Raw genomic sequence first — 91,645 nt, 5'->3', positions numbered from 1 at the left:
CTATCGTTTACCGATTTTCCGTTGCTCCTAATCGGTGATCTGGTCAACCAGGGCTTGTTAGACAAGCCCCTGAGTCTTTAGCTCAGGGGTAGTTGACTTGTCATCAATCTGCCTCATTTACATGCTTAGCTCTAGAAAACTTTCAATTCTTTTGCTTTCCTTTTACACTTTAACTCCAAAAGCTTTTTCTTTTTATTCTGATTTTCCCATAAAGATATGATTTTCTCATAGTCTTTTTGAAAATAAGGCATGGAAATCGAGTTACATTCAGAATATTCAGATTAATAATTAATACCACCTCTACAATTATTCCCTTCATGTCCCCCAAATCCCGCTGGCAGTTCTGGATCGACCGCGGAGGCACGTTTACTGATATCGTAGCCCGCCGCCCTGATGGAACACTGATTACACATAAACTTCTTTCCGAAGCCCCGTCTCATTATGAAGATGCAGCCATGCATGGGATCCGCCAGATCCTCGGGCTGCCTGAAAATGCACCTTTTCCTTCGGAAGAAGTTGAAGCCATAAAAATGGGCACGACCGTTGGCACAAATGCTCTCCTTGAACGGAAAGGGGAACGGACTGTTCTTGCCATAACGCGGGGATTTGGAGATGCTTTGAGGATAGGGTATCAGAACCGTCCGGATATTTTTGCTCAGAAAATCGAACTTCCTGACCAGCTCTATGAAAGGGTAATCGAAGTTTCCGGCAGGTATGGGGTAGACGGGGAAGAAATTGTACCTCTGGACCTGAAAGCCGCTAAAAAAGAGCTTGAAGAAGCATATAAAGTTGGCATCCGATCCGCTGCAATCATCCTTATGCACGCCTACCGTTATCCCGATCATGAACTAAAACTCGGCAGACTTGCCAGAAAAATCGGTTTTACGCAGGTATCTCTGTCCCATCAGGCAAGCCCGCTAATAAAATTTGTGAGCAGAGGGGAAACAGCGGTTGTGGATGCATATCTCTCTCCGGTGCTTCGCAGGTATGTTGACATGGTCGAAAAGAACCTGCAAGAAAGAGAAAGAGAATGCGAAAGAGAATGCGAAAAAAAAGCACCTGAAAAAGAAAGCCTGGAGGAAAAAAGTAAGGGGAAAAATAGCCCCAGGCTAATGTTCATGCAGTCCAACGGCGGGCTTATAGATTCGGGGGCTTTCCAGGGCAAGGACTGCATCCTTTCCGGACCTGCCGGGGGAATCGTGGGGGCAGTTGCAACCTCGGAAATGGCAGGGGCAAAAAAGATAATCACTTTTGACATGGGAGGGACATCCACGGATGTAGCCCAGTACAGCGGGGAGTACGAACGCAGTCTGGAAACAGAAGTTGCAGGTGTGCGCCTGCGTTCTCCTATGATGCGCATCCACACAGTTGCAGCAGGCGGGGGTTCGATCCTGCATTACGAAGGGGGCAGGTTCAGGGTGGGACCTGATTCTGCAGGCTCGGACCCTGGACCCGCATGTTACCGAAAAGGAGGACCTTTAACGGTTACGGACTGCAACCTTATGCTTGGGAAATTGCAGCCCGAATTGTTCCCGAAAATCTTCGGACCGGGCGCAGACCAGCCTCTTGATTCTGAAATTGTGCGCAGGAAATTTGAAAAACTTGCTGAAGAGGTCTCTGGCGAGAGAAGCACCCATGAGAGCGGTGTCCTTACAGCCGAGCAGGCAGCCGAGGGTTTCCTTTCCGTAGCAGTCGAGAATATGGCAAATGCGATCAAAAAAATCTCGGTCCAGCGGGGATATAACATAAAAGAATATACCCTCTGCTGCTTTGGAGGAGCAGGAGCCCAGCACGCATGCAGGGTTGCAGATGCCCTCGGAATTAAAAGCATTTTCATCCACCCTTATGCCGGAGTTCTTTCTGCATACGGCATGGGGCTTGCAGACCAGAGGCTGATCAAAGAACAATATATTGGAGCTGAACTGTCAGAAGGGCTGATAAACGAGTTAAAATCTGTTTTTGCGGGGCATGAGGCGGAAGGCCGACTGATGATGCTGGAGCAGGGAGTTAAGGAAGACTGCATTGCTGCACTCTTTAAAGTCCATATGCGCTATGCAGGTTCGGACACGCAGTTAGATGTAGATTTTGCGGACAAAGAAGCCCTCAGGACCGGGTTTGAGGAAGCCCACAAGAAACGCTTCGGATTCGTAATGGAAGGAAAATCCATTTTTGTAGAAGCCGTCTCTGTGGAGGTCATAGGGGTTACGGAGAGGGTTTCTGACCCTCTGCTTGAAATTGAAGATAATCCCGTGTTTTCACCCGTTTCCAGAGTCCGGATGTACAGTTATGGGGAATTCCGCGAAACCCCTGTCTTCCAGATAGAAGAACTCAGGCCCGGGATCTGTATAAGTGGGCCTGCAATTCTAATTGAAAAAAACACTACCATTATAATTGAACCCGGCTGGGAAGGAGAGATTACTGCACGCAACCACCTTCTCCTTACCCGCAGAGTTCCGCTTCCTGCCAGGACAGCCATCGGGACAGAGGCTGACCCTGTAATGCTTGAGATTTTCAATAACAGGTTCATGTCCGTTGCCGAGCAGATGGGTTACACCCTGCAGAAAACTGCCCATTCCGTAAATATAAAGGAAAGGCTTGACTTTTCCTGTGCGATTTTCGACAGGCACGGAAACCTGATAGCAAATGCTCCTCACATCCCCGTGCACCTGGGTTCCATGGGGGAATGCGTAAAATCCCTTATACGGACACAGTTTCAGGAAATGCACGCAGGGGATGTATACCTGATAAACTCCCCGTATCATGGAGGCACTCATCTCCCGGATATCACGGTTGTTACTCCGATGTTTGGCAGTTCCGGAGAGATCCGATTTTATCTGGCTTCCCGAGGCCACCATGCCGATGTAGGAGGAATAAGCCCGGGCTCCGTGCCTCCGGGCAGCAGGACCATTGAAGAAGAAGGGGTGCTGAGCGAGGGCATGAAAATAGTCAAACAGGGACGTTTCTGTGAAGAAAAGCTGAAGTCCTGGCTGAACTCGGGAAAATACCCTGCAAGAAACCCGGACCAGAATACGGCTGACCTCCGGGCCCAGGTAGCTGCAAATGAAAAAGGGCTTCAGGAACTGCGCAGGATGGTTGAAGAATTCACCCTTGAAACCGTTGAAGCTTATATGGGCCATGTGCAGGATAACGCTGAAGAAGCCGTCAGAAGAGTTATTGACAGGCTTGCAGACGGAGAATTCACCTATTTGCTCGATGACGGGAATGCAATTAAAGTGAAAGTCACCATTGACCGCAAGAACCGGGGTGCCAGAATCGATTTTACGGGTACTTCCCCCCAGCTTTCAAATAATTTCAATGCTCCTGCCTCTGTCTGCCTGGCTGCTGTCCTCTACGCTTTCAGGACACTTGTAAAAAGTGATATCCCCCTGAATGCAGGCTGTTTAAGGCCGCTTGAAATTATCATCCCCGAAGGTTCCATGCTCAGGCCGGAATATCCTGCAGCAGTTGTTGCAGGCAACGTTGAGACCTCGCAGTACATTGTTGATGCCCTTTTCGGAGCCCTTGGCACGCTGGCGGCTTCCCAGGGTACTATGAATAATTTCACCTTCGGAAATTCGGATTTCCAGTACTATGAAACCATCTGCGGAGGAGCAGGGGCAGGCCCCGGATTTTCAGGGACGGATGCTGTCCATACCCACATGACCAACTCAAGAATTACCGACCCTGAGATCCTTGAAACAAGGTTTCCGGTTTTGCTTGAGGAGTTTTCCATCCGGCAGGGAAGTGGGGGAGAAGGTAAATTCAGGGGCGGAAACGGAGTTGTCCGGAAAATCAGGTTCCTGAAAGATATGAATGCAGCCATTCTCTCAAGCCACAGGAAACTCCCGCCTTTCGGGCTCAAAGGTGGCAGGCCCGGGAAGTGCGGAAAGAACACGCTTATCCGCAGAGACAGCAGTGTTCTCGAGGTTGAGGGACAGGCTGAAATTAAGCTAAAAAGGGGAGATGTTTTTGTTATTGAGACGCCGGGCGGTGGAGGGTACTGTGAGAAGGAAAGCGGGGAAAAATTGAAAAAGAACTGAGTCAAACAGAATATAATGAGAAAGACTAATGTAAAAATGGACAGGTTGGACAAACGATACAAAACAAAATAAAATTAGATAAAATTAGATAAAATTAGATAAAATTATACAAAATTAGATAAAATAAAAACCAGTAAAAAAAAGAAATTGAAAAAGAAAACAGGTTAAAAAACTGGGATTATTTCGGAGAGCAGAAATTTCAGTTTATAAGCCTGTAAGTATATACAAAGTCTCCTCCGGCTTTTCCGTCGTTATCGCCATCCAGAGCAATTCCCCGTTCGTCTATTATGACTCCTGATCCGGTTTCGGTTCCAAGTAAGGTAATTGTTATTTCAGCACCTGACTCATCCATAGGATATTCGCCATAAGGACGGAACATCATTATTCTGGACCCTGCATCCAGTAGGCCTTCCACAGGCTCTGATGATGCGGAACTTCTTACTATTACGGTCTCTTTCGTAATGCTTGCATTATTCATGGGCATATCGAATTCGATCCAGATAGGAGAATCATGCCTGAACGCAAAAGTCTGCCTGTCAGGATAAATTGATTTTATCTTTGGAGGAACCTGCCCCTGTTTGAAGTGAAGAGGAAGAGATTTGAAAGCCTCTGGAAGGGACCTGTTACACATATACTTTTTAACAGTATATACAATTGCAGCTCCTGCGAATACCCCCAAAAGAAATTTGCCCCAGTTATTATTTTTATGCAATATCGTACCCCTCCTTTCGTCTCATTGCACTTTGATTTTGTACCCACACTTTTTAGCAGCATGTTTCTTAAAAGCATAAATAACTGTAGCTCCGATAAGCATACCCATCATTATCTTACAAAATTTATTCATTGAAGATCCCTCCCCTGCTTCATCTAATTTTACTCCTTCGGATTCTATTTCAAGCCCTAATTCTTTTTGAGATTTTTCTGACGTGAGTTTCTCAAGTATATATGCCCCAAGAACTAATTTACCATATTTATTTAATACTCCTCCATTCTTTTGGGAGCCCCCTGGCTTAATTTTCTTCATGACATATGCGCTCAGCAACAGCTTGCCATATCTCTTCATATTTAGCAATCTTGCACCCCCTTGATATTTTCCTGACCGAAGAAGCCCTTATCCCTTATTTTTAATATCTTCCGGAAAGGAAAGTAATTGAATTTAATACTCCTGTATTTATCCTATATCACACATAATATATAACGCCAACTATATGAGATCCGAAATAATTTTAAACCGTGAAGGGATTTCTGGTGATTTTCAAACAAGCAGAAAATGCAGATACTATAGAGAACTAAAGTAAGACTTTATATTAAGAATCTGATTGAAAAGTTAATATGGAGTTCTGCAGGGAAAACTCTGAGACAAACAGGAATACCCAGCTTTTTTGCTTGAAGGTTACAGTCTTATTCCGTATGATGGCAAATTGAAATCAGGTACAAAAAGGAAGTATTTCTTTTTGCCGGAGCACTATGGAAAAAATACGAAATAAAAAGAAAAACTAAAAAGAAAAATTTATAAGAAAAATTTAAAAGAAAAACTAATCAGAAAAACTAAAAAAAAACTAAAAAGAAAAACGGTATCCTCTTCAAATGGAGTGGAAATCTCAGACTACAATAATCAATGAATTTTGCATTTATAGCAAATAACTCAAAAAGTAGTAGTAGTAAACCACAAGCCAAAGCAATAAAATATTCAGTAACAAGCCAGAAGTTTAATCAAAAAGCCCAAAACCAATAAACTATTAAGTAAGCAACCACAAACTTTACCTGCAATTTTTACCGGATTTGAATTTCTTAACACTCATATTTTTTGCTCAGCTTTTAAAGGTGGAACTATGCCTCATATAATGGAATTACTTGGAAAAACAAGAGTCGTCGTAAAAGATGGGAAAGTCGTCGAAGTCGGAGAGCCTGAAATCAAATGGTGCCCCCTCTTTGCCAAGATGCGCGGAATCCAGAAGATCACCCCCGAAGAAGTCAAGAAGAATATGGAGTTCAGGATCAGTGATTTCGGGATGTTTACGGACAAGCGCCGTCTGGAACTCGAGGACTTTGTCGGATTTGGAGCATCTGAAGTTATGATGACAGGCCTGAGCAGAGGTTTACTTGACACAACGGTAACCGCCTGTGAAGGAGCAGGAACTGTCATTTCCAATAACCCTACCCTTGTTCAGGGTATGGGCGGCAGGATGTCTGGCCTGGTCGAAACCGAGCCAATCGATGGCATCATAAATGGAATCACAGAACGCGGCGGAATTGTGCTTGACCCTTCAACTGCCGTAATGGACCCGGTTGCCGGAGTGAAAAAGGCAGCCGAACTCGGTTACAGAAAGATCGCAGTAACCGCGGCTTTCGGTGAAACCGCAAAAGAGTTACGGAAGCTTGAAGCCGAACTCGGGCTTGATTTGATAGTAATTGGGGTACATGTTACCGGTTTAACCAGGGAAGGAGCTCAGACTCTGGTAGAAAATTCAGATATCGTAACCAGCTGCGCTTCAAAGCCTATCAGGGACCTTGTAAAACCCCTTGCTCAGGTTGGAACTGCTGTACCGCTTTTTGCCCTTACCCAGAAAGGAAAAGAACTTGTGATCGAAAGGGCAAAGGATATCAAAAGCCCACTTCTGATCAATACCATGGCCCTGCCTGTACTTCCTGAAGAAAAACAGCCCAGGGAATTGAAATAAAAGCGGCTCTAAAGCCGTTATTAATTTTTTCTTTACCTTTTTTCTTTACCTTCTTTGCTTTCTCTCTTTACCGTTTTCTTTTCTTTACCTATTTTCCTTTTCTTTACCTATTTTCCTCTTCTTTTTCACCTTCCTTTTCCTCTTCTTTTTCGCCTTCCTTTTGTCAACAATAAATTCATACGCAGCATTTTCTACGATAAGATTATATTATTCAAAATTTATGGATGTTATGTTTCTGAAAAAGTATTGCTTAAAGTTCCAGGGAAGATGAAATGACTGAAATATCAGGTGACAAAGAGATTAAAAACAAAACTCTTGAAGAGAGAATTATAAGCGAAAAAAACAAGCTTTTACGTTTTATAAAAGAAAGAAACGATTACATCAGAAACCTGCCTGAAATTGAAAAGAAAGCATTTATCGCGTCAATACAGGAGATAAAGGAAAGTAAAGATAAAATCGAAAGGCTATTGGTGAAGAAAGAACTCAAAAGAGGCATTGACGACCTTCTATTTTCTTTTGAGGACCTTCCGCTTTTCGGGAAAGAATACTGGTTCATGAAATTCACAGCCGATGACGGGTCCAGGCGCCAGTTTTTTCTCACGTTCGGCAGGAGTGCGGGGGATACCGAGGTCAATGGCAGATATGTAGTGAACAGCAGGATAAAAAATGATAAAACAGACGGGTATTGTGTCTCCTGGGCATATGATGAGGTAAAGAAAAACCTCACTGATGACCTGGGGGTCATTGAAGTTAAAGATAAGAGGGTTACCTGCTCCAGCAAAGAGATGAAAGCGGATTTCTATGGGTCATTTCCAAAGTATATGCTTGATATTTCAAGCAATGGTCAGACGGTCTGCTGTTTAGACATAAGAGAGCCGGAGGATAATAATTACAATTCAGAGGTGTCTGAATATTTCAAAGGCTTGTTCGGTTACAGGCTCGCTAACCTGTATTTTGATTTTGAGGGCGTGCTGTTTGAGAAGGATTTCTCCGGAAAGTGCTATGCGCAGAAAGTAATTGTTGTCGGGCCTTTCATCCCCTGGAAATGGTCGAGAATCGTGTTCATGAACGGGTCGATCCTGACCTACTACATCCCGAATATAGAGATTGGCGGATTAGAATACGATATACACAATTCAATGGAATTCTATGATGCAGAGACCAGAAAGATGCACTTATTCAAAAAGGCAAAAGTGTATGAGTACCCTTCAGAAAATGGGAATAAAAGATGGGTCATTACCGCTGAAGAAGGCAAAGTTTTCATGGTCATGAAGAGCTATTGTAAGGAATCTTTCAGCTTTATGAATAACTTTAATTTCAGTTATATAGAGAACCTTGTCGATGTCGTTGATTTTCAGATCGAGACCGAGGATAAGGTCATAACACTAAAGGAAACCGGCAGTGGATTAGGTATGGTTGAAGATACATCAGGATTCGGAATATGAATTATGAAACTGAGTCCGGATTACTGCGATTTATACCACTGAAAATATAATAAACTAAGCTTTGTTCTCCACAACCTCAGTGGTGCTGCTGGGAAGAGGTAACAAAGTAGAGGTGCCTGTGACCCGGGCAGTACATCCCCCTCTCAATTTTCAACCTGGTCACCAGATCACAGTAGTATATAGCTGCAACATCATAATGCTTTTTCAGAATTTAACAGATTTCCCGGACATCTATCCTGTCATAAACATACGTTTTCAGTCCGTGGAGTACCTAACTATGTATAGCATATTATTTATGGAGTCTCATGCGCGTGGTTTTGCTTTTCTAGTGGGTAACCTCTAACCACATATATCGACATGTTCTGATTAACATAACCTAATTACTATATATGTATGCCCCATACAATAATGGCAAATGAAGGCCTTCAAAAAACAATTTGGATTAAAGTCTTTTGAAAGCAGTCTGGATTGACTCAACCCCAATTGTCACCAAACTAAAAATTGAGGGGGAAAACCCCTTTCCCCTCAATTACTGTTAGAACAGGTTATAATATGTTCAAAAACTTTCAATTAAGCTCCACACTGGTGCACAAAATCCTGGATCTTTCCAGTTACGGTGTCACAGCTGACGATAAAAGGCTTGCTTTTAACTGTGATGGTAAGGTTTGCTGTACCATCCCAGTTAAAATCAGCTACAACTCCGCTCCCTGAGATTTCTCCACTATTTCCTGAAGGAACGTGAAGACCAGCTGATTCAAGTTTCTGTTTCATGCAATTAAATACATTTGGTGTAACGTTATGAAACGTTACCGGATTACATCCCATTTTATATCCTCCTTTATTTTTGAAATAATTATATTTTTCAGCTGCAAATCACAAAATGTAACATCACTCGTGAGACAATTCTGGATCAAAGACGAAGATGTATGAAATTTCATCCCATAAGCAGTCTAAAATATTTAGTAAAGGTTGTAGTTAGTAGTATAAATAAATTTTGACTCTTGGGGAGTATAGAAAACACAAAAATAGCTTTTGTCCCGGCCTCAAAAGTAAACTTGATACTACATCTTCACCCGTTTCCATAGTCTCATTCCTTTCCATGCTTCCGGCTTCTGATGCTATTGGGATAAAACACAATTCATTTGACATTTTGTTTTGTGTATGCATCCTATAAGCCTTACCCATCCACTTAATAGAATAAAGAAAACTGAGTGTAAATAGAGTTTACTTAAATACAAATTTAATGAAATTATATCTAAAATAGATGATTTTCAATTCAAGCCCTCGTTGGTTTTTATGAGAATATCCACACAAAACAGCGAAAAGCCAGAAGTGCTTTAGCTTATTTGAAGAAAAAAACAAAAAAAGAGGATTAAAATTTTAGATCAAGGAATTAAAAGAGAGCTGAGAATATTATTTAGAATTAAGTCAGCCAAAATTGAAGTCTATAGATATCGAATATTGAGTTTATTCGAAGTCTGAATTCTTCCTGCAAATTCAGTGTTTCAATCAAAAAATGTAAAAATCACTGGATTTTGGACCACAGTCTATTTTCGGCTTCAAGTATTTTCGACCTCAACCATTTTCGGATTCAAGCGGCTAATTATGTAAGCCCGTGAGATATATCTAGATAACTTTAATAGTTGTTGTAGTATACTTTAATGCCTTAACTACATTCCAGTGCCGATTAAGTATATATCAATAACCTGTCAATGGGATATTGTAGGATGAATTCTCCGGAGGAAATCAAACTGCAAAGAAGTAAAAAGTCCAGATGAATAAAAAACCCGAAACCTGGGAAGATGACAAAATTTAAGAAAAAAAATACAAAACCTGAGGAATAAGATATGACTGTAAGAGATGATATTCACGAACAGATTGTTGCAGGCCTTAACGGCGCAAAGTTTCCCATAAACACACCCGGAGAATTGCTAGCTGCATTCCCTGCCGGTGCAGACACCACATGCAGATCAGGCGACCTTGCAGTTACAGCAGGGGAAGCAGGCAAACTGCTCACAGCAGCAGATTTCCCATTCAAAGATGCAAAACATGTGGCAGACACAATAGTCGAAAGAGCAGGGCTTTAAGTCCTGCCTTCTTTCTTCTTTATAAGCACGGAAAACACAGATGTACATGGAAAACCTCACTGATTGTACATGGAAAACCTCACTAATAACGCTATAAACAAGGAAGACACGGAAAGCATGGAAATCTCTGTGCTCATAACTCTTTTATTCCGCGTTATTCTCTTTTACCCTGAATTCCGGAATCTCTCCTAACAACAGATCTCTCGGATAAAAGACCCCAGGGACTTTTCTGGCAAGTTATTTAAGCAAATCCGGGGTTTTACCTGTCTTATGCTTCAGGTGAAAAAAGGTGCCCATCTGGCAGTGTTACTTGGCTGTATTCTCTATGGGATGACAGGCTTATTCCTTGCTAATATTCACAACCTACCCATAACTTCAATAATATTTTACCGCCTGTTCTTCGGGCTTACCTTTATTTTCACTTATCTTCTGGCAACGAACAGGCTTGGAGAACTGAAACCTGGAAAAGGGAGAGCTCGTCTTCTCTTACAGGGCATCTTTATCCTGGTTAACATGTTCTTTTATTTCCTGTGCGTAAAGGAAACCTGTTTCTCCATGGCTATCCTGCTCGAATACACTGCCCCGATCTACGTAATGCTGGCTTCACCTTTTGTTTTGAAAGAAAAAGTTGGAAAGGAGAGCATTGCAGCCCTTTTCCTCGCAATTGCAGGCGTTTATATGGTGATCCGTCCTGAAGGCGGGTTTGGAACCCTCGAATTTTCCGGCAGTCATTTCATAGGGATCGCATCCGGACTCTTTGCGGGAATGCTCCTTGCAGTTATCATTATGAACGTGCGGGTCCTGAAAAAAGATCATTCCGAATTTGCAATCGCTTTCTGGGGTACTGCAATCAGCTGCCTCCTGATGGCACCTTTTGCTGCAGGGACTTCCGTTTCCGTGCTTGTACCCAATATACTTCCTCTAATGGCTTTCGGAATTGTTTCAGTGGGAGTGGGCGGGATTCTTACGACCATAGGTTTTGCAAACCTTAAGTCCCAGACAGGAAGCCTGCTGGCCCTTATCGAACCTGTTGCCGGGGTTTTTTTCGACCTGGCGTTTCTCGGAGTTGCCCTTTCAACAGGCACCCTTGCAGGTTGTTTCCTGGTCCTTATTGCAGCCGTAATCGTCAGCTGCCCGAGTTGCGTCTCGGAAGTCCGCTGTCCTTTTCGCTCGTATATAAGGTAGTTGCAGCATTTTTTTATTGCTGCAATTTCATAAAAACGATATGTAGGCTGGGAGAATACACTATGAAATCCATCTCTACAATCCCTCTTAGGTAAGGGGATTTGTAGCAGTCAATATTAGGGGATCAAAAAAATCAAAGGTGGCTAATCTAAAGAAGCGGGTAATACGCAACATTCATCTGATCTTTCGTGGATATGACCAGATGTTTCCAAGCATATTCACAAAACATCGATAGCTATTCTAAATGAAGCACCAAAACCCTCAGATATGCTTGAAATGGGGAAAAAAGACTCTGTGAATTGATGAGAAAAATGAGTCGGAATCATTACAGTCCTGAGAAAGCAAGATAACTTTTCATTGGTCATCGGTTAAAGAATTTTCTTGCCTGAAGGCTATCGATTTTGTGCCAGAAGTCTGCCTCAAATTTTGTCCTCTTTACCTCAAATCGATACCTTGCTTCACCCCACCACACTGATATAATTTTGAAAAACTGTTATGAAACTGGATGCAATTTATCATAATTCCTCACTTAACCGAAGACGCATGGAGAACTTTTAGAAATGGCGAAGGATTCAATGTCTCTTGACTTTATTGAGGAGGCTTTATAATTTGAAATAGAGTCCCTGCTTAGATTGAATACACAGAAAACCAGATAAAAGAAGTGGAAACCAGGATTTTAACGACATGGAAAAAGATGAAGGATAAGCATTATCTTCAGACAATTCCAGGAATTAGCGATTTAATTGCAGCTATGATCCGGGCTGAACTTGGCGATGTAGAGAACTTTAGGCATCCCGATCATTGCTAAGATGGGTTTTGGGGAGAGCTGTTGTACAAGCAAAGTTGTTTAATCCAGTAATAGATGAGGCATCTTCATGGAAATTTACCGCGCTATCAGCGCGGCTTTTTCAGAATAATTCATCTGGATGAAAAAAATGGAATATAAAAAATCATTTATATAATGTCTAATTTAGGATTATAGAAATGAGGTCGGCTGCGGTTCTTTATGGCTTCTGGAATAATGCCGTCCGATTTCAGGGCGGCCTGATCCCTGAAGTTCACAGATAAGCATGAGTTACATAACGCCGCATCATCCTGTGGCTGTTGAAATAATATGCAACCATACCTATTGAGTTGTTAATCAGTTTAAACCATTCATCTTTGCGGTCGTAATACATGGGGACGATGATGTAGTAGAGTTTGTTGTAAAGGTCATCAAGCTCAGAGAGCCTGGCCTCTTCTACGGAAAGATGTTCTTCAGGCTGAGGTCCTATGGACCAGCCAGTTACCCCTTCGATCCACCCTTCAATCCACCAGCCGTCAAGTATACTAAAATTTACGACCCCATTATGGGCAGCTTTCATGCCGCTTGTGCCCGAGGCTTCATAAGGGCGAGTTGGAGTGTTCAGCCAGAGGTCAACTCCGGAAACCAGTTTAGCGGCCAGGTCCATATCATAATTTTCCAGAAAGACGATCTGGATCTCGTTCCGGAGCGTTTCTATGGTTTTGAAAATATCTCTTATGAGCTGTTTTCCAGCCTCGTCATGCGGATGGGCTTTGCCTGCAAAGATAAGCTGAATCCTGCCTCTCCTGTTTATCTTTCTGAGCCTTTCAAGGTCGGAGAGGATTAATGTTGCGCGTTTATACTCTGTCATACGCCGTGCAAAACCTATTGTCAGGGTCTCATAGTCCATGCACGCCCCTGTTCTTTTGTTAACCTCATCTATGAGCGTTTTTTTTGCATTCCAGTGAGCTTCCCAGATCTCGTCATCCGGGATTCCTCCGATCCTTACCAGGAGTTCGGGTTCATTTGCCCAGCCCGGAAGATAGCGGTCAAAAAGTTGCCTGAAAAAAGAACAGGTCCAGGTATAGGAGTGGACACCGTTTGTTATTGCCTGGATTGAATATCCGGGAAAGAGTTCGCTTGAGACCAGGCTGTGCCGTTTTGTGACGCCGTTGACATAGTTGGACAGGTTAAGGGCAAACAGGCTCGTATTAAAACGGTCTGCCCCTCCAAACCTTCGGAGGATTACCACATCGTTTTTATCCCGGATCAGGTCTTCCACAAGCCCATAATCGAACTTGTCATGCCCTGCTTCTACAGGAGTATGGGTAGTAAAAATACAGAGGTCCTTTACTTTCGTAGGATCTTTGCCATTGCGTCTTAAAAGTTCCAGAGCAAGCAGGCTTGAGTGCCCTTCATTCATATGGTATTTTCGGATCTTAAAGCCAAGTGCATCAAGCATCCGCACTCCCCCTATCCCGAGTACAATTTCCTGCCTGAGCCTGTAGGGATGTTCACCCCCATAAAGAAAATCGGTGATCCCGCGGTCTTCCCATGAGTTCCCTTCGACATTGGTATCGAGAAAAACAATGGGTACGCAGCCACCTGTCAGACTCTTGCAGTTATAGTGCCACGCCTGGATTTTAACCTCCCTGTCCTGAATTTCAACGCTCACTTCCTGCTGCATTTTGGTCATCAAATGTGAAGGGTCCCACTCTTCAGTCTGCTCTGTCTGGCTTCCGGAGGCGTCAAGGCTTTGCCTGAAATATCCTTTATTGCTAACCAGAGTTACAGCTACAAGCGGAATATTAAGGTCTGAAGCCGAGCGAATCGTATCGCCTGCAAGTACGCCCAGCCCTCCCGCATAGGTAGGGATTTCATTGCGAAGCCCTATTTCCATGGAAAAATAAGCAATTTTCTGTCCTTTCAATACTCCTTGAAAACTATCTTCCATATTTGTAAATCCCCCTTTCTTTATTTTCTCACAGGTGCACTAAAAAAGTCTCTGGTAATCGCCTTTCGTAAATGTTTTAAATAATTACCACTATATTTATCTGTTAAAATTATCTTTATAAAGATGTCTCCGGTGATATATTAAATTGACCTATTGAATTGACTTAAAAAGTCAAATCAATCTTTAAATAAACCAGTACCAGTTTCTCAATGACTAATTTTCGTAATAATAGAGGAATGGCAGGATAAGACAGTAAAAGAATTCGTAAAGAAACTTGTTTAAAAGAATTTGTAAAGAAACTTATATTATATATCTTACCTGAAACTCCCGACTTCCTAATAAGCCGAGTTTAAGTTTAGTATATATATTTTTCTCCTGGTTTTAATTTTTTCCTGCTAATTACCAGGTTTAGACATTACATCGTTCAAACATTAATGAGCCTCTGCATCATGATACATCTGGAAGTTCAAACCACAATCTTTTTAATTAATTGTGTGTTTCTATGTAGTTATAGCAAAAAGACTAAATATGTGAAATTTTCTCATAGTTTCCTGTAAAAGGTTCCTGTATGGAGAATAAGATGGCTAAAGCGGCTTCGAACTCGGCTAAAAACGGAAATAATGGCAGGCAAAAGTCCTCCAAATATCTCAATGAGATGGCTTTATGCAATGCACTTGAGATGGCAAAGGAACTGATCTCAGTAATAAATAAAGTTCCTGTCACTGTTTTCCTATGGCGACCAGAGAAGTACTGGCCTGCAGAGTTTGTTTCTGAGAACATAAAGCAGTTCGGGTATACGGTAGAAGAATTCACATCAGGAAAACTTCTGTATGGGAACATTGTGCATCCTGACGACCTGGAAAGGGTTGAAAGAGAGCTCTCAAGAAGGATTGAAGAAGACAACGTTGATTTCTCTCAGGAATACCAGATATTGACAAAGTCCGGGGAAGTACGCTGGGTTGATGAAAGAACTTTTATCGAAGCCGATGAGAATGGGGTCGTAAAGTACCTTAAAGGCATAATTCTTGATATTACCGAAAGAAAACGAAAAGAGAAGCTGCTTTATATCCAGAGGGACCTTGGAATCGCTCTGAGCACTTCGACTTACCTGGATGAGACGCTTGACAGGCTGCTTGATTCGTGCCTTCAGATAGATGAAATCAATGCCGGTGGTATCTATCTGGTAGATGAAGAGACCGGCGATATGACTCTTGCCATCCATCGTGGTCTATCTCATACTTTTGTCGATAATGCCTCTTATTATAATGCAAATTCTCCAAATGCCAAGCTCGTTATGATAGGGCAGCCTGTCTATAAGCAGCATATAGACCTTCTTCTCACCTCCAGAGATGATGTGCTCCGGCAGGAAAACCTCAGGGCTACGGCAATAATTCCTGTAAAGTCTGAAAAAAAGGTTATTGCCGCCTTTTATCTTTCCTCGAGGATGGAATATGAGCTTTCGGATAGTGTGCGCACGGTTATTGAAACCATTGCGACCCAGTTTGGGGTTTTTATCTCACGGATCCGGCTTGAAGAAAAACTAAAAGACTGTGTGAAGAAGCGAAAGGCTTGATTGCTTCTTCCATTTAGACTTCTACCCCCTACCGTCCTGTTTTATCCAATTTATTTTATATATAATAGCCGATTTGTATTTAGTTTTCAGCCCTAAATCCAAAAACACCTCAGTTTTTCGAAAAAACGGAAAACAGGTATAAAAACGTACCATCCGGAAAAACGCATGATTAAATAAACTTAGGAATGATAAAAATATAACTTCAAAATTTCAGTTCTTAGCTGTACTGTTCCTGTACTATGAGTCTCTTTTCCTTTCTGGAAAGACCAATTCTTCCCTTCCCTGAAAGTTACCTGGAAAGCCGGAGAATACTTATTATTTCACTTGCCTATCGCTTTGGGACTTTATTTTTAGTCCGGACCTTGACATAAAGAGCAGCACATGCCGGCGCTGGGGAGTCTTAAAGGTAATCTGGCACACCCCACCAGCGGTTTTTCGGGCACATGGGAATTTTGCACCATCCGGTATTCGGCCCTGTGATCCTCACCCTCGCCCTTTTAGTTTTGCTCTATCCCCTCATCCTTTTAGACCTTGATGCTGGCAGGCTTCCTGTTTGGGCGAGATCGGCGATGCTTTTCGAGCCTGTGCTTTCAATGGAGGTTCATTGCCTCTCAAACTTTGTGTGGAGTAAAATTATGCACACGAAGCAATAACTACTGGCTGGAAAAAAACATCAATCTTGATAACTTAATCTTGATAACTATTACTTACCGTACACTTTTATGTGCTCAATTTCCAGATCAAAATCTCCTTTCTGTCCGGCAATCATGAAACCAAAGGATCTGATATCTTCGGGGTTTAGAGGTGCAGCGTTCTCCATTTTCTTGCCTCTGAAGAAGGGAAGGAACTTTCCAAAAGGAATTTCAACATCTATCCACTGCCCTTCCCGGGTTTCAAATATATGCTGGTACAGGAACCCGTCGTGGTGCCTTTCGGTCTTCATGTTAAGCCTGTAGGTCTTCCCGTCTCCTTTTACCCGGAGAAGGACGCCTTCAAAGGCTTTCAGGTCAAATGTATCGTTTTTAGAGCGCACAGAAGCGAATCCCAGCAGTTCCTCATTCAGTTCTACCTCCCCTTTAAAGTGGGCTTTTCCTCCGGTATAAACCAGATGACTTCTTGAAGTCCCGCCCATCACCCTATCGTCCATACTGACCCATTTAAGGGTTTCTGCCGGGTTTTTGAAATCAAAGACAAACATTTTTTTCTTCACTTCTTTATGTTTATTATAATCTTTATAGAATTGCAACTCACCCCTAATATTTGCTTTTTTCGGTCCTGTACAGTTGATATATCGAAAAAATACATCTCATGATGTCGAATATTAATGGGATTCTCCGGAACCTTCGGGGGTGGAACTGTCCATCACCTGAAGCGCGGAAGGATAAGGGTCGTATCGCTACCTTCTATTGTTTTTGCTCCTGCGTCTTCTTCAAGTACGGCTCTGACATTTAAGGGTACTTCCCTGCAGAAGCATTTTCTAAGATCCAGCTGAGTCATCAGTTCATGACAATCAAGGCTCATAACGAGGTCTTTATACCCGTCAGAATCAATGTCTCTGTATTCCATAGCATACGGTTCCACTTCCCCTGCCGACTTTACCGAACTTACCTTTACTGAGTTTTCCAGTATTTTTTCAACATCCAGTTCGGCCGATCCCAGGACCGCAATCTTCGTACTTCCCAACTCCATTGTTTTCACACAGTTGACATCTTTGTCAGGATTGACTCTGACTTCCACATCCATAACGTCTGTCTGCCTCTCTTCTCCCTGATCGGAAACATCAGATTCCAAGCTGGCTGCAGGAGATGCTGCTGTAGCTATCAGTAAAAATATTAAACAGAAACAAGAAATTTTCCAGAATATTGAAATTTTTTGCATATTAGAATTCATTGATGGTCTCCCCCTACAGTTCCATAATGGATTTCTAAATACATATATTAACAGGAAATTATATTATGTAGTATATATTTTTGAAAGAGTAGGCTTCAACCTAGCAGGCTGGCTCAGAATAAGAACTGATAATTATAAGCAAAATTTAAAGCAAAATTTAATAAGCAAAATTTAATAAGCAAAATTTATAAGTTTTGTTTCTATAAATTGTATAGGGAAAACGGCCGTGAACAGGGAGTAGAGTTTTTTTCCTGTTATGGGATCAGAGGCATTGCAGGATATGCAGATATCTTGCGGGTTCGAAATATGAGGCTTATAAAAGGCTTATAAAAGAAGTTATACTGAGTAATACTACAAACTGGTGGGGGAAGATGACAGACGAGCTCAAAGAAAAGATTTACGAGTACCTTGCAACTCATTACTACCTTAACCTGGCAACCGTAAGCCCGGAAGGAAAACCAATGGCCCATACTATGGCATATGTTTCCGAAAACGCAACTGTTTATTTTGCGACCAATAAAGACACCCGAAAAGTCCGGAACATAACGAACAACCCGGATGTGGCTTATACGGTTGATGAAGACGAACCTGACTGGTTTGGTATGCAGGCCCTCCAGGTGGAAGGTAAAGCCTCGATAGTGACCGATGAAGGGGATCTGCGGAGAATCGGAGAAATCATGACAGCAAAATTCCCGATTACTGCTGATATGCCTCCTGACCCCTATACCATCCTGATAAAAGTCGAACCCGAAGTTGTTTATTTCCTTGATTACAGTGTTGAATTCTGGTACAGGGCAAAAGTGGATTTCTAAGAGTCAACTAACCGCTAAATCAAAAGATGTAAAGGGTTTCCTGCTAAGGGTTTATGAACATTAAAGGGTTAGCTAAAAAACGATATTTTTTGTTTTTCTTTCAAAATCCAAAAAACGATATTTTTTTTAAAATATAATATCCGAAAATGAAAATCCAACAAACAGGAATAAATAAAAAATGTAAAAAAGGTCGTTTTTCAGAAATACTGATTTCAGAAATACTGTTTTCGGAAATACGATTATTGCGGTGGAATCAGCACTTTGTCTATTACGTGGATGACTCCGTTGCTGGCTTCTATGTCCGTTGCAGTGACATTTGCATCCCCTACTTTTACCCCTTCGGTTGTATCTACTGGGAGTTCGCTTCCTTCAAGCGTTTTTATGGATGTCATGTCCACAACATCAGCAGCCATATACTTTCCGGAGGCCACGTGGTAAGTAAGCACTCTGGTCAGGGCTTCCTTATCTTTGAGAAGGCTGTCGAGCGTACCTGCCGGAAGGGCTGCAAAAGCCTCATCTGTCGGGGCAAAGACCGTGAAGGGACCTTCGCCGCTAAGGGTCTCCTCAAGCCCTGCAGTTTTTATGGCCGTAACAAGAGTTTTGAAAGAACCTGCATCTTCCGCAGTTTGAACGATATTCTTATCCGGCACTGTTTCGGTTTTATTTTCGCCAGCTATATCTTCTGCTTCTTCAGCAATATCTCCTGCTCCTTCAGTTACTTCTTCGACCATTCCACCGGTTTCGTTTTCCACTTCCTGTGTCGGGCTTGAACAGCCGGAAGCAAACAGGACCACTGCTATAAGCAATGCTACAATAAGTCTAATTTTCCTGATAATTTTTCCCCCTGTACAATAAAAATATATATAAGATTGTATACTGCATTGTATATTTTCACATAGGATATATGCGAATATTTATATAACGTTATCTGACATTAAACCCATATAAACGCTCATTTTTAAGTTTTGAACTGATATAAGTGTCTATTTTAAATTTCTAAACTAAAATAAGCGTCTATTTTAAATTTCGGAATTAACAACAGTATTTTTTTTATTTTATTGGTTATTTAAGTTATTTTTGAAATTATGAGCTAAAATAGGCATAATTTAAAGTTTATGAGCTAAAATGAGTATCTTTTTGGAATTAATGCTCAAAAAAAGCTTTTTTAACAGGCTGTCTAAACTGAAAGTTAGAACCCAAAAGATGATGACAGGGTCAATTTTACGCTCACGTACTATCAGACCAGTTTCTTTGGTAGTTTGCCTTAACCACTCTTTGGGAAACATTTCCCGAAGAGAGTCTTCAAGAGTAGGGAGCGAGGAGGCATAGATGCACTAATATTTAGAGAAAGATGCACTAATATTTAGAGAATTAATATAAAAACGCATACTGGAGTGGGTTTCTAACGCTTAACCGATGACGCATGAATTAGTTTTTGTTCATTTTTTATATTTTTGACCCTCACCGAGCTCAACCGGCATCTAAAACAAGCTAAGACCCATAAGATTAAATAACTTTCAACCTTATTTCCCCTGAAATCGGTGCTGGCAAGAGGAGTTCAAAATCATCCAACACCTAAAAATAGATAAAGAATATAGGTTAGAAAAATCAAGCATCTTATATTATTATGGTGCAGACCGGAAATTGTTTACCTTTAAGTTCACCTCATATTTCACCTGATGTTGCATTCAGGCTACCGAAAAGCAGGTGAAAGTCCGATTAATTTAAAAATTCAAAATTGAGGCTTAAAAAGATGCAGTACCAGGCAACAGTAACTATTGAACAGAAAGCAGGCATGCTTGACCCTGAAGGCACCACCGCTAAAAGGGCGCTCGGACACCTTGGATATGCAGTTGAAAGCGTAAAGACCGCAAAACTGTATGAAATAGTGCTCGAAGCCGAATCTGCAGAAGTTGCGGAGCAGAAGGTTGATGAGATGTGCCAGAAGCTTATTGCAAACCCACTCATCCACAACTACACTATAAAGCTCAAGGAACTTAACTGAGGGCTCCCTGCAGGAATAAAGGGATTGAAGAATAAAATCCAGAAGGCTAAATTTTTTGAAAATACTAAAGTAAGGTTGAGGGAAAAAAATGAAGATTGCCATTATTCAGTTCGGAGGCACAAACTGCGACATGGACGTACTTCATGTCCTTAAAGACGTGGTTGGTGTGGATGCCGAAACTGTCTGGTACAAAGACGAAAACCTGACCGGCTTTGACGGAGTCGTTGTTCCGGGCGGCTTTTCCTACGGAGATTACCTCAGAGCAGGGGCGATTGCAGCCCGAACTCCGATTATGGATTCCGTAAAAAAAATCGCAGCCGAAGGAAAACCTGTGCTCGGGATCTGCAATGGTTTCCAGGTGCTGACCGAAGCCCGGCTTCTCGAAGGGGCTCTTACCACAAACGAGTACCCAAAATTCAGGTGCCACGGGGCCAATCTCAGAGTTGAGACCACTGATACTCCCTTTACCTCGAAGTTCAGGAAAGGCGAGGTTATAAGGATGCCCATCGCCCACATGGAAGGCAAGTTCTTTGCTGAAGAACAGACCCTGGCAGACCTTGACGAAAACGAACAGGTTGTTTTCCGTTACGTAGACGAAAAAGGAAGAGCAACGGATAAAGCCAATCCCAACGGCTCCCTGGAAAACATCGCAGGAATAGTAAACGCTTCAAGAAACATTCTCGGCCTCATGCCCCATCCGGAAAGAGCTTCCGAATCGATCCTTGGTTCCGATGACGGCAGGCGGATTTTCGAGTCAATGGCGGATTATATTACTGAAAACTTCTAATCCGCTTTTTATTTTTTATTTATTAGCTTCCCGGCTTTCATACCTTCACTTTTTCCCGGCTTTATCCAGTTCTTCCTTTATGTTTAGTTCTTCCTTTATGTTTAGTTCTTCCTTTATGTTTAGTTCTTCTCTTCTGTTTAGTTCTTCTCTTATGTTTTCCACAGTCTTCCAGGACTGCCTGACGATAGCGGGAAACTCTCCGTGGTGTTCTTCTCCCCATTTCAACAGGAAATCTTTTGTCTTCTGGTCCGAAGGATAGCCGCTTCCGAAATCCATGCCCCATTCTTTCTTGAGCTCCTCGATAAGCTCGTCCCTGCGCACTTTTGCAATGATAGAAGCTGCCGAAACTACAGGATACGTTGCATCTGCCTGGTGCATGGAAACGATCTCTATTTTCTTTGCATGGTCAGGACTGGTTTTTGCATACTGCCTGCGAAGGTTTTCGGCAAAGCGTTCGGCTTTTACGTCAGCAGCATCGGCATACACAATATCCGGTTTCAGCTGTTCAAGCACTTTTGCAAAGCAGACAACCATGATCTCGTTCATTGTCATAATTTTCCGGAGCTCGTCAATCTGAGAGGGGCTGATCTCAAGGACAAAAAAGCCGTCTGCATGTTTTTTAATCTGGGCTGCAAGCTGCTCCCTTTTTTTCGGCGTCAGCTTCTTGGAATCCGCAACCCCCAGCACCTTGAGGATATGGGCTTTAGATTCATCGATTTTTACGCCTCCTATGCACATGGGCCCGATTACCGGACCTTTTCCGGCTTCATCAATTCCTGCGATAATCATTCTCGGCTGTCTCCTGATTTGAAGGAAGAAAGTTTTTTTACTTTATGAAAGTAGGTAAAGGTATATTTTTTCAAAGTATTAAACAGGACTCTATAAGAATCCTCTAAAAACAAACCTCCATTGATTTGAACTTAATGGCTTGACACATTTTTGTTTATTCATTTTCAGTTTTCTGCAGCTGATTTGTGTAGAGTTTATAAATGTCTATATTTCGCATAGAGTTCGTCGATCTGCGATTGTCGCACCCCACTCGGGTGTGTGGATTGAAATAACATCTACACCGGGAAAATTACACATAATTGTCGCACCCCACTCGGGTGTGTGGATTGAAATAAATGATCTACAACCGTCTAAAACCATTGAAAATTTGCGGTTTGAGGGCAATATCACACGAGTAAAAAATGGTAGGAGCCGGAATGAAATAGGCATGATAAAAGATAAAAGATGAAAGCCGAAAGCCGAAAGTGCAGGCTTATCTTTTCTCGGCCTCGAACTTTGAGATCTCCAGGAACCAGTAGCCTTCCCTCAAGACCATTTCACTCTCCATGACCTTTATTTTGTTTTTGAACAGCGGGCCGTCGATAACAAAAGTATGGAACTCCCCGTTTTCACCGCAGGGATCGATTGAAGGATTGTGCTTTTTCAGGTCGCATATAAAATTTTCATCGATCTTTCGGCCCAGCCACTCTTTCCCTAACAACTCGGCTTTGACGCTGAGCAGGATCACCTCAAACCCCAAATCTATGAGGCCATTTAGAATCTGTTCGGAATTTCTCTGCCAGAGCGGCATTATTAACTCAAGGTCCAGTTCCCCGCAGATCCTGTCTACAAGGTTCTTGTGCGTCTCGATATGCCCGAAAACCGCCCCGTCTATTTTCTCCCCGCTATCCCTTAAATCACGGACCACTTTTTTGAATTCCTGTTCATATGAAATAAAGTCCTTATGGATAAGGGGAATTCCAAGAGCTTCAGCCTGTGCATAAAGCAGGGCAGGATTGATGTCATGGGAACCGCGCCTCTGGATTTCTCTGAAGTTCAGGAGGTGGGAGACCTCAAAACCTTCCGAAATTGCCCCGTAACATGCAAGGCAACCGTCCTTCCCTCCGGTCCAGGAAACAACCACCTTGCTTTTCTCGTTCTTGCTTTTCTCGTTTTTGCTTTTCTCGTTCTTAGTTGAAATGGGATTGTTGCACATCTCCCATACACATGCACCATCTGAAAAAAAAGCTTTTGTTATTCACCAGCTCTCTGCCCTAATATTCCTCAAAATCTCCTGAGGCCGGGTCTCTTTCCGTACATCAGCAGGATCAACAGGGAGCCATTGATAGTGACCCCGCAAAATATGGGAATAATTCTACTTTTGTCATTAAAATTAGCTTGCTGCATGCAAAAGCCATATAACATTAGGAGATACTGTTTACTCTGAGACTTCGGAGATACTGTTTACTCTGAGACCTTTCAAACACCCCGTAAAACAAAAGCATTAAATCTAAAGTTGAGTATGTTTGGGGTTAAGTTAGCTAGCAACAGATGAGATGAATTCCCCATGCCAGTAATCACCTTGCATTATGAAGACCTTGAGAAACTCACAGGAATAGATAAGGAAACCATCATAAAAAGGGTGCCCATGATAGGGGCCGATATCGAAAGAATTGAAGACGAGTACGTCGATATCGAGTTCTTCCCTGACAGGCCTGACCTTTACAGCGTGGAAGGGGCATCCAGGGCAATGCGGGGTTTTCTGGACCTTGAGACCGGGCTTCCCGAATATGAGATAAAGCCTTACGAGGTATCCATATCTGTCAGTGAGGATATCCTGAAGATCAGGCCCTTCCTCGGGTGTGCGGTTGTAAGGGGAGTAAAGTTTACATCCTCTTCCATCAAGTCCCTCATGGACCTGCAGGAAGACCTGCACTGGGGCCTTGGGAGAAACAGGAAAAAAGTTTCCATCGGGGTCCATGACCTTAAAAATGTGAAGGCTCCTTTCCGCTATATGGCAGTAGATCCCGGATTTGAGTTCGTGCCTCTCGATTACACTGAAAAGATGAGCATGACGGAAATCCTGGATAAGCACCCGAAAGGCACAAGGTTTGCCCATCTCGTCAGGGGTTTTGACAAATACCCGATCATCCTGGACGCAAATGACAATGTGCTGTCCTTCCCGCCCATCATCAACGGTACACTTACGTCCGTGACCGAAAGCACAACCGACCTTTTCATTGATGTTACAGGCCTCGGGGGAGCTGTATACACGGCTTTGAATATTGTTGTTACAGCCCTTGCAGAAAGAGGGGGGCAGATCGAGTTCGTAAGGCTAATCCGCCCCGGGGGCGAAGAACTTGTCCTGCCTGACCTTGAGCCCAAAACCCGGCTGCTTACCACAGGCGAGGTAAAATCCCTGATAGGCATGGAACTCTCAGTTGAAAAGATCGTAAAACAGCTTGAGCGGATGCGCTTTGGAGCACGCGCCCTTGATGCGGAAACCGTTGAGGTAAAGGTGCCTGCTTACAGGGCAGATATCCTGCACAACTATGACCTTGTAGAGGACATTGCCAAAGGGTACGGCTATGAGAATATCAAAGTAAGGGTCCCTGAGACCTATACCGCAGGCAAGTCCCACCCGATTTCCCTGATGCGGGCTTCGGTAAACGAAATAATTGTCGGGCTTGGATATTATGAGGTTATGCCTTTTACGCTTACCAGCGAAAAGGTCAACTTTGAAAACATGCGCAGGCAAAAGACCGATGACGTTACCCACGTGCTTCACCCGATAAGCGAAGACCAGACAATGCTCAGGACAACCGTGCTTCCTAACCTTCTTGAAATCCTTGCCTTAAACCAGCATAGGGAACTCCCGCAGAAAATCTTCGAGTTCGGAGAAGTCGTAAGCAACGAAACAACCGGTCAGCACGTAGCAGCAGTCTCGATCCACCCGCAGGCAAACTTCACCGAGATCTATGAAGTTGTAGATGCCTTCATGAGAGAAATGATGCTTCCCTACGAGGTAAAAGAGTCCGAAGACCCGGCTTTTCTTGAAGGCAGGCGGGCAGATGTTTATGTCAACGGCAAAAAGCTCGGAGTCTTTGGAGAACTCCACCCCGAAGTAATAAACAACTTCGCGCTCGGATACGCCGTTGTAGGGTTTGAACTTGACCTGAATGACCTTATAGGTAAAAATATTTAATTTAGAAGGTTAATTTTTCCTATTTTTAATTAACCTTTTAAACTTTACTTTTTTAACTGATTTTTTTAATTAACTTTTAAATGGACTATTTCAATTGATTTAACCTTATTCACTATATCAAGTCGTTCTTTTCACGCTTGACGCAGGAAAGCGGTCTTGCAAACAAATAAGAAGAAAAAGTAAAGAATAGGCAAATAAGAGTCCAAATCTGCTTTTATTGCCTTTTACTACATTTCCCAGCTTCTTCTTTCTTCTTTCTCTCTATTTCTTTCTTCTTTCCCAGCTTCTTCTTTCTTCTTTCTCTCTATTTCTTTCTTCTTTCTTCTTTCCTCTTTTTTGCAGGGCCGCCAGACAAGCTGGTGGAGCAGCTTGTATTTACCTGTAGTTTGAAATTTTATCTGTGGATTAAAGTGCGGTTTCCGGGAACAAGGGAAATATTCTTCGAGTAGGGAAGGCGTTTCCCATAACACACGCTTTTTCTTAATAACAGCATGATTACCTGTTATTATTTTTCTTACGTAGCTGACAAGAAAGCTTCATCCCTAAAAGTCAGAAAATAAATACAAAAAATTTGCTTTTTGGATATTTTGAATAATATCTGCAAATTAAGCAGGGGCTGCCGATATATTATTACCAGTGGTTATTATATATAATTGTCATTATATACTTATTAATATGGTCTTGCCAGTTGTATGCCTATATTTATAAGATCTGTTTGATTTTTGAAAAATAGGCATATTGATATTGATTTTTACTGGAATGGACGATTGTGAGTGCTAAACACTGAATAAGGAAAGAAAAAGACAACTAATAACCAACAACCAAAGAAAACTAATTTTCAGAATCCTGGGAGAATAAAAATGAAAACCGGAAAAAGGCTGTGTTCAATAGTTGTAGCTTTATTCTTTTTGCCTTTCATCTGTGCGACCGCGTCTGCGGATATGGCACAGGGTATTGAAACTCAGATCACTACCAATAACTCAAGCCAGATGGGTCCCGAGATCTATGGTGAACGGATTGTGTGGCAGGATGACCGCAATGGATATTATGATGCCTACATTTACGATCCAAACTGGGATATCTACATGTACGACCTTGCCAGTTCCACCGAAACTCAGATTACCACCAGTGAATCAAACCAGAGCGGGCCTGCTATTTACGGGGACAGAATAGTCTGGACAGATGATAGGAATGGAAATGCGGATATCTACATGTACGACCTCTCCAGTTCCACCGAAACTCAGATAACCACAAACGAATCGAATCAAAGTGGGCCTGCTATTTACGGGGACAGGATAGTCTGGACAGATGATAGGAATGGAAATGCGGATATCTACATGTTTAATATCTCCAGTTCCATCGAAACTCAGATAACCACCAACGAATCGAACCAGAGAGGGCCTGCTATCTATGGGGACAGGATAGTCTGGACAGATGAGCGGAATGGAAATGCGGATACCTACATCGTCGACATCTACATGTACAACCTTTCTACTTCCACGGAAACTCAGATCGCAGGAGATGGAGGTTTTCTTGAATACGGGCCTGCTATCTACGGGGATAGGATAGTGTATATGAGTGAAGGGGCAGGCGATTTAGTCTGGATGTATAACCTTTCTACTTCAGAACTGACTTTCATTGCCGCCGATGCGTGGAGCCCGGCAATCTACGAAGACAGGATAGTGTTGATGTATGGAATGGTGTTCCCAGACATCTACATGTATGAAATCTCCAGTTCCAGGGAAATACCGATAACCAGCGATGAAGCCGTTTATCATGGGGCTCCAGATATATATGGGGACCGGATAGTGTGGCAGGATGACCGCAATGGAAACCCCGATATCTACATGTTTACTCTTGCTTCGGCTGAGGTGCCGGCTCTGGAGGGAATGAAGGCTCTCAGGGAGTATGTGGAAAATACCTACAAATGCCATGTGCTGACAAAAAACGCTCTTACTGAGCTTCTTGATACATCGAAAGGTTTCCACGAAAAAGGAGATGATGCAAAAGCCGTTTCCATGCTTAAATCCTTCATTCATCTCGCTGAAAAAATGAAGGTATGCGAGCAGATTTCGGCTGCTGAAGCGGATTACATGGTTGATGAAGCAAAGGGGATTATCGACCAGATACAGGTTCATTAAGGATGAGAAATGGAGTTAACACCGCCACGGCGATGATAGGAAAAGCAATGGCATATTATATGCAATCATTGCCTTTTCTTTTTGACCCTTTTCCCAATCCCTCATTAAATCATTTTTCTCTCAGCATCTTTTCCATTTCTGCGGCTATTTTCCGGACTTCAGGTATTTCTTCGGTTTCAGCCAGCCTGTAGACCATGTCAAGCATCTGCTCCCTCAGGAACTCCAGATCTTCAAGGGCAAAGCTCATTTCTTCGATGAGAGCTCCCAGGCTTTTTGTTTCTATGAAATCTGATAGCTTTGCAGGGTCTGCTTTTATCAGGAGGAGAGCTTCAGGGGAGTTAAAGTCCACATTATATTCTTCTTCAAAGGCCCCTTTTGGAAGGGTTTTGAGCCACCTGACCCTCCTTATATGGCTGATAAAGTCACTGAGCTGCCTGTATTCGTAGTCCCCGGAAATCTTTCCGATCAGCACCTCATTTTTGGTCTTGAGGGGGACTGCTACAAGGTCTCCTTTTTTTATTTTTGTAATGAAAGAGCAGATATCCTCTGCCCAGGTTCCGGAACGATCTCCTCGCATGCCGGGATATTTTTCGAGTATGAGTTTTTTTACCTGCTCTTCGTTTTTAATATTCGATAAATCAGAGAACTCGGACCACCCGATGGTAACCACGCTGTCCTCCCGAATTATTTCTTCGTCTTCTAAAGTGCCTGCGGCTTTGAGCAACCAGAGCTTCATAACCTGTCTCCTTATTTCATTTTTAATCTGCAGTTTTTACTTCTTATCTGCCCATTTTCACATTGCATAAACATTATTCTGGTCAGAACAGTCCATTAATCTTTATTTGAATCTTTATTTGAATCTTTATTTGATTAATCCTTTAATCCATTCGGTCAACCTTTAAGTTTATTTTATTAACTTTTAAGTCAATCTTGATAACTTTTCCGACCTTTGATCTTCTACAGACTCGTACACCTTTTTTGCTATTAACTGTTTCCCGCAGTCTGGGTATTTTTCGGAAAAACTCTTTTAAGTTTACATCCCCAGGTGCAGGTATGGGCAAAAATTGGGAGCATTTATGGGTTTGCTTATGTGCCTCATGAACCTGAAATTGATAACAAAGGACTGAAAATTCAGATGATTTACTGCAAATGCGAAGAAGTCAGAATTCATAAAAATACAGAATGAAACGTTGAGGAAGGTCAGAGTGAACTACCCATCATTGAAATGACGGGCATCCTGCTTCACGGCTCTCTCTTTTGAGAATAACTCCGCAGGCTCTACCCTCTGTTCCAGAGGTGATTAGATTATTAATTGCAAATTGTTTAATGTTGATGGCTGCATTAATATCTCTGTCATGGTTTGTATTACAAGAAGGACAAAACCATTCTCTATCCTTTAAAGTTAATTCAGAATTATGGTATCCGCAAACATGACAATTTTTAGAAGATGGTTCAAACATTCCAATCTTCAAAATGGTCTTGCCAAACCATTGAGCCTTATATTCCAACTTTGTTACAAAACTGTACCATGCAGAATCAGCCACAGTTTGATCTAATTTGTGATTCTTAATCATACCTTTTATATTTAAAGTTTCAATTGCAACTGCTTGGTTTTCGCGTATTAGTGACAATGAAACTTTATGCTGAAAATTATTTCTCTGGTTTGAAACTAATTGATGTTGTTTTGCAAGTTTCTTAACAGCTTTCTTCCGGTTTTTAGAACCTTTAACCTTTCTAGTGACTCTTTTTTGTAGCATTTTAATTTTCTTTATAGACTTATTAAGAAACCTGGGATTCTCAATTTTCTCCCCTGTAGATATGGCTGCAAATGTCTTGATACCAACATCAACGCCTACAAGAGTTGATTCGGAATATTGTTGAGTTACCGGATATTTATTCAGATCCTCGGTTAAGATGCTAATGTGGTATCTTCCGGCTGATGTTCTGGAAACGGTAGCAGTTCTTAAGAATTCTGAATTAAGATCCTTCTCAAATATGAGTTCGTTATTAATGGTAGTTGTTTTGATATGAGTTTCAAAGAATTCAGGTTCAAAAAGGGGTCTATGTATATTGATTTTAATCCAGCCAATAATGGGTAGAAAGATCTCAGAAGTAGTTAAGTTAATTTTATAATGTTAAGGAACCTGAAATGAGAAATGTTGTTTTTTCTTTAATTTCTCAGCTGGATAATCCCCCAATCCTTTAAAAAAACGCTGATAAGCAGTATCTAAGTTTTTGTTTGCCTGTTGCAAAGATTGAGAATTAACATTCTTCAACCACGGATAAATATCTTTTAAGACAAGAATGTGCTTATCAAGTTCTGATCTTGAGATACTACATCCACACTGACTATATAAAATAGATTTAATATGAAGAAGTTTATTATAGAGAAAACGGACACCACCAAAATGCTGTTCAAGCACTTGCTTTTGGCCCTCTTCAGGATAAATCCTATATAAACTTCCTTTTCTCATATTTATCATGTATATAAAGGTTTTGAACTTATATTAAGCCAATAGTTATCGAAAAATGGTAAATGTACGGAAGTTGACGGCATTCCTCCCGCCACATAGTAATGGGCAGTCGGCCTTCGTTTTTCGTAAAAAAAGCTGGTTTAAAAGTTGGTTTTAAAGTTGGTTTTAAAGTTGGTTTAACTGAAATTTTAAAGAAGTTCAAAAGCCTGGCTTTTCTTCCAGTGGTTCAGCCATCTGCATGCAGTGCCAGAAAAGCTCCTTTCCCCAGCCTAAAGCTTTTTCCTCTGTGGCTATAAGTATCTGGTCCCTCAATTTGCCATCATTTTCGAAAAGTTTAAGCGCGAGGAGCCTGTCAGTTACAACAATTGAGGGAATAGGTGCGGGTTTTCGGCAGACAAATATTTTTGAATTCTTATTTTTGGACAGCCTGTCAGCTTCTTCCGGATAACTGGAAAACAAGCGCTCTATAACATTTTCTGTCATGCAGAGAACCTGCTTCGTGCCATTTTCCGCAATGCCTGCATAAATGGAAGGGGCTTCCGGATGAAAGTAGGATACAAAGGTAAAGATCTCTTTTGAACTCAGGAGTTTTTCCAGGAGAGCTTTAGGGGTCTCAAACAGATGTTCCGCATCAGGCTCAAGCAGTTCGCAGTATCCAAGTTCGTCAATTCTCTTCAGAAGGAAATCGGGAATCTGGGTTAAATCACGGGTCTTCCAGTATTTGTCATTGACTTCAAAAACCTCAATCGAATTCAGGAAAGGCTCCAGATTTTCGACTATTATTTTACCTATTTCGGACAGACTGTAGACTTTCTTTACCTCGGTTATCAGGTGAGCATCCATCATTTTTTTAATGTGCGGCTGGATCGAGCCAGCATCTATGTTGAGCAACTCTTTGATTGTATCGATATCTCTTGGCTCTTCCCTCAGGAGAAGTAAAAGATCTTTTCTCCTATCAGAAAAAAGGATGAGATTAATAAGTGATTGTTTCATCTGTTCACCTGCAGTTTGCCCGTTATTTCTATATATTTCCTAAAAACGTTTTTGTTTTTGATCTCTAAAAAGATTTATTTTTGAGCCCAAAACGTGTTTATTTTTGAGCATAAATATCCTCTATGTATTTGTGTCTATTCAAATTTCAGGACTCCACAGTTAATTGTTGGCTAGTAGAGACATCTCTTGAAAACAAACCCAAGAATATACAAAAGTTAACCAATAATTGCGACATTTGAAAGAAATAGGAAATCATGTAAGGAGAAGAAAAACAAAATAAAATCGGAATAAAATGTTAAACAGGAAGAAATAAAAAACAGAAGAAAAAATAGCAACCTGAAGAAGATTTATTCTCACTGGAGCTGTGAAACCACTGGATCCAAACATATACTTTTGTAGAAAATGTACATGCTCAAAAGAATCTGCACCCACGTTTGAGAACTTAACTGAGAATTTAACTGAAAACTCAGATGGCACTCTAACTAACAGTTCAGTTGAAGGTTCGGCTGCAGGCTCTATTAACAGTCCAATCACTATAAGCAACCTGATCAGAAACGCAATCGGGATGGAGTTTGTCCCTGTACCCGCAGGAGAATTTGATATGGGTTCTCCTTCCCATGAAAAGCGCCGAAAGCTCTGGGAAAGCCCTGTACACAGGGTATCTCTAAAAAAACCCTTTTATCTGGGCAGGTATCCGGTTACGCAGGAACAGTGGAGTAAAGTTATGGGAAATTCTCCTTCATATTTCAAGGGTGAAAAGCACCCGGTTGAAATGGTTTCCTGGGAAGAAGCACAGGTTTTTATCCGAAAACTTAATGCCGTTGAAAATACTGGCGAAAAAAGCTCAGTCTACCGCCTCCCCACAGAAGCCGAGTGGGAATATGCAGCAAGGGCAGGAACCACAGGCAGCCACTTTTTCGGTGACTGCGAATCCAAACTCACAGAATATGCCTGGTTTCTCGAGAACTCCGGGCTTGAAACTCACCCTGTAGGTTTGAAAAAGCCAAATCCCTGGGGACTTTATGATATCTACGGAAACGTAGGGGAGTGGGTACAGGATGAGTACCACATCAGCTACAAAGGGGCGCCTTCAGACGGCCGGGCATGGGAGAGTCACTTCCCAGGTATATCGGTTCCTGTACGAATAAGGAGGGGCGGAGGCTGGAACGGAAATGCCGGATGCTGCAGGTCGGCTGAAAGGCTTTTTGCGGCGCAGGATCGGAGGCTTAACAGCCTGGGATTCAGGGTGGTCAGGGAAGTATAACTATCGAATAGTACTCGCTGGCACAATTTTCAATCATTAACTTGTTATCAAGACCCCGTTTTTTTGGCTGAAACACCTGATTTGTTCGTCATTTTGTATTTTTGACGAAGCATGCTAAATCGAAGTTATATTTCTATATCCTTAACTAGAGACTATTGATTCTTCCTGGAAATTTGAAAACCGAAAATACAGAAAAAAACTCTGCTGCCGGAATGCTTTTCTATATCATTTTTCCCTGAGTTTTGCACCCTTGACCCCTACCCGTTTATTCTCAGGTAGGGGCAAAAAAGGAGTTTCAGGTGCTTTCGACGATTTAGGAGGCGATTTTATATTTGCGTCTGTCGGGTAGAGACACTTATCTATACGACTAACTAATATTTAATACTTTTGTTTACTTTGTTGCTACTTGGTATTAATTATATACACGATTGTTATACGTGCATCGAACCATGAATTTTCGGGAAAGTTTGCGGTTACAGGTTGATAAAAAAATTAGAAGTAAGTCCATGAATCAAAAATCGCATAACATCTGAAAAATCAAAAATCGGGAAAACAGAACAGACATTCAGTGAAACAAAAATCGGGAGAACAAAAGTATTTGAAAAAAGTTAAGTAGTATCCAATCTTCAGGTAAAATGGCGAAGAGATGAATAACTCATATGTCTGCCTTTGAGTGAACAATAGGTTTTGAGAAGGGAATATGATGTCGTTTCGAGATATAAACCCCGAAGAACTTGAGTTCCTTGTGAAAAAAGCCCTTGAGCTGGAGGCTGTTGACGCAAAGATAATTCCCACCTATCAGGTCTTTGTAGAGAAAAGAGTGGTCTTAAAATGCAGAGGGTGTATAGGGTACGGAAAAAAACTGACCTGCCCACCGCACGTACCTACTGTTGACGAGTTTCGGGAGATACTTAAAGAGTACAGGTATGCCCTGCTTGTCAAATTCCGGTCTCCTGCAGTTGCAGATACAGAGATAGCAAAAGCCCCTTATAAGACCTGGCTTGACCCTGCCGAATCTGACGAAACAAGGGAAAAAGCAGGAAAATTCTGGTCCGATTATTTTGACTACAGCAAAAAAATGCTACTCTCAATGCTTGAGCTGGAAAAAGCAGCTTTTAACGAAGGTTTTACCTTTGCAGTTGCCTTTGTTAACGGTTCTTGCAGGCTCTGTGAGAAGTGCAACGTGGAAAAGGGAACCTGCCTCCACTCAAATATGGCAAGGATCCCGGAACATGCTGTAGGAATCAATATGAAAAAGACGGCGGCAGAAGCAGAAATGCCCATAGTGTTTCCTATCAAAGGGCAGCCTGAACCGATGTCCATCCTCCTGATCGACTGAAGCCGGGAAAGAAACAGTTTTAAACCCAGGTCCTTATATTAAATTAGGGTGTTGCACAGTTGACAGGTCCGAAAACTCAGAACCAATACCGTAGCAGTAGCTCTAAATTTATTTCTGTGAAAAAGAAAACAGTCATCAGAATTTATATCATCATAGGCTGGTTGATGATTGCATTAACCATGATGACTGCAACTGAGGTGGTATCTTATGATGAGACCAAGTACTTTTTCTGGACAGTGCCAGTCTCAACAGCCGTACTTTACCTAATATATGTGAATGGAAAGCCTTATCGGATGCCAAAAGAAGAAGAGATAAAGTCAATCCTTGCTCTCGTCTTTACTTTCTTATGTTTGATGATTGCATTTTTTGCGGCTATTCTAATAGGGCACTGAAGGTCGTTAAAGAGCCGGATTTTTTTCCTTATTCGGCTTCTCAACTTAAAGATTTTCGCCATCAACTTAAAGAGTTCCACGATCAAATTAAAAATTCTCACCAAATAAATAGGTAGTGCCGACCGTATTGAGCAAAAATTTCCCCGGCATCTCTTCGGCAAATCGGTTTATTGCTTTCCAGCCTGTGCAGTGCATGGGCACGACATAATCGGGGTTGATGCGTTTCATTTGGTCAATGGTGGGCTGGATGATGGGGTCAAAGAGCTGCCCTGTCAAGTGAAAACCTCCCAGGACTGCATGGACCTTATCTGTGCCTGTTATTTTCTTTGCATGTTCTACGGTATTGATAATCCCTGCATGGGCACAGCCACTGATGACAACAAGCCCTTTTCCCTTCAATTTTATCACAAGTCCCTGGTCATCCCGGAAAGGGTCAGTTATCCAGTTTCCGTCAACCTTTGCCTCAGCCCGGGGGAATCCTTTTTCAAATGGGATTTTGCGCTCAATCTCTCCAGTTGTGTGGATAAGGCCGTTAGCAATCGGAAAAGCTTTTTCGGACTTTACGGGAACAGCTCCGGCTTCTTTCATAACATCTTCGTTGAGTACAGGTATTGGAACCGGGCGCCCGATTGCAGGAATATTCAGGCGGCGTTCAAGAAAGGCGTCTGGATGAAGAATCAGCGGAATTCCAGGTGTGGCTCCTTTATCCCTTTTCTCACTTATGAGCTTCAAGAGCCCGACAAGCCCGAGAAAATGGTCAGGGTGTCCGTGGCTCAGGACAACGACTTCGATGCTGCCGGGATCAGCCTTCAAAAGTTCTATATTATTCAAAAGGCAGGCAGGAGTTATGGCTGCATCCATCAGCACGGTATGTTCCTCAGCCCCTGCATAAACTTTGATTAAACAGGAAAGCCCGTGTTCGGCGAGAAGGATTTGCGGTAAAGGTATCTGCGGTCGTTTGTATACACCTGTGCTTTCTACTAACAGCATATCCGTATAATTGTCCATAAAAACTGTTATTTCCAGCCGGTCGGCTTCCCGAATATTCAGTTCATTCATATATACACCCAGCAGTTTAGTCTTTCTAGCCGTTTTTAGTCAATTATATCCAGGTTTATACAGGGCTGAAGGGCGTGAATCGTTATAAGTTTTTCAAAATAATTTGTATTGGTATCGGCAATATTTTAACCGCCTGAGCAGGATTCCCCTTCCTCATGCAGCTGTTTTCAGGAGAGTCTCATTTTTTTTGGCAGGTAAGGTGTTCCGGTTTTCGGATACAGGAGATATAGAGGGCAGGCAAAAAAAGGAAACTTCCGGGGAGAGGGTGCCCCGTAAAGCTTAGGTAGCGATCTGCTGAGCCACGACGAAGCCGATAGTGACTTCAACGTCTTTGCCGGTGGTCTCTTTCAATCGTTCGCTAGCTACTGTGGCGATATCCGGAGGAATTTCTCCCCCGGCTTGATACCCCACTAAAAAACCTACTTTTACCGGTTCATCCAGCAGGAGGTCTGAGGGTGTATATTTGACGTTTATAGCCTCACTCCGTCCAATCCCAGCTTCTACATACTCAGGTTCTTCGAACATATCCCACAGCTCCTGGTCAACCTGCTGTTTAACCAGAGAGGCCTGGAAGGAGGTGTAAGTGACAAGGGCGAGAACTACGGAGAGGAGGGCGATTAAAATTACGAGGACTGCTGCGCGTGAGATCACCGCGGCGCGGGCACTACCAACAGCCTTTTCCTCAGCAGGACGAAAGCCGGAAAGCCAGAACAGGATGAGGGCAGATACGTTGATGGTCAGCAGGTTCACGAGCACCAGTACAGCCGCTGTTATCGCCACGCCGTAGAATCCCCAGGCAAGCCCGAGCCCCGATGTTGCGGCCGGGGGGACGAGGGCCACGGCAATTGCCACTCCCACAAGGGTAGACCCGGAGCCCCGCATAATGCTTATGGCACCGGCAAGTCCTGAGCCCAGTGCAAGGAAGAGGGACAGGAAATTCGGGCTGGTACGTTCGGCAATCTGGCCTATTTCACGGATATCGAGTGCCGGCGGCAAAAGCAGCGTTCCCTTCATGATTGCACCTATCACGGCAGCAACTGCGATTGCAAGCAGGAGCCCTCCCACCTGTAGTTTTACCCCACGGGAGGCAAGTTCCCGCTCATTGATGACTGTCCCGACGCTGGCGGAGATTGCCGGGCCCATGAGCGGGGCAACGACCATTGCCCCTATGATTGTTGCAGCAGAGTCAAGCAGCAGCCCTCCCGTAGCGATAATAGTGCTTAGAACAAGGAAAGCAAGAAATGTAGAAGTGGCAGGTGCGAGATCTTCCGCACGTGCTATGAGTTCTTCCCGAGAAATGCGAAGTCCGGAATAACGTTTCTTTAACGCTTCTAAACGTGAGGAAACAACCGTCTCGGGTGACAGGACGATTGTATAAGCGTTCTCACTGATTCCCGCCTCACGCAGCCTGGCCATCACCGGTTCGACGCCGATAGGAGGTATGGGGAACTGGACCAGGGCTTCGAATTCCCCTCTTCCCGTTTCATCCCACACCGCATAGTCGATCTTTTCGTCGTCAAGCACAGCCAGTACTGGCTCCCGCTTCCCTTCCGGAATGAGTACCTGTACAATACGCATAATGTAATTTCCGCTACTATAATATATATATTTATTTTTATTTAATCGTGTTTGAAATTCAGTAGACAGTAAATAATTAAAAAAGACGGACTTATCTAAATATGTTAAAACTTAAAGAAGAAATCCTTTGCTGCTGCAAAAGCTATGGCAAAAGCTACGGAAAAAGCCGGACAAGAATGCAAAAGATGAGTGTTTTGGATACTACACTCATTAGTCTAAGGATAGGAATTAGCAATAAAAATGAGTAAAGGGTTATGGCAAGGTTTCATGGAATATTTTTTTTCCAGCCAGGGCAGCTCTATGAAGCAGGAAACTACCATAAGGCAAGCCGGAGTCAGAGGAGCCGGATCTGCTGTCCCTGTAGCTTAATCGGTGATCTGCTGAGCCACAACAAAGCCGACAGTGATCTTAACGTCTTTGCCGGTGGCTTCTTTCAGTCGGTCGTCAGCTACCCTGCCAATATCCGGAGGAATTTCTACCCCGGCTCGATATCCCACTAAAAAAGTCACCTCTGCCGGTTTACCGAACAGGAAATCTGAAGGCCCATAACTGACTTCTATGCTCTCTCCCAGTATAAACTCTGCTTCTGCATACTCAGGTTCCTTGAACATTTCCTCCAGTTCCTGGTTAATCTCCTGTTCAACCAGAGCGGCCTGGAAGGAGGTGTAAGTGACAAGAGCGAGAACTATGGAGAGGAAGGCGATTGCAACGGCGAGGACTGCTGCGCGTGAGATCACCGCGGTGCGGGCACGACCAACAGCCTTTTCCTCAGCAGGGCGAAAACCCGAAATCCAGAACAGGATGAGAGCCGATACGTTGATAGCAAGCAGGTTTACAAGCACCAGCACGGCAGCTTCTATCGCCACGTCATAGAGTCCCCAGGCAAGCCCTAGCCCCGATGTTGCAGCCGGTGGGACGAGAGCCACTGCAATTGCCACCCCCACAAGGGTAGACCCGGAGCCCCGCATAATGCTTATGCCGCCGGCAAGCCCCGAGCCCAGCGCAAGGAAGAGGGACAGGAAGTTCGGGGTGGTACGCTCGGCAATCTGGCCTACTTCGCGGATATCGAGTCCCGGCGGCAAAAGCAGAGTTCCTTTCATGATTGTACCTATTACAGTAGCAACTGCGATTGCCAGCAGGAGTCCCATCACCTGCAGTCTAACCCCGCGGACGGCGAGTTCCCGTTCATCGACGACTGTCCCGACGCTGGCGGAGATTGCCGGGCCCATGAGCGGGGCAACGACCATTGCTCCTATGATTGTTGCAGCAGAGTCAAGCAGCAGCCCGGCCGTAGCAATAACAGTGCTTAGAATAAGAAAAGCAAGAAAAGTAGAAGTCGCAGGTGCAAGATCTTCCGCACGTGCTACGAGTTCTTCCCTGGAAATGCGGAGTCCTGAATAACGTTTCTTCAACGCTCCCAAACGTGCGGAAACAACTGTCTCAGGTGACAGGACGATTGTGTACGCATTCTCACTGATTCCCGCCTCACGCAGCCTGGCCATCACCGGTTCGACGCCGATCGGCGGTATGGGGAACTGGACCAGGGCTTCGAATTCCCCTCTCCCTGTTTCGTCCCAGACCGCATAGTCGATCTGCTCGTCATCAAGCACAGCCAGTACCGGCTCCCGCCTCCCTTCCGGAATGAGTACCTGAACAATACGCATAATATAATTAAATAATTATAATATATAATATATATTGACTGATTTGAAATAGAATAGAAAGTAATCTCATGTCTACAGCCCGACTACTCTAAATATATAGAGGGAAAAGAAAAATTGAATTTATTATGATGTGTACTGTACACAACAAGGAAAAAAATAGCGGATTTCATGAAATAAAAATTGAACTGGAATATTACCCAATTGTAGAATTTGAGATTGTTTTGAGAAAGCTTGAAGGCCTGAATTTTGTGTTTTAGAGGTAAAAATGGAAAATATACTTCTCACTATTTTGCAATTGATCCTGTTCGAAACCCTCTGCGTCACAGGCTCTCTGATCCTTATCGGCTTCATCCTGGGGTTTATTGAGAATAGAACCAACTTCTATATCCAGAGCGTTTTTGGTCTGAAAGGAATTATGATTACAGCCTGGATAGGCACCCCAATCCACGAACTTGGCCACCTGCTGATGTGCTATCTTTTCAAGCATAAGGTAAATAAATTCAAGCTCTTTAACCTGAGACCCCGGGACGGAATCCTTGGATACGTCAATCACAGCTGGAACCAGAAAAGCCTCTACCAGAACATAGGAAACTTTTTCATAGGTATGGGCCCCATATTCAGCGGAACCTTTACCCTGGTCCTCGGAATGTACCTTTTCCTGCCTGATTCTTTCGCCACTTTTGCAAACTATCTGACCCTTGGCTCCGGCCAGTTTGACTACCGGACATTAGAAAGTATTTTCGTACTGACAGCCCAGCTTTTTAAAAGTATTTTTTCGGCAGAAAATTTAACCTCAGCCAGTTTCTGGATCTATTTTGCCCTTGCAATCGCGATCTCTTCCCACATAGCCCTGAGCAAAGAAGATCTTAAAGGAGCAGGAAGAGGTCTGATTACAATATTTTCTTTCATTTTGCTGGTAAATGTGATTGCCCTGCTCCTAAATATTGATTTATCCGGTTGTTTCACGGGTATTCTGGCTCTCAATGTTTACCTGGTGGCATTTTCAATGGTTTCGGTTGTGTTTTCTTCGATCAGGCTGGTTTTAAGTGCTTTTGCTTATACTCTTGTGTCCAGAATCATGTGATGTACAGCAATTTCCTTCTCACAGTCAGGCGTAAAATTCTGATTAAATGTAGAATTATAGTTTGAATGTACCAGAAAATAGAAATTGAGAGGGAAATAAAAATCTACAAAGAAATAATTGCAAAATTTAAAGAGTTACTAAGCAAATGGAAAGAGTTCAGATCAGTAAGATCCATAATAGAGGATATATTCAAATTGGCGAAGAAAGCATCCTCTATGGAGGATTTGCACAGATATACGAGGATTTCTGTTCAAAAATACTGTTCTTTAGCTGTACTTTTAGTGGAGATAGAAAAGTTAAAGGTTTTAAGAATAGGAATAAGGCTAGACAGCATCTTTCAAAGCATGACAGAGACACAAATGCTGCAATCAATATCAAAAAATTCTCTCTTCAAGATTAAAATCTGATAGTAATCTGACACCTGCGGAACGCAGGGGATGGGCTTGTGGACTTGCGAACAGTAGTTCGAGGGATGAAGCAAGAAGCTCCTTCCTCGCTTTCATCAGAAAGCAGGGAGGGTTAGTTCACACGTTAAAAACAAAAATGTGTCCGTATTTTAGCCCTTAAGGCGCTCACATTATATACTCTGCATTCATGCCTTTCTTCATAAAAATCCATTTCTCCAATATAATGGTGATCTTTTTGTCTTCAAAACTAAACCGTGAAACCTTCATCCGGTCTATTGCAGACCTTCTCAGAAAAGCGGAAATCGAGCTTCCCGATGATGTCCTTGACGCGCTCAGGAACGCCGAAGCCCGGGAAGAAAATCCTGTTGCAAAATCCCAGCTCCAGGCAATCCTGAAAAACACCGAAATTGCAAAAAACCATGGGGTTCCTATGTGCCAGGACACAGGCATCCAGATCTTTTTTGCCGAGCTCGGGTCCGAGTTTCAGCCTGGTTTTGACCTGGAAGCTGCGATAAGGGAAGCAGTTGTCCTTGCAACAGCCGAGATTCCTCTCCGTCCTAATGCCGTGGACCCCCTTACCCGCAAGAACAGCGGGGACAATACAGGAGTCGGAATTCCGGACATCCACTGGAAACTCGTGCCTGGAAAACAGCTCAAGATCACGGTTGCCCCGAAAGGTGCGGGCTCGGAAAACATGAGCGCACTCAGGATGCTGAATCCCACCGAGGTTGGTAGTATCAAAAACTTCGTGCTTGAGACCGTGGTAAACGCAGGTGGAATGCCCTGCCCCCCCCTGACTCTTGGAGTGGGGATCGGAGGTTCTTTTGATAAAGCCGCCAGGCTTGCAAAAGAAGCCCTTCTTGAGCCTCTCGACACCCGGATGAGCAGCTTCGAAAAAGAAATCCTTGAAGCGGTAAATGCTCTTGGGATTGGCTGTATGGGCCTGGGGGGCAGCACAACCGCCCTTGCCGTACATGTGAAAACCGCACACTGCCATACGGCTTCCCTTCCTGTTGCTATAAACATCCAGTGCTGGGCGAACCGGCATGCTTCAGTCGTGTTCGGGGGGGAGGAATAATGGAACATCACCTGCAGACCCCGCTGAAGATAGAGGATATTGAGAATCTCAACGCCGGAGACATAGTATATATCACAGGAGAGATCCTGACAGCCCGGGACGAAGCCCATGCCAGAATTCTTGAAATCGAAGAAAAAGGAGAAGAACTTCCTTTCTCCCTCGAAGGAGCCGTAGTCTATCACTGCGGTCCTCTTATGCAGCAGACCGCGAAAGGAGAGGAGGAGGAATGGAAAGTCGTATCCGCAGGCCCCACAACCAGCGACAGGATGTCAAAAATGACCCCTCCTCTGCTGAAAGCCCACAATGTTCGGGCAGTTATCGGAAAAGGCGGAATGAAAAGCGTTGCCTCTGCACTAAAAGACAGATGCGTCTACCTTGCATATACAGGAGGCTGTGCAGCCCTTGCCGCCGAACTGATAAAAGAGGTGAAAACCGTCCACTGGCTTGACCTTGGAATGCCTGAAGCTGTCTGGGTGCTCAGAGTGCAGGAGTTCGGGCCGCTCATTGTAGGAATCGATACAAAAGGGAAAGATATTTTTGCAGAGGTAAGAGAAAAAGCTGAGAAAGTGCTTGAAGGGATGCAGAAGTAAAACCAGCTCTCTAAGGTGGTGCAGTCCTAAAGTGATGTATCTTAGGCAGTACATTCTTCCCGGTCTGCACAGGTTGTCTCAAGTTGTCTCAGGTTGTACCGGCTCTCCCGGCCAAGCCCTGAGAAATACTTTCTCTGCACCCTGAAACCGCTGTTTAATTCTCAGAAAATATAAGCGCCTCCGCCAGCTTGTCTGGCGGCCCTTCCCAAAAGATAAATGGAAAGCAGAAGGGAGAAAAAGTAAAAGGATAGAATAAATTCCGTATTGTTTGATAAACTTACAGATTTTTTAGGCTTCTTTTACTACTGGCTTTTGATCTATTTTCTATTTACTTTTCTCTTTTTCTCTTCTTTTTCACTGGAAAGGCCGCTCTCCTGCGTCGAGCGTGAAAAAACGACACAGTATAGTGAATAAGGTTATATGTGTCAGAGATATTTGTAATATAGTCAGAAACTGCTCACAATTAAAAAATAAAGAGGTAAGATAGAAAGCTATCCACCATTACATTAAAAACTTTTTAATTTCATTTTTAAGAATAGCTTTTCTTTCTTCAAAAAATTCATCAAAGTTCTCAAATTCCAAACTGACAGTTTCAGGGATATAATTTTCAGCTTTAAATTTACTGATTTCAAGAGGAGAACAGGTATCTTCTAACCATTGTTTAAATGGTATTTTGTTTTTACTCTCATTTTCTTCCCCTTTCATCAGCTGTAAATTCGGAAGCATATCTTTTTTGTCCTGCCACTCACTCCATTTTTCAGCAGGTATTCCAAATTTCTCGAACTTGGAGTTTATAAACATACTTACAGGATGAATATGATCCTGATGGAACTTTATTTGATCGAATTTTAAACTCGGATAAAGAAGTGAAAGTACCATAAAAGTATAGGGTCCTTTCTTATATTCCAGGATGTCTTCGATGTCGTCTTCCATAATTTTCAAGGATTTATTTCCAGGCAAATTAGTCTGCAGAAGCAAATCAAAAGAGAACTTATTACTCTTTAGTACATAGTTTTCATCTTTTTTCTCTCTCATTACTTCTCTAAAACTAGACAGCACCTGATCACCCTGACCACCATATGCCTTTCTTAAAAGAGCATGAAGGATGTATCTTCTTTGTCCTTCCAACGAATCAGGAGAGTCATTTCCTTTTTTCATATAGTGGTAAGCAATCGGGATAACAGCATTTTGTGATGTAAGATTTTCCTCGTTAAAACCAAACTTAATCAAAACGTCAATAGACTTATCAATAGATGCTTTTATGTTATCCCATTCAGCTTTTATTTTGTCAATGTTTTCTTTCTTGAAGCTTTTAACCTTAAAAAGCACAGGACAATCAGTTAATACAAGGCACGAACGCATTACAAAATCATTGTTGAATCGGAATCCATCACCCTTTTTATTGATCTTGAGGAGAAACTTCTCTATCTCATCTCTACCTTTTTCCCAATTTGCTACTATTGTTGAAAATAGCAGGTCTGTCTTTGATAGGATAGTTCCTCCACTGTTTACTCTTACAAATATGTCAGATATATCATCCAGAGATTTATCTTCAACCTTATAATACAATATTGACTTATCTTCCACTAGTTTCTTATGCAGAGTTCTTAATGTGTATTTTATTTCTCTTCGCTTCTCTTTGAGAAGATCTTCGATTTCCTCAGAAACAATAGTTGTTTCAAATAAATTATCATAATGGTAATCTATATCCGGGTCGTTTCCCCAAGTTAATACATCTCTTATAAGAAACCAGAAATTATCCTTGTTTATTCTTTTAGCTTCGGAATCATCAAGGAACTTGAATTGATAATTTTGATCTTCTCCTTCGCTTAAACTGGATGGTTTAAAAAGGTTCAAATAAAACATTCTTTTAGAGAAAGCAGCATCATTTTTCCACTGAGCATATGGTTTTTTGTATGCATAAGTTCCCTGAAGTGCAATATACATAGAATTCAAACGCTGCTGACCATCCAGAACTCCAATAATTTTTTCTTTTAACTCCGGTTTGGGAGCAATGTCATTGTATACCTTATCTCGCTCGTGGTAATCCTGCATAAATTTATAAAATGTGTATTCATCCTTATCATTACCTTGAACAATCCAGAAAAGAAACATTCCAATAGGATATCCCTTCATAATAGAATCAAATATATTTTCAATTTGTTCAGGTTTCCAAACAAACTTTCTTTGAATCGCCGGAAGATATACTTCATTTCTTCCTATCATTTTTATTATTTCGTTAATCGTGTAACTGTTGTCCATTTTACCCTTCCGAATATTTATGGAAGTCAAAATGTAGCAGACTTTAATATAATTTACTAATTGAGTTGGCATTCAAAGAAAAATCTATAAATAATAGAGACAAGTCGTTGAGCCATTCAAGAAGCTCATGGCTTTGTGTGATGAACTTATAATAAAACTCAGAAAGGTGCAGGAAGATACGGATTTTTTATTTGGAGCCGGCCATTATTTTCTTACTCAAAAACGTCATTTACACCGGGATTCAAGATATAACTGGTCTGACGATTCAGGTACCAGAGGTTCGGCCAGCACCCTGAAGTGTTCAAAAAGTTCCTGACCCCACCGCACGGCATTTTCCCCGAAAATAATCATACTGTTGTCCTCATTTCCATCGTTTTTCCCTGATGAAAAGTATGTAAGGACCATTGTATCAGTTACAGCAACGGTAGGGGGAGTAATATCGTTATCCAGGACATATATGTCAGAGTTTTCAAAAAGAAGCAGTGTATCAATTTCTTCTTTAAACTCTTCTGCGAATTTTTCAAATATCAGTTGAGTAAGTATAACCGATACCTTCAGCCCTTTTTTTGCATGCTCTGCACAGATGATCGGGTAGCTAAGATCAGGGTATGAAATAATAAGGAAAATCTGTTTCGAGCTGCAAAAAGCTTCAGTCACTTCCTTATACATTGAAGAAGCATCATCGCCGTAATAGCGGGAAGGGAAATATGCCATAAGTTCTTCCATTAGCTTAAAAAATACGGGGGAAATTCCACCGGGCTTAACGCCTGGCCAGTAATCGTAATCGTCCTCAAGCAGCCTGAAAGCTGTTACAAGAGATTCCATTCTTCGAACAAGGATTTTTCCCGGAAGGGAGAGGCTGTATACCCTGTCTTCCTGAACAACAAGCCCGTTTTCATTTAACCTTTTGAGCTGGAACAGGATTGCAGCCGGGTTGGTGCCAAGTTTGGAGTTGATTTCTTCGATGGTCCTGGGCTTCTCTTTTAGAAATAAAAACAGATCTGTCTTCTTGGAAGACAGAAGAACTGTGACCAGAGAAGAGCTCATCAGTTTTACTGCAAAAGCTACGGATATATAGTTTTTCTTCAGCAATATTATAGTTCCAGTATAAACGGGTTCATTTAGGAGGGACCAGGATTTCAGGCGGCAGGAAGATCGAGATGATTATGCCGAATATTGTTATAATCACCAGCCCCAGGAGGGTAGTTCTTATCCCCTGAATGCGGGCGATTTCGTTAATCCTCAAGATTTCCTGTGTAAGGTCAGGGGGAGCATCTTTCAGGACAGCATTCAGTTCTTCATCACTCAAAAAGCGCACATTCTCTTCTACTGCCGATATAAGGTCGGGCTTGAGTTCCTCCGGAATGGCAGTACTGTCATCGATTAAGGTAATGGCTCCTGCTGCCAGGCCTGCAACCAGGAGAGAGCCCATAAGCGCAGTCCCGATGGCCATGCCCAGGTTCTGGAAAGTGCCCATCAGGGCAGCCGTCTCACTTGTCCTTTCAGGCACTACCTGGGAAAGCACGAGGTTCATTACCTGGGACGCTATAAGCCCCCCGCCTATCCCAATCAGGGCAAAGCCGATCATAAGGCCAGGCCCTCTGACCTCCACGTCAATGGTTGCAATAGCCAGGAAAAGCCCTGCGAGAAGTATGATCAGTCCGACCTGGATGATGCGCTTCGGGGCAATGAAGATGGAGAGACGGGATGCAGTCAACGAGGCGACCAAAAGCGGTATGGAAAGAGGCAGGTAGACAAAGCCGGTCTGAATCGCGTTTAAGCCCAGGACGATCTGAAGGAAGAGGGCCATGCTGAACAGGAAACCTCCAAAAAGGAAGGTCTGGACCAGCTGGATAAGGATTCCCGATGTGACCCTGCGGTCCCTGAGCACGTCGAGCCTTACGAGCGGCATTCCTCCGCTGGTAATGATATGGCGTTCCCAGGCGGCAAAGCCCAGCAGGATAATGCCTCCTGTTGCAATGAAAAACGGAGTGGGGGAAAGACCGAACGGGGAAATATCAATCCCTGCTATGGAGAAAGTCTGGCGTGCATTCCACCAGCCGTAAGTCCCTGCCAGCAATATGCCAAAAACGATAAAACCCATCCCCAGTGCGGAGAGGATAGACCCAAATATATCCAGCTTCGGCTTTTCGTCGGCCTCAAGGGGTGCATCCAGGATGTAGCGGCTTAAAGCCAGGACAATGATCACAATCACAACCTCTCCGACAAAGGCAAGCCTCCAGGTGTATACAGTTGTCAGCCAGCCTCCTATGATAGGTCCGAGGGCAATTCCGCTTGCAACGACTCCCCCCAGTATCCCATAAGCCATGGCACGGTCCTCCCCATTGTAGTTCGAGGTCACAAGCGTCTGGATAGCGGGCATGACAAGGGTTGCCCCAAGCCCTTCAAGGATCGACCAGCCCACAAACAGTACAGCTATTGTCGGGCTGATTGCCGTCAGGAACGAACCCACCCCGTATATAACCAGTCCAAGCCTGAATGCCCGTTTCCTCCCGACAATATCCCCTATCTTCCCTCCGATGATCATCAGGGACGCCATCACAAGTGCATACAGGGTAATGGCTGCCTGGACGGTGGTTACGTCCGTATTGAAGTCACTGATAAGTGTCGAAATCGAGACGTTCATAATAGTCGTATCAATAACGAGCACGAACATTGCAAGCGTGAGTGCAACAAGTACAATCTTCTTTTCCACAGTAACCACTTCGGAACTGGAATAATAAGGGCAGCTTGATTATACCCTGGAAAAGATAATTCTTCATGTCAGTTCTACCCAAAAAACTGGTAGATCTACTATCAACTGATGGATCTACTAAGATCTGCTATCAACGGATAGATCTACTAAGATCTGCTATCAACGGATAGATCTACTAAGATCTGCTATCAACGGATAGATCTACTATCGTTACTCACTGGCTAAAATATTCTTCATAACGCGATGGGTCATAGCAAAAAGGAAGAAAATGAAATCCGAAGCTCTTTTCCATTTTTTGGATCATTATCGTTTATTGTCAGTTGATGTTTAATCGTGCCCGAATGCTCCCCTCACCCCCGGCAGCATTATATAGATGAGAATAAGGGAGTTCAGAATAACTGAAACGTTAACGTCATACCATGACCCTCCGGTAACCAGCAGCACGAAATCCACGCACAGGTTAAAGACGGTAATCACAGCCAGAAACATCCAGGCCTGCGGATCTACCTGCCAGAGCATCTGAGCCAGCCACACCCATATATAGGCGAGCAGGCCGTACAATAGTGCATACCATAGGTTAAAAATACGGATATCCAGAGGCCCCAGAAAGGGTAAAAATCCAAGAAACCGGAGCATTACAATACCGTTTAAAAACGCAAGAACTACAGCCACAAAGGTCAGAATAGTAACACCGATAGGTCTTTCCATATTCCTGTCTCCTTATTTTTGTCTCCTTATTTTTGTCTCCTTGTTTTTGTCTCGAAAACTCCTTCTTCAGGTCCGCATTTTTAGTCCTCCGATGACTGCCCCCATTCCCCCGACAATAAGGAAAAATCCGAATATCCACGGGAGAAACAGGGCTCCTGCCAGAGAGTTGATTAGAAGGAGTATGCCGAGAATTATGGTCAGGATACCAAGGATTCCCATTCCCCATCCTCCTCCCTTAAGTCCCCAGACAAGTTTTACAGCCCCATTGATAATAGCCCATGCTCCTATGAAAATAACGAAGAATGTGAGAACTATGAAAGGGCTGAAAATAGGGTACATCAGTATTACGATTCCTGCAATAATGCCCAGGATACCTGAAAGCAGTTTCCATAACCGATTCCCTGAGAATATAAACGCCCCTAATACGGAAAGAATTCCCCCTGCCAGCCAGAAAAGCCCCAGGATCTGTAAGAGATAGATAGTGGTTACTGCAGGTTTGTATAAAAGAAATAAGCCAATAATAATAGCGATAACCCCTTCCAGAAGAACTACCCACCAGGGTGCCTGCAGTATTTCATACCCCATCCCTTTACCAGCATCAATTGGCTGTTCTATAACATCAATTGGTTGTTCCATATAATTTATCTCCCCAATTTATTCAGTGCTTCAACCGATAATTCCCGCTACCAGAATACAGGTGTGAGCACAGCTAAAGAAACATCACTCATCCAGAGCAGGAAATTCCTGTTTCAGGATAATTTCCGGTATACTCAGGAATAACCAGAGTCAAAGAGAAGATTGCCTTCCCCCTCCACAAAGAAGAGCAATTTCCTCTTTCCGGGGCAGTTCATTGATTAAATTCACATCTGTACAGCTTACCCTTAATTAATCCCAAATAACCTCATTGTAAAAGGTGCTGATTGAGTGCATCTATTCCATCATTGAAAGCCCGGATATGACGCAGGCTGAAATAACTATTCATTTATCACTGCAGCATATGAAGACAGGATTTTTTTGGGATCTCAAATTCAATGTTAATTTCAATGTTAATTTCAATGTTAATTTCAATGCTAATTTCAATGTTAATTTCAATATCAAGATTAAGATTAATTCCCTTTCCCCATTCGACAGAAGACGAAGCAGTGATATATATAATTATATACAAATCATCAGATATAAACAAACTTATTATTAAATCTCAAAATAAAGGCTCTTTTATCCGGGAATAAAGGCTCGGTACCCACACACAAAGAAAATGAGAAAAACAGGTAAACAAGAAAACATATAAATGAGAAAAATAGGTAAACAAAGAAACATATAAAAGAGAAAAACAGGTAAACAAAGAAACAAGTAACAAGGAAACTGTTTAAATAGAATCCCATATTCCAGAGGATCAGTGATGAATCCGACAAAAAACCGGGATATTCCCCTTTATATATACCATGCAGGGCAGTGTGACCCGAAAAAGTGCACAGGAAGAAAAATGGCTCGCTTTGACCTTGCCCATATGTACGATAGGATTTCAAGGCTGCCTCGTTCAGCGATTCTGCTCGATCCTATGGCAGAAAAGGCCCTATCTCCTGCCGATAACCCCGGAAAGGGGATTATTGTACTTGACTGCTCCTGGGAAGAAGTCGAGAGGGTTTTTCCTGAACTGGAAAAGCTACACCTTGAACACAGAGCTCTTCCATATTTACTTGCAGGCAATCCTGTGAACTTCGGAAGGCCCTTCAAACTCAATTCTGCAGAGGCATTTGCAGCATCCCTGTACATTTTTGGATATAAAGAGCAGGCCGAAAAAGTCATGTCCAAGTTTAACTGGGGGCACAGCTTCCTTGAACTGAACAGGGAACCGCTTGAAGAGTATTCAACCGCAAAAAACAGCACTGAAATTGTGGAAATGCAGAGCCATTACATCTGAAGGCGGCTACATTTAAACGAAAGGCAAAAGAGAAAGGTAATTATCCCGGAGAGAAAAGCAATTATCCCGGAGAGAAAAGCAATTATCCCGAAGCCACTTAAATAAAGGAGCGCAATCTGACCGGATCTCAATTAAAAGGACTAAAAGGGCTAAAAGGGCTAAAAGGAGTTATGTACGGTGAAACCGTCAGTAAGAAAGCAGATAGGGGTTATAGGAGCCGGGACCTGTAGCAGTGAGACCAGAGCCCTTGCAGAAGCTGTGGGAAAAGAGATTGCAAAAAAGGGAGCTGTTCTTCTCTGTGGAGGACTTGGAGGAGTAATGGAAGCAGCAGCTTGTGGAGCAAAATTGGAAGGAGGAATAACCCTGGGAATTTTGCCCGGAGCACTTCGGGAGGAAGCAAATCCCTGGATAGATATAGCCATTCTCAGCGGAATGGGGCATGCCAGAAACGCCCTTATATCCCAGTCCTCGGATGCTCTTATTGCGGTTAACGGGGAATATGGGACTCTTTCGGAAATAGCTCTTGGCCTGAAGATGGGAAAGCCGGTGGTATTGCTTGAGTCCAGATGGAAAATCGAAGGCACAGAGAGCGCAAAAAGCCCGCTGGGGGCTGTAGAGCTTGCTTTCAGACTCATTGAAGAAGGGACAAAAGAAAAATAGATAAGAGGTATAGAGAAGAAGTGTGAAAACTTTAAGTAAAAATTCTGAGTAAAAAGAGTCAGGTAAAAAGGAAAAACAGGTAAATCAGGAATACCTGAACCTGATTATAATTACGGATATCAGAATATTTAGAGATTTGATCCAAAAATATATATTGCAAAAGGAAACTTCAAGAATTAGGAGGCAGGCTTCGACTCAGACTGGCATAAATTTAGGGGTACGCCAGCATTCCTCCACAAAATGTAATGAAAGCTGTACTTACAAGAAAAGTTATACCGGAGTTTTAAATGCACCTTATCGTAACGGAAAAAAATATAGCAGCAAGGAGGATAGCTGCGATTCTGGCTCCAAAAAGTCCTAAGAAGGAAAGAGTCAGCGGAGTAGATGTATACCGGTACGAGATCGGATCCGGCGAAACCAGGCAGGAGACTGCAGTGGTAGGGCTTTCCGGCCATATTGTCGGGATAGATTTTCCAAAAGAGTATAACAACTGGCAGAAAGTTGATGCTAGAGCCCTAGTCGACGCCGAGATTACAACAACTCCAATTAACCGGAAGATAGTGACTGCTTTAAAGAGCCTGGGAAAAGAAGCAGAAAGGGTCACGATTGGAACTGACTACGACCGGGAAGGAGAACTGATAGGAGTCGAAGCCCTCAATATCATAAAAAAGGTAAATCCGGATATCCCTTTTGACAGGGTCCGCTACAGTGCAATAACCCCGAAAGCAATCGAAGCCGCTTTTGCAAATCCTACAAACGTTGATTTTAATCTTGCAGACGCCGGGCATTCAAGGCAGGTCATTGACCTGGTCTGGGGCGCAGCCCTTACCCGTTATATTTCCCTGTCAGCTGGCAGGCTTGGAAAAATGTTCCTCTCGGTAGGAAGGGTGCAGTCGCCGACCCTCTCACTTATTGTTGACAGGGAAAAGGAAAGGAATCTATTTGTCCCGACTCCTTACTGGGAGATCCACGCTGAACTTGAAACCGCATCAAAAGAAACTTTTTCCGCCCAGCACTCAACTCGCCGCTTCCTGGACAAAGAGGAAGCTGCAAAGGTGTTCAAAAAACTGGGGAAAAAAGCGGAAGTAAAGGAAATAGAAAAAGGGACAAAGGTCGACCAGCCCCCTACCCCATTTAATACTACAGGCTTTATCAACGCGGCAAACTCTATAGGGCTCAGTCCCTCAAATGCGATGCGCATAGCTGAATCCCTTTATACTAACGGATACATTTCATACCCAAGGACAGACAATACGGTTTATCCTGATACTCTGGATTTGAGGGCTCAAATTGAGATTTTTAAGGAAGGGCCTTTTAAGGAGTATGCAAACGCCCTGCTTGAGAAAGCCGAACTTGTCCCCACGCGCGGGAAAAAAGAAACAACAGACCACCCTCCTATCTATCCGGCGTCCCTTGCAAAGAAAACTGACCTGAAAGAAGAGGAATGGAAGGTCTACGAGCTTGTGGTCAGGCGCTTTTTTGCAACCTTTGCCGGACCGAGCACCTGGGAGACTCTGCGCCTGAGACTCGATATCGAGGAGGAAGAGTTCAGGACAAACGGAGCAAGGCTGCTGGAACACGGCTGGCGCTGGTATTATCCCTACAATGCCCCTGAAGACAGGCTGTTTCCGGAACTCAGGGAAGGAGATTCCCTGAAAGTAATAAAGAAAGAGATGCTGGACAAGGAAACCCAGCCTCCTGGACGTTACGGGCAGGGCAGGCTAATCAATATAATGGAAGAATTGGGGCTCGGCACAAAGGCTACCAGACACGAGATCATAAGTAAGCTTTATTCCAGGGCTTATATCCACGGAAACCCGGTTCAGCCCACAAATACTTCTTTTGCCGTAATGGATACCCTTGAGAAGTATTCCCCTACGATTACAAAACCGGACATGACAAAGCTGCTTGAAGAAAATATGGACCTGATTGCAGAGGGCAAAATCAAGGAGGAGGCTGTCCTTGAAGAGTCCCGGGAGATTCTGAAGCAGGTCTTTTCGGAACTCGACAAAAACAGGGATAATATCATAGAGTCCCTGCAGGCAGGCCTCAGGGAAGATAAAATAATAGGCACCTGCTCAGCATGCGGAAACGACCTGATGATCCGTCGTTCGAAGAGGGGAAGCCGTTTCATAGGCTGCAGCAATTACCCGAATTGCACTTTCTCCCTGCCCCTGCCAAAGAGCGGGCAGATCATTGTCACCGATAAGTCCTGCGAGACTCACGGGCTGCACCATATCCGCATAATCAATCAGGGAAAACGAGCCTGGGACCTTGGCTGCCCGCAGTGTAATTTCATCGAGTGGCAGAAAACCCAGAAGGAAGAGCAGGCTCAGCAGCCGAAAAAGGAAAGACCGAAATCCATCAAGGATATCGAAGGCGTGGGAAAAGCAACCGCAGGAAAACTCGAAGAAGCAGGAATAAACAGCATAGAAGCCTTGATAGAAGCCGATGCAATTGAGCTTGCGAAGCTTATAAAGGTCACCGTAAAGAAGATTAAGAACTGGCAGATTTCATGCGGCAGCACAGTTGAGGACTTGTGAGAATAGTGAGGGCTTATGAAATAGTCCTCACGTAGGCTTTTTTATTTTTGTTTATTTTTTAGAACTCACCCTAAAACTCAAAATTACTTCTCAAAATCCCAAATTTGGAATAATCAATCGAGTTTCTGATCATGAAAAACAGTTCTGAAACTTTACTGATTTAAGGATGAAATTGGTTTTGGGATGAGCTCGAATAAATATTTTATTGTTAACCTATTCAATTTCACTTTCTTCTTTTACTGTAAAACAAATAGAAAACGCAGAATATCAAGGTAAAGACAAGGATTAATACAATAAGTGACCCCAGTATGATTTGGTTAGAGGATCCTGCAGCAGATGAGCTGATAACAGCACTTATCATGATTTATTAAATGTTGAAAACAGTTAAATATTTTTACTTGCCAGAGCTTCCACCATGGCTTTTTTATTTCCGTATTCTCCGGAAGCAGCTTAATATTTAACCTGCTGTTCTCCTGGATCAAGCTCTGAGAATATGAACCGCCTGCTTATGAATATTCTCATTTAGCTTTTCTATCTGCTCATCCTTGGTGTGCAGATGATCATAAAGTGCCTGGATCTGAGTTTTCAGGTCTTCGATTCTTGCCTTTTGTTCCTGCGATACTTCCTTATCCTGAAGTGTATGCTCCTATATGCCACACTGCCTTATTTTGCCGGCTTCCGTATGACATTCTCCATTTTTCGATTCTCTAAAATTTCAGCAAATATGTGAAACTTACTTTATCCCATACAATTTGAAGAGACTACCGAAAAGTCGGATAACAGATCGACTATTTGAAGATAATAAAGAAAAATCAGTGAATATATTGAATATTTGAAGATTATACAGAAAAATCGGAGAATGGATTGAATAAAAGATGAACCTATTTATAGTACCTGACTGTTTTATAATTATTTATTTGTAAAACAGATAATCAGAGGTTTATAACGTGGCAACCAAGAAACAAAAGGCAGCAAAACGCGAAAAGATGGATAAGGAAACGAACGACAAGATTAAAAAACCAGTTGAGGAAGTTAAGGAATCAAAAGACAAAATAAAAGAACCAGATAAGAAACAAGATAAAAAACAAGATAAGAAAGGAAAAGGAAAATAAAAAGAGCATAGTTAACTCAGGTCTTCCTATCTTATCTTATCGATAAGCCATTTTTTGCATTCTCGAATATCCAAAAATTAAAAATGGTTTTCCAAGCCGTCTCAAAACTCGATCCATTTCTACAATTGAATAATATAATGTTGACTTTACTTTCATATCGGAAATTCGTCTGAAATTTACGAATACTTTGATATTATAGCGGGACATTTTATTAAAATTGTAGAATCAAATGTAGTTTTGAGAAAGCCTGTTTCTGTGTATTTCTGTATTTGTTTCTCTATTTCTACAAGCTGATTCTTTTTCACTTTCCTATCTCCACGGGATTTAATTTTCTCATGTATTCTTTGTGAATTTCCATGCAAATGCTCTAAAAACGTATAAAAGTGGCTAAAATCGTTCCTATTTTCAGAGTATTTGAAGGAACTCTAAGTATTTTTCCGAGTATCCGACCAACTAAAAGACAATTTTACAGTTTTTTAACTATGTTTTGAGTTTCTGGAGCATCAGGACAATGTAACAAAAACTCCCAAAAGTTTTTTAAATGATTGAAAAAATACTCTTTTGATAAGAAAAGAGAAAATTTATCCCCTCCATGTTCTCTTTTCTTTTTTCTCCTGCTTATATAATATATATCTAATAATATAATACCTGATTTTTTATAGTTGTGTATCCATATGTTGCGTATGTCTAAGGGTGGAGCGACATTTTGGTTTAAGGTGTCAATTGTTATTGCTGTTTTTGCAGGTATATCGAATGCTGTTCTTAAAGTAGTTAGTAGTTGGAAAACTAAAAAATAGTGTATATTGTAATTGACAATTGTAATTGACGGAAAGTTTCAGCTTTGTTTTCCAGTCCGTATGACCATTACAGGGACCTTTGAACCTCTTACTACTTTTTCTGCAACACTTCCCATCAGAAATTTTTCGAGTCCTGTTTTTCCGAGTGTACCCATTACTATCAGGTCCACGTTATTATTTTCTGCAAAATAGATAATTTCATCACTTGGGCACCCATCTAAAAGGACCTCTCTTACCTCCACCCCTGAGTCCTCTCCAATCTGCTTAATTTTAGATACTACTTTCTCCCCATCACACCTCATTATTTTGTAGATTGTTTCTTTGCCAGCAGTCCAATTTTCAGAAATTGTAGAGGATGTATTTACTACGTGAAGGGCATGGACAGTGGCTCCGCTAAGTTTTGCAATCTCAATACCGTAAGAAATAGCCCTCCGGGTATTCGCGGACCCGTCTGTTGCAATCACTATATTTCGGTATAAATCGCTTGTCATGTATTGTTCTCCATTACAGATTTCAACTCGCATTCAACTCGCATTCAACTTCCATGAAAAATTGCAGTAAAATACAAGCATAAAGAACTCAAAACACCTATAATGGCCTAATAACTTTCACTGATTTCTAAACAAATAATATATTCAAGTGTGTAAGCTCTAAATGCCCTATAATAATATACTCACCTCATTTTAAATATAAGTGTGTGAGACCGTAGAAAAGTGAGTAACTGTCAACTACCCGCTAAATCTAAAGATTTAACGGGTTTCCTGCTGAGAATTTATGATTTACTCACAACTTTCAGGATTGATTTTCGGAGCAGAGCCAGATTAATCTCCATAAGAGACATTTTAAAAGCGGCTTAAACGGCCTTAAAGTCAGATTTTGAAGAAAGCTCGATGCAGGAGAGCGGTCTTGCAAAAAAATATGTGAAAAGATCAACAACTAAAAACTACGGGAAATAGACAAAATTGGATGCGACAGAAAAAATCGGCAAAATGAAAACAAAACATAATTAAGTTATACCTGAAAAATACTCTTTCTCAAGTCTGCTTTTTACTGTATTTTCCTTCTTATTTCTTCTTTTTAATTCTTTCTTCTTTTTAATTCTTTTTTCTTCTTTTTAATTCTTTTTTCTTCTTTTTGGGAAGGGCTGCCAGACAAGCTGGCGGGAGCGCTTATATTTACCTGTAAATTGAAAAACGGTCTGTGGGGTCAAAGAATCATTTCTCATGCCAGTTGGCCGTAAACCCTGCGCGGCACGGATGTAGAAAGCCGAAATATACGATCTTTGGGTATGCGGGACAATATCAATCAATTGATCAGAACCACACCACGTTTCATTACTCATTTTGAATATATTTCAAGTCCCTTTAAGTTACTGTACCTTTAAGTTTTAAGCTGTCGTATCATAACTTATAAAGTCTGTAAAGCCAGAGTTATTTCAAAAGGCTTTTAAAAAAAGCTTATTCGAAAAATTATATCATACAAAATATTCAAGGAGTGTTTGTTCTGGAGCTTAGCTTTAAAGGCGGATGCAGAGAAGTAGGACGTTCGGGTTTGCTTGTAAACGGGGAGATTCTGCTTGATTACGGTATAAAGGCTGGGGATATACCCGAATATCCCCAGAATGACATCGAACCGAAAGCAGTGCTGGTATCCCATGGGCATCTGGACCACTGCGGAGCTGTCCCTAACCTGATGTACCTGAGCCCTGAAGTTTTCATGACTCCGCCAACAGCAGAGTTTACCAGCCTTCTCGGGAGAGATACCCTCAAGCTTGCAGAAACCACCCTCTCGGGTGTAGCTCCTTTTGACCCTAATGACCTTCAAAGGCTTAACCAGCTTACCTGGCGAAAAGATTACGGAGAAACATTCAAAACTCACGGATACAGTGCCTGCTTCTACAACGCAGGCCATATCCCCGGGGCTTCGGGAATCCACCTTGAGTCCGAATCCGGAGAAAGTCTCTTTTATACAGGAGATTTCAGCCTGAAGGAGACAAGGCTTGTCCCGGGGGCAGAAAAGTTTCCTGAGGCTGATACCCTTGTGCTTGAAAGCACATACTTTGGGGAAGAACATATCCCGCGGAAAGAGACCGAAGAAAGGTTTATAGAATCGGTCCGTGAGACCCTGGAGAGAGGAGGAACTGCCCTTATCCCTGCCTTTGCAATAGGCAGGACTCAGGAGATCCTGATGCTGCTTGACGCCCACGGAATCAGGGCTTACGTGGACGGCATGGGCAGAGAGGTGTACAAAATCCTCAAAAAATATCCTGAGTACCTGAGAAATCCGGATCTTCTTGACAGGGCATTCGGGCGTGCGAGTTCCGTAAAAGACAGACATAGGGAATACGTCCTTAAAGAGCCTTCAGTCATTGTCACTACAGCCGGGATGCTGAACGGGGGGCCTGCACTTTATTATCTAAGCCGGCTTTACAAAGACCCGAGATCAAAAATCCTGCTCACAGGCTACCAGGTCGAAGGCACAAACGGTCGGCTGGCCTTGAAACACGGAGTTATCGAAACCGATGGAGCTATCCTTTCCCTCAAGCCCAAAATCGAGCAGTACGACTTTTCTGCCCACTGCGGAGATCAGGAACTTAAACAGCTCGTAAAAAACTTCTGCAAAAAGGGCACTGAAAGGGTCTTTGTCATGCACGGAGAAAAAACGGAAGCTTTTGCACAGTGGATTTCGGATGAAATCGGCGTAGAAGCTTATGCACCCGCAAACGGGGAATCCTTCAGTTTTTGAGTGAGGAAAAGTAAAAAGAGGAAAGAAAGGGAGGAATGGATAAAACATGAATGAGGATAAGGTATGGAGAAGGGTAAGACATAGATGAGGCTTCTTACAAAGCCTGCGAAATGCTTAAGCCTCGCGAGTTCCAATTACCTGAATATGATCCTCAATCCTGAATCCGAAGTCCTAGAGATGCTTGCAAGGAGCATCCTCCTGGCTGCACGGACTGCCCCGAAAGCCAAAGGAGTGGACGACATAATAACTGCCCTTGCTGAAAAAGATGATATTGAAATCCTTGCCTCGATAATGGAAAAGCTGGCGGAAGAAAAAGGTGAAGGCTTTGCTTTCCTCAAAAGAGATGCCGGAAACCTCAGAAACGCAGGAGCTGCTGTCCTCATAGGAGTCAAAGCCAGCGGGGCAGCAGGCTTAAACTGCGGAGCCTGTGGTTTTGCTACCTGCAAAGAGATGCTCAACGCAAAGAAGGTGGAAACCGAGTTCAAAGGCCCAAACTGCATGCTCAAGTATGCAGACCTCGGGATTGCTGTAGGCGCAGCTGCTGCAAAAGCCAAAGACTTCTGCATTGACAACAGGATCATGTACTCAGTTGGCGCAGCAGCAAGGGTCTCAGGCTTGCTGGATGCAGATGTTGCTTTTGGAATTCCGCTGAGTGTGACCGGGAAAAATGTCTTCTTTGACAGAAAATAAATCGTGGTGCTGTTTACTGAAAAATTGGAACTAAGATCAGAAGAGCCTTAAACAAGGCCCCTCCGCCTCTCACTTCTGTACTCTTCAAAGAGGCTCTGCAATTCGTCTTCCTTGGCTTTGTGGCGCTTTGCCCCGGCTTCTTTTTCCCAGGCATCAATTGCAGCTTTAAGGCCTTCTGGCTCAGCCATTGCAAAATCTTCAGCCCTTTCAAGCGGGATATTCCTTAAGACCGGCACGTCCCCCTTGAAAAAAGTCTCTTCTGCTGCATGCGAAATATCTTCCGGGATAAGTACTGCCCGAACTTTTGCTTCCACAAGGATCTGGGCTGTTGCAGCACCGCCTCCGCTTGGATTTTCCAGGAAAACCAAATCTCCTGGCTTGAGCCCGTACTTTTCTTTTGTTTCGGCAATTGATTCCTTTGTAAAAGCTGCAATAACCTTTACAGGAGTGCCTTCACCTCGAATTTCCATTTTCTGGATTTTACGCAGTTTGTTGCTCCTGCGCCTGAGTTCTTTTACGGTTTTATTTTTATTGCTGAGCTCTTTTTTCAGGTTCTCTATGGTGCTGTCCCGGATCTGGACCTCTTTCGATTTCCGGACTTCCCCGTAAGCTTCCTTTTTGAAGCCTTTCAACCTTGACTCAAGCTTTGAGATTTTCCTATCTTTTGCAATTAGTGACTTTTTTAATTCTTCTACATAATCCTGCAGGTTCTGAATCTGTTCTCCCTGCCTCTGGACAGTCTCTCTCACTTTCAGGAGAGATTCGTCAACTACCCTTTCCTCGGGTTTTTCAGGAGCAGCCCTTGTCCCTGGCTTTTCAGGAGCAATCGATGCAGCCCGGACTTTTTCAATTGCAGCTTCTATTGAGTCTCCGCGGATTACATGAAGCTTTATCAGCTCAAGGTCCGCATTTTCCGGAGCTTTCTTTTCAATTCGCGTAAAGACGTTCTTGTAACTCCTGTAGGTGAGAAGAGCTGCAGTTAATGCATCTCTTTCGTGGTCATTGGAGTAGCCGAAGGTTTTTCCAAGCGCAATTTTTTCTTCGGCAGAGACTTCAATTCCAGGGCTTGCAGGGACTGCGTTAAAGCTCCTCCTGATTTTTTCAACCGAGCCGGGCATTGGAGTGACATCGCTTGCAATTACTGCAGGTTTTCCGTATTCGGCAATAAGCTTGACAACTTCATCAGGAGCTATTCCCCTGAAGCTTTTCAAATAGAGGAGGTCTCCATCGAGAGAAAGAATAGCTATTCCCACGGTTGTTCCCGGATCGAGCCCTACGATTGTGAATTTACGCCCGGGATTCTTCGGCTTCAGGGGAACATAACGGATTTTGTCGCGTTCGACACTTCTCACACTTACCTGCGCATCGCTGCTTGCCATAGGATGTATTGGAATCTCTCCACGCTTTGCATAGACTGTAAATTCGGACCTCACATAGCCTCCGAACCCCTTTATATTTACGGCATCGAACCTGATACCTTTTTCCCGTGAAAGGTCCTTGAGGGTATCTTCAATCTCCCGACTCCTCTGAAGCACGGCTCCGTGCACTTTTCTTGCGTACCGGTTCTGGCTCCAGCCTCCACGTCCGAGGGAACGGGCTCTGCTGACCTTAATTCTCGTAATATCTTCAAAAAGAGATACCTCATGCCCAACCCCCAGGTCTGCAAGCCGGGCACAGGTTTCAGCTTCGTCATTAGGGTTTTTGGGGTCAAAGAAAAGCCCTTGCTTCCGCGCAATCCTGACCAGAGGTTCCGGGTGAAGCCCGCCTGTGACCTGAACAAGTTTTACCCCATCAGGCAGGCGTTCCATAAGTGAAAGGAGCTCGTTTCGGTCAGCTGCAAGCTCGAAAATATTGTCAACGGCTATTATCTCCGGCCTGTCCCTCTGGATCAGATTAAAGATTTTCTGGCGGCGGAGCATACTCTGATGGGAAACTTCTCCGTCCTTCAGGATAGCCAGAGCATAGCGAGGAAGTTCCTTTGCCCTGGGGGAACCCCGGGCGATATCAATTCCATAGATGATCCTGTTTTGCATGAACACCTATATTTTATCTCTGGATGAATATATATTTAACTGATTTCTACCTTTATTTTATAAAATTGACATAGTCTATAAGGTCCCGCTCTCTAGCCTCAGCTAACTTTAATTCTTAAAATTTTAATCAATATTTGAATTATTCAGGTATAAAATATATCTTTAACTAGATTTTTGTGCGAATTAACCTTTTAATTGAGGATCTATTTTGAATAAAAACAAAATATTTGATCTATTTATTAAATTAAGCTAAAAAAATGACTATAAATTGATAAAAAGTATTTTAAATCGCCCTTTAACTGAGTAAGAATATTTAAATATAAATAATGAAGAGATAAATATAGGATGAACGTCCACGATGAAACCTTTAATAACAAATCACCTGAAAGTGGTTCAAATACATTTGATTATAATGAACGTTTACATGAACTTCAGCTCATTAACGACATTTTAATCGAAACCTATCAGGTCGAAGACACCGACAGGATATGTAAGTTAGTTGGGGAAGCCGTTCACAAATTGAATAAGGACTGCTATGTTATTGTATCACTCTATGATAGCAGCATAAACGCTGTAAGGATAAGAGCAGCGATAGGGTTTGAGGGCTTAATAGAAAAGGTTGCCGATATTCCTGGCAGGGGCCTTGAGGACGTATCTTTCAGGCCGAAAGATATGGAATTAAACCTCCAGCTCTTTAAAAGCGGCAAACTTGAACATTTCAAAGATAGCCTTTATGCTTTGCTGGCAAAAAAAGTGCCCTACTATTCCTGTAAACAAATTGAAAAGAATCTCAATATCGGCTCCATTCAGGTTATTGGCTTTTCTAACGAAAAGAATATTTTTGGCAGTATTTCCATTCTGGTTCCGGAAGGGCAAAAAGTTCCTAATGTGTCTGCCATAGAAACGATTACTGCCTATGTTTCAAAAAAAATCCAGGCTATCTGGACAGAAAAAGCACTTCTCGAAGCTGAAAACAGATTCAAACTCCTTTTCCAGCAAGCTCCACTGAGCTATCACTCCCTGGACGAAAATGGATATTTCATTGATGTTAATAATACCTGGCTTGAAACCCTCGGTTATTCCTACGAAGAAGTTGTTGGAAAATGGTCAGGAGATTTCTTCGCACCTGAGGACGCTGAAAAATTCAAAAATAATTTTCTTCGATACGGGTCACAAGGAGAGATACGTGGCATTGAATGTGAAGCGATAAGGAAGGACGGTAAAAGGATCAGTATTGTTATTGACGGAAAAATAGCATATGACGAAAACGGCAGTTTCAAGCAGACACATTGTGTTTTCAAGGATATCACAGCACAGAAGAAAGCCGAAAGAAAAGCTCTCGAAAATGAAAAACTTTTGTGCTCAATGATGGACGCTATTACGGAATCTGCGATTCTCCTGAAACCGGACGGCACAGTTGATTATATTAATGAAACTGCAGCTAAGAGGCTAAAGACCACACGAGAAGAATGCATTGGAAATAGTCTATACAACATAACTCCTGAAGACATTTTATTTAACCGAAAAAAAATACTTGATGTTGTTTTAGCTGAAGGAAAATCATGCAAGTTTGAAGATGTAAGGGATGGAATCCATTTTCTCAACAACTTTTACCCTGTTTATGATTCTTCTAACCGGTTCTCCCACTTTGCTGTTTTTTCCACAGATATTACTGAATACAAAGAATCCGAAAAAAAATTAAAATGGGAACTTGCTGTCAACAGGGTGTTGGCAGAACTGGCAGACGCCCTTATAGACCCGAATAATTCCATTGAGACAATTGCAAACATTGTCCTTTCAGCCTCTCAGGAACTGACAGGAAGCGACCATGGATATGTTTCTTCTATTGATCCCGAAACCGGTGACAACGTATGTCATACTCTGACCAGAATGATGGAAAGTTGCAGCATTAATGAAAACGATAAAAAAATCTCTTTTCCAAGAGGGCCGGATGACCTTTATCCCAAATTATTCGGCCACGCTTTAAACACAAAAAAAGGCTTTTATACAAATTCTCCGGAGATGCACCCGGGTTCAGGAGGAGCCCCTGAAGGGCACATAAAACTGAATAATTATTTAAGTTTTCCTGCAGTAGTTGGAAATGAAATCATGGGACAGATATCCCTTGCAAATTCAAAACATGGGTATTCCGATTCTGAATTTGAAGCTATCAGAAAGGTTGCTGCAATTTATGCACTGGCAATTCAGCAAAAGCGAGCTTCAATGGAGATTCAACATAGAGACACTATTTTGAAATCAACTTTTGAATCAACTGTTGATGGTATTTTTGTTGTCGACAATAACCACAAAATCCTTTTTTCAAATTCAAAGTTTGTTAAAATGTGGGGGATGCCCGAAGCCCTGGCTAACATGAAAAATTACGACGAATTACTTTCTTTCTGTTCAGACCAGGTAAAATGTTCTAAAGAATATTTATCAAAGATCCAAGCCCTTTACCGCTCAAAAGAAACAAATACGTCTTATATTTATTTTAAAGATGGGAGGGTATTTGAAAGCTTATCGGCCCCACTCATGAACAATGGAATTATTAAAGGGCGCGTATGGAGTTTCAGAGACGTTACTGAAAAGGCGGAGGCAGAAAAAGCCCTTATTGATGCGAAAATCCATGCGGAAGAGGCTAACCGGACCAAAAGTGAGTTCCTCGCAACAATGAGCCATGAGCTGAGAACGCCTCTCAATTCAGTAATAGGCTATTCAGATATACTGCTCGCTCAGATGTTTGGGCCCCTTAATGAAAGGCAATTGAGGTACCTGAAAAACATTTCAATAAGTGGAAACCACCTTCTTAATTTGATCAATGATATTCTCGATATTTCCAGAATAGAATCCCGAGACATTTCATTATCATTTGAAATTGTACATGTTGCAGACATTTTTGAAGATGTAAAAAATATCGCAATTCCATTCGCGACTTCCAAAAACATATCCGTGGAATTCTTAGCCAAACCTGCGGACCTGAATATATATGCAGATAAAATAAAGTTCAAGCAAATTCTCTATAATCTTGTAAACAATGCCCTGAAATTTACTCCTGAGAATGGACACATAGAGGTTGTGGCAAACAAATCAGGAAACACAATCAGAATTTCCGTTGGGGATGATGGTATTGGAATTCCGGAAGATAGACAACAAATAATTTTTGAGCCCTTCAAACAGATTGATTCTTCACTTTCCAGAATGTATGGCGGGTCAGGATTAGGCCTGACAATAGTCAAGAATTTAGTTGAGATGCATAGTGGAGAAATAAAAGTTAAAAGTGAAGTAACAAAAGGGAGCACTTTCACAATTGTATTGCCTGTAAAAGAGAAATAATTTGATTTACTGATAAACGGATAATCGCTCCATTCCCTTCACATTATAAGTGAAATCATAAGTGAGAGGATGAAGACGGTCTTCGGGTGACCTGGGTACATGTGACATTGTTGTAGCTCGCTCAGAAGGAGAAGTCAAGTTACGAAATACTAATATTTATCGCAATAAAAAATTATTACGATAAAGAACTGTTATTTTCTTTATCCGATCTGAGTTTACTTATCTTTCATTTGTTTCTTTTAATTCCTCTCTTCTCCGAACGCTTCTTCTTTATTGTCATTTTCTTTATCTTTATTTTCTTCGCTGATCCCCTCATTTAGACCTTCCCCCCTTTTAAGTGTTCCTTCTATAATTGCTTCGTCTCTGCTTGCTTCTTCTTTAGTTGCTCCGATTAAGCTTGCTCCACTTTTAATTTCACGAATTACTTCTTCAAGCTCCCTTTTAATCCCATACTTCCTATTAAAATGAACCAGTACATTTGAAACATCCCTTTCGAGAATTTCGTCAGCATGAGGATGGGCAGGAGTGATATACTGAGGCCAGTCGATGAGCTGGACGCCGTCTTCGGATACAAAGATGTTATATTCACTTAAATCGGCGTGGATGATTCCAAGCGAGTAGGTTATCTTTACCTGCCTGAGAATCTCATCGAGATACCACTCAGCGTTAAGAAGCTTTGTTTTTGAGAGCAGGCTGCCTTTTGCAATCTCCATAACAATTGCATGCCTGTTCTGATCCAGAGGTTTTGGGATAGACACCTGAGGGTATACCTTTGTCATGATCTCATACTCCCTCTGGGCAGCAAGACGAGCAGCATAAATCCATGAAAAGTGCTCTCTTTCCCCAATGTGGTCACGTACTCTTTTTATTTGCTTGAAGCTGGTTCTGCCTTCCCTGTGGAATTTAATTATGACCGGAGAAGGCTTCCCTATTGCAAGCTCAGGCTGCCGGATCGCTTCCAGGATGACAGACTCCTTGCCTACTCCTACCTCGTCTCCTATGGCGCTAATGCTTCTCCTTTTCACAAAGGAATTGAGAGCAAGGGCATCATAGCCCTCAAAATAAATTTGGTAACCTTCATAAGGCTGGGTGGTTCTGACCACAAGCTTATCCCGGACAAGCTTTCTTAGCCTGTATTCAAGCTTATCGAGAGGCATTTTAGTGTACTTATTCAATTCTTCTATCGGCACCCACTCAAAATGTTTCATCCCTGTCTCGATGCCTGTAAGTATCCTGAAATCCTTTGCATCGATCTTTTTGAAAACCTTTAGCACTTCGTCGATCATCCTATCCTGTTATACATATCACCTTCGATATTTAAATGATCGCCCGATTTGTTCCACCCGAGTTGTACTTCCCGTGTTTTGCTTCGGGATCGCAGGAAATCGGAGATTTCCCGGGAGTTGCGATGTAATCGCAACAGTACGTGTCCTTTTAGCTGCGCTGAGGACCAATTTTAAAATACTGGTACAGCTGCTCGACGCAGGAGAGCGGTCTTCCAGACAAAAAAAGAGACCAATGAGAAGCTGGTGATAGGAAGACTCCAGCCCTGTGTGGGAGAGAGAAAAACGGAAGATTCCATTTTCGAGTTCCGGGGTAATATCAACTGATTAGTGAAGTACCCGAAGAAAGAAAAAACTACAGATAAAAAGAAAACATTTTTAGGGCAGAAGGTATAAATATTTAGTAAAAGTGAAGTATTTCCTAAGCTCACTTTATTCAAAAATAATGTAAATTTTCAGAAAAACAATCTCAAAGTAAATAATATCAGGAGATCTGTTATGCGATTTCCCCATAGAATTTATGAGATTAAATTTGTAAGATTATTAGCCATAATTATTTTAGTTGTTTCTACTCTGGGATGTACGAGTTCAGACTCGGATAAGAATAATTCAAGCTCCAGTGCAAATGCAAAGGTGATACCTCCAACACCTGAAGCAAATATTACGTTTGTTACTACTGGTTCATCATTTTCACCAATTATCACAGTTACGGGTAATCCTAAAATTCAATGGGTATTTGGTGACGGTTCAACATCTGATTCTAAGTCTCCTTCTGTAAATTTTGGTTCAAAAGGGACAAGAGCAAACACTTTGGTAGTAACACCATGGAGTGCAGTAACTAAGATCAATATAGGTTATGATGGTTCAGATGGTGGAGTAACTCCAGGTTCCAGTACAATAGAAAATTTAAAAAAACAGAATGTAATAGCTGTTACTGGTTTAGAAAATGTTGCGCCATACCTTCAGGTATGGGCTTCGAGTTATAATCCAATAACTGCGCTGGATTTCAATAACTTCACGGCACTGCATACGATTGAGTGTTTTTATTGTACATCACTGGCTACCATCAGACTCCGTAACGTTCCATCTCTGACCAGGCTTTGTCTTGAAAATTGCAACATTTCTTATCTTGATCTCTCAGAAGCTCCTTCTCTGGCTGATCTTCGCGGAGCATCTCAGAGAAGTTCAACATATTCAATAAATTGGGGCACTACAGGGGCTCATATATGGCATATATGTGTTCGAGATAACACACATATGACCAGCACGTTTCCGGTCAGTCAGTTTCCACTCCTTAAAGACTTTTATATATGGAACGGTAATCAAAGCGGTACTCTGCACCTAACTTCAACAAATTTGAAAAGCGTTCTATCAGCCAATAATCAGTATAATACTGCTAATTTTTCGGGTTGTTTCCCTGCTGGTAGAAAAGGTACTGTGAATATTTATAAAAATAACCTCACAAGTTTAGATATTTCCAATGATCCTGGTTTACTTTATTTAAATGCTAGTCGTAATTCACTAAATCAAACAGCAGTAGATGGAGTACTCCAAACACTGGATTCTTATAATACTCATGGCGGGTCTTTAGATTTAACTGGAAATGCTGCACCATCAATTACAGGAATAGCACATGCAAATAATTTAACTACCAGGGGATGGAAGGTTCAAAGTTAATAAAAATCCACCAGTTGCAAATTTAACAAGTCTGCTTGTTTGCGTATCTTCATAAATGATAAGGTACAATAATAAATTGGAGTGAATAATTGTGCATAAATTTATGAAAATAGCGGGTTGTATCTTAGCAACAATAGGGTTTGCTTGTGTTGTAAAACACATCATGCATCACAACGAAGGTTGCTGTTTGTGTGGTTGGCATAAAATAAAAGTAGAAGATGAAAAACCAACTGGTGAAACTGTATCGCATAAAATAAAAGTAGAAGATGAAAAACTACATGGTTCAAGGTATGGTTCTAATCCGGTCCATTATTAAACCCGATAACCATACGTGGAAGGATTATACCAGGATAAAGATAGGCATGTTCGAAATCCCGCGTGAAGACCTTGCCTTATTCTTGCCTGTTGGAGGATCAACTCCAGGCACAGGTTTACCTCCTTGCCGACCAGCTACACAAAAAGGACGAGTAAATAGAAAAACCAAGTATTTATACCAAAATAACTCAGGCAATGAATAATTTAGTTGAAGTCAAATCAGCCACCTAGCTTGTAAAAGTTAGTTAATACATTTTTAAATACTGCCTATATTATTTCACCATAGATCCTAAGATATAAATATTTACATATTTCCCATTTTACCAACAATATAGAAAAATTTAGTTTATATATTCTTCACAAAATAATGGGGATTATCTCAAAAACCAATAACTATAGGCAACATTCAAAGAAAAAGTTTATATGCTTTAACACTTAATCAGTCTCTAGTAACATATTTTGCGAGATGACTCTTATGTCTGACACAAGAAATTTTGTATTAAGAGACGAAGACGGCAATGAACACGGAGTTTTCACTGGAAAACAGCCTCGTCAGGCTGCTCTGAAAGCAGCAAACCGGAGCAGCGGAACAAAATCCAAACCAGAGATTATCCGTCTCAGGGAACGCGGGACAAAGAAGGTGCACATTTTCAAGGCATGGAAACAAGTTGTCAAAGCCCCAAAAAATAGGCCTAGCTGGATGCCAGAGAAAATCAGCAAACCCTTTGTCAAGAAAGAGAGAATAGAAACAATCGAATAAATATAAAGGAAGCAAAAGGTAAATAGGTTTTTATAGTAAAACTTATTTACCTTAGTTTCAGATAGCAATCTTTTACCCTTAAATATTACTATTTTTCTGTTTTTTAGCTTTTACTATAGACCAATGGCCCATTCCAGCCATGTATAACTGGCGTAGAATCTCTATCGAATTTGGCATTGTACCTACTCCCGGCAGGTCGACATTATATTTTGATAATAATTATTGATGGTGCTTTTGAAATAATGAGCCATAATTTTGCGTGGTTGTTGGGTTTACATTAGCAGAATATTAGTTTCTCATACTAAACTTTATTGCAAAAATGTTTCATTGCTTATATACGCCGTGGGAGTTGAGCCACGCGTTAACCAGCCTTGAACCTAACTACATCTGTCAAATGTTCAAAAAACGATATCATGAAAATGATTCTAATTTCTAATGTCGACCTGCCGAAAGCAGGATTGTAGTGATCTGGATGGGAATCTGGCACAGCTATTTTGTGACGTATATACTAACCACGCACGTATATCTGGAAGCTAATCTAAAATGCCAGGGCTATCACTCGGGATAAGGATAGGTATTCTGGACTCCGGTGTGAAGGCATTGCCTTAGTCTTGCCCATAGGGTGACAAACTCTTCAAACACAGGTTGACATTCTGAGGGCCCAACGCGAAATAACTCAGGTCCATTTTTACACTGTGCGTAACTATTTTCGTAAGCAGCTCCATCGATTTTGTTCCAGAATAATTATGTGTTGTCTAAGTTATTTCGTAACGAACCTGGAAACTTTTCAGTCCAAACGTACAATTCTTACAAGAGACTGAATTGGGACATTAGAGATTGTATCTGCACCTTTTTTGTCGACCAGTACTGCTACAACTCTTGGTTTTGCATCCATTTCTCTCAGCTGCTCAATAACTTCCATACTGGTTGAACCGGTGGTAACAACATCATCCACGATAACGCAGTTTTTACCGGCAACGGATCCAAAATTTCTGCTGATGGTCCCTCTGTGGCCTGTATGAACGATATCCTGTCCTTTACGATGATAAATCGCTAAATCTGCACCCAGTTCATATGCCATCATGCTTGCCAGGGGAATACCATTGGCAGCAATGCCAACAACCACGTCTACCTCGGCGTTTGCCTTTTCCAGGGTCTCAAGCACCATGTCGCAGAGTGCAAGCGAGATGTTATGGAGACGTTCAGCACTTTTCCCTATACTGCTCCAGTTTACAGAAATATCCTTTGGAGCGGGAGTTGTTTCTTCTTTTTTTGAACGGGTTAAAAGCCAGGTAACCGTTTCTCTTGAAACGTTGAGTTCATCGGCAATCTGGGCGGTAATAAGCCCGTTACTCTGCAGTTCCACAGCTTTCTGGATTAAATCTTCTATATCCTTCATGTTTCTATTCCCACCTGAAATTTTTATCCGGCTGTATTTCCGGGACCTCTAAATTAAGACAGTATTATAAGATCAAGCGTTATATCTTTTTTTTCAGCTTAAAATTGACTCTTTTATAATTACCTCATTTTTTAAGAGGAAAGCCACAGATGGAGGCAGACTCCCCTTTTATCAAAAGTTTTTCTGCAGTCCATACATTGCTTTTGCCAGATAATGAGGTCCTTAATCTTTTTCATTTGGATTCAGTTGAGACACAAAACTTCAAAAAGTGTTAATTTTATGCCAGCATCTAACATTTAAGCTCGAAAATCACAAAAATGGTCTTCGGAGTTGTGCATAAAATTTGTTAACCGATGACCAGAGATACATCACCTCGAGACCAAGGGCCCATTCCAGCCAGTTCACCATGACGCACTTTAGATCAAAGCGTTGCTATTTTGGAAAAGTTCTGCAAGAAACAGATCTTTAAACCATATTTATATGTAACTAAAGTACCTTTTAATTTTGATGCTTCTTTTTGGACATATTGGCGTCACACTGGGGGTATTTTTCGGATTTTCATTTTTCATACCACAATTAAGGACCATTATAGATCCAACATATCTGGTCATTGGATCGCTCCTTCCAGACTTAATAGATAAACCTCTAGGAATGGTTATCTTTTCTTCTACCATTGCAAACGGACGGATAATAGCTCATACATTGTTATTTTCTTTTACCCTTTTTCTGACAGGTTTATACTTATATGATAAAAGAGGAGATCTCAACGTCCTTACCCTTGCAGCAGGTTCTATTTTTCATCTTATGGAAGATCAGATGTGGGCATCGCCTCGAACTTTATTATGGCCTCTTCTGGGATGGCGTTTCCGCAAAAATCCGCATCAAACCGGACTAAAATACTTAATAACGCTTTTTAAGAGATCTTTTAGAGAGTTATAAAAACAGACGATACTTAGCATTTGTCATATGTTAAAGAACATTTAAGGCTGACGTGGTGCGTCTATCCCTTACCACGCGCATATACCTAGAAGCCACGTACATGGGCCAGGGCTATCGCTCGGGATAAGGATAGGTTTTAAGAATACCAAGCGTGAATGCCTTGCCTGTCGAAGGACCAGCTGCACAAAAAGGATGGTACATTTATCGAACTCACTTTCCGTGATGCACACAGAAACACCATCAATTATCCCAATATGGCAGTAGCTTAAAAATCCATTTTGCCTTTAATGAATAAAGTGAGCAAATCGGCAAATATATTCTACGTCTGTGTACATCTGCGGAATGTAGGGTGAAAACAAAAAAGTCTCACAAAATTAACCTTTTTTAAGGAATTTTTTTGGTGCTCTTAACCGGTTTGCGTGATAATTTGTGAATAATAAATATTGCTGCTAAAAATATTATTGGTGGTATTAAGCTTATTAAGGCGGTTGTATAGTCTAATGTTATTGTTTTCATTCGATTTTCTTTAATAAATATAAAAAAGTAGCTAATAAAGTATAGAAGGACCGTTGGCGCTAAGAGTATTGCTTTGTCTATTGTTGTATTTGTTGTTTTTTGTGAGATTGACACATTTTTGATTATACTTAATTGCTGTTTATATATCTTGTGTTTGTTTGCATTTATACAATATGCTATCGATGAAAAGCAGCCAAATAGACAAGTTGATAAACTCATCCCCCATCAAAATATTACAAAATCTTTTTAAGATACCATAATCCGGGTATTCTCACTCAACGACCTTTATTTCTTTAAAATCTTAACGTAATTTTCTATATATACCTCTTTGGGCACTGATATTTCTTCAATGCGTTCCAATGGAAATAGCAGCGAAGCAGTTTCTGGTCTGGTATATGAAGTAGCGGCGTAAACCATTATGTTATATCTTTTTCCCAATATAAAATACATATCCATAATACTGTTTGTATTTTGAGTATAAGTCTGCCTCACGCCTCATAAATGCAATCATATCCTCAACGGTTTTATTTCCCGCATGCTTTTTCAAGAATTCCTCTTGCCTTGCTTTTTGCGGAATAAAATAATTGTCTATCCAACAATTTTCAGGCAGCGTAAATACGGCAACAGGAATATAACCTGTTTTTTGCATGATGGAAATATTATAACCTATTGTGCCAATTTCAGGAACTGCGTCCATCCACCACTTCTCAATTTCAGCGGGGCGCTCATCGGTAAACCATGACTCATATGTTACGGCAATATAACCATCTTTTTTGAGGAAGCCCTTCCAGTGATTCAAGCCTTTTTCAAAACCTATATTGGCAATAGCTCCCTCAGACCATATAAGATCAAATTCATCATTCTGAAACGGCAAATTATCCATTGAACCGACAATACCTTTTACCCTGTTCTGTAAACCAAGTTTTCCGGCTGTTGTGTTAAGTTTGTCAATCGAGCCGGCGTAAAGGTCGAGGGCGGTGATGGTTGCTTCTGTATTCTGTGCCAGAACCATTGTTTGAACGCCTGTGCCGCAGCCTAAATCGGCAATTTTTGTTTTGTTTGAAAGATTGCCGATAAAACCTAATGCCCTGATGGTTTCTTCGGGGCTGCCGGGTCCCTGCCGTTCAAGCTCTGTGAAAAATTCATTGATGAGGGCAAAATCAAATTCGTGGATTGTTATTTCTTCCATTGTCATACTCCTTATCTTCTAATTATACCTTTGACTTTTTCTTCCCGTACGCGTTTGTAACCATCGATGAACAGATAATCGTTAATGCCAATGACTTTGAATTCCGGAGGTAAAGCTTCAAGGTCCGTTAGAAATGCTTCCCAAGGACCTGGGCCCGGATAAGATGAATTGACAATGGAAGCTGGTGTGTGAACGCGAAGATCCCATTTTCTCCACTCAGAACCTCGCGGATACTCAATATAAGTCATGTTCTTCTCCCATTAAACTCAATCACTAGCAATTGACAGGAGGAAATAAGCTAAGTAACAATAAATTACATATGGTGAAATTAGTGTAATACCTTTCAATTTTACTAACTCGATTTTTTCCGATCAAGTATATCCGCTAATCTACTTAACTTTTGCTTTTTTTAACAATTCCTATATTTCATAGAGATCTAATCAGCTAATTCAAAGAACTGAATCAGGAAAACTAAAGATAAGGTGAGTTATTTCTTTTATTTGTACGAAGAGGATTACGATCCTAAAAAACCTCTCATCTGCCTTGACGAGAAACCAAAACAACTTCTTGAAGATAAGAGAAAGGCCATTCCAATGAAGCCAGGAAGTCCAGAAAAATATGATTACGAATATGTCAGGAATGGAACAGCAAATGTATTCGTGGAGGTAGAATTCAAAGCAGGAAAAAGGATGACTCAGGTAACCAAAAGGAGAACAATGAAGGATTTTGCACAATTCGTGAAAATTCTCGTTACCGAAAACTATTCTGAAGCTGAAGTAATCCGACTGGTTACGGATAATCTCAATATCCATAAGGAAAAGTCATTCTACGAAACATTCAGCGAAGAGGAAGCAAAAAAGATTCTGGACAAGATACAATTCCATTACACGCCAAAACATGCAAGCTGGCTTAACGCTGCAGAAATAGAGATCAATGTGATGGATATTGAATGTACTAACAGAAGAATTGGTGACATGGAAAAACTTACCCATGAAGTGGGTGCATGGACGAAGAGGAGAAACGAATACGAAAAGAAAATTGAATGGAAATTTACGAAGAAGAATGCCGATGAGAAAATGTCAACGTATTATGTAGAATAATTAAATTGCCAGGACACTAGAGGATTGAAATCAGTCAGAAATGAATTTAATTTAGTGTGTACTGCAGTTAACTTAAGGAAAATATGGATTTACTCAAATAAAACCGTATTTGCTAAAGCCCTGAGTATTCGATTTCATAGCTTAAAGCCTCCAAATAAGAACATTTTTTGTATGGAGTTATGCTGAAAAAAGTTAATTCTGTTAGCAAAGTAAATAAGAGATACTTATATTACTCACTTAAGGCGCAAAATCAATGTATATAGTCTTTGTGGTTTAACTTTTAATTTTAGACTGCTACAGGCTTAACAGTATTGATTTTTTCAGTTCAACCACGTAAGTCCTAACATATTAAGAAAAGAAGTACCTGCAGCAGTTCTGACATAGTTTTTAAAATTGAAATTTGAAGAGGATACAAAAAAGGAAAAATTACATGAAAAAATTACATGAACCGTTCAAATCTTTCCTTTTTCGCCTTACAGATAGGACAGACCCCTGGAGCCTCGTCCATGGCACTGAGATATCCGCAAACCTTACATCTCCATACTGGCTTTGAAAGTTTCCCTGAGAATTCCATAGTTTCCATCATCTCCGTTCTTTCAGCTTCCTCGGCTCTTTCAGCTTCTCTTTCCTCGCGGGAAGGGCGCCTTTCCGGGATAGATTCTATTTCTCTTTCTCCTCTAATGGCCTCGTCCGAAACATAGAGTGCACAGTAACAGGCTCCATAATCGTTTAGATCAGGATCTCTGTAGTAGCAGGGACAGATAATATCCAGGTCTTCCTCTTTATTTCCGGAAGCCAGTCTGCATGGACAGGACCAGTAGCCGTAACGCTCCTCATTGACCAGCAGTCCACGCACAAGGTCTTTAGTGAACTCAACATCAGGGTTCAGGTGGTAGCCTGATTTCTCAACCTCCTGCTTCAACCGCTTGTAGACCGTGTCCACTTTCTCTTCGGATATGCCTTCTTCGGCAGTTTTCTCTTCTTTCAACCCAACTCCCCCTCAAAAGCCAAGGACTTCACGGATTTGTTTTTCCTTAAAACCCACAATTGCTTTTTCGTCATTTATAATAGTTGTTGGGAATGAGATTGAAGAATTAAAACGTCTGACTATCTCAACAGCGTTGTTTTCTTCCTCTCCTTCCAGCCTGTCCACATAAATATACTCAAAATCCACTCCCAGATCGGTGAGCAGTTTCTTTGTTTTTTTACACCATACACAGGTGCTCAGCCCGTACATTACGACCTTACCCCTGTCAATTCCGGAAACATGGTTTCCTTTCTCTTTATTCCGGCTAAACAGATCCATTAAATAAACCCCCTGCAATAATTAAGTTAGCTGTATATCTATAGCGTTTTACTCAAGACAGATTGTTGCTCTGGACTTCTGGCAGTAAATTAAAAATCCACCAGATAGTAGATTCTATAAACTCCTTATCAGAAAATGTCAGATAAAGTATATAAAATTGAGATATACTTCTCCACGGCTGCACGTCCTCTGGATATGCCAGATTACTCGAAATGGAATCTCAAGAAAGTTATTTTTTCAACGCACTGTTTTCTTGCCCGCTTCAGGTATGCCTGTGCGAACAACCGAACTGGTTTTTCCTCTTACCAGAGACGCGAATACCCCGATGATGCAGAATATCGTAAACAGGATAAACGCATAATGCAGGCTCGAAACGAACTGGGAGTGATATTCGGGTGTGATCTCCACAGGACCGATTACAACCGCAAAGATCATCATCGCGATACCCATCGAGAGCATCTGGCCGAGGAGCCGCATAGTCCCGTTCATCCCGGATGCGACACCGTAGAACCTCTTATCAACCGAACTCATAATTGCATTCGTGTTCGGGGAAGAGAAGAGCCCGAACCCTGCACCGAGTAGTAGAAGGATGAGAACCAGGTGCCAGAGAGGTGTCGTTTCTGTAAGGAAAATGAGGAAGAAGAGCCCGACTGCTGTAAGAGCCATTCCTGCCGATGCAACGATCCGCGGCTCAATCCTGTCAGAGAGCCGGCCGGCAATCGGGGAAACCATGGCCTGGACGACCGGCTGCGCTATCAGGATAAAACCTGCGTGCTCAGGCGTGAAGCCTTTTGTGTACTGCAGGTCCAGGCTTAAGAGAAAAGTCACTGCAAAAGTTGCACTGTAATTGATAAGCGCGGCAAGGTTCGAAAGGGCAAAGATCCTGTTTTTTGTCAGGAGCCTGATGTCAAGAACAGGGGAAGGTATTCTCATTTCGTACAGAGCAAAGCCGATTACCCCGAGAATTCCCGCAGCTATGAAGGCAGCTCCTTTAAAGTCCGGAAGAGTTGAGAACCCATACATGACAGCAACTACCGCTGCCCCGTAGATAACGGACCCTGTAAGGTCGAACTTCTCTCCCCTGCACTCGGCCCATTCCCCTTTGAGCTTCCAGAGGATGAGGATAACCGCCATGATGCCTATAGGGACGTTTACGAAGAAAATACTCCTCCAGCCCAGATATTGCGTCATTAAACCTCCAAGGAAAGGTCCAAGGGAGAGCCCGAGGTAAACTGCAGTGATATATATCCCGAGAGCCTTACCACGTTCACCCGGGGGGAAAACGGAGGTAACGATGGCAACTCCTGTCCCGAAGATCATAGCACTTCCAAGCCCCTGGACAATCCGGATTCCGATCAGTATTTCTGTCGAGGGGACCATGGTCATTGCCAGGGACGCAAGGCTGAAGATAGAAATGCCATAGAGGAAAACCTTTTTCCGTCCGTAAATATCTGCGATTTTTCCGAACGGGACAAGAAACACGGCTGAAGATAGAAGGTATGCGGTCGCAACCCAGGAGAGGGCAATCGCGTTCATATGAAATTCTGCCCCAATTGTAGGCAGGGCAATATTTACTGCCGAACCGTCAAAAGGAGTGATAAATCCGGCAAGTATCGCAATAGTGAGTACAATTCGTTTTTCCGCGGTATTATCAGGAGAAGCATCAGTGCGGAAGATTTCCGGAACTTCACCAGGTACTCCGGATTTTTTCATTTCTTTTACCATGTATATCACTGATCAGAAGGATATTAGTCTTCTATTCGAGAGGCCGGAGATCCCGGCAGATTATGTATGTTTCAGGGAGTGGCTTTAAGTGATAATACATTTCCCGGGTATTCTTCGTTTTCAAGACTGACTGATTAAGAAACTGTATTACCTGCTTGTTATTAAATATTATACCATTTAGCCGGTTTTTATGAGCTCATGATATCGGACTCTTCAACCGGCTTGTCTGGTGGCCCTGCATAAAAAGCAGAATGAAATGGAAGGAAGAAAAAAAGTAGTCAAAGAGCTGATCCCAAAACTCAAAAATCACTTATTTGAACTCAATTTTGAAATAATTATTAGAGCTGCTGATCAGAAAATTGGTTCTGATACTTATGAGTTTGGGAATAAAAGTTGGTTTTGGGATAGGCTCAATATCAATCAAAACATTATGTGATAATTATGTGATTAAACTGATTGAAGATAATTCGGGTGGAAATAAATGGAACAGTTTTTAATAACCCCTGCCGCAGGGAAAAGATTAATAGCAAAAGCTTTAGCAAAACATCCAGCAGTAAATGAAGCTCTTGCATCTGGAACCATTGTTATAATTGCTGGAACTACAAATGGTTACGTGGCTGAAGAAATATTGTCTTTTATAGGTCAAGCAGAAAATTTTTCAAGAAAAAGATTCTTCAGGGGTATTGTACTGCCTCCTGGCGGCCCTGTAACCAGTTCAGGGCGTATTAAAGATGAAACGGGTTTTCCAGGAGATGTAGTAATTAAAGATGGTATCTGGAAGCAGGGGGAAACCATTTTTAACGTAGTGGATGATTTGAAGGAAGGAGACGTGATTTTAAAGGGTGTTAATGCGTTGAACCTTCCAAAAGGACAGGCAGGCATTTACATTGGAGATTCTCACAGTGGAACTATTGGTGCATCTATTCAGGCAGTTGTAGGCCGACGTGTCAGACTGATACTTCCTGCAGGACTTGAAAAACGCGTTTATGACGATTTAAATGAGTTAGCACGGAAATTAAATGCTCCAGGTTCGCATGGGCCCCGTTTATTACCTGTAGCTGGTGAAATTGTCACTGAAATCGAAGCGATTTCACTTCTGACTGGTGCAAGTGCAAAACAGGTTGCAGGTGGTGGAGTAAGTGGAGCTGAGGGCGCTATCTGGCTTGCAATAGATGGAAATGATGAACAGATTAAATCTACAAAGGAATTGCTAAACTCTGTTATTAGAGAGCCTAATTTTGAGTTTTAACTTGAAACAAACTCATTGATCATCGTTTAGGGGTAATACCAGCGTTACTTAAACCAGACGCAAAGAACTCATGGAATTGAGGCTTTAACAATTCGAGTTCTCCATGTTTTGTATATAGGGTACGAGGAATGTAACCGTTTCTACTGGCTTTACGTGAATCAGTACGCTCATAACGGTGCGCTCCAGCTTGGAGGAGGGCTTCCTCCTCCATTACGAGGTTTAAAAACCAGGTAATTAGCTGGCGAATTCCAGCTTTCTGATCGACAAGATAATCTTTTATGAGTGAGAATAAATTTACCATTGACTCTGCATCCTGTTTTTTTGTGGTGAAAGGAAAAGGATACAGAGTCATTCATATTTTACAGAACTTTCGCTACACTGTCACTAAAAAAGCAACCGAATCCTCAGCAATAGTTTATATGAATATAGAAATACAAAAAATAACTGATTTAAATGCAAAAAGCTAAAGCATAACATTAAGCCTGGAGTGGTGAGATTAAGTTTATAAGAGATTAACTGATTAAGGATTCGACTGGACTTATACAGATATTTTAGAGGTTATGGACATAAAATGAATGAAATCATTACCTGGATACTAATTGCACTTTGCCTGACACAGTCTGCGATTTTTTCAGGGCTGACGATCGGTATTTTCGGTCTTGGAAGGCTGAGGCTTGAGATTGAAGCCGAAGCAGATAATAAAAATGCAATAAAAATCCTGCAGGTCCGGCGTGACTCCAATTTTTTGCTTACGACTATGCTCTGGGGGAACGTAGGCATAAATGTACTTATTGCTCTGCTCACAGATTCCGTAATGGCAGGAACCTCAGCTTTTCTCTTCTCGACCTTTGGTATTACCTGTTTTGGAGAGATTGCGCCCCAGGCTTATTTTTCCCGGAATGCGCTTGAGCTTGGGGCAAAGCTGACTCCTCTTGTCCGCTTTTACCAGATGCTGCTCTATCCGGTTGCAAAACCGACAGCGCTTATCCTTGACTGGTGGTTAGGCAGGGAAAAACTTGATTTGTTCAGGGAGCAGGCAATGAGGATTATGCTCGAAAAACATATCGAGTCAGGAAAGACCGATATAGGCACTTTTGAAGGGATAGGAGCCCTGAACTTTCTTTCCATAGATGATGTTAACATTTCTGACGAAGGCTCTATAATAGACCAGAGAAGCATTATCTCTCTTCCTGTGGAAAATAACCGCCCTGTTTTTCCTTCATTCAACAGAGAACCTTCTGACCCCTTCCTGCAGAAAATAGAAGCATCCGGAAAAAAATGGGTGATCATCGCCAACCTGGCAGATGAGCCTGTAATGGTGCTGGATGCGGACGGCTTCCTGAGGGATGCAGTATATAAAAAAGGGCCTTTTATTCCGCTTTCTTACTGCCATTTCCCTGTAGTGGTAAAGTCTCCGAAAACCAGGCTTGAGAAAGTAATCCGGCAGTTCAAGGTATATCCGCAGTACCCGGAAGATGATGTAATTGACCAGGACCTTATTCTTTACTGGGGCGAGGAAAAGCGTATCGTAACAGGGTCGGATATTCTGGGCCGGCTGCTCCGCGGAATTGTGGTCGAATGCGATGTGGGCTCAGGATGTGAGTTACCTCCTGAAAGGCAGCCGGGATTTGTCAGAAGGGCAACTTTCAGGAAAGATAAAAGAAAAGAAAACCTGGAACAAAGAAAGAAGTAAAGAGCAAAAAATCATAGAACAAAGAAGGAAGGAACAGAAAATCATAGAACAAAAAGAAGTAATGATTAAAAAGAAGTAAAGAGCAAAAAGAAGCAAAGTTCACTTCTTAGTTACTCTTTATATGCAGGGGAGGTCAAAACCCCAATTTCCTGAAGAGGCGAACCTACTGCAAAGTGGTAGAGATCCTGGTACTCAAGCCCTTTAAGCCCCAGGGTTTCGTGCAAAGGGTCATCGAAAAAACACCCTATCCCGCAGCCCCTGAAACCGCGGGCCTCTGCTTCAAGGTAAAGGAGCTGCCCCAGGATTCCACATTCCCAGAAAAGGTAAGGGTACATCCATGAGCCGGATGTTTTCAGAGGCTCTTCGAACTCCGAAAGCATGCAGGCAGTAAAACAGGCATCTTCTGCCTTTCTCTGCGCACATGAAAGCTGGGCTGCAAAATGATGCAGTTCCTCTTCCACAAGCAGGTAAAATTCAAGATCATAAGGACAGATTTCAGGTCTTTCCCACAGAAAATCCGACCTGAAGGCGGTTTTAAATTTCTCCTTTTCTCCGGGTTTCCGCAGAAATATATAAAGACCTTCACGAAGTCCCTTCACCCTGTTTACAAAAAGGAGCAGGTGTGCAAAGGGTCCGAAAGCAAGCGTATCGAAAACCGGGTTTTTATCGGGAAGGGTTCTTCGCAGTATGCCGTAGAAACTGTCTTTGTCCATGTAAGCACTGTTATTCATTTCCAGAGCACTTCTTCTCCTGTGAATCACGCTGCGCAGAGGGACCGTGTCCAGGCCTGAAGGGATTCCGCAGCCAGAAATTGTCCCGGATAAACCTGAATCTCGCCTTTCAGGCTTCAACTCCGGCTTTTTTTCATCGGCATGGGGAGTTCCTTTCTTCCTGGTTACTGAAGCAGCTTTTTCAATATCAGCCCATTCTACATGCGCAGGACTCAAGCGATTAGGGATACCATTCCAGGAAAGATTTTCAAAATCAGAAAGTACAGATGAAGAGACCTTACTCGATGGACATTCCTTTCCTGCAGGATAAACTGCAAGCAGACAGGCAGGCTCCTCTTTTTCAGGGCCTCGCTTTCCGGAAACGCCCAGAAGTTTTGCTATGTCCTCCGAACCCGTATCCACAAGAAGGCTTGTTCTCCAGCCAAGCCCGGATGCCGCAAAAGTAAGGGCAGCAATAGCATGTCCGAGATCATGGTTTGCATACCTGAAAGCCCGGATGCCGTATTTCCAGGCAACCCGCCAATAAATTGAAGTAAGCCCTATGAAAAATGTGCCTTCCGGAAAGCCGGAACTCAGCTTTTCCCAGGTCTCCCGGGAAAATTCAGTTCTTAACTCAAGCGCATGCGGCAAAGGAGCGTAATGGCAGACAGCCGGTTTTTCCAGAAGCTTCGAAACCGGCCCGGAAATAAGGTAAACCTCTGTTGGGTGAAGGTTTCCGCTTGAAGGATTAATGCGGAGAGCCCATCTTGTGCTTTCTGCTTTTTTCCATACTGAAAGAGCAAAGCTGTCAAAAAAAAGCTGAGAAATGCTGTTCCGGTTCAGCCCCGAGGGTTCCAGTTTCTCCAGAGAAAATGCCTGTTCATATGTAGGAAAAAGTTCGGACTTTATATCTTCTCCACTCCAGGTGTCGAGCTTTAAAACCGGAGCTCCTTTGTAGTTAAGAAAAGGGTCTGGCTTGATTGACATTTCAAGGAGTTGAGGACCGGGAGCATAGGCTTTAAAGCCATGCTTGCTAGCCTGATGATAAGACAGTATAGCTTCAAGTTCTGCATTCATAACAGGGCACCAGCTTTGCTACCGAATAATTTTCAATCCGTAGATTTGGCTTCTAATTGTTTGAGTTCTATTTTCAGAGGTATTATGCTTTTTTCAGAGCTTTAAGGACGGCTTTTCCAAAGGCTTCCGCACTTTTTGGGTCTCGCCCTGTCACTACCCTGCCCGAAACTACAACTTCCCTGTCCTGGTAGACAGCCCCATGCTCCTTAAGTTCGTGTACAGTATCCGGGCTCTTAAAAACCGTACTTTCCTTCCCCTTCAGGACCCCTGTTCTTGCCAGAATCACAGGCGAGATGCAGATCGCAGAAACTACCTTTTTAAGGGAATCAGCTTCCTTTACGAGTTCATGCAGGTACTGATTGTCCCAGAGGTACTTTCTTGAGCCTGGCCCTCCGGAAATTACGATTGCATCATAATCATCAATTCTGGCTTCTGAGATCTTGATATCAGGCTTAATCGTACCTCCCAGTGCTCCTTTTGCAGTTTCAGTAAACTCGGCTGCGACCGTAACCTTTGCCCCTGCAGCTTCAAATATCTGCTTTGGAACAAAGCATTCTTCATCCCTGAACTGCTCCTGAGCAATAACAAGCAAAATCTTTTTTCCTTTGGGTTCTGGTTCTGTCATCTGGCTACCTTCCTGTATATTTAAAATGCGAGATTTCTGTCTATCTTCATTGAAAAACAATAAAGTCTGAAGAAAGATGGATTACTGAGAGACAGGAGTTCTGTTTCGTATTGTATCCTGCAATGTATCTGAAAAGACCGAAATCGAAAGCTGATGAGAGTTTATATTGGTTTATTTACCTGAGAGCTTAAATAGACATACAATCTTACTCAGAAATTACATTAAAGGACATTGCAGTAACCCTACCCGAGTAAGAAGATATTCTTAAAGATATAAATGGATGTCTTTTCGGAAGTATAAACACATTTTACAAAAAAACAAACATGAAATTCTTCAAATAACAGGCACAAAGAAATGAAAGTGCTTTTCAAATCACAGTACTTTTATGCCAAATTAAATATTCAAACCCTGAACAAAAGCCAGAGCTCAGTGGAATTTACATGGCAAATTATATTATATTCAATATATATCGAGTATTGTGGATATATATCATATATTATACATCCCTTTACTCATATACCTGATACCAGAAGATATATCCCGGCTGAAATCCCTGCTCCCATAAAGGTCGCAACAAAGTTTACCCCACTGTTTGAGAGCAGACCCCTTTTCTGAAGAGTAGCCCCGAGAAAGCTGTCCACATTTGTTCCGATAAAGCCTCCTGCAGTTGTAATAAGGACTGAAAGCAGAAGGTTGTCAGATATCCCTAGAACATAACCGAGCACGCCTATGACTGCAGAACCAAAAATTGCGGCAAGTTCCCCCAGCGAGGAAACAGCCCCATCAGCTCCGGGTTCCGAAAGCTTGAGAGTTGTGATCATTCTGGGTCTTCCTTTTGCCGTGGTCCCGATTTCACTTGCCAGAGTATCGCCTGTAGCGGTTGCAACAGTTCCCATGTAGGCATAAATAATCGGAAGGCTATGTTCCTGGAAAACACCATATGCTACTGCCAGGACAAGGGCTGCGGTACTGTTCGAGAATACGTTTTCATAGCTCCTGATTCCGTCTTTTGCCTGAGCAATCCCGATTGATTCCTTGTATGCGTACTTGTACCTGGTAAACCCGCCTCCCAGAATGAAAAAAGTAAGCAGGAGCAAAAACCACGGAAGTCCGCTGAAAACAATTATCAGGACTCCAAGAAGGGCAGCACTGAGGAGGGCAGAAACGTCGGCAATTTTCGCCCTGTACGCCAGCGCACCGAGGAAAAGGGAGAAGGCAAGGGCTACAAGCATTTTCTCAGGAGGGACCCAGTACCTGAACTCCTCAAAAATCCACATCGTCATCCCTGCTCCCAGAGTCACAGGGATATTACTGTCTATCTTTGAAGGAATGGACTCAAAAAGAGAACCCGTAACTGCTCCAATAACAGCTATGAAAAAAACAAAGTTATACGAGATCGGAAGTCCCTGCCAGTAGACAATCCAGCTTGCTGCAAGAAACGCCGCAGTAATCCTGAGTGCAAGAAAAATCGAACTCCATAGCAGTGAAAAACCTCTTTTCTTCATCCTGCTCTTTCTGGAATCTAAATCCGCCGTAAAGCCTCTTTCCGAAAAAAAAGAGCTGTGGTTTCCTACTGCTGCAACTGCAAAGGCGGCAAGGACTATATAAAATGGGAATGTGTACGGAAGGTCTTTAGAAACTGCAGAAACAAGCAGCATCAGTGTAAGGGAAAAAGAAAGGCTGACCGCATCTCTGCTGCAGGAAAGAAACTTTCCAGAAAACCTCAGTCCCAGAAAAAGGACAAGAGAAAGAAGGAGGAGGAGATCTACCCCTGCAAAAGGAGCTATCAGAATAAGCAGGAGATATAAGATGTGCATCACAGGAATTCCGTGATAGGAACTCCCATTTTCTAGGAGGGGGGTAGCTCTGTTCATTCTAAGCCATCTTTTGTTTTTTATTCTTCCTGAGAAGCTACATAAAATAGGTTTTTCTTTATAAAAAGATAGTTGTTTTTCCTTCAAACAATTATTTAAAATGAAATATGATTTAAAAATATTTATGTATCTTATTACTTACGCTCGGAAAGGTTTTCACGCCGGCTCTGGAAGATATTCAAAGATCAAAGTAACTTTTTTGTAAGAAACTTTACTCCACAGACACCTGCTACTAATTTTGTATCTCAGAAAGACAGACATCTGCTACTAATTTTATATCTAAGAAAGTATCTTTCCCCTGCAATCCGGGAGACAGTCTTTTTTAGAATTGTGATTGAGTGGGTTTAGGTCTTCTTTTGCTATAAGAATCATTTTATTTAAGGATAAGTGTAATTAGCAAAACAGACAGATAATTATTGCAGTTAACAAATCCAGTTAACAAATCCAGTAACTGGTTGAGATCTTATTTTATGCTTGCTGTGAGGGGAAAATTATGAAAAATTATGACCTGATTGTGATAGGCACGGGTTCCGGAATGAACTATGTGAACTCAATTATCGATTCGAATCCGGAGCTCAAAATAGCTGTTATAGATAAGGATGAACCCGGGGGGATCTGCCTGACAAAAGGGTGTATCCCTTCAAAGCTTCTGCTCTACCCTGCAGAGCTTGTCAGGGAACTTGAGACAGCTCCGCTTTTCGGTATTAAGCTCGAGATAAAAGATATTGACTTCCGCATGATCATGGAAAGGATGCGCAGAAGGATAGGGGAAGACATCGATATGATCAGGGAAGGGCTAACTGAGAGTACTTACCTTGACTATTATCCCGAAGCTGCCGAATTTATATCCCCGTATACCCTCAGGGTTGGTGAAGAAACCCTTCACTCTGAGATGATCTTCCTGTGTACGGGCTCAAGGCCTGCAATCCCGCCTGTTAAAGGGCTTGAAGAAACCGGCTACCTTACAAGCGACACTGTACTTGGACTCAATGAATGCCCGAAAAGTCTTGCCATTCTCGGGGGAAGTTACATAGGAGCCGAGTACGGGCACTTCTTTTCAGCCATGGGGGCAGAAGTCACGGTTATAGGAAGAAATTCGCATTTTCTTCCCCAGGAAGAGCCAGAAATCTCCGAACTTGCCAGGATAAAGATGTCGGAATATATGCGGATCCTTACAAACCACGAAGCCATAGAGGTCAGAAAAGAAAGTAACAGGCAGAAAACCGTTGTTGCAAAGGAAAGAAACTCAGGAGAGGAGACAAAAGTTACTGTAGACGAAATCCTGGTGGCAACAGGCAGAGTCCCGAATACTGATATCCTCCAACCCGAAAGGGCAGGAATCAAGACAGATCCCCACGGCTGGATTTTAGTTAACGAGTATCTTGAAACCTCCCAGCCAAATATCTGGGCTTTCGGGGACGCAAACGGAAAATATCTGCTCAAGCATGTAGGAAACTATGAGTCCGGAATAGTTTACCTCAATGCAATCATGAAAGAAAAAGTAAAGGCAGATTACCATGCCGTACCGCACGCAGTTTTCTCCTACCCTGAAATTGCAGGCGTAGGGATGTCAGAACAGGAAGCTATTAAGGAGTACGGGGAAGACAGGGTCGTGATAGGCTTTAAACTCTTTGAAGATACGGCAAAGGGAGCTGCTATGGAAGCCAGGGATTATTTCGTAAAAGTGATTCTGGACGGGCAGGAAGAAAAAATTCTGGGCGCCCATATTATAGGACCCCATGCTTCGGTCCTGATCCACCAGATTATTCCTCTCATGTACACGGCATCGGGAAGTGCAGAGCCAATTATCCGCAGTATGGACATCCATCCGTCCCTAAGTGAAGTCGTCACAAGAGCCTTTTATTCCCGGCTGTCTCCTGAGCACTACCACCATATTATGAAACATCTCGGGCTTGAGGACTGAAAAGCTCAGTTTAAAGGTTGAAAAAACCGCTGAAAAGACGAATTAAATACTGAAAGCTTTGCTCAAGCGAACTAAATTACGATTTCTTTGACCCATACAACCTTATTCGCCGTACTGGGTCGTTCCTGTCACGCTCGACGCAGGAGAGCGGCTTTCAGACAAAAAAGAAGTGAAAATAAGAACCAGAAAGTGAAAACTCCTGAGAACACTGTAAGAAACTAACAGGTAGAAATGACCGGGGAAGCCTATAAGAGATCAACAAAAAATCAAAAAACCAGCACGGGAAATCAACAAAAAAACCTGTAAGTATACCAAACGGAGCAGAATTAAATTCTATCTGAAAAATACTTTTTTGCATATCGTTTTTTAATCTCTTTTTCTTCTGTCTTCTTGCTTCTTTTTTGCAGGGCCGCCAGACGAGCTGGCGGAGGTATCCGATGAAGATTGGACTAAAAACGGTTTTCGGGATCGATATAATTTCCTTTCTTATCCGGGGGCAGGCCGGTTGCAGTCTTACGCGGCTATTTTTTAAGCAGGTCAAAAACCCACCTGCTGACGCCTGGGGCAACGTTTCCGCAGCGCCTGTAATATTCGACCTCGAACCCTATTTTTCCGTACTCTTCAATTAATCCAGGGATCTGAGAATCCTTTTTGAAAGTGTAAAAATGGATGTTCCCTCCTTTTCTTACAAGTCCTGAAACCTCACAAAGAAAATGATCCCTGCCGTAAGGAGTTGGCACAATTGCTCTGTCAAACCCATTTTCCGAAACCCGGAATCCTTTAATTTTCCCGGATTCGGAGTCGGCAATTACAGAAGGAAAAACTGCACTTTCGGTTTCAACTGCACTTTCGGTTTCAACTGCATTTCCGGTTTCGATCTCAACCACGTTTCCGGTTTCGATCTCAACCACGTTTCCGGGCTTGATATCAGGGTTTAAAGAGCCGGGATTACGAAGAATAGACTCAGCGTCTCCCTGGATTACGGTCACCTGCCTTTCAAGTCGGTTCAACCGGACATTTTCTTTCAGGCAGGCACAGGCGTCAGGATTTATTTCGATTGCAAAGACAACTGCCCCTTTTCTTGCAGAAGGGAGCACAAAGGGGCCCACACCTGCAAAAGGGATCAGAACAGATTCTCCAGGAAGAACTTTTGAGGCCACACGTGCCCTTTCCCAGAAAAGCCTGGGATTGAAAAAAACCTTTCTTACATCCATTCTGTATGTGCAGCCGTTTTCCCTGTGAAGGGTTTCTGCAGATTCTCCGGAGATAAGTTCAAATTGGGCTACCCTGTGTTCCCCTTCAAGCTTGCTGACCTTGTTGAGTATAGCCCGGGTATTGCCCCTCATCGAAAGAATCTTTGAAACAATAGAGTCCCTGTAAGCCTCAAGTTCCTTTGGGATAGAAATTACTGCAATATCCCCTACATAATCAAAGCGCTTTGGGACTAAGGGAAGCAGGGGTTCTTCAACTATTCCTTTCATTGTATCTCGCAGGGTCACTCTATCTCGAAAACTCATCTCAGGACACCTCTGTCTGGTAAAATTGCAGACCTTTCATCATTTCAGGTTCTTTATCAGGACACTTAATAGGAAACTTAATTATTCAGACACTTATTCAGGACTTATTCAGACACTTATTCAGGCACTTATTCAGGACTTATTCAGACACTTATTCAGGCACTTATGCAGGCATTTCATCTTTGTATATTTTATTATTTGACTTTCACTCTCTGCCTTTCAGTACGCTTCAGTTTCTATTTTTTCTGTTGAGCCAGTACAAATCATACAGAGTAACAGAAGGATTGAAATTGCGAAAGCTACAAAAAGAAACAAAGCCTGAGAAAAGAAAAAAGCGAAATAGAGATAAAAGCTGATCCTGAACACACGCAGGAAAATTTGATATGAAAATATTTATAGAAACTCCCAAATACAGTTTTTCGAAATACCGAAAAACAGAAAAAGGCTATGAAAGAGCTTTTATTTCTCCCCTGCCTACTATCTTTAATTATGGTTTCGTAGAGGGTACAACGAGTCCGGACGGCATGGAAGAAGATGTGGTTGTGCTCGGTCCCCGCCTGCCCAGAGGAAGCACCCTTGAAAGGGAGAGCTTTGATGGGATTGTAAGGTTCCTTGACAATTCTATCCGGGATGATAAGAGATTGGTATATATCAGTGGCTTTTGTTCTCCTGTCCTGCTTTCTTATTATTTCAGGCTTTATGCCCTTTTCAAAGTATTTCTCTATGCTTTTCATGAAGGAAAAATCACAAAATGCCGGTTTGAAGGAATCGAACTCGAGAGATTAAACTGAAACTCCAACTCCTTTTTTTATATCAGGTTCCTCTTCAAGAAAAACTATCCGTGCAGTCGGAGCATTTGCTTTTACGGACTGGATTCCCCTCACGCAACCTTCCTTGCTTTTGTAGCCCTGGCTTACAGCGATAATCTGCCCGTTTCTTGCTCTCAATCTGAAACGGTATTCTCCGGATTCATCCGGATAAACTTCAAATTTAGCCATTCTATTCCCCTCAGTTGATCCTCCTCTAAATCCGGAGGTTCAAACTTTAAACGATCTGTCGTCAGTCACCAAATGCTCTTTTAGAACGTGTTTTAGATTTAGAATATCTCAAATATTAAGCACTGAAACTTAAGATTTAACGATTAAGGATATTTTCTGAGTGGGTTTGAGAACCCTTTAAGAGATTTGATTCAATTAACTAATTAATAATCTATCTAAATGTATAGGAAACTAAAATTAGAACTACAATTTAGGCTTCATCAAATTTACTTATCTATTAGCAGAGTGAAATTAGCAGAGAGAAGTTAGCAGAGAGAAGTTAGCAGAGAGAAGTTAGCAGAGTGAAAACTTTTAATGAAGAATAAAATTCTTTGAAGAATCCTTTAACAACTGATTTACTGAAAGGACAACTTTTAGAAAACTACTAATAATTTAAAGAAGCTTATAAAAAAGGTGCTTTAATATGCCTTTTCATGTGATGCTAATCCCTACCCTGGGTTGCCCTGCGAATTGTAGTTATTGCTGGAGTTCCGAGGAAAAATCCCCGATAATGAGTATCGAAACCATTAAAGAAGTGGTTGAATGGCTTAAGGGCTTCAGGGGGGATTCGGTTACTTTTACCTTCCATGGTGGAGAGCCTCTCCTGGCAGGAGCGGACTTTTATCGGGAAGCCTTACCCTTGCTGGCTGAAGGCTTGAGTTCCAGGAGAGTTGCTTTTGCCATACAGACAAACCTCTGGAAGCTTACCCCGGAAATAGCCGAGATTCTTGCCAAATACAATATTCCAATCGGTTCCAGTCTGGATGGTCCCCAGGAGCTTAACGACCTGCAGAGGGGAAAAGGGTACTATGAAAAGACCATGAGAGGCTATGAGATTGCCAGAGCTCACGGGCTGCTGGTGAGATTCATCACTACTTTTACCTCCCATTCCGTAAAGTTCAGGGAGGATATTTTCAATTTTTACCTGGAAAAAGGTTTAACACTTAAATTGCACGCCTGCCTGCCGTCTTTGAAGGATGACAACCCCGAGAAATGGGCACTTGATCCTGAAGAGTATGGGGAACTCTTAATTTACCTTCTGGACAAATATCTGGAAAACGTGGGCAGGATTGAGGTCATGAACATTGACCACCTGTGCAAGTGTGTGTTCACAGGCAGAGGCACTGTCTGCACCTTCGTGGATTGCATGGGAGATACCTTTGCAGTGGGCCCTGATGGAGCAATCTACCCCTGCTACCGTTTCGTAGGCATGCCCGAGTATGTCATGGGCAATGTATATGACCACCCAACCATGGCAGACCTCGCCCAGTCCGATGCCTGGAAGCTCATGCACCAATATAAGGAGTACGTAGACACGGAATGCGGCAAATGCGCCCATATCAAGTACTGCAGAGGCGGATGCCCTTACAATGCTATAGTACCCACGGACGGGGAAATAAAAGGTGTCGACCCGCACTGCGTTGCCTATAAGATGATATTCGATGAAATAACCAAACGAGTCAACGAGGAAATGTTCGGGTCCGCTGGCGGCATGGATATGTTTATGCCCCAGACAATGAAACCTTCAAAGCCGGGCATAATGTCTCTCATGCTTAAGAAGATCTGATTAAGAGGGCCAGATGAGTTGAGTTTGACCAAACTCACTCTTAATTTCACTTTTTATTAATCCGGGTCAAAAGAGCTTTTTTGTTTAAGTCACCCGAAACTTCAGGGCTATTGTCAGCATTTATATATCATTTTCACGGGCGCGTTTTCACGAACGACAGTTTCATGACTCCAAAATAAAACAATTCAACTGGAAGTTTCAGCCGGAATTTCAGCCTCATGGACTAAATCTCATTTTGTCAGTTCCCCTTTTGTATACCTTTTTTAATGTATCTCTGTTGTTTATTGAAATAGTTTATATATACCCACTTTCTAAACTAAATATATGGAAGAAGGTAAGATAAAGAACACGATAACAAGGAGTTTCGAACTTCAGGACTACAGGATAGAAGGAGCAGAACTCTCTGGTTTCTGGGCAGATCTGCTCAGCAAAGAAGAACTGACGGTTGAAGTAAATTACAGGCCTGAAAACAAAAAAACCTTTAGTCCCGGAGAAACAGAAACTCTTATTCATAAAATCTGCAGAAAATGCGATAGTTTTGAGGCTCAGCTTCCCGAAAATACAAAATGTGAGGTCACATTCAAAGACTTCGGAGAAAAAGTTTACAAAACTGATCAGTTGGATTTTGAACCGGTATCCAGGGAAATGGACGAAGTTAAGGTTGCTTACCGCTTCTATGTAGCTTATTATGTTTAGTCAGTTTGACAAATAATCAAGTTTGATTTTAATTTAATCCGGGTTATATGACGAATATTTACTTGAGTTCGAAAAATAGGCTCTATCAACCGGTGAAAATATTACCCGGTGAAAATATTACCTGGAAAAAAACAATCAAAAACAGGGAAGGGAGCATAAAAAATGTCTCAACCAGGGAAAACCCCCGGTATTGCTGCAGTACTGTCATTCTTCATCCCGGGCCTCGGGCAGATTTATAACGGGCAGATCATGAAAGGGATTATCTTTTTCATTCTTGCCTCTATTGGGATTGTCTTTATCATTCTTGCATTTCTTTTCGGCTTCCGAGCAATAGTTTTAATCGGTTACATCCTCTATCCGCTGTTCTGGATCTACAATCTGTATGATGCCTACAATACTGCCAGGGAAATTACTGAAAGGTATGGCGGATATTATAAAATAAGCTTTCAGGAAGAAGATTTTCTTCCATTTTTTAGAAATTAACAAATAGAACTCCCACCAACTTATTAATGGTGACCGGGAATGAACATCGAACCCACACTGAACATGATAATCATTTTTTTGCTGATTTCATTTGTTGCCCTACTGTTTGTATTTATTTATACAAAGAAAGTCACAAAAAAAATGCGTGAAGAAAGAGAGAAAGCCGAAGCTGAAAGAATTGCCCGGCAAATTGCTGAGAAAAAAAGACTTAAAGAGCTGATGGAGGAAAAAGAAGAATAATAACCGATTTCCTGAGAGATGGAGTAAAAAGAGAAAAGCCCTTTATTATGTGAAAGGGCATCCATGCAAACAACTAAAATTAATTCCTTATTCTTTTCTAATTCCTTATTCTTTTCTTCTGGTGTCCAGAATGAACATTAAGCCCATTATTGCTGCAACTGGCAGGGCAATTGAGGGAAATTCAGGAATCTGGGCACTGCCTCCGACCCATGTGCTGCCTACAAGAGCTTCTTTTTTTTCACCAAATGAAATATGGACAACAACGCTGTTTTGATTGTTGTTTAAGGGAAGAGTGCCTTCTAACTCTTTATTTAAATTGATTGTAATTGGACCCCTAGTTTTTGAGCTTTTACCAGGGTCTCTGATAATTTGTGTATTGAAACGTCCGAATTCACTTTCCTGATAATTACCGGAACTAGCAGACCAACGATTAGCAGGTTTACTGCTATCGACTACACTTGTAACTCTGTATCCGGTAGGAAGCTGAATTCCAATCTCTTTAATGTCCACGTTTGAGATACCATCAAGAGAAGTACTTACATCTTTAACAGTTATAGTGCTTCCACTGTAAGATACTTCAATCCGAATCTTTCCATCATATGTATGATCATTTACCTCAGTTAAATAAAAAGATGCTGCACTCGCAGAACTCACCGTAATCAGTAAAAACACCAGTACTCCAATAACATATACTGTTTTCATTTGTTTTAACCCCTTTACAGAAACTACGAAAATGTTTTTAATATAATTATACCTAGATAAGCTTATTTAGTTAAATATACTTTAAACAGTGTAATTGTAAAAGAATAATTAATCCTCAGCTAAAGACATTGAGTATTAAATTAAATCCTGAAAATATATTGATTTTTCATTTACAAAAACGCATATATTTTTTTAAAAAAATTGGAGAGTAACTGTATTTGGCTTTTGGTTCTGAAACTTCATTCGGTACTTATGGTCACATGCTCAATACGATGCTCGTTTTTTTACTTGCTTCATTTATAGTACTGATGGCTATGTTTGCCTATACAAAATATGGCGCAAAAAAGTCACAAGAAACGAAATTAGGAACTGAAACCGAAAGAGAGCTCATAAAAGCAGAAAAGGAAAGAGAAGAAGCAAGAAAGACAGAGGAAACAGGATATTCGGAAAGAGACGAAAGAGACGAAAATGAAAATGATGACTCTGACGCTGACGGAGAATGAAGCGTCAGGATTGAGTGAATCCCCAAAAACGAAAAAAAAGAAAAGGTTAATTTTTAAGGGGGGTTCGCGCCTTAAAGATTAGTCGCTTATTCCTGTTTTCTGCGACCGAAAATGAACATTATTCCCATTATTGCAGCGACAGGCAGAGCGACTGTGGGGAACTCTGGAATTAATGTATTGCCTCTAACCTTACCACTACATCCTATTTCTCCAGCTACTCCAGCTTTTTGAAATCCAACATGTACAGCTACGACATAGCCATCATTTGAATTTGCTATAAGGTCGTCTAGAGTAAGGCCATCGGCCAGTTTTATGGTAACAGGACCTGGTGATTTAATATCTTGTTCTTTAGTGATCTGGGTGTCAAAGGCTCCAAAATTACCTATACTACCATGGTTATTAGCAGGATCGTTCCACACGTTGTTAGGTGAGATGACACTAACTTTATCAGGTGTGGTTTTGATCCAGATATTCTTAAGATCTACGTTTGAAATAGTGTAACCATCATAGACTTTATTTTGAGGTTCTATAACCTGGAACGTCAAAGTGTTGTCTGTGGGATTATAATCTACCCGAACTTTTATAGATATACCATAATTATAATCATCAGTTGTCTCAGTTAATAAGAATGTTTCTGCACTTGCGGTGCCAACCATAAGTAGAAAGAGTGCAAGAACTCCAATAATATATTTTAACTTCACCCATCAAACCTCCTTTAGAGAAATTAAGTGAATGTTTTT

Annotated in this window: 77 protein-coding genes and 5 pseudogenes; 44 read left to right on the top strand and 38 right to left on the bottom strand. The window is 42.1% G+C overall.

From position 1 onward, the window contains the following. The first annotated feature begins 317 nt into the window (after nt 1-317). Nucleotides 318-4,040, top strand: a complete 3,723-nt coding sequence (locus EO98_RS06860; protein WP_048141087.1) for a hydantoinase B/oxoprolinase family protein — start codon at nt 318-320, stop codon at nt 4,038-4,040. Nucleotides 4,041-4,239: 199 nt separating this feature from the next. Here the strand turns inward: EO98_RS06860 and EO98_RS06855 are convergent, their stop codons facing one another. Continuing rightward, complete coding sequence (locus EO98_RS06855) at nt 4,240-4,719, bottom strand: Ig-like domain-containing protein (RefSeq protein ID WP_235283638.1); 480 nt, start codon at nt 4,717-4,719, stop codon at nt 4,240-4,242. A 54-nt stretch (nt 4,720-4,773) separates the two neighbouring features. After that, the gene (locus EO98_RS06850; RefSeq protein WP_235283639.1) at nt 4,774-5,103 is read right to left on the bottom strand and encodes a hypothetical protein; all 330 of its coding nucleotides are present in this window, start codon (nt 5,101-5,103) and stop codon (nt 4,774-4,776) included. Between the two features lie 769 nt (nt 5,104-5,872). On the opposite strand from EO98_RS06850, the gene EO98_RS06845 reads away from it, so the two are divergent. Together EO98_RS06845 and EO98_RS06835 are read left to right on the top strand one after the other, a co-directional pair. Continuing rightward, nucleotides 5,873-6,721: a methanogenesis marker 8 protein gene (locus tag EO98_RS06845; RefSeq protein ID WP_048141079.1), complete on the top strand. Its 849-nt coding sequence runs from the start codon at nt 5,873-5,875 to the stop codon at nt 6,719-6,721. 272 nt (nt 6,722-6,993) lie between these two features. Further along, complete coding sequence (locus EO98_RS06835; RefSeq protein ID WP_235283637.1) at nt 6,994-8,166, top strand: hypothetical protein; 1,173 nt, start codon at nt 6,994-6,996, stop codon at nt 8,164-8,166. A gap of 570 nt (nt 8,167-8,736) precedes the next feature. On the opposite strand, the gene EO98_RS06830 is transcribed toward EO98_RS06835, so the two are convergent. Continuing rightward, nucleotides 8,737-8,991: a hypothetical protein gene (locus tag EO98_RS06830; RefSeq protein ID WP_048141075.1), complete on the bottom strand. Its 255-nt coding sequence runs from the start codon at nt 8,989-8,991 to the stop codon at nt 8,737-8,739. A 1,022-nt stretch (nt 8,992-10,013) separates the two neighbouring features. Here EO98_RS06830 and EO98_RS06825 point away from each other — a divergent pair. The 3 genes from EO98_RS06825 (at nt 10,014) to EO98_RS19555 (ending at nt 12,246) form a co-directional block, all read left to right on the top strand. Further along, entirely contained in the window at nt 10,014-10,253 is a 240-nt protein-coding gene (locus EO98_RS06825) for an MTH865 family protein (protein ID WP_048141073.1), read from the top strand. Nucleotides 10,254-10,523: 270 nt separating this feature from the next. Then, the gene (locus EO98_RS06820) at nt 10,524-11,438 is read left to right on the top strand and encodes a DMT family transporter (RefSeq protein ID WP_048141071.1); all 915 of its coding nucleotides are present in this window, start codon (nt 10,524-10,526) and stop codon (nt 11,436-11,438) included. 694 nt (nt 11,439-12,132) lie between these two features. Then, nucleotides 12,133-12,246 (top strand): transposase, encoded by a 114-nt coding sequence (locus tag EO98_RS19555; RefSeq protein WP_082098504.1) that lies wholly within the window; start codon nt 12,133-12,135, stop codon nt 12,244-12,246. Between the two features lie 250 nt (nt 12,247-12,496). Here EO98_RS19555 and glgP read toward each other — a convergent pair whose 3' ends face one another. Beyond that, nucleotides 12,497-14,176 (bottom strand): alpha-glucan family phosphorylase, encoded by a 1,680-nt coding sequence (gene glgP, locus EO98_RS06815; RefSeq protein ID WP_048141069.1) that lies wholly within the window; start codon nt 14,174-14,176, stop codon nt 12,497-12,499. 568 nt (nt 14,177-14,744) lie between these two features. Here glgP and EO98_RS06810 point away from each other — a divergent pair. From EO98_RS06810 to EO98_RS06805, 3 genes are all read left to right on the top strand, one after another. Next, the gene (locus EO98_RS06810; protein WP_235283636.1) at nt 14,745-15,749 is read left to right on the top strand and encodes a GAF domain-containing protein; all 1,005 of its coding nucleotides are present in this window, start codon (nt 14,745-14,747) and stop codon (nt 15,747-15,749) included. A 346-nt stretch (nt 15,750-16,095) separates the two neighbouring features. Next, complete coding sequence (locus EO98_RS19550; protein ID WP_156161050.1) at nt 16,096-16,284, top strand: DUF2227 family putative metal-binding protein; 189 nt, start codon at nt 16,096-16,098, stop codon at nt 16,282-16,284. Then, complete coding sequence (locus EO98_RS06805; protein WP_048141065.1) at nt 16,193-16,402, top strand: hypothetical protein; 210 nt, start codon at nt 16,193-16,195, stop codon at nt 16,400-16,402. Before EO98_RS19550 ends, EO98_RS06805 begins: the two co-directional genes overlap by 92 nt. A gap of 50 nt (nt 16,403-16,452) precedes the next feature. Here the strand turns inward: EO98_RS06805 and EO98_RS06800 are convergent, their stop codons facing one another. After that, nucleotides 16,453-16,959, bottom strand: coding sequence for a CIA30 family protein (locus EO98_RS06800; RefSeq protein WP_156161048.1), 507 nt, complete (start codon nt 16,957-16,959; stop codon nt 16,453-16,455). Nucleotides 16,960-17,111: 152 nt separating this feature from the next. After that, entirely contained in the window at nt 17,112-17,639 is a 528-nt protein-coding gene (locus tag EO98_RS06795; protein ID WP_048141061.1) for a hypothetical protein, read from the bottom strand. 371 nt (nt 17,640-18,010) lie between these two features. Between EO98_RS06795 and EO98_RS06790 the strand changes: the two genes are divergently transcribed. Continuing rightward, nucleotides 18,011-18,451, top strand: a complete 441-nt coding sequence (locus tag EO98_RS06790) for a pyridoxamine 5'-phosphate oxidase family protein (protein ID WP_048141059.1) — start codon at nt 18,011-18,013, stop codon at nt 18,449-18,451. 239 nt (nt 18,452-18,690) lie between these two features. Here EO98_RS06790 and EO98_RS06785 read toward each other — a convergent pair whose 3' ends face one another. Both EO98_RS06785 and EO98_RS19545 read right to left on the bottom strand, forming a co-directional pair. After that, the gene (locus EO98_RS06785) at nt 18,691-19,257 is read right to left on the bottom strand and encodes a fasciclin domain-containing protein (protein ID WP_235283635.1); all 567 of its coding nucleotides are present in this window, start codon (nt 19,255-19,257) and stop codon (nt 18,691-18,693) included. A gap of 339 nt (nt 19,258-19,596) precedes the next feature. After that, nucleotides 19,597-19,737, bottom strand: a pseudogene (locus EO98_RS19545) (IS4 family transposase); the annotation flags it as partial. Between the two features lie 467 nt (nt 19,738-20,204). Between EO98_RS19545 and purS the strand changes: the two are divergent. Next, entirely contained in the window at nt 20,205-20,456 is a 252-nt protein-coding gene (purS, locus tag EO98_RS06780) for a phosphoribosylformylglycinamidine synthase subunit PurS (RefSeq protein WP_048134940.1), read from the top strand. Between the two features lie 88 nt (nt 20,457-20,544). Then, entirely contained in the window at nt 20,545-21,243 is a 699-nt protein-coding gene (gene purQ / locus EO98_RS06775; RefSeq protein WP_048141056.1) for a phosphoribosylformylglycinamidine synthase subunit PurQ, read from the top strand. 45 nt (nt 21,244-21,288) lie between these two features. Here the strand turns inward: purQ and rnhB are convergent, their stop codons facing one another. Both rnhB and EO98_RS06765 read right to left on the bottom strand, forming a co-directional pair. After that, nucleotides 21,289-22,032, bottom strand: a complete 744-nt coding sequence (rnhB, locus tag EO98_RS06770) for a ribonuclease HII (RefSeq protein WP_082098503.1) — start codon at nt 22,030-22,032, stop codon at nt 21,289-21,291. A 472-nt stretch (nt 22,033-22,504) separates the two neighbouring features. Continuing rightward, nucleotides 22,505-23,227, bottom strand: a complete 723-nt coding sequence (locus tag EO98_RS06765; RefSeq protein WP_048141055.1) for a diphthine--ammonia ligase — start codon at nt 23,225-23,227, stop codon at nt 22,505-22,507. Between the two features lie 351 nt (nt 23,228-23,578). Between EO98_RS06765 and pheT the strand changes: the two genes are divergently transcribed. Together pheT and EO98_RS06750 are read left to right on the top strand one after the other, a co-directional pair. Continuing rightward, on the top strand, nt 23,579-25,216 hold the full coding sequence (gene pheT, locus EO98_RS06760; protein WP_048141053.1) for a phenylalanine--tRNA ligase subunit beta: 1,638 nt from the start codon (nt 23,579-23,581) through the stop codon (nt 25,214-25,216). 860 nt (nt 25,217-26,076) lie between these two features. Then, on the top strand, nt 26,077-27,357 hold the full coding sequence (locus tag EO98_RS06750) for a hypothetical protein (protein ID WP_052734535.1): 1,281 nt from the start codon (nt 26,077-26,079) through the stop codon (nt 27,355-27,357). A gap of 109 nt (nt 27,358-27,466) precedes the next feature. Here EO98_RS06750 and EO98_RS06745 read toward each other — a convergent pair whose 3' ends face one another. The 3 genes and pseudogenes from EO98_RS06745 to EO98_RS06735 all read right to left on the bottom strand — a co-directional run bounded on the left by EO98_RS06745 (nt 27,467) and on the right by EO98_RS06735 (nt 30,824). Beyond that, complete coding sequence (locus EO98_RS06745) at nt 27,467-28,093, bottom strand: restriction endonuclease (protein WP_048141048.1); 627 nt, start codon at nt 28,091-28,093, stop codon at nt 27,467-27,469. 481 nt (nt 28,094-28,574) lie between these two features. Continuing rightward, nucleotides 28,575-29,831 (bottom strand): annotated as a pseudogene (locus tag EO98_RS06740) (RNA-guided endonuclease TnpB family protein). A gap of 198 nt (nt 29,832-30,029) precedes the next feature. Further along, nucleotides 30,030-30,824, bottom strand: a complete 795-nt coding sequence (locus EO98_RS06735) for a winged helix-turn-helix domain-containing protein (RefSeq protein WP_048141045.1) — start codon at nt 30,822-30,824, stop codon at nt 30,030-30,032. A 364-nt stretch (nt 30,825-31,188) separates the two neighbouring features. On the opposite strand from EO98_RS06735, the gene EO98_RS06730 reads away from it, so the two are divergent. From EO98_RS06730 to EO98_RS06720, 3 genes are all read left to right on the top strand, one after another. Continuing rightward, complete coding sequence (locus tag EO98_RS06730) at nt 31,189-32,088, top strand: formylglycine-generating enzyme family protein (RefSeq protein ID WP_048141042.1); 900 nt, start codon at nt 31,189-31,191, stop codon at nt 32,086-32,088. Nucleotides 32,089-32,788: 700 nt separating this feature from the next. Then, nucleotides 32,789-33,427 carry a DUF2284 domain-containing protein gene (locus tag EO98_RS06725; protein WP_235283634.1) on the top strand — a complete coding sequence of 213 codons (639 nt, stop codon included), beginning with the start codon at nt 32,789-32,791 and terminating at the stop codon, nt 33,425-33,427. A gap of 164 nt (nt 33,428-33,591) precedes the next feature. Continuing rightward, nucleotides 33,592-33,819: a hypothetical protein gene (locus tag EO98_RS06720; RefSeq protein WP_156161046.1), complete on the top strand. Its 228-nt coding sequence runs from the start codon at nt 33,592-33,594 to the stop codon at nt 33,817-33,819. A gap of 87 nt (nt 33,820-33,906) precedes the next feature. Here EO98_RS06720 and EO98_RS06715 read toward each other — a convergent pair whose 3' ends face one another. After that, nucleotides 33,907-34,878: an MBL fold metallo-hydrolase gene (locus EO98_RS06715; RefSeq protein WP_048141037.1), complete on the bottom strand. Its 972-nt coding sequence runs from the start codon at nt 34,876-34,878 to the stop codon at nt 33,907-33,909. A 279-nt stretch (nt 34,879-35,157) separates the two neighbouring features. After that, nucleotides 35,158-36,456 carry a TIGR00341 family protein gene (locus tag EO98_RS06710; RefSeq protein ID WP_048141035.1) on the bottom strand — a complete coding sequence of 433 codons (1,299 nt, stop codon included), beginning with the start codon at nt 36,454-36,456 and terminating at the stop codon, nt 35,158-35,160. 240 nt (nt 36,457-36,696) lie between these two features. Here EO98_RS06710 and EO98_RS19375 point away from each other — a divergent pair, with 240 nt between their 5' ends. Then, nucleotides 36,697-36,825 (top strand): hypothetical protein, encoded by a 129-nt coding sequence (locus tag EO98_RS19375; RefSeq protein ID WP_255350262.1) that lies wholly within the window; start codon nt 36,697-36,699, stop codon nt 36,823-36,825. Here EO98_RS19375 and EO98_RS06705 read toward each other — a convergent pair. Beyond that, the gene (locus EO98_RS06705) at nt 36,822-38,120 is read right to left on the bottom strand and encodes a TIGR00341 family protein (protein ID WP_048141033.1); all 1,299 of its coding nucleotides are present in this window, start codon (nt 38,118-38,120) and stop codon (nt 36,822-36,824) included. The genes EO98_RS19375 and EO98_RS06705 overlap by 4 nt on opposite strands. A 265-nt stretch (nt 38,121-38,385) precedes the next feature. Between EO98_RS06705 and EO98_RS06700 the strand changes: the two genes are divergently transcribed. From EO98_RS06700 to EO98_RS06685, 4 genes and pseudogenes are all read left to right on the top strand, one after another. Then, nucleotides 38,386-39,204 carry a hypothetical protein gene (locus EO98_RS06700; protein ID WP_048141031.1) on the top strand — a complete coding sequence of 273 codons (819 nt, stop codon included), beginning with the start codon at nt 38,386-38,388 and terminating at the stop codon, nt 39,202-39,204. A gap of 86 nt (nt 39,205-39,290) precedes the next feature. Further along, nucleotides 39,291-39,611: pseudogene (locus EO98_RS19540) on the top strand (hypothetical protein); the annotation flags it as partial. 235 nt (nt 39,612-39,846) lie between these two features. Continuing rightward, entirely contained in the window at nt 39,847-40,689 is an 843-nt protein-coding gene (locus EO98_RS06690; RefSeq protein ID WP_369799030.1) for a fumarate hydratase, read from the top strand. Beyond that, nucleotides 40,689-41,279, top strand: a complete 591-nt coding sequence (locus EO98_RS06685; RefSeq protein WP_048141026.1) for a FumA C-terminus/TtdB family hydratase beta subunit — start codon at nt 40,689-40,691, stop codon at nt 41,277-41,279. The genes EO98_RS06690 and EO98_RS06685 overlap by 1 nt, the downstream gene beginning before the upstream one ends. A 501-nt stretch (nt 41,280-41,780) precedes the next feature. Here EO98_RS06685 and EO98_RS06680 read toward each other — a convergent pair. From EO98_RS06680 to EO98_RS06660, 5 genes are all read right to left on the bottom strand, one after another. After that, nucleotides 41,781-43,541: a DUF262 domain-containing protein gene (locus EO98_RS06680; protein WP_048141024.1), complete on the bottom strand. Its 1,761-nt coding sequence runs from the start codon at nt 43,539-43,541 to the stop codon at nt 41,781-41,783. A 225-nt stretch (nt 43,542-43,766) separates the two neighbouring features. Continuing rightward, complete coding sequence (locus EO98_RS06675) at nt 43,767-44,588, bottom strand: winged helix-turn-helix domain-containing protein (protein WP_048141101.1); 822 nt, start codon at nt 44,586-44,588, stop codon at nt 43,767-43,769. Between the two features lie 70 nt (nt 44,589-44,658). Continuing rightward, nucleotides 44,659-46,257, bottom strand: coding sequence for an MFS transporter (locus tag EO98_RS06670; RefSeq protein ID WP_052734534.1), 1,599 nt, complete (start codon nt 46,255-46,257; stop codon nt 44,659-44,661). Nucleotides 46,258-46,584: 327 nt separating this feature from the next. Beyond that, the gene (locus EO98_RS06665) at nt 46,585-46,965 is read right to left on the bottom strand and encodes a hypothetical protein (protein WP_048141022.1); all 381 of its coding nucleotides are present in this window, start codon (nt 46,963-46,965) and stop codon (nt 46,585-46,587) included. A 66-nt stretch (nt 46,966-47,031) separates the two neighbouring features. Continuing rightward, nucleotides 47,032-47,601, bottom strand: a complete 570-nt coding sequence (locus EO98_RS06660; protein WP_200895241.1) for an HdeD family acid-resistance protein — start codon at nt 47,599-47,601, stop codon at nt 47,032-47,034. A 763-nt stretch (nt 47,602-48,364) separates the two neighbouring features. Here EO98_RS06660 and EO98_RS06650 point away from each other — a divergent pair. The 4 genes from EO98_RS06650 to EO98_RS18315 all read left to right on the top strand — a co-directional run bounded on the left by EO98_RS06650 (nt 48,365) and on the right by EO98_RS18315 (nt 53,201). Beyond that, nucleotides 48,365-48,886 carry a DUF367 family protein gene (locus tag EO98_RS06650; RefSeq protein WP_048141018.1) on the top strand — a complete coding sequence of 174 codons (522 nt, stop codon included), beginning with the start codon at nt 48,365-48,367 and terminating at the stop codon, nt 48,884-48,886. A 177-nt stretch (nt 48,887-49,063) separates the two neighbouring features. Further along, on the top strand, nt 49,064-49,546 hold the full coding sequence (locus tag EO98_RS06645) for a TIGR00725 family protein (protein ID WP_048141016.1): 483 nt from the start codon (nt 49,064-49,066) through the stop codon (nt 49,544-49,546). A gap of 287 nt (nt 49,547-49,833) precedes the next feature. After that, the gene (locus tag EO98_RS06640; RefSeq protein ID WP_048141013.1) at nt 49,834-52,089 is read left to right on the top strand and encodes a DNA topoisomerase I; all 2,256 of its coding nucleotides are present in this window, start codon (nt 49,834-49,836) and stop codon (nt 52,087-52,089) included. 947 nt (nt 52,090-53,036) lie between these two features. Beyond that, nucleotides 53,037-53,201, top strand: a complete 165-nt coding sequence (locus tag EO98_RS18315; protein ID WP_156161045.1) for a hypothetical protein — start codon at nt 53,037-53,039, stop codon at nt 53,199-53,201. Nucleotides 53,202-54,036: 835 nt separating this feature from the next. Here the strand turns inward: EO98_RS18315 and EO98_RS06635 are convergent. Beyond that, nucleotides 54,037-54,489, bottom strand: coding sequence for a universal stress protein (locus EO98_RS06635; RefSeq protein WP_048136102.1), 453 nt, complete (start codon nt 54,487-54,489; stop codon nt 54,037-54,039). A 1,003-nt stretch (nt 54,490-55,492) separates the two neighbouring features. Here EO98_RS06635 and EO98_RS06630 point away from each other — a divergent pair. Continuing rightward, nucleotides 55,493-56,743, top strand: coding sequence for an MBL fold metallo-hydrolase (locus EO98_RS06630; RefSeq protein ID WP_048141011.1), 1,251 nt, complete (start codon nt 55,493-55,495; stop codon nt 56,741-56,743). A 144-nt stretch (nt 56,744-56,887) separates the two neighbouring features. Next, on the top strand, nt 56,888-57,433 hold the full coding sequence (locus tag EO98_RS06625) for a ferredoxin domain-containing protein (protein ID WP_048141095.1): 546 nt from the start codon (nt 56,888-56,890) through the stop codon (nt 57,431-57,433). Nucleotides 57,434-57,480: 47 nt separating this feature from the next. Here the strand turns inward: EO98_RS06625 and EO98_RS06620 are convergent, their stop codons facing one another. Next, nucleotides 57,481-59,472: a DUF460 domain-containing protein gene (locus EO98_RS06620; RefSeq protein WP_048141008.1), complete on the bottom strand. Its 1,992-nt coding sequence runs from the start codon at nt 59,470-59,472 to the stop codon at nt 57,481-57,483. Nucleotides 59,473-59,811: 339 nt separating this feature from the next. On the opposite strand from EO98_RS06620, the gene EO98_RS17445 reads away from it, so the two are divergent. After that, entirely contained in the window at nt 59,812-62,799 is a 2,988-nt protein-coding gene (locus EO98_RS17445; protein ID WP_052734533.1) for a PAS domain S-box protein, read from the top strand. A 239-nt stretch (nt 62,800-63,038) separates the two neighbouring features. Here EO98_RS17445 and EO98_RS06610 read toward each other — a convergent pair whose 3' ends face one another. Continuing rightward, on the bottom strand, nt 63,039-64,085 hold the full coding sequence (locus tag EO98_RS06610) for a serine/threonine-protein kinase RIO2 (protein ID WP_082098501.1): 1,047 nt from the start codon (nt 64,083-64,085) through the stop codon (nt 63,039-63,041). A 495-nt stretch (nt 64,086-64,580) separates the two neighbouring features. Between EO98_RS06610 and EO98_RS06605 the strand changes: the two genes are divergently transcribed. From EO98_RS06605 to EO98_RS06595, 3 genes are all read left to right on the top strand, one after another. After that, nucleotides 64,581-65,759: a hypothetical protein gene (locus EO98_RS06605; RefSeq protein ID WP_048141006.1), complete on the top strand. Its 1,179-nt coding sequence runs from the start codon at nt 64,581-64,583 to the stop codon at nt 65,757-65,759. A gap of 103 nt (nt 65,760-65,862) precedes the next feature. Next, nucleotides 65,863-66,075: a hypothetical protein gene (locus tag EO98_RS17765; RefSeq protein ID WP_235283633.1), complete on the top strand. Its 213-nt coding sequence runs from the start codon at nt 65,863-65,865 to the stop codon at nt 66,073-66,075. A gap of 474 nt (nt 66,076-66,549) precedes the next feature. After that, nucleotides 66,550-66,834, top strand: a complete 285-nt coding sequence (locus EO98_RS06595) for a non-histone chromosomal MC1 family protein (RefSeq protein WP_048141001.1) — start codon at nt 66,550-66,552, stop codon at nt 66,832-66,834. Between the two features lie 787 nt (nt 66,835-67,621). Here EO98_RS06595 and EO98_RS06590 read toward each other — a convergent pair. Further along, complete coding sequence (locus EO98_RS06590) at nt 67,622-68,233, bottom strand: orotate phosphoribosyltransferase-like protein (RefSeq protein WP_048135301.1); 612 nt, start codon at nt 68,231-68,233, stop codon at nt 67,622-67,624. 507 nt (nt 68,234-68,740) lie between these two features. Here EO98_RS06590 and EO98_RS06585 point away from each other — a divergent pair. Beyond that, nucleotides 68,741-69,172 (top strand): metal-dependent hydrolase, encoded by a 432-nt coding sequence (locus EO98_RS06585; protein ID WP_048141000.1) that lies wholly within the window; start codon nt 68,741-68,743, stop codon nt 69,170-69,172. A gap of 937 nt (nt 69,173-70,109) precedes the next feature. Here EO98_RS06585 and EO98_RS06580 read toward each other — a convergent pair. After that, entirely contained in the window at nt 70,110-70,877 is a 768-nt protein-coding gene (locus tag EO98_RS06580) for a class I SAM-dependent methyltransferase (RefSeq protein WP_048140998.1), read from the bottom strand. 11 nt (nt 70,878-70,888) lie between these two features. After that, nucleotides 70,889-71,125 (bottom strand): hypothetical protein, encoded by a 237-nt coding sequence (locus EO98_RS06575; protein WP_048140996.1) that lies wholly within the window; start codon nt 71,123-71,125, stop codon nt 70,889-70,891. Nucleotides 71,126-71,374: 249 nt separating this feature from the next. Between EO98_RS06575 and EO98_RS06570 the strand changes: the two are divergent. Continuing rightward, a pseudogene (locus EO98_RS06570) lies at nt 71,375-71,977 on the top strand (IS630 family transposase); the annotation flags it as partial. Between the two features lie 439 nt (nt 71,978-72,416). On the opposite strand, the gene EO98_RS06565 reads toward EO98_RS06570, so the two are convergent. The 3 genes from EO98_RS06565 to EO98_RS06555 form a co-directional block, all read right to left on the bottom strand. Then, the gene (locus EO98_RS06565; protein ID WP_048139252.1) at nt 72,417-72,965 is read right to left on the bottom strand and encodes a ferredoxin-thioredoxin reductase catalytic domain-containing protein; all 549 of its coding nucleotides are present in this window, start codon (nt 72,963-72,965) and stop codon (nt 72,417-72,419) included. Between the two features lie 12 nt (nt 72,966-72,977). Further along, entirely contained in the window at nt 72,978-73,283 is a 306-nt protein-coding gene (locus tag EO98_RS06560) for a glutaredoxin family protein (RefSeq protein ID WP_048139253.1), read from the bottom strand. Between the two features lie 237 nt (nt 73,284-73,520). Next, the gene (locus EO98_RS06555) at nt 73,521-75,008 is read right to left on the bottom strand and encodes an MFS transporter (RefSeq protein WP_048139256.1); all 1,488 of its coding nucleotides are present in this window, start codon (nt 75,006-75,008) and stop codon (nt 73,521-73,523) included. Between the two features lie 256 nt (nt 75,009-75,264). On the opposite strand from EO98_RS06555, the gene EO98_RS06550 reads away from it, so the two are divergent. Together EO98_RS06550 and EO98_RS06545 are read left to right on the top strand one after the other, a co-directional pair. Beyond that, complete coding sequence (locus EO98_RS06550) at nt 75,265-75,444, top strand: hypothetical protein (RefSeq protein ID WP_048139257.1); 180 nt, start codon at nt 75,265-75,267, stop codon at nt 75,442-75,444. A 45-nt stretch (nt 75,445-75,489) separates the two neighbouring features. After that, nucleotides 75,490-76,257 carry a hypothetical protein gene (locus EO98_RS06545; protein WP_048139258.1) on the top strand — a complete coding sequence of 256 codons (768 nt, stop codon included), beginning with the start codon at nt 75,490-75,492 and terminating at the stop codon, nt 76,255-76,257. Between the two features lie 64 nt (nt 76,258-76,321). On the opposite strand, the pseudogene EO98_RS06540 reads toward EO98_RS06545, so the two are convergent. Continuing rightward, nucleotides 76,322-76,609 (bottom strand): annotated as a pseudogene (locus EO98_RS06540) (transposase); the annotation flags it as partial. Between the two features lie 219 nt (nt 76,610-76,828). Here EO98_RS06540 and EO98_RS06535 point away from each other — a divergent pair. Continuing rightward, complete coding sequence (locus EO98_RS06535; RefSeq protein ID WP_048139262.1) at nt 76,829-77,950, top strand: DUF21 domain-containing protein; 1,122 nt, start codon at nt 76,829-76,831, stop codon at nt 77,948-77,950. 110 nt (nt 77,951-78,060) lie between these two features. Here EO98_RS06535 and EO98_RS06530 read toward each other — a convergent pair whose 3' ends face one another. The 3 genes from EO98_RS06530 to EO98_RS06520 form a co-directional block, all read right to left on the bottom strand. Then, nucleotides 78,061-79,737, bottom strand: coding sequence for a nitroreductase family protein (locus EO98_RS06530; protein ID WP_048139263.1), 1,677 nt, complete (start codon nt 79,735-79,737; stop codon nt 78,061-78,063). 82 nt (nt 79,738-79,819) lie between these two features. After that, nucleotides 79,820-80,362 (bottom strand): DJ-1/PfpI family protein, encoded by a 543-nt coding sequence (locus EO98_RS06525; RefSeq protein WP_048139264.1) that lies wholly within the window; start codon nt 80,360-80,362, stop codon nt 79,820-79,822. Between the two features lie 512 nt (nt 80,363-80,874). Beyond that, complete coding sequence (locus EO98_RS06520; protein ID WP_048139265.1) at nt 80,875-82,236, bottom strand: TIGR00297 family protein; 1,362 nt, start codon at nt 82,234-82,236, stop codon at nt 80,875-80,877. A gap of 493 nt (nt 82,237-82,729) precedes the next feature. On the opposite strand from EO98_RS06520, the gene EO98_RS06515 reads away from it, so the two are divergent. After that, nucleotides 82,730-84,160, top strand: a complete 1,431-nt coding sequence (locus EO98_RS06515; RefSeq protein WP_048139267.1) for a dihydrolipoyl dehydrogenase — start codon at nt 82,730-82,732, stop codon at nt 84,158-84,160. Between the two features lie 521 nt (nt 84,161-84,681). Here EO98_RS06515 and EO98_RS06510 read toward each other — a convergent pair. After that, nucleotides 84,682-85,677 (bottom strand): class I SAM-dependent methyltransferase family protein, encoded by a 996-nt coding sequence (locus EO98_RS06510; RefSeq protein WP_048139269.1) that lies wholly within the window; start codon nt 85,675-85,677, stop codon nt 84,682-84,684. A 383-nt stretch (nt 85,678-86,060) separates the two neighbouring features. Here EO98_RS06510 and EO98_RS06505 point away from each other — a divergent pair, with 383 nt between their 5' ends. After that, on the top strand, nt 86,061-86,468 hold the full coding sequence (locus tag EO98_RS06505; protein WP_048135112.1) for an inorganic diphosphatase: 408 nt from the start codon (nt 86,061-86,063) through the stop codon (nt 86,466-86,468). On the opposite strand, the gene EO98_RS06500 is transcribed toward EO98_RS06505, so the two are convergent. Further along, nucleotides 86,460-86,675, bottom strand: a complete 216-nt coding sequence (locus EO98_RS06500; RefSeq protein WP_048135114.1) for a YegP family protein — start codon at nt 86,673-86,675, stop codon at nt 86,460-86,462. The genes EO98_RS06505 and EO98_RS06500 overlap by 9 nt on opposite strands. 463 nt (nt 86,676-87,138) lie before the next feature. Here EO98_RS06500 and EO98_RS06495 point away from each other — a divergent pair, with 463 nt between their 5' ends. The 4 genes from EO98_RS06495 (at nt 87,139) to EO98_RS18855 (ending at nt 89,700) form a co-directional block, all read left to right on the top strand. Then, on the top strand, nt 87,139-88,281 hold the full coding sequence (locus tag EO98_RS06495) for a TIGR04083 family peptide-modifying radical SAM enzyme (RefSeq protein WP_048139270.1): 1,143 nt from the start codon (nt 87,139-87,141) through the stop codon (nt 88,279-88,281). A gap of 324 nt (nt 88,282-88,605) precedes the next feature. Beyond that, entirely contained in the window at nt 88,606-88,977 is a 372-nt protein-coding gene (locus EO98_RS06490; protein WP_048139275.1) for a hypothetical protein, read from the top strand. 162 nt (nt 88,978-89,139) lie between these two features. Beyond that, entirely contained in the window at nt 89,140-89,460 is a 321-nt protein-coding gene (locus EO98_RS06485; RefSeq protein ID WP_048139279.1) for a hypothetical protein, read from the top strand. 78 nt (nt 89,461-89,538) lie between these two features. Further along, a complete protein-coding gene (locus EO98_RS18855; protein WP_156165870.1) occupies nt 89,539-89,700 on the top strand; it encodes a hypothetical protein in 162 nt (53 codons plus the stop codon). A 105-nt stretch (nt 89,701-89,805) separates the two neighbouring features. Here EO98_RS18855 and EO98_RS06475 read toward each other — a convergent pair whose 3' ends face one another. Then, nucleotides 89,806-90,402 carry a PEF-CTERM sorting domain-containing protein gene (locus EO98_RS06475; RefSeq protein ID WP_048139283.1) on the bottom strand — a complete coding sequence of 199 codons (597 nt, stop codon included), beginning with the start codon at nt 90,400-90,402 and terminating at the stop codon, nt 89,806-89,808. 218 nt (nt 90,403-90,620) lie between these two features. Between EO98_RS06475 and EO98_RS06470 the strand changes: the two genes are divergently transcribed. Further along, entirely contained in the window at nt 90,621-90,905 is a 285-nt protein-coding gene (locus EO98_RS06470; RefSeq protein WP_048139287.1) for a hypothetical protein, read from the top strand. An 86-nt stretch (nt 90,906-90,991) separates the two neighbouring features. On the opposite strand, the gene EO98_RS17440 is transcribed toward EO98_RS06470, so the two are convergent. Continuing rightward, nucleotides 90,992-91,561: a PEF-CTERM sorting domain-containing protein gene (locus tag EO98_RS17440; RefSeq protein ID WP_082098506.1), complete on the bottom strand. Its 570-nt coding sequence runs from the start codon at nt 91,559-91,561 to the stop codon at nt 90,992-90,994. Between the last annotated feature and the right edge of the window lie 84 nt (nt 91,562-91,645).

This window comes from Methanosarcina sp. 2.H.T.1A.6, assembly GCF_000979455.1.
In the GTDB taxonomy this organism is placed as follows: domain Archaea; phylum Halobacteriota; class Methanosarcinia; order Methanosarcinales; family Methanosarcinaceae; genus Methanosarcina.
The sequence above is the reverse complement of the archived record's forward strand: the minus strand, read 5'-3'. Positions and strand labels throughout refer to the sequence as shown.

Bases quoted from the DNA above. Each gene is read 5' to 3' on its own strand.
- EO98_RS06860 (WP_048141087.1), top strand. From the start codon at position 318: ATGTCCCCCAAATCCCGCTGGCAGTTCTGGATCGACCGCGGAGGCACG.
- EO98_RS06850 (WP_235283639.1), bottom strand. From the start codon at position 5,103: ATGAAGAGATATGGCAAGCTGTTGCTGAGCGCATATGTCATGAAGAAA.
- EO98_RS06845 (WP_048141079.1), top strand. From the start codon at position 5,873: ATGCCTCATATAATGGAATTACTTGGAAAAACAAGAGTCGTCGTAAAA.
- EO98_RS06835 (WP_235283637.1), top strand. From the start codon at position 6,994: ATGACTGAAATATCAGGTGACAAAGAGATTAAAAACAAAACTCTTGAA.
- EO98_RS06830 (WP_048141075.1), bottom strand. From the start codon at position 8,991: ATGGGATGTAATCCGGTAACGTTTCATAACGTTACACCAAATGTATTT.
- EO98_RS06825 (WP_048141073.1), top strand. From the start codon at position 10,014: ATGACTGTAAGAGATGATATTCACGAACAGATTGTTGCAGGCCTTAAC.
- EO98_RS06820 (WP_048141071.1), top strand. From the start codon at position 10,524: ATGCTTCAGGTGAAAAAAGGTGCCCATCTGGCAGTGTTACTTGGCTGT.
- EO98_RS19555 (WP_082098504.1), top strand. From the start codon at position 12,133: ATGAAGGATAAGCATTATCTTCAGACAATTCCAGGAATTAGCGATTTA.
- glgP (WP_048141069.1), bottom strand. From the start codon at position 14,176: ATGGAAGATAGTTTTCAAGGAGTATTGAAAGGACAGAAAATTGCTTAT.
- EO98_RS06810 (WP_235283636.1), top strand. From the start codon at position 14,745: ATGGAGAATAAGATGGCTAAAGCGGCTTCGAACTCGGCTAAAAACGGA.
- EO98_RS06805 (WP_048141065.1), top strand. From the start codon at position 16,193: ATGGGAATTTTGCACCATCCGGTATTCGGCCCTGTGATCCTCACCCTC.
- EO98_RS06795 (WP_048141061.1), bottom strand. From the start codon at position 17,639: ATGAATTCTAATATGCAAAAAATTTCAATATTCTGGAAAATTTCTTGT.
- EO98_RS06790 (WP_048141059.1), top strand. From the start codon at position 18,011: ATGACAGACGAGCTCAAAGAAAAGATTTACGAGTACCTTGCAACTCAT.
- purS (WP_048134940.1), top strand. From the start codon at position 20,205: ATGCAGTACCAGGCAACAGTAACTATTGAACAGAAAGCAGGCATGCTT.
- purQ (WP_048141056.1), top strand. From the start codon at position 20,545: ATGAAGATTGCCATTATTCAGTTCGGAGGCACAAACTGCGACATGGAC.
- rnhB (WP_082098503.1), bottom strand. From the start codon at position 22,032: ATGATTATCGCAGGAATTGATGAAGCCGGAAAAGGTCCGGTAATCGGG.
- EO98_RS06765 (WP_048141055.1), bottom strand. From the start codon at position 23,227: ATGTGCAACAATCCCATTTCAACTAAGAACGAGAAAAGCAAAAACGAG.
- pheT (WP_048141053.1), top strand. From the start codon at position 23,579: ATGCCAGTAATCACCTTGCATTATGAAGACCTTGAGAAACTCACAGGA.
- EO98_RS06750 (WP_052734535.1), top strand. From the start codon at position 26,077: ATGAAAACCGGAAAAAGGCTGTGTTCAATAGTTGTAGCTTTATTCTTT.
- EO98_RS06745 (WP_048141048.1), bottom strand. From the start codon at position 28,093: ATGAAGCTCTGGTTGCTCAAAGCCGCAGGCACTTTAGAAGACGAAGAA.
- EO98_RS06735 (WP_048141045.1), bottom strand. From the start codon at position 30,824: ATGAAACAATCACTTATTAATCTCATCCTTTTTTCTGATAGGAGAAAA.
- EO98_RS06725 (WP_235283634.1), top strand. From the start codon at position 32,789: ATGATGTCGTTTCGAGATATAAACCCCGAAGAACTTGAGTTCCTTGTG.
- EO98_RS06720 (WP_156161046.1), top strand. From the start codon at position 33,592: ATGATTGCATTAACCATGATGACTGCAACTGAGGTGGTATCTTATGAT.
- EO98_RS06715 (WP_048141037.1), bottom strand. From the start codon at position 34,878: ATGAATGAACTGAATATTCGGGAAGCCGACCGGCTGGAAATAACAGTT.
- EO98_RS06710 (WP_048141035.1), bottom strand. From the start codon at position 36,456: ATGCGTATTGTACAGGTACTCATTCCGGAAGGGAAGCGGGAGCCAGTA.
- EO98_RS19375 (WP_255350262.1), top strand. From the start codon at position 36,697: ATGAGTAAAGGGTTATGGCAAGGTTTCATGGAATATTTTTTTTCCAGC.
- EO98_RS06705 (WP_048141033.1), bottom strand. From the start codon at position 38,120: ATGCGTATTGTTCAGGTACTCATTCCGGAAGGGAGGCGGGAGCCGGTA.
- EO98_RS06700 (WP_048141031.1), top strand. From the start codon at position 38,386: ATGGAAAATATACTTCTCACTATTTTGCAATTGATCCTGTTCGAAACC.
- EO98_RS06685 (WP_048141026.1), top strand. From the start codon at position 40,689: ATGGAACATCACCTGCAGACCCCGCTGAAGATAGAGGATATTGAGAAT.
- EO98_RS06680 (WP_048141024.1), bottom strand. From the start codon at position 43,541: ATGGACAACAGTTACACGATTAACGAAATAATAAAAATGATAGGAAGA.
- EO98_RS06675 (WP_048141101.1), bottom strand. From the start codon at position 44,588: ATGAGCTCTTCTCTGGTCACAGTTCTTCTGTCTTCCAAGAAGACAGAT.
- EO98_RS06665 (WP_048141022.1), bottom strand. From the start codon at position 46,965: ATGGAAAGACCTATCGGTGTTACTATTCTGACCTTTGTGGCTGTAGTT.
- EO98_RS06660 (WP_200895241.1), bottom strand. From the start codon at position 47,601: ATGGAACAACCAATTGATGTTATAGAACAGCCAATTGATGCTGGTAAA.
- EO98_RS06650 (WP_048141018.1), top strand. From the start codon at position 48,365: ATGAATCCGACAAAAAACCGGGATATTCCCCTTTATATATACCATGCA.
- EO98_RS06640 (WP_048141013.1), top strand. From the start codon at position 49,834: ATGCACCTTATCGTAACGGAAAAAAATATAGCAGCAAGGAGGATAGCT.
- EO98_RS06635 (WP_048136102.1), bottom strand. From the start codon at position 54,489: ATGACAAGCGATTTATACCGAAATATAGTGATTGCAACAGACGGGTCC.
- EO98_RS06625 (WP_048141095.1), top strand. From the start codon at position 56,888: ATGATCCTCAATCCTGAATCCGAAGTCCTAGAGATGCTTGCAAGGAGC.
- EO98_RS17445 (WP_052734533.1), top strand. From the start codon at position 59,812: ATGAACGTCCACGATGAAACCTTTAATAACAAATCACCTGAAAGTGGT.
- EO98_RS06610 (WP_082098501.1), bottom strand. From the start codon at position 64,085: ATGATCGACGAAGTGCTAAAGGTTTTCAAAAAGATCGATGCAAAGGAT.
- EO98_RS06605 (WP_048141006.1), top strand. From the start codon at position 64,581: ATGCGATTTCCCCATAGAATTTATGAGATTAAATTTGTAAGATTATTA.
- EO98_RS17765 (WP_235283633.1), top strand. From the start codon at position 65,863: ATGAAAATAGCGGGTTGTATCTTAGCAACAATAGGGTTTGCTTGTGTT.
- EO98_RS06595 (WP_048141001.1), top strand. From the start codon at position 66,550: ATGTCTGACACAAGAAATTTTGTATTAAGAGACGAAGACGGCAATGAA.
- EO98_RS06590 (WP_048135301.1), bottom strand. From the start codon at position 68,233: ATGAAGGATATAGAAGATTTAATCCAGAAAGCTGTGGAACTGCAGAGT.
- EO98_RS06585 (WP_048141000.1), top strand. From the start codon at position 68,741: ATGCTTCTTTTTGGACATATTGGCGTCACACTGGGGGTATTTTTCGGA.
- EO98_RS06580 (WP_048140998.1), bottom strand. From the start codon at position 70,877: ATGGAAGAAATAACAATCCACGAATTTGATTTTGCCCTCATCAATGAA.
- EO98_RS06575 (WP_048140996.1), bottom strand. From the start codon at position 71,125: ATGACTTATATTGAGTATCCGCGAGGTTCTGAGTGGAGAAAATGGGAT.
- EO98_RS06560 (WP_048139253.1), bottom strand. From the start codon at position 73,283: ATGGATCTGTTTAGCCGGAATAAAGAGAAAGGAAACCATGTTTCCGGA.
- EO98_RS06555 (WP_048139256.1), bottom strand. From the start codon at position 75,008: ATGGTAAAAGAAATGAAAAAATCCGGAGTACCTGGTGAAGTTCCGGAA.
- EO98_RS06550 (WP_048139257.1), top strand. From the start codon at position 75,265: ATGGAAGGAAGAAAAAAAGTAGTCAAAGAGCTGATCCCAAAACTCAAA.
- EO98_RS06545 (WP_048139258.1), top strand. From the start codon at position 75,490: ATGGAACAGTTTTTAATAACCCCTGCCGCAGGGAAAAGATTAATAGCA.
- EO98_RS06535 (WP_048139262.1), top strand. From the start codon at position 76,829: ATGAATGAAATCATTACCTGGATACTAATTGCACTTTGCCTGACACAG.
- EO98_RS06530 (WP_048139263.1), bottom strand. From the start codon at position 79,737: ATGAATGCAGAACTTGAAGCTATACTGTCTTATCATCAGGCTAGCAAG.
- EO98_RS06525 (WP_048139264.1), bottom strand. From the start codon at position 80,362: ATGACAGAACCAGAACCCAAAGGAAAAAAGATTTTGCTTGTTATTGCT.
- EO98_RS06520 (WP_048139265.1), bottom strand. From the start codon at position 82,236: ATGAACAGAGCTACCCCCCTCCTAGAAAATGGGAGTTCCTATCACGGA.
- EO98_RS06515 (WP_048139267.1), top strand. From the start codon at position 82,730: ATGAAAAATTATGACCTGATTGTGATAGGCACGGGTTCCGGAATGAAC.
- EO98_RS06510 (WP_048139269.1), bottom strand. From the start codon at position 85,677: ATGAGTTTTCGAGATAGAGTGACCCTGCGAGATACAATGAAAGGAATA.
- EO98_RS06505 (WP_048135112.1), top strand. From the start codon at position 86,061: ATGAAAATATTTATAGAAACTCCCAAATACAGTTTTTCGAAATACCGA.
- EO98_RS06500 (WP_048135114.1), bottom strand. From the start codon at position 86,675: ATGGCTAAATTTGAAGTTTATCCGGATGAATCCGGAGAATACCGTTTC.
- EO98_RS06495 (WP_048139270.1), top strand. From the start codon at position 87,139: ATGCCTTTTCATGTGATGCTAATCCCTACCCTGGGTTGCCCTGCGAAT.
- EO98_RS06490 (WP_048139275.1), top strand. From the start codon at position 88,606: ATGGAAGAAGGTAAGATAAAGAACACGATAACAAGGAGTTTCGAACTT.
- EO98_RS06485 (WP_048139279.1), top strand. From the start codon at position 89,140: ATGTCTCAACCAGGGAAAACCCCCGGTATTGCTGCAGTACTGTCATTC.
- EO98_RS06475 (WP_048139283.1), bottom strand. From the start codon at position 90,402: ATGAAAACAGTATATGTTATTGGAGTACTGGTGTTTTTACTGATTACG.
- EO98_RS17440 (WP_082098506.1), bottom strand. From the start codon at position 91,561: ATGGTTGGCACCGCAAGTGCAGAAACATTCTTATTAACTGAGACAACT.